The organism is Paenibacillus sp. (genome assembly GCF_031177825.1).
Taxonomy (GTDB): domain Bacteria; phylum Bacillota; class Bacilli; order Paenibacillales; family YIM-B00363; genus Paenibacillus_AE.
In genome coordinates this window covers 1-97,779 of record NZ_JAPSKE010000022.1, presented here as the reverse complement: position 1 = coordinate 97,779, position 97,779 = coordinate 1, and the positions used below count along the sequence as shown (strand labels likewise).

82 protein-coding genes, 1 rRNA gene, 1 pseudogene and 1 riboswitch are annotated in these 97,779 nt (G+C 59.6%); of the genes and pseudogenes, 69 read left to right on the top strand and 15 right to left on the bottom strand.

Translation table 11 applies throughout. The features are described from left to right. The first annotated feature begins 176 nt into the window (after positions 1 to 176). Together RIN49_RS21380 and RIN49_RS21375 are read left to right on the top strand one after the other, a co-directional pair. On the top strand, positions 177 to 536 hold the full coding sequence (locus RIN49_RS21380; RefSeq protein WP_375295271.1) for a DDE-type integrase/transposase/recombinase: 360 nt from the start codon (positions 177 to 179) through the stop codon (positions 534 to 536). 74 nt (positions 537 to 610) lie between these two features. Then, on the top strand, positions 611 to 2,350 hold the full coding sequence (locus tag RIN49_RS21375; RefSeq protein ID WP_309122180.1) for a Rieske (2Fe-2S) protein: 1,740 nt from the start codon (positions 611 to 613) through the stop codon (positions 2,348 to 2,350). 139 nt (positions 2,351 to 2,489) lie between these two features. On the opposite strand, the gene RIN49_RS21370 is transcribed toward RIN49_RS21375, so the two are convergent. After that, positions 2,490 to 3,047: a TetR/AcrR family transcriptional regulator gene (locus RIN49_RS21370; protein WP_309122179.1), complete on the bottom strand. Its 558-nt coding sequence runs from the start codon at positions 3,045 to 3,047 to the stop codon at positions 2,490 to 2,492. Between the two features lie 418 nt (positions 3,048 to 3,465). Between RIN49_RS21370 and RIN49_RS21365 the strand changes: the two genes are divergently transcribed. From RIN49_RS21365 to RIN49_RS21305, 13 genes are all read left to right on the top strand, one after another. Further along, positions 3,466 to 3,861, top strand: a complete 396-nt coding sequence (locus RIN49_RS21365) for a (R)-mandelonitrile lyase (protein ID WP_309122178.1) — start codon at positions 3,466 to 3,468, stop codon at positions 3,859 to 3,861. Between the two features lie 195 nt (positions 3,862 to 4,056). Continuing rightward, complete coding sequence (locus RIN49_RS21360) at positions 4,057 to 5,106, top strand: NAD(P)-dependent alcohol dehydrogenase (RefSeq protein WP_309122177.1); 1,050 nt, start codon at positions 4,057 to 4,059, stop codon at positions 5,104 to 5,106. A 102-nt stretch (positions 5,107 to 5,208) separates the two neighbouring features. Then, positions 5,209 to 6,429, top strand: coding sequence for a multidrug effflux MFS transporter (locus RIN49_RS21355; RefSeq protein ID WP_309122176.1), 1,221 nt, complete (start codon positions 5,209 to 5,211; stop codon positions 6,427 to 6,429). A 272-nt stretch (positions 6,430 to 6,701) separates the two neighbouring features. Then, the gene (locus RIN49_RS21350) at positions 6,702 to 7,673 is read left to right on the top strand and encodes a LacI family DNA-binding transcriptional regulator (RefSeq protein WP_309122175.1); all 972 of its coding nucleotides are present in this window, start codon (positions 6,702 to 6,704) and stop codon (positions 7,671 to 7,673) included. A 128-nt stretch (positions 7,674 to 7,801) separates the two neighbouring features. Then, the gene (locus RIN49_RS21345; protein WP_309122184.1) at positions 7,802 to 8,728 is read left to right on the top strand and encodes an ABC transporter permease; all 927 of its coding nucleotides are present in this window, start codon (positions 7,802 to 7,804) and stop codon (positions 8,726 to 8,728) included. Positions 8,729 to 8,741: 13 nt separating this feature from the next. Continuing rightward, positions 8,742 to 9,629 carry a carbohydrate ABC transporter permease gene (locus RIN49_RS21340; protein ID WP_309122174.1) on the top strand — a complete coding sequence of 296 codons (888 nt, stop codon included), beginning with the start codon at positions 8,742 to 8,744 and terminating at the stop codon, positions 9,627 to 9,629. An 87-nt stretch (positions 9,630 to 9,716) separates the two neighbouring features. Next, positions 9,717 to 11,348, top strand: coding sequence for an ABC transporter substrate-binding protein (locus tag RIN49_RS21335; protein ID WP_309122173.1), 1,632 nt, complete (start codon positions 9,717 to 9,719; stop codon positions 11,346 to 11,348). 104 nt (positions 11,349 to 11,452) lie between these two features. Beyond that, on the top strand, positions 11,453 to 12,418 hold the full coding sequence (locus tag RIN49_RS21330) for a carbohydrate kinase family protein (RefSeq protein ID WP_309122172.1): 966 nt from the start codon (positions 11,453 to 11,455) through the stop codon (positions 12,416 to 12,418). Beyond that, positions 12,415 to 13,920, top strand: coding sequence for a glycoside hydrolase family 32 protein (locus tag RIN49_RS21325; RefSeq protein ID WP_309122171.1), 1,506 nt, complete (start codon positions 12,415 to 12,417; stop codon positions 13,918 to 13,920). Before RIN49_RS21330 ends, RIN49_RS21325 begins: the two co-directional genes overlap by 4 nt. Positions 13,921 to 14,017: 97 nt before the next feature. Continuing rightward, a complete protein-coding gene (locus tag RIN49_RS21320; RefSeq protein WP_309122170.1) occupies positions 14,018 to 16,282 on the top strand; it encodes a GH32 C-terminal domain-containing protein in 2,265 nt (754 codons plus the stop codon). A gap of 25 nt (positions 16,283 to 16,307) precedes the next feature. After that, on the top strand, positions 16,308 to 17,741 hold the full coding sequence (locus RIN49_RS21315; protein WP_309122169.1) for a GH32 C-terminal domain-containing protein: 1,434 nt from the start codon (positions 16,308 to 16,310) through the stop codon (positions 17,739 to 17,741). Positions 17,742 to 17,837: 96 nt separating this feature from the next. Beyond that, positions 17,838 to 22,223 (top strand): GH32 C-terminal domain-containing protein, encoded by a 4,386-nt coding sequence (locus tag RIN49_RS21310; RefSeq protein ID WP_309122168.1) that lies wholly within the window; start codon positions 17,838 to 17,840, stop codon positions 22,221 to 22,223. 149 nt (positions 22,224 to 22,372) lie between these two features. Then, entirely contained in the window at positions 22,373 to 23,545 is a 1,173-nt protein-coding gene (locus RIN49_RS21305) for a TraB/GumN family protein (RefSeq protein WP_309122167.1), read from the top strand. A 179-nt stretch (positions 23,546 to 23,724) separates the two neighbouring features. On the opposite strand, the gene RIN49_RS28930 is transcribed toward RIN49_RS21305, so the two are convergent. Further along, positions 23,725 to 24,045, bottom strand: coding sequence for a four-helix bundle copper-binding protein (locus RIN49_RS28930; protein WP_483874281.1), 321 nt, complete (start codon positions 24,043 to 24,045; stop codon positions 23,725 to 23,727). A gap of 210 nt (positions 24,046 to 24,255) precedes the next feature. On the opposite strand from RIN49_RS28930, the gene RIN49_RS21300 reads away from it, so the two are divergent. From RIN49_RS21300 to RIN49_RS21215, 18 genes are all read left to right on the top strand, one after another. Then, positions 24,256 to 24,600, top strand: a complete 345-nt coding sequence (locus RIN49_RS21300) for a metal-sensitive transcriptional regulator (RefSeq protein ID WP_309122166.1) — start codon at positions 24,256 to 24,258, stop codon at positions 24,598 to 24,600. A gap of 20 nt (positions 24,601 to 24,620) precedes the next feature. Beyond that, positions 24,621 to 24,821 (top strand): copper ion binding protein, encoded by a 201-nt coding sequence (locus RIN49_RS21295; RefSeq protein ID WP_309122165.1) that lies wholly within the window; start codon positions 24,621 to 24,623, stop codon positions 24,819 to 24,821. Positions 24,822 to 24,925: 104 nt separating this feature from the next. Continuing rightward, positions 24,926 to 27,364: a heavy metal translocating P-type ATPase gene (locus tag RIN49_RS21290; protein WP_309122164.1), complete on the top strand. Its 2,439-nt coding sequence runs from the start codon at positions 24,926 to 24,928 to the stop codon at positions 27,362 to 27,364. A 43-nt stretch (positions 27,365 to 27,407) separates the two neighbouring features. Then, positions 27,408 to 28,250 (top strand): hypothetical protein, encoded by an 843-nt coding sequence (locus RIN49_RS21285; RefSeq protein ID WP_309122163.1) that lies wholly within the window; start codon positions 27,408 to 27,410, stop codon positions 28,248 to 28,250. Between the two features lie 28 nt (positions 28,251 to 28,278). Then, a complete protein-coding gene (locus RIN49_RS21280) occupies positions 28,279 to 28,908 on the top strand; it encodes a nitrite reductase (RefSeq protein WP_309122162.1) in 630 nt (209 codons plus the stop codon). Positions 28,909 to 29,149: 241 nt separating this feature from the next. Further along, positions 29,150 to 30,889 carry a sensor histidine kinase gene (locus tag RIN49_RS21275; RefSeq protein WP_309122161.1) on the top strand — a complete coding sequence of 580 codons (1,740 nt, stop codon included), beginning with the start codon at positions 29,150 to 29,152 and terminating at the stop codon, positions 30,887 to 30,889. 23 nt (positions 30,890 to 30,912) lie between these two features. Next, entirely contained in the window at positions 30,913 to 32,487 is a 1,575-nt protein-coding gene (locus RIN49_RS21270; RefSeq protein WP_309122160.1) for a response regulator, read from the top strand. 156 nt (positions 32,488 to 32,643) lie between these two features. Then, positions 32,644 to 33,564, top strand: coding sequence for an ABC transporter permease (locus tag RIN49_RS21265; protein ID WP_309122159.1), 921 nt, complete (start codon positions 32,644 to 32,646; stop codon positions 33,562 to 33,564). A 13-nt stretch (positions 33,565 to 33,577) separates the two neighbouring features. Continuing rightward, positions 33,578 to 34,513 carry a carbohydrate ABC transporter permease gene (locus RIN49_RS21260; RefSeq protein WP_309122158.1) on the top strand — a complete coding sequence of 312 codons (936 nt, stop codon included), beginning with the start codon at positions 33,578 to 33,580 and terminating at the stop codon, positions 34,511 to 34,513. Between the two features lie 54 nt (positions 34,514 to 34,567). Continuing rightward, positions 34,568 to 36,151: an ABC transporter substrate-binding protein gene (locus tag RIN49_RS21255; RefSeq protein WP_309122157.1), complete on the top strand. Its 1,584-nt coding sequence runs from the start codon at positions 34,568 to 34,570 to the stop codon at positions 36,149 to 36,151. 159 nt (positions 36,152 to 36,310) lie between these two features. Further along, positions 36,311 to 38,347: a beta-galactosidase gene (locus RIN49_RS21250; protein ID WP_309122156.1), complete on the top strand. Its 2,037-nt coding sequence runs from the start codon at positions 36,311 to 36,313 to the stop codon at positions 38,345 to 38,347. Between the two features lie 61 nt (positions 38,348 to 38,408). Continuing rightward, positions 38,409 to 40,829, top strand: coding sequence for a glycoside hydrolase family 2 TIM barrel-domain containing protein (locus RIN49_RS21245; protein ID WP_309122155.1), 2,421 nt, complete (start codon positions 38,409 to 38,411; stop codon positions 40,827 to 40,829). 128 nt (positions 40,830 to 40,957) lie between these two features. Then, positions 40,958 to 41,416, top strand: coding sequence for an S-layer homology domain-containing protein (locus tag RIN49_RS21240; protein ID WP_309122183.1), 459 nt, complete (start codon positions 40,958 to 40,960; stop codon positions 41,414 to 41,416). Between the two features lie 23 nt (positions 41,417 to 41,439). Then, positions 41,440 to 41,634, top strand: a riboswitch (cobalamin riboswitch). 146 nt (positions 41,635 to 41,780) lie between these two features. Then, a complete protein-coding gene (nrdI, locus tag RIN49_RS21235) occupies positions 41,781 to 42,140 on the top strand; it encodes a class Ib ribonucleoside-diphosphate reductase assembly flavoprotein NrdI (RefSeq protein ID WP_309122154.1) in 360 nt (119 codons plus the stop codon). After that, positions 42,127 to 44,211 carry a class 1b ribonucleoside-diphosphate reductase subunit alpha gene (gene nrdE / locus RIN49_RS21230; RefSeq protein WP_309122153.1) on the top strand — a complete coding sequence of 695 codons (2,085 nt, stop codon included), beginning with the start codon at positions 42,127 to 42,129 and terminating at the stop codon, positions 44,209 to 44,211. Before nrdI ends, nrdE begins: the two co-directional genes overlap by 14 nt. Before the next feature lie 22 nt (positions 44,212 to 44,233). Beyond that, positions 44,234 to 45,193 carry a class 1b ribonucleoside-diphosphate reductase subunit beta gene (gene nrdF, locus RIN49_RS21225; RefSeq protein WP_309122152.1) on the top strand — a complete coding sequence of 320 codons (960 nt, stop codon included), beginning with the start codon at positions 44,234 to 44,236 and terminating at the stop codon, positions 45,191 to 45,193. Between the two features lie 371 nt (positions 45,194 to 45,564). Continuing rightward, a complete protein-coding gene (locus tag RIN49_RS21220; protein WP_309122151.1) occupies positions 45,565 to 47,634 on the top strand; it encodes a multicopper oxidase family protein in 2,070 nt (689 codons plus the stop codon). A gap of 99 nt (positions 47,635 to 47,733) precedes the next feature. Further along, positions 47,734 to 49,296: a glycine betaine uptake BCCT transporter gene (locus tag RIN49_RS21215; protein ID WP_309122150.1), complete on the top strand. Its 1,563-nt coding sequence runs from the start codon at positions 47,734 to 47,736 to the stop codon at positions 49,294 to 49,296. Positions 49,297 to 49,359: 63 nt separating this feature from the next. Here the strand turns inward: RIN49_RS21215 and RIN49_RS21210 are convergent, their stop codons facing one another. Continuing rightward, positions 49,360 to 49,923, bottom strand: coding sequence for a GbsR/MarR family transcriptional regulator (locus tag RIN49_RS21210; protein ID WP_309122149.1), 564 nt, complete (start codon positions 49,921 to 49,923; stop codon positions 49,360 to 49,362). Between the two features lie 263 nt (positions 49,924 to 50,186). Here RIN49_RS21210 and proV point away from each other — a divergent pair, with 263 nt between their 5' ends. Genes proV through RIN49_RS21195 form a run of 3 tightly spaced genes read left to right on the top strand, consistent with a single transcriptional unit; the run spans position 50,187 to position 53,090 of the window. After that, positions 50,187 to 51,377, top strand: coding sequence for a glycine betaine/L-proline ABC transporter ATP-binding protein ProV (proV, locus tag RIN49_RS21205; RefSeq protein WP_309122148.1), 1,191 nt, complete (start codon positions 50,187 to 50,189; stop codon positions 51,375 to 51,377). A gap of 8 nt (positions 51,378 to 51,385) precedes the next feature. Next, positions 51,386 to 52,231, top strand: coding sequence for an ABC transporter permease (locus RIN49_RS21200; protein ID WP_309122147.1), 846 nt, complete (start codon positions 51,386 to 51,388; stop codon positions 52,229 to 52,231). Continuing rightward, positions 52,224 to 53,090, top strand: a complete 867-nt coding sequence (locus RIN49_RS21195) for a glycine betaine ABC transporter substrate-binding protein (protein WP_309122146.1) — start codon at positions 52,224 to 52,226, stop codon at positions 53,088 to 53,090. Before RIN49_RS21200 ends, RIN49_RS21195 begins: the two co-directional genes overlap by 8 nt. Before the next feature lie 62 nt (positions 53,091 to 53,152). Here RIN49_RS21195 and yidC read toward each other — a convergent pair whose 3' ends face one another. Both yidC and RIN49_RS21185 read right to left on the bottom strand, forming a co-directional pair. After that, the gene (yidC, locus tag RIN49_RS21190; protein ID WP_309122145.1) at positions 53,153 to 53,968 is read right to left on the bottom strand and encodes a membrane protein insertase YidC; all 816 of its coding nucleotides are present in this window, start codon (positions 53,966 to 53,968) and stop codon (positions 53,153 to 53,155) included. Further along, positions 53,893 to 54,276, bottom strand: a complete 384-nt coding sequence (locus tag RIN49_RS21185) for a hypothetical protein (RefSeq protein WP_309122144.1) — start codon at positions 54,274 to 54,276, stop codon at positions 53,893 to 53,895. Before RIN49_RS21185 ends, yidC begins: the two co-directional genes overlap by 76 nt. A gap of 217 nt (positions 54,277 to 54,493) precedes the next feature. Here RIN49_RS21185 and RIN49_RS21180 point away from each other — a divergent pair, with 217 nt between their 5' ends. From RIN49_RS21180 to RIN49_RS21160, 6 genes and pseudogenes are all read left to right on the top strand, one after another. Next, the gene (locus tag RIN49_RS21180; RefSeq protein ID WP_309122143.1) at positions 54,494 to 54,844 is read left to right on the top strand and encodes a YkgJ family cysteine cluster protein; all 351 of its coding nucleotides are present in this window, start codon (positions 54,494 to 54,496) and stop codon (positions 54,842 to 54,844) included. Between the two features lie 128 nt (positions 54,845 to 54,972). Then, complete coding sequence (locus tag RIN49_RS21175; protein WP_309122142.1) at positions 54,973 to 55,446, top strand: hypothetical protein; 474 nt, start codon at positions 54,973 to 54,975, stop codon at positions 55,444 to 55,446. 504 nt (positions 55,447 to 55,950) lie between these two features. Beyond that, the gene (locus tag RIN49_RS21170; RefSeq protein WP_309122141.1) at positions 55,951 to 58,086 is read left to right on the top strand and encodes a right-handed parallel beta-helix repeat-containing protein; all 2,136 of its coding nucleotides are present in this window, start codon (positions 55,951 to 55,953) and stop codon (positions 58,084 to 58,086) included. A gap of 6 nt (positions 58,087 to 58,092) precedes the next feature. Next, on the top strand, positions 58,093 to 58,995 hold the full coding sequence (locus RIN49_RS21165) for an aldo/keto reductase (protein ID WP_309122140.1): 903 nt from the start codon (positions 58,093 to 58,095) through the stop codon (positions 58,993 to 58,995). 39 nt (positions 58,996 to 59,034) lie between these two features. Further along, positions 59,035 to 59,190 (top strand): annotated as a pseudogene (locus RIN49_RS28865) (hypothetical protein); the annotation flags it as partial. Positions 59,191 to 59,207: 17 nt separating this feature from the next. Continuing rightward, a complete protein-coding gene (locus RIN49_RS21160; RefSeq protein WP_309122139.1) occupies positions 59,208 to 59,489 on the top strand; it encodes an apiosidase-like domain-containing protein in 282 nt (93 codons plus the stop codon). Between the two features lie 233 nt (positions 59,490 to 59,722). Here the strand turns inward: RIN49_RS21160 and RIN49_RS21155 are convergent, their stop codons facing one another. Then, the gene (locus RIN49_RS21155; RefSeq protein WP_309122138.1) at positions 59,723 to 61,570 is read right to left on the bottom strand and encodes a PAS domain S-box protein; all 1,848 of its coding nucleotides are present in this window, start codon (positions 61,568 to 61,570) and stop codon (positions 59,723 to 59,725) included. A 261-nt stretch (positions 61,571 to 61,831) separates the two neighbouring features. After that, the gene (locus tag RIN49_RS21150) at positions 61,832 to 62,044 is read right to left on the bottom strand and encodes a hypothetical protein (protein ID WP_309122137.1); all 213 of its coding nucleotides are present in this window, start codon (positions 62,042 to 62,044) and stop codon (positions 61,832 to 61,834) included. 116 nt (positions 62,045 to 62,160) lie between these two features. Here RIN49_RS21150 and RIN49_RS21145 point away from each other — a divergent pair, with 116 nt between their 5' ends. The 5 genes from RIN49_RS21145 (at position 62,161) to RIN49_RS21125 (ending at position 64,735) form a co-directional block, all read left to right on the top strand. Further along, positions 62,161 to 62,445 (top strand): DUF6509 family protein, encoded by a 285-nt coding sequence (locus RIN49_RS21145; RefSeq protein ID WP_309122136.1) that lies wholly within the window; start codon positions 62,161 to 62,163, stop codon positions 62,443 to 62,445. Next, a complete protein-coding gene (locus RIN49_RS21140; RefSeq protein WP_309122135.1) occupies positions 62,442 to 62,717 on the top strand; it encodes a DUF1294 domain-containing protein in 276 nt (91 codons plus the stop codon). Before RIN49_RS21145 ends, RIN49_RS21140 begins: the two co-directional genes overlap by 4 nt. 127 nt (positions 62,718 to 62,844) lie before the next feature. Continuing rightward, positions 62,845 to 63,384: an RNA polymerase sigma factor gene (locus tag RIN49_RS21135; RefSeq protein WP_309122134.1), complete on the top strand. Its 540-nt coding sequence runs from the start codon at positions 62,845 to 62,847 to the stop codon at positions 63,382 to 63,384. Further along, positions 63,377 to 64,153, top strand: a complete 777-nt coding sequence (locus RIN49_RS21130) for a hypothetical protein (protein WP_309122133.1) — start codon at positions 63,377 to 63,379, stop codon at positions 64,151 to 64,153. Before RIN49_RS21135 ends, RIN49_RS21130 begins: the two co-directional genes overlap by 8 nt. A gap of 27 nt (positions 64,154 to 64,180) precedes the next feature. Next, complete coding sequence (locus RIN49_RS21125) at positions 64,181 to 64,735, top strand: hypothetical protein (RefSeq protein WP_309122132.1); 555 nt, start codon at positions 64,181 to 64,183, stop codon at positions 64,733 to 64,735. A 141-nt stretch (positions 64,736 to 64,876) separates the two neighbouring features. Here RIN49_RS21125 and RIN49_RS21120 read toward each other — a convergent pair whose 3' ends face one another. Further along, positions 64,877 to 67,312 (bottom strand): alpha-mannosidase, encoded by a 2,436-nt coding sequence (locus RIN49_RS21120; RefSeq protein ID WP_309122182.1) that lies wholly within the window; start codon positions 67,310 to 67,312, stop codon positions 64,877 to 64,879. Between the two features lie 175 nt (positions 67,313 to 67,487). On the opposite strand from RIN49_RS21120, the gene RIN49_RS21115 reads away from it, so the two are divergent. Beyond that, positions 67,488 to 68,729: an MFS transporter gene (locus RIN49_RS21115; protein WP_309122131.1), complete on the top strand. Its 1,242-nt coding sequence runs from the start codon at positions 67,488 to 67,490 to the stop codon at positions 68,727 to 68,729. Here the strand turns inward: RIN49_RS21115 and RIN49_RS21110 are convergent. Next, positions 68,656 to 69,432 (bottom strand): AAA family ATPase, encoded by a 777-nt coding sequence (locus RIN49_RS21110; RefSeq protein ID WP_309122130.1) that lies wholly within the window; start codon positions 69,430 to 69,432, stop codon positions 68,656 to 68,658. The two genes, RIN49_RS21115 and RIN49_RS21110, sit on opposite strands and share 74 nt — an antisense overlap. 111 nt (positions 69,433 to 69,543) lie before the next feature. On the opposite strand from RIN49_RS21110, the gene RIN49_RS21105 reads away from it, so the two are divergent. The 4 genes from RIN49_RS21105 (at position 69,544) to RIN49_RS21090 (ending at position 73,221) form a co-directional block, all read left to right on the top strand. Then, complete coding sequence (locus tag RIN49_RS21105; protein ID WP_309122129.1) at positions 69,544 to 70,323, top strand: alpha/beta hydrolase; 780 nt, start codon at positions 69,544 to 69,546, stop codon at positions 70,321 to 70,323. A 91-nt stretch (positions 70,324 to 70,414) separates the two neighbouring features. Next, complete coding sequence (locus RIN49_RS21100; protein WP_309122128.1) at positions 70,415 to 71,758, top strand: polysaccharide deacetylase family protein; 1,344 nt, start codon at positions 70,415 to 70,417, stop codon at positions 71,756 to 71,758. A gap of 36 nt (positions 71,759 to 71,794) precedes the next feature. Further along, positions 71,795 to 72,610: a helix-turn-helix transcriptional regulator gene (locus RIN49_RS21095; RefSeq protein ID WP_309122127.1), complete on the top strand. Its 816-nt coding sequence runs from the start codon at positions 71,795 to 71,797 to the stop codon at positions 72,608 to 72,610. Positions 72,611 to 72,750: 140 nt separating this feature from the next. Further along, positions 72,751 to 73,221, top strand: coding sequence for a hypothetical protein (locus tag RIN49_RS21090; RefSeq protein ID WP_309122126.1), 471 nt, complete (start codon positions 72,751 to 72,753; stop codon positions 73,219 to 73,221). Here the strand turns inward: RIN49_RS21090 and RIN49_RS21085 are convergent. After that, positions 73,218 to 75,275, bottom strand: a complete 2,058-nt coding sequence (locus RIN49_RS21085; RefSeq protein ID WP_309122125.1) for a LuxR C-terminal-related transcriptional regulator — start codon at positions 75,273 to 75,275, stop codon at positions 73,218 to 73,220. The genes RIN49_RS21090 and RIN49_RS21085 overlap by 4 nt on opposite strands. Before the next feature lie 140 nt (positions 75,276 to 75,415). On the opposite strand from RIN49_RS21085, the gene ilvB reads away from it, so the two are divergent. After that, entirely contained in the window at positions 75,416 to 77,152 is a 1,737-nt protein-coding gene (gene ilvB / locus RIN49_RS21080) for a biosynthetic-type acetolactate synthase large subunit (RefSeq protein WP_309122124.1), read from the top strand. A gap of 2 nt (positions 77,153 to 77,154) precedes the next feature. Further along, positions 77,155 to 77,634 carry an acetolactate synthase small subunit gene (gene ilvN, locus RIN49_RS21075; RefSeq protein ID WP_309122123.1) on the top strand — a complete coding sequence of 160 codons (480 nt, stop codon included), beginning with the start codon at positions 77,155 to 77,157 and terminating at the stop codon, positions 77,632 to 77,634. 90 nt (positions 77,635 to 77,724) lie between these two features. On the opposite strand, the gene RIN49_RS21070 is transcribed toward ilvN, so the two are convergent. After that, positions 77,725 to 79,899 carry a sensor domain-containing protein gene (locus RIN49_RS21070; protein ID WP_309122122.1) on the bottom strand — a complete coding sequence of 725 codons (2,175 nt, stop codon included), beginning with the start codon at positions 79,897 to 79,899 and terminating at the stop codon, positions 77,725 to 77,727. A gap of 189 nt (positions 79,900 to 80,088) precedes the next feature. On the opposite strand from RIN49_RS21070, the gene RIN49_RS21065 reads away from it, so the two are divergent. From RIN49_RS21065 to RIN49_RS21025, 9 genes are all read left to right on the top strand, one after another. Next, the gene (locus RIN49_RS21065) at positions 80,089 to 80,964 is read left to right on the top strand and encodes an SDR family oxidoreductase (protein ID WP_309122121.1); all 876 of its coding nucleotides are present in this window, start codon (positions 80,089 to 80,091) and stop codon (positions 80,962 to 80,964) included. Between the two features lie 5 nt (positions 80,965 to 80,969). Continuing rightward, positions 80,970 to 81,266, top strand: a complete 297-nt coding sequence (locus RIN49_RS21060) for a YqkE family protein (protein ID WP_309122120.1) — start codon at positions 80,970 to 80,972, stop codon at positions 81,264 to 81,266. A 140-nt stretch (positions 81,267 to 81,406) separates the two neighbouring features. Then, positions 81,407 to 82,951 carry a helix-turn-helix domain-containing protein gene (locus RIN49_RS21055; RefSeq protein ID WP_309122119.1) on the top strand — a complete coding sequence of 515 codons (1,545 nt, stop codon included), beginning with the start codon at positions 81,407 to 81,409 and terminating at the stop codon, positions 82,949 to 82,951. A 117-nt stretch (positions 82,952 to 83,068) separates the two neighbouring features. Beyond that, positions 83,069 to 83,635 (top strand): nitroreductase family protein, encoded by a 567-nt coding sequence (locus RIN49_RS21050; RefSeq protein WP_309122118.1) that lies wholly within the window; start codon positions 83,069 to 83,071, stop codon positions 83,633 to 83,635. A gap of 63 nt (positions 83,636 to 83,698) precedes the next feature. Continuing rightward, on the top strand, positions 83,699 to 84,652 hold the full coding sequence (locus RIN49_RS21045) for an ABC transporter permease (RefSeq protein ID WP_309122117.1): 954 nt from the start codon (positions 83,699 to 83,701) through the stop codon (positions 84,650 to 84,652). Then, positions 84,642 to 85,592: an iron chelate uptake ABC transporter family permease subunit gene (locus RIN49_RS21040; protein ID WP_309122116.1), complete on the top strand. Its 951-nt coding sequence runs from the start codon at positions 84,642 to 84,644 to the stop codon at positions 85,590 to 85,592. Before RIN49_RS21045 ends, RIN49_RS21040 begins: the two co-directional genes overlap by 11 nt. Beyond that, the gene (locus RIN49_RS21035; protein ID WP_309122115.1) at positions 85,586 to 86,344 is read left to right on the top strand and encodes an iron ABC transporter ATP-binding protein; all 759 of its coding nucleotides are present in this window, start codon (positions 85,586 to 85,588) and stop codon (positions 86,342 to 86,344) included. The genes RIN49_RS21040 and RIN49_RS21035 overlap by 7 nt, the downstream gene beginning before the upstream one ends. A gap of 56 nt (positions 86,345 to 86,400) precedes the next feature. Further along, a complete protein-coding gene (locus RIN49_RS21030) occupies positions 86,401 to 87,411 on the top strand; it encodes a siderophore ABC transporter substrate-binding protein (protein WP_309122114.1) in 1,011 nt (336 codons plus the stop codon). 212 nt (positions 87,412 to 87,623) lie between these two features. Then, entirely contained in the window at positions 87,624 to 89,174 is a 1,551-nt protein-coding gene (locus RIN49_RS21025; protein ID WP_309122113.1) for a hypothetical protein, read from the top strand. A 73-nt stretch (positions 89,175 to 89,247) separates the two neighbouring features. Here the strand turns inward: RIN49_RS21025 and RIN49_RS21020 are convergent, their stop codons facing one another. Continuing rightward, positions 89,248 to 89,685, bottom strand: coding sequence for a spore coat protein (locus tag RIN49_RS21020; RefSeq protein ID WP_309122181.1), 438 nt, complete (start codon positions 89,683 to 89,685; stop codon positions 89,248 to 89,250). Between the two features lie 211 nt (positions 89,686 to 89,896). Between RIN49_RS21020 and wsfD the strand changes: the two genes are divergently transcribed. Beyond that, positions 89,897 to 91,366 carry a glycan biosynthesis hexose transferase WsfD gene (gene wsfD, locus RIN49_RS21015; RefSeq protein WP_309122112.1) on the top strand — a complete coding sequence of 490 codons (1,470 nt, stop codon included), beginning with the start codon at positions 89,897 to 89,899 and terminating at the stop codon, positions 91,364 to 91,366. A gap of 1 nt (position 91,367) precedes the next feature. After that, entirely contained in the window at positions 91,368 to 91,769 is a 402-nt protein-coding gene (locus RIN49_RS21010) for a GtrA family protein (RefSeq protein ID WP_309122111.1), read from the top strand. On the opposite strand, the gene RIN49_RS21005 is transcribed toward RIN49_RS21010, so the two are convergent. Beyond that, entirely contained in the window at positions 91,735 to 92,292 is a 558-nt protein-coding gene (locus tag RIN49_RS21005; protein ID WP_309122110.1) for a GNAT family N-acetyltransferase, read from the bottom strand. The genes RIN49_RS21010 and RIN49_RS21005 overlap by 35 nt on opposite strands. A 67-nt stretch (positions 92,293 to 92,359) precedes the next feature. Here RIN49_RS21005 and nikR point away from each other — a divergent pair, with 67 nt between their 5' ends. After that, positions 92,360 to 92,797, top strand: a complete 438-nt coding sequence (gene nikR / locus RIN49_RS21000; protein ID WP_309122109.1) for a nickel-responsive transcriptional regulator NikR — start codon at positions 92,360 to 92,362, stop codon at positions 92,795 to 92,797. 154 nt (positions 92,798 to 92,951) lie between these two features. Beyond that, a complete protein-coding gene (locus RIN49_RS20995) occupies positions 92,952 to 93,764 on the top strand; it encodes a glycoside hydrolase domain-containing protein (protein WP_309122108.1) in 813 nt (270 codons plus the stop codon). A gap of 52 nt (positions 93,765 to 93,816) precedes the next feature. Here the strand turns inward: RIN49_RS20995 and RIN49_RS20990 are convergent, their stop codons facing one another. Then, positions 93,817 to 95,061 carry an aminotransferase class V-fold PLP-dependent enzyme gene (locus RIN49_RS20990; protein ID WP_309122107.1) on the bottom strand — a complete coding sequence of 415 codons (1,245 nt, stop codon included), beginning with the start codon at positions 95,059 to 95,061 and terminating at the stop codon, positions 93,817 to 93,819. Between the two features lie 171 nt (positions 95,062 to 95,232). Here RIN49_RS20990 and RIN49_RS20985 point away from each other — a divergent pair, with 171 nt between their 5' ends. Beyond that, positions 95,233 to 96,699, top strand: coding sequence for an amino acid permease (locus RIN49_RS20985; RefSeq protein ID WP_309122106.1), 1,467 nt, complete (start codon positions 95,233 to 95,235; stop codon positions 96,697 to 96,699). On the opposite strand, the gene RIN49_RS20980 is transcribed toward RIN49_RS20985, so the two are convergent. Further along, complete coding sequence (locus RIN49_RS20980; protein ID WP_309122105.1) at positions 96,685 to 97,314, bottom strand: LysE family transporter; 630 nt, start codon at positions 97,312 to 97,314, stop codon at positions 96,685 to 96,687. The two genes, RIN49_RS20985 and RIN49_RS20980, sit on opposite strands and share 15 nt — an antisense overlap. Before the next feature lie 396 nt (positions 97,315 to 97,710). Between RIN49_RS20980 and RIN49_RS20975 the strand changes: the two genes are divergently transcribed. Continuing rightward, positions 97,711 to 97,779: ribosomal RNA gene (locus tag RIN49_RS20975) — 16S ribosomal RNA — on the top strand; the annotation flags it as partial.

Below are 97,779 nucleotides of genomic sequence, written 5' to 3'. Positions count from 1 at the left end.
CCAAAACTGGGGACAGATTCTGCTGCAGCTTTCAGTCTTCTTCCCCGACCGAATTGGACCTCATCTACCTTAAGCGGTCCATAGATTTTCTTTTAGGAGTGTTTACACAAAATTCTTGACAGACCCGATTACAGGCGAAGATTCGTCGTAAGCAGCGAAGCAACTATACTTCATCCTTGGGTGGCCGCGTCGCAGATAACGTTCTGAAACGCAATTTCAAAGCCGACAAGCCTAATCAAAAATGGGTGACAGATGTGACCCAATATCGCGTTTATGACACGTGGGTATACCTCTCGGTCATCAAGGATCTGTTTAACAACGAGACGGTGGCCTATCATGCGAGTTTGCGAAATGACAACCAGCTCGTCCTTGAGACGTTCAATAAGGCTTTCACAAAAACGAAAGACGTGACTGGATTGATCGTTCACAGCGACCAAGGATTCCAGTACACGTCTCACGCTTACCACGACATGCTGCAACAGGTTGGCGCCCAAATCAACGTAAAAAATTACCACTTTATAAATATAAGTGTTTAAAAAGTTTTCGGAATAATATATGTTATAGACAAGGAAAGGAAGGTACAATAATCGCGGGAATTGGAGGCGTTTTCATGAATGGTTGGATCCAGGCAGGTACGGTAGAAGAGCTTCGGGATCAAGGTCCGAAGCTGATCAAGGGAGGCATCGTAGTTTTCTACCACGAGGATGACGTGTACGCGCTTGACAACCGGTGCCCTCACCTCGGCTTTCCGCTCCATATGGGAAGTTTATGCGAAGGAATTTTGACTTGCCATTGGCATCATGCGAGGTTCGACGTATGCAGCGGCGGAACGCTCGACCCATGGGCGGACGATGTTCCGCTGCACGATACAACCGTTCATGACGGATTGATATGGGTCGACCCTAAATCCCGGAACGGCAACCAATTGCAGCTTTATAAAGACCGCCTTCTGAGAGGCCTTGAGCAAAATATCGGTCTTGTCATTGCCAAGGCCATCGTCGGATTAATGGAGGCGGGCGTTCCCGAAACGGAAATCGCGGCGATAGGAATCGAATTCGGCGTCAAACAGCGCAGACAAGGGTGGGGCTCCGGATTAACGATTCTGACTGCAATGGCTAACGTCCTGCCTAAGCTTGACAAACAAGGCCGTATCCTTGCGTTGTTTCAAGGATTGCTGGCCGCCGCGCGCGACTCGGCCGGAAGCGGAACACGCTTCTTGCTCGATCCGCTTCCGAATCATGGCGTCTCCGAGGAACGGTTGATGAAATGGTACCGCGATTGCATCGAGGTTCGGGATACGCGCGGCGCGGAACGGGTGTTGCTGACCGCCGTGCAAGCGGGGGCAGATGAGAAGCGATTGTTCTCTATGATGGGCATGGCGGCGACGGACCATTTCTACATTAATGGGGGCCATACGCTGGACTTCCATAATAAAGCATTCGAGAGCTTGAAGTATGTCGGGCACGAGCATCGTAAGGATATTCTCGCCTCGCTCGTTCCGATGTTCGGAGACGCCTCGCGAAGCGAAGAGCTGCACAGCTGGCAGTCTCCGGTCAATTTGGTCCAGCCGTTGAAGGAAGCTTTCGAAGAGCTGACTGATAAGGGCATTTCTTCTGGAAAAGAGGGCTCCGTCATCGACGACGAGGAACTGCTCCAAGCGTTGCTCGGTGACGATCCGCTTCGGACGGTAATCGTACTGAAGGAAGCTTTGCTCAGCGGCGCCTCGCCGGTGCGCCTCTCGCAAATTGCCGTTCTGGCTGCGGCGGAACGGGTCGTCCGCTTTCATACGCAAAACGATTTCGGGGACTGGATTTCTGTGCTACACACGTTTACGCATGCTCACGCCGTTCACGAAGGGTTGATCCGTTCCGCCGATCCATGGTTGGTTCGCGGCATTTTCCATACGGCGGCTACGATTTACCTCGACCGCTTTTTGAACATCCCGGCTGCCCCGAGACCGGTTGGAATTGGCGCGGCTGAAGAAGTGCCGCAGCCCGCGGAGCTGCTTGAGATTCTCGACAAGCAGCAGCAGGTGGCGTCGGCGGCGGCATGGGTGATCCGGTATTTGCGCAGCGGCGGAAAGCCGGAGCCACTATTCAACATATTGGGGCATGCGCTGCTTCGAGAGGATGCGGAATTCCACTCCTTCCAGATGTACGAGGCGGCCGTGGCGGAATATGATCGCTGGTCTTCCGAATCGGGACCGTTCGCGGAGAAAGCCCGCGAAACGTTGATTCTTGCGGTTACCCGTTATTTGGCGGCGCACGCTCCGACATCCCGCGAGACGCCCCATACGGCGAGAATTGCATGGCGCCTCCATCGCGGAGAGAAGTTGTTCGAAGATGAGTAACAACAACTTGAACCGTTAAACGCCCCATCTCTATATACGAGAACATTGCGATGGGAAAGAATATAGTAAGCACCTTATGTGAAGGACCCCTTCAAATAAGGTGCTTATTTTTGCGCGCGCAATTCCCAGCGTGGCGTGATTATAGGCTTCTCCCTAACAATGTCCCGACTTGTTTGGCCATCGCTTGCGGCGGATACGGCATTCCGTTTCGGATCCACCATTCGATGACCCCTACATAAGCGGTTCCGGTAAATTGCAACAACACATCTTCGCTTAATTCCCCATTCTTGCCGCTTTCTCTGTCGATCTCGCCTTTGAATCCTTCCATAAAAGATGCAAGGAGCCGAGTTCTGAAAGAGGACGGAGCCCCTTTCCCCTCTTTGCTCGCCAGCATGGTCGAAAAGAATAAGTAATTTTTCTCGAAGTATTCGAAGTAAGGGACGAGAGCATCGACCCAATCCAACTCGCACGCCCACTGATCCATATCCCCTAATTCATTCAAGTGCGTTTCTATGAGTTTATCCAATAAATCGTATTTGTCCTGGTAATGGAGATATATGGTTCCGCGATTTACGTTCGCCCGGTCCGCAATGTCCTGAATGGTAATCTCATCGAAACTTTTTTCCGACATCAGTTCGATAACCGCTTTTTTCAAGGATTCCTGGGTCTTGAGAATTCTACGGTCCAGTTTGTTCATCGAAATCGTCACCTAGCCTTCCCAGTTCATTGACACTTTTGAATGCTTTGTTTATTAATCAACGTTTTACGTTTTTTTAACCATTGATTCAATTTTTCTTGAACTTATAATAATAGACATGAGTTGACTAAGCAATGATTTTTGTTTATCCGCTTCGTGTTATTTATTAGTATTCGCGAAACGCAGCATGTCCGCCAGCAGGATCGATGTGGTCTAGGAATGAAATAAGAAGAGAGGGAAAAAGTACGATAAAACGAATGTCATTCCATTCGACAAGTTGGAAGCATTCTATACCGAGAATTTGAAGTAACAAGCGCTTCGGGGGTACTCATACACCGGAGCGCCTCTTTCAAGGAGAATGTGCTGAAGGCTTATGAAGCTGTGTAAAACCTAATTCGCAAGTTGGGGGGATTGGAAAATGGAAATCAAAAGAATCGGCTCGCGGCCTTCCCGCAAGGGACCGGCCGAATATTTTACCGGAACGGTTCGTATCGATCCCTTATTCGAGGCGCCCGATCCTGCACGCGCAGCAGGAGCGAGCGTGACGTTCGAGCCTGGCGCGCGAACGGCATGGCATACGCATCCGTTGGGTCAAACGTTGATCGTAACCGCGGGCGTCGGACGGGTTCAACGTTGGGGAGGTCCGATCGAGGAGATTCGCCCCGGCGACGTAGTCTGGTTCCCTCCGGGGGAGAAACATTGGCATGGCGCTTCTTCGACCATGGCGATGACTCACATTGCCCTCCAAGAGCGTCTTGACGGCAAGGCGGTCGATTGGATGGAAAAAGTCAGCGATGATCCATATCAAGCCTGACCGGATCGTGATTAAAAACCCCTAGCGGCATGAAAGCTTACGGAGATAATTAACACTTTTGATGTCATTGTTCATATATCAACGTTTTTCGTATTTTTAACCATTGCATGTACTCTGTTTAACTTTATAATGATCGCAAGGCGGACAATAAGAAAGTTTGATTCATTACAAATTCACGGAAACAGGAGATTATATATGATTCATGCTAATGCACGTGCTGTATTCGGTCCGGAAGGCCCGTTCAAACGGACCGCGATCGAGCGCAGGGAGCTTGAGCCGCATGACGTCCTCATTGAGATTAAGTACGCAGGCATTTGCCATTCCGACATCCATACGGCTCGCGGGGAGTGGGGACCTGTAAACTATCCTCTCGTGCCAGGGCACGAGATCGCCGGAATCGTTACCGAGGTCGGTTCGGAAGTCACAACGTATGCCGTCGGAGACCGGGTCGGGGTCGGCTGCATGGTCGACTCCTGCCGAACGTGCGATCCTTGCCGGAAGGGTGAGGAGCAATATTGCCTTCATGGAATGACGGGCACCTATGGGGCGATCGACAAGTACGGGCAATATACGCAGGGCGGTTACTCCACCCACATCGTCGTAACCGAAGATTTCGTCGTTCGCATTCCGGACGGGATCGAACTTGACGCCGCCGCGCCGCTTTTGTGTGCCGGCATTACTACGTATTCGCCGCTGCGCCGTTGGGGAGCCTCTCCCGGCAAGAAGGTAGCTGTCGTCGGCCTTGGCGGGCTTGGACATATGGCTGTGAAGATCGCTCATGCCATGGGGGCGGAGGTTACCGTTTTATCGCAATCCTTGAAGAAGAAAGAAGACGGGGCGCGGCTTGGCGCGGACCATTATTACGCCACGAACGATCCGGAGACGTTCAAGAAGCTGGCCGGTTCGTTCGACCTCATCGTGAATACGGTGAGCGCAAAGATCGATGTGGATGCCTACCTTTCGTTGCTGGCGTTGGACGGTACGCTCGTCAATGTCGGAGCGCCGGCGGATCCGTTGTCGGTCAACGTATTCTCGCTCGTCGGGCGTCGTCGCTCGTTCGCCGGATCGATGATCGGCGGAATCCGCGAAACGCAGGAAATGCTTAACTTCTGCGCCGAACACGGCATTGCGGCAGAGATCGAGGTGATTTCCGCCAACCGGATCGATGAGGCATGGGAGCGCGTTTTAGCCTCGGATGTCCGGTATCGATTCGTAATCGACATCAGTACGATGAGCGACGAATAACGATTCATCCTGGTGAAATATTAGGGGCACGCCTACATGGGTGTGCCTCTTTCGTTGGAGAGTTCGCACGAATGAACAGAAAACAAGGAGATTCTCTATAATATGAGCAATAAAAACAACCGGCATGCGGTCAGACTGGCTTTGCTGCTGGGATTATTTTCGACACTCGGTCCTTTTACGATCGATATGTATTTACCGGCATTCCCGGAGATTGTGAAGCGATTCGATTCGACGGCGTCGCTCGTTCAGTTCAGTCTCACCGCTTGTTTACTTGGACTTGGCGTAGGCCAACTTGTGATGGGCTCCTTGAGCGACGTATACGGCAGACGATCTCCCTTGCTTATTTCCATGGTCGTTTACGTAGCCTCCTCGTTAGCTTGCGCATTCTCGCCGAATATGGGGCTGTTGATCGTATTCCGGTTTGTGCAGGGGTTTGCCGCTTCGGCGGGCATTGTCATTTCTCGCGCGATCGCACGGGACCTGTACAGCGGGAAAGAGCTCACTAAATTTTTCTCGTTGCTTTTGGTCGTAAGCAATCTAGGGCCTCTCGTGGCTCCGGTTGCGGGCAGCGGAGTTCTTAGTTTCACGACATGGATCGGTGTGTTTATCGCGTTAGCTCTGTTAGGAACGTACTTATTGATCATGACCAAATGGCGTTTGCGGGAGACGCTGCCATCCGATCGCCGTAGTCCTACAAATTTCGCGCATCAGCTGCGCAGCTTTGGTTTGCTTTTGCGAGATCGTCAGTTTTTAGGCTACATGCTGACGCAGGGCATTATGATCGCGGGGGTTTTCGCGTATGTTTCGGGAACGCCCTTTATTTATCAAAATATTTATGGGGTCACACCCACCGTATTCGCTCTTTTGTTCGGTTCGAACGGCATCAGCCTGATCATCGGCTCTCAAATCGTCGGACGAATGGCGCATCGCGTATCCGAACGCTCCTTTCTGATATTCGGTTTATGGCTTGCCTTATTGGCAAGCGTCGCTGTCTTAGTGGTAGCCATCGTCCATGGACCGCTCTTCACATTGGTGATCCCATTGTTTTTCTTTGTAGCCGCAATCGGTATTACATCGACGGCTGCATTCCCTCTTGCGATGGAGAGTCAAGCTCGCATGGCCGGCAGCGCCGCCGCGATGCTTGGCGTCATTCCATTCCTGCTAGGCGCGGTCGTCGCTCCGTTGGTTGGCATAGCGGGAGAAGACACTGCCGTTCCGTTGGGCGTCATTATCTTATTGTCGAGCGCCAGTGCAATACTCGCATACTTCTTACTGGTAAGGTCTAAGCACGTTTCGCCCACGAAGACAGGGGATGCAATGTAGAGAAGTGACACAATCGCAATAAATAAAGGCTGCCTCGGCGGCCTTTTTCCATTGTTCAGGGAGATGGCTTGAAAGCGATGGAATACGATTGGATTGGCAAATAAAGCTACCGGGATGTATTCGTCTGACCCATTTACACACACAAAGGAGGTAATAAGAATATGAATCCAGCACGCTTATGAAAACGTTTCAAAAATAACTATTGAAACGTTTCCAAACTGGTGTTATGATCAAATCGTTAGATGATCAAGGACAGCAGCGGAGGTAACAGCATGACCAGCATTAAGGATGTCGCGAATTTGGCCGGTGTCGCTGTCGGTACCGTGTCTAGAGTGATCAACAATGCCGGAGCGGTGAAGCCGGTAACGCGCAATAAGGTGCTGGCGGCGATCGAGCAACTAAATTATGTGCCGAACGAAGTGGCGCGAAATTTCAAAATGCAGAAATCGAAGATGGTCGCGCTTTTGCTGCCGAGCATCTGGCATCCGTTCTTCTCGGAACTCGCGTATTACATCGAGGACGAGTTGGACCAAGAGGGGTTTAAGCTCATGCTGTGCAACAGCGGGGGGAAGCCGGAGAAAGAGCTTTATTACTTCGATATGCTGCAGCAAAATAAGGTCGCCGGTATCGTCGGCATTACCTACAACGATATCGAGGACAGCGTCAGCAGCGGGATCCCGATCATTAGCATCGATCGCCATTTCATGAAAGAAATCACTTGCGTGACCTCGGATAATTTCGGCGGGGGCTGCATGGCATTGAGAGAGCTAGTGAAGGCCGGAGCGCAAAAGCCGGCGTTCTTGGGCAGCGTGCCTATGGCTTACAGCGAAACGATGCTGCGAAAGCAAGGCTTCGTGCATGAAGCGAACACGATGGGCGTGGAGCATATCGTCTTCGAAGCGGAGTCGGACGATGCATTGTTGAACGACGACACATTCCGCCAGTTTCTCGAAACGCATAAGGATGTGGACGGCGTATTCGCGATCACGGATATGGTAGCCGCGAGGTTTATTGAAATCGCCAAAGCCGCAGGCGTAAAGGTCCCGTCGGATATTCGAGTCATCGGTTACGACGGTATTCAAGACCATCCGTATTTTCATCCCGTCTTATCGACGATTCGGCAGCCGGTGGAGGAGATGGCGCGTACGGCGGTTAAGCTTCTTCTGAAGAAAATCGGCGGCGATTCATTGGACCAAGAGACATACAGAATCCCAGTTACGTTCAGAGCGGGCGAGACGACCTAAGGGTGCTTCACCGCCGATGAACGTTTCACGTAGATATTATTGGAAACGTTTCAAAACAATTGGAAACGTTTCAAACTACCAATGGGGGAGATCGAATGAGCCTTTCGACGAACGGCGAGGCCCGGGCAATGGTGAAAGCGAGTCCGTCGTCAAACAAAACGTGGGTCAAAATGAAGCAAAATTACGAGCTTTACTTGTTCATCCTGCCGACGGTGATCCTTTATCTCATCTTTAAATATTACCCGATGTACGGCCTCCAGATCGCCTTTAAGGATTTCCGGGCAAGCGTCGGCATTTGGGAGAGCGAGTGGGTCGGGTTCGAGCATTTTATCCGCTTCTTCGAATCGTACAATTTCTGGCCTATCATGCAAAACACGCTCTCCTTAAGCATGCTTTCGCTTCTTTTCGGCTTTCCGATGCCGATCATCGTCGCGTTGATGCTGAACCAGATGCTGGCGAAGCGGTACAAAAAATTCGTGCAGACGGTAATCTACGCGCCGCATTTTATATCCACCGTGGTATTGGTCGGGATGCTGCATGTGTTTTTGTCCCCGAACAGCGGGATCGTCAATCACATCGTCGCCTTCTTCGGCGGGGAGCCGATCCTGTTCATGGCGGACGAAGATTGGTTCAGACCTCTATACGTGCTGTCGGGAATTTGGCAGGAGACGGGGTTTGCGACAATTATTTATTTGGCGGCGCTGGCCGGCGTCAATCCGGAGTTGCACGAGGCGGCCATTATGGACGGTGCGAGCAAAATGCAGCGGATCCTGAACGTAGATATCCCGGGAATCTTACCGACGATTATTATCCTGCTCGTTCTCGCGCTAGGCAACATGATGAGCGTTGGTTTTGAAAAGGCTTTCCTGATGCAAAGCGACCTCAACTATGCGACATCGAATATCATACCGACTTATGTGTACGAGCAAGGGATTCAGAAGGCGCAGTACAGCTTCTCTGCAGCGGTAGGATTGTTTAACTCGGCGATCAACGTCATTTTGCTGGTAAGCGTGAACCGGATCGCCAAGAAACTGACGGAAACCAGCTTGTGGTAAGGAGGAACTTGACATGTTAAGAAGGAGATCCGCGGGAGACTTCTTGTTCGACGTAACGAACTACGCCCTGCTGACGATCGGCATGCTGCTAATTCTTTATCCGCTGTACTTCGTACTCATCGCGAGCATCAGCGATCCAAACCGGATTTACTCGGGGGATGTGTGGCTTTACCCGCAGGGCATCACCTTCGACGGATATCAACGGATCTTCAACGACTCGATCATCTGGATCGGATATGCGAACTCGCTCCTTTACGCGGTCGTCGGCACCGCCATCAGCGTCGGCTTGACGCTGCTCGCCGCCTACCCGCTGTCGCGGAAGGATTTCGTCGGCAGGAATGTCTTTATGTGGTTCTTTATGTTCACGATGTTTTTCAACGGCGGGTTGATTCCGACGTACCTTCTGGTGAAGGACCTCGGGATGATCAATACGATCTGGGCGTTAGTCGTTCCAGGAGCGGCGGGCGTGTTCAACATCATCATCGTTCGCACCTTCTTTCAAAGCACGATTCCCGATGAAATGCGTGAAGCCGCTTTCATCGATGGATGCAGTAATACGAAGTTTTTCTTGCAGATGGTCTTGCCGCTGTCGAAGCCGATTATCGCAGTGATGGTGCTGTTTCATGTGGTGGGGTTCTGGAACGGGTTCTTCGACGCCTTGATTTACCTGAACGAAGAATCGAAATACCCGCTTCAACTGGTGCTTCGAAATATCCTCGTGCAAAACCAGGTGAGCTCGAACATGATGATTGACGTCGAGTCGTACGCGGCGAAGCTGCGGGTGACCGAGCTGATCAAATACGGAGTCATCATCGTGGCAAGCTTGCCGCTATTGGTCCTGTATCCGTTCCTTCAGCGCTATTTCGTGAAGGGCGCCATGATCGGCTCGATCAAAGGGTAAGACACATTCCATTCGATAGTCCCCCGGGCAAGGCCTCTCGGGCGATTATATAAATCAGTTGTTTCTTTCAAAAAGGAGGACGCAAATATGAAGAAGGCATTCAGGACTGCCCTATTCCTCATGATGGCGGGAACCGTCGTGGTGTCGGGATGCTCCAAGGGCGGAAGCGGCGCTTCGGACAACGGAGGCGGCGATACTTCCGGTAATACCGCACAGGAAGCTACACTTAACAAAGAAGGTCTCCCGATCGTGGGCGAGAAGCTGACCCTGACGATGGTCGCGCCGAAGACGCAATTGGCCCCGGAGTACGGGGAGATGGAAATTTTCAAACGGCTGGAAGCGTCGACGAACGTCCATATCGAGTGGAATAACATTCCGGACACGGATTATCAAGAGAAGAAAAATTTGCTGCTGGCAAGCGGCGACTTGCCGGATGCATTCTACGGAGCGGGTTTCTCGGATTATGAACTCATTACGCACGGGAAAGACGGCACGATCATTCCGCTAGAGCATTTGATTGCGGAATATGCTCCGAACCTAAGCAAGCTGATGGAGGAGAGACCGGATCTGAAGGCGGCGATCACCGCTCCGGACGGACATATTTACGGCCTTCCGACGTGGGAGGAGAACGAGCTCGGCACGAACCCGTTCTTCCACGTGATCAATACGGCGTGGCTCGACAAGCTCGGGCTGAAGTTCCCGGAGACGCTTGACGAATATACGGAAGCTTTGGTTGCCTTCAAGACGCAAGACCCTAACGGCAACGGCAAGGCTGACGAAATTCCGCTCAGCTTCATGCATATGGGTTGGTGTATGGATATCGGCGGACTGTTCGGGGCGTTCGGCTTGCCGGACAATCTCGACCATCGCATCGTTAGAGACGGCAAAGTGATCTTCACGGCGATTCAACCGGAATATAAGGAAGCGGTAAAGTACTTCCACGAGAAATGGTATAAACAAGGTCTTATCGACCCGGAGTCGTTCACGCAGGACGCGCCGCAATATTTGGCGAAGGGGAAGACGCCGGACGCTTCGCTTGGTTCGTTCGTATGGTGGGAGATCGAAGAAGTGGTAGGTACCGACCGCGCGGAGGATTACGCGCTCGTTCCGCCGCTTGTCGGTCCGAACGGGCATCGGACGATCGGCCGCGGGAACGGCGGCGGCCCTGGCCGCGGCACGTTCGTGATCACGAAGGCGAACGAACATCCGGAAGCGACGATGCGCTGGATCGACGAGCAGTATGAGCCTTATATGGCTGCGCAAATTCACTGGGGACCGATCGGCATCGTGTATGAGAAGGATGCGAACGGCAAGCTTGTGAACCTGCCGCTTCCGGAAGGCGTAGCGATGGGCGAGTTCCGCCAGCAGGTCGCTCCGAACGGCGCGGGCGTCATTACAAGCGATCACTTCAAGACGATCGTCGACATGGAGCCTCGCGCGAAGCAGCGGAAGCTTGACCTCGAGAAGTACTACGAGCCTTACATGGAAGATGAAAACTATCCGTCGATCTTCTTCCTGCCGGAAGAGCTTGAGATCATCAACCGGATCGAGCCGGACTTGATGAAGTTCGTGAACACGCAGCGCGCGAAGTTCATCGTGGACGGCAACATCGACCAAGACTGGGACGGCTTCGTGAAGCAAGTAAAGGACATGGGCCTTGACGAGTTGATGGAGATTTACCAGAAGGGCTTGGATCGTTACAAAGAAGCGCAAGGTTAAGCTAGCGATAGCCGGAACGGGACGATGGACTTGCGGCGATTTCCGTTCCGGCGCCTCACGCAGCAAAACAAAGAAAAAGATAAGGAACGGATGGGCGAGAACATATGCTGGATTTCGATATTACGGCATTGGGAGAAGTGCTGGTGGATTTCACGCCGGCGGGGACGCTAGATCAAGGGAACCGTCTGTTCGAGAGCAACCCCGGCGGCGCACCGGCCAATGTGTTGGCGGCAGCAGCCAAGCTCGGCAAGAAAACGGCGTTCCTAAGCAAGGTGGGGAATGATCCATTCGGGGCGTTCTTAACGGAAACGTTGAAGCACTGCGGAATCGACACGCAGGGGGTCATTGCGTCTCAGGAAGCGAATACGACGCTGGCGTTCGTCCATTTGGACGAGGCGGGCGACCGTTCATTCAGCTTCTATCGCAAGCCGGGCGCCGATATGATGCTGAGGAGCGATGAGGTGGACGGCGAGCGCATTCGCCGATCGAAGATTTTTCACTTCGGTTCGATCTCCATGACGCACGAACCGTCGCGAACGGCGACGATCGACGCATTGGCGCTTGCCAAATCGGGGGGCAGCCTCATTACGTTCGATCCGAATCTTAGAAGATCGCTGTGGGACGATCTCTCCCAAGCGAGGGCAAGCATGATCGAAGGCTTGTCTACAGCCGATGTCGTCAAGCTGTCGGAAGAAGAGTTGGAATTTATCGTTGGAACGAAAGAGCTTGAAAGAGGCTCTCAATATATTGCGGATACCTATGGCGTCAAGCTGATCTTGATTACGCTGGGCGAGAAAGGCTGTTATTACCGGTTCGGTCCCGATTCCGGGGAGGTTCCCGGCTTCCGAGTCAGTACGGTGGATACGACGGGAGCCGGGGATGCATTTTTCGGGGGAATGCTGGTTCAACTGTTGGAGAAGGACGGCCGGTTGGAGCAGATCTCGGTAACGGAAATGGAACGCATGGTCGCGTTCGCCAATGCGGCGGGGGCGCTTGCCACGACGAAGAAGGGCGCGATTCCCGCGATGCCGGACATGGATGATATCAGAAAGGTGCTGGGAACACGATGACGATCAAGACATACGACGAAGCCTACAGGCCGCAGTTTCATTTCTCGCCGGCTGCCCATTGGATGAACGACCCGAACGGAATGGTGTATTACGAAGGCGAGTACCACCTGTTTTATCAGCATCACCCGAAAGGCACGACGTGGGGCCCTATGCACTGGGGGCACGCGGTCAGCCGCGATCTGGTCCATTGGGAGCATCTCCCGGTCGCGCTGGAACCGGATGAGCACGGATTTATTTTCTCGGGAAGCGCGGTCGTCGATTGGAACGATTCGACAGGTTTCTTCTCCGGAAAGCCGGGCTTGGTGGCGATCTTCACGCATGCGGACACGTACCCCGGCTCGGAGCGGCCGAGGCAGCGCCAGAGCATCGCTTATAGCTTGGATAAAGGGAGAACGTGGATGAAGTATGAGGGGAACCCGGTATGCGCCGACGAAGCGATTACGGACTTCCGGGATCCGAAAGTGTTTTGGGATCGACGGCACGGACAATGGGTCATGGTGCTAGCCTCCGGGGATCACGTACGGTTCTACGTCTCGAAGAATCTGTTGCAGTGGACATTTTCGAGCGCGTTCGGTTCGTCCGAAGGATCGCATGACGGCGTCTGGGAATGCCCGGATCTGTTCGAGCTGCCGGTGGACGGGGACCCCGAGCGAACGAAATGGGTGCTGATCGTAAGCATAGGGGACCACCCGGACCTCCCCGAAGGTTCAAGAACCCAATATTTTATCGGCGATTTCGACGGGCGCACGTTCACGAACGATGCCGCGCCTGAGGCAGTGCTGTGGCTTGATCACGGCCGGGACAATTACGCCGGCGTCACCTGGTCGGACGTTGCCGCGGAAGACGGCCGGAGGCTGTTTATCGGTTGGATGAGCAACTGGAAATACGCGAATTTCACGCCGACGGTGTCGTGGAGAAGCGCGGCGACGCTGCCTCGCGAGTTGACCCTGCGGGAGGAGCCCGAAGGGGTCCGGTTGACGCAGCAACCCGCGAAGGAGCTGGAGCTCCTTCGACTCCACTCGCGCCGTTGGCGCGATGTCCGCGTGGAGCCGGGCGCGAACCTCTTGTCCGGGGCGAGGGGGGACCAGCTTGAAATCGAGGCTGAATTCGAACTAGGGGATGCCGAGCAATTCGGAATCAAGCTGAGAGCTTCGAGCCGGGAAGAGACGGTCGTCGCGTATGATGTGCGTGCGGAGTCGCTGTTCATCGATCGCACGAAGTCAGGGGCGACGGATTTCCATAAGCAATTCGGCTGCAAGCATGGAGCGCCGATGCAGCCGAAAGACGGGCGCGTGAAGCTGCGGATTTTTGTAGACTGGTCGTCTGTCGAAGTGTTTGCAGCCGACGGCAAGCTCGTCATGACGGATTTGGTGTTCCCGGACCCGGCTAGCAGGGGGCTTGAGCTATACGCGGTCGGCGGCGCGGTTAAGCTGGTCGGTCTGGAGCTGCACACGTTAAAGTCCATCTACGAGAATCGCGATGCGATCGCGGCAAGCGAATAAATTTCACACCTGAGAATGAAGCGGTTGAAGGAAAGAGGGTTTTCCGAATACCGCTTCTTTCGTGATAGGTATTCACAACATAGGAGGTCTTCTATTGATGTCGGGTCGAAATGGAATGCAACCATTCGAAGGTGCGATCGCTCACTGGTCGTTCGACGAGGGCGAAGGGAAGGGCGCGAAGGAGAGCGTTAGCGGAGCCGTGGATCCAATTCGATACGTATTTAACGAAGCGAGGTTCACGACTCCCCGCGATCCCCAATGGAGGAAAGGCGTCGTGGGAGGAGCCCTGCTGTTCGACGGCTATTCGACTTGGGTGACGCGGCAAGCCGATCTGGCGAAGCAGCCGAGCGATGCGCTGACGATCACGGCCTGGGTTGCTCCGCGCTCGTTCGAGCGCGGCGACGAACGGCGGCTTTCCGCCATCGTCAACCAACACCACCGGGAGAAGAAGCAGGGGTACATCCTCGGGCTGTACCGCCACGGCTCATGGTCGCTTCAGCTCGGGTTGGACGGCGTATGGGAGGAAGTGTGGGCGAAGGACGATCCGCTTGTCGCGAACGCTTGGTCCCATGTCGCGGCCACCTACGACAAAGCGTCGGGTCTTATGAAGCTCTACTTGAACGGCAAGGAAGCGGCGTCGAGGGAAGTGGCGAAGCGCGCGGGAATTACGGCTGCGAACACGGACTTGTTGTTGGGAAAGAACAACCAATCCACCGTGCTCGCCGAAGCGTTCGAACTGAATATGTTTAACGGCTTGATGGATGAAGTGAAGATTTACAAGCAGGCCCTGTCCTCCGAGCAAATCGCGCAAGGGTTTGCGTCCGACTTGGCGCCGCATGGCGGCAACATCCCGGAGATTCCGTACGACGAGATCAAGCTGGATCGAAGCCCGCTGCTGCACGATCGGCACCGACCGCAATATCATCTGAGCCCGCCGTCGCATTGGATGAACGAGCCGCATGCTCCGATCTTTTTCAACGGCCAATATCATTTGTTTTATCAGCACAACCCGCAAGGGCCGTATTGGCATCAAATCCACTGGGGCCACTGGGTAAGCGACGATCTCGTCCATTGGCGCGACTTGCCGATCGCTTTGGCTCCCGAGAAAGATGCGGTAGACCCTGACGGCGTATGGTCCGGCAGCGCGGCTTACGACGAGAACGGGATTCCGGCGCTCTTCTTCACGGCAGGCGACGACAGCGCGAAGCCGAACCAGCGGGTCGGACTGGCGCGAAGCACGTACTTGGAGGACGGGGACAACGATCTCGTGCGCTGGGCGAAGCATCCCGAGCCGCTCATCGTGCAGCCGCAAGCCGAAGGGCTGGCGTTCGGCGATTTCCGCGATCCGTTCGTCTGGAAGGAAGGGGACACTTGGTACCTATTAATCGGGTCGGGTACGGAGTCGAATGGCGGGACGGCGCTCGCGTACACGTCGAAAAACATGATCGATTGGGAATACCGGGGACCTTTTTATACGAGCGATATTCAGGAATATCCTTACCTCGGGCCGGTGTGGGAGCTTCCGGTGCTGCTGCCGCTCGGAACGGATCGGGCAGGTAAGGAAAAGCACTTATTCTTAATTAGTCCGGTAGGTCCCGGTGCGGACGTCGAGGTGTTTTACTGGATCGGCACTTTCGATAAGGAACGTTTCCGGTTTATCCCTGACGGTAAGGAACCCCAGCTGATCGACGTCGGCGACTTCCATTTCACGGGGCCGAGCGGCATGGTCGATCCGAAGACGGGAAGAAAGCTCATTTTCACGATCGCGCAGGGCGAACGAACGCCGCATCTCGATTACAGCTCCGGCTGGGCGCATAACGGCGGATTGCCGGTCAGCGTGTATTTGCGGGAAGACGGGCGGCTCGGCGTCGAGCCGATCGAGGAGCTGCAATCGCTGCGCGGGGAGAAGCTTGCCTCCTTCCGAGAGAAGTCGCTCGAGGATGCGAATGAGCTGCTGACGAACGTGAAAGGCGACATGCTGGAAATTCAGGTGGAGCTGGAGGCGAAGGAAGCCGAGCAGATCGGCGTTAAGGTGCGCCGTTCGCCGAACGGGGAAGAAGAAACGCTCCTCTATTACGATATCCCTGACGAAGCGCTGAAAGTGAACCGCAGGAAGTCGACGCTGGACCGCTGCGAGCGGAGCAAAGGCATCCAAGGCGGCAAGTTGGAGCTTGGCGGAGAAAATCTAAAGCTTCATATCTATGTGGACCGGTCGATGATCGAAGCATATGCTAACGGACTGAAAAGCTTGACGACGAGAGCTTATCCGAGCCGCGACGACGCGCTGGGACTGCAGCTTTGGGCGAACGGGTCGATGTCGGTGAAGAACATGGAAGTATGGACGATGCGGGGTGCCTTTTAAGGAATACTTGGGAGGTGGGTATGCGATGAAGGAATTTTTCTATCGGCCTAGTAACGCTTGGGTGGGCGACGTCATCCCATATTACGAAGGCGGGGAGTTCAAGCTCTTCTACCTGCACGGCTGGAGGGACAACGACCGGGAAGGCTTGGAGCGCGGGTGGCACTTGATCGGAACGAACGATTTTTGCGAATACCGCGAATACGGCGCTTGCAAGATCGAAGGCGGGACCGGGCATATCTTGAAGGTAGGTGATACCTACCATATGTTTTACTGCGTCTTTCCGGAAGGAAAGCAGTTGGTTTGCCATGCGATCAGCGACGATGTTTTGCATTGGACGCCGATTCCGGAGGACACCTTCGCCGCGGACGATCGCATTTATGAGCTTTCCGATTGGCGGGACCCCTTCGTGTTTTGGAACGAGGAGGAGGACCGATACTGGATGCTAATTTCGGCCATGGCGAAGGGGAACACGAATCGCAAAGGCTGCACCGGACTGCTTACTTCCAAAGATTTAAAGCAGTGGGAATACCGCGAGCCTCTGTATGCGCCGAATCTTCATGTTGGAGCTCACGAATGTCCGGATTTGTTCCGGTTGGGGGATTGGTGGTATTTGATTTATTCGAACTATACCGATCGGTTCGCGACCTTCTACCGCATGAGCCGCTCCTTGAACGGTCCGTGGATCGCGCCGAAGGAAGATACGTTCGACGGCCGCGCCTTCTACGCCGCGAAATCGGCGACCGATGGGCGGAAACGGTACTTGTTCGGCTGGAACCCGACGAAAAACGATAATCTGTTCGGATGGAATCCGCCGAAATCCGAGGGCAAGGACTATGATACATGGGACTGGGGGGGCAATTTGGTCGTTCATGAAATCGTGCAGCGTTCGGACGGCACGTTAGCCGTTAAGGTGCCGGATCCGGTGGATGCGGCGTTCGCCGAACAGGTGCCGGTACAGTTCTCGACGATCACGGGCAGCTGGTCGGCGGGACCCGACGGCGATTCGCTGACGTGCGACTCCCCATACGGCTTCGCCGGGAGCTTGAGCGACGCGGATGTACCCGCTCAATGTAAAATATCCGCGACCCTTCGGTTTTCGGAAACGACGCAGGGGCTGGGATTCATGCTTCGAGCGGGCGTCGGACTCGACAACGCTTATTACGTGAAGCTGGAACCGCAGCGGAACCGCATCACGTTCCGGGGTCCGATCATGCAGAGCGAGGATGGGGGCAAGACATTCCCGTACGAAGTGGAACTGGAGCGGCCGATCGAACTGCTGCCCGATCGTCCATACGAAGTGAAGGTGTTCGTCGACGGTTCGATTTGCGAGGTGTACGTGAACCGCGATGTCGCGATGAGCGCCAGAATGTACGATATCGAGCAGGGGAAGCTCGGATTGTTTGTGAGTCAAGGGGACGGCGTTTTCAGTAAGGTGAAAGTAGAGATCAGGAAATCCTAGGACTTGCGGAAAATGAAGATCGAACATCTGAATTAAATTGGAAACGTTTCATTTTAATTGAGGAGGTTCTCCATGTTTGGGAAAAGAGGACGTCGCATGGCTGCTTTCCTTGCGCTATCGTTCGTTGTTCCTTCCTTCGTTCCAGCCGCTCAAGTCGCCAAGGCGGAAACGGAGGTCCCCGTATACGAAATTCAAAATCCAGGTTTTGAAACCGGGGATCTGACGGGCTGGACCGTGGTCGAAGGCGGCGCATTCGGACCGGACAGCGTTTCGAACGAAACCGCTTGGTGGGCGGAACGAATTCCGTATCATCAAGAAGGCGCGTATCATCTGAACGGCTGGAAGTACCCGGAGGCGGAAACGGGCATCGTTCGCTCCTCGACGTTCGTGCTGGGCGGCAGCGGCTGGATCAGCTTCAAACTAGGCGGAGCCAAACATCCGAACAAGGTCTTCGTCAATATCGTCGAAGCGGACACCGGCCGAGCCGTTGCCAGATATGGCCACAGCGCGTTTTCGGACGCGGGCTTCCCGAATCCGGAAGGAGGGATGCGCCTTGCGAACATGGAGCAGTACAAAGCCGATCTGTCGGCGCATCTCGGCAAGAAGTTGTATGTGGAAATCGTCGACAACGCCTCCTCCGACTGGGGGCTGATCTTCGCGGATGCGTTCTTTATGTATCATGAGGCGGAACCGGCCGAGGGTGTCGTTGCCATGGACATCAAACCGGACTTCGACCGGTACCGAATCGAGAATCCTAGCTTCGAAACCGGGGATTTGACAGGCTGGACGATCGTAGAAGGCAACGCATTCCATGCCGGCAGCGTGTCGGACGAAACGACCTACTGGGCCGAACAAATTCCTTATCGCCAAGAAGGCAGATACCACCTAAACGGCTGGAGAAGCGCGGAATCCGAAACCGGCGTGCTTCGTTCCTCCGCCTTCGAATTGGGCGGCACCGGCTGGATCAGCTTTAGACTGGGCGGCGGCAAGCATACGGATCAGGCGTATATCCATGTCGTCGATGCGGAAACGGGAAAGCGGATCGCCCGGTACGGAAATACCGAATTTTCCGAGGCGAACTTCCCGAATCCGGACCAGGGCTTGCGGCTCGCGAATATGGAGCAGTACATAGCCGATCTGTCGGCGCATCTGGGCAAGAAGTTGTATGTTGAGATTGTCGACAACGCCTCTTCCGACTGGGGGCTGATCTTTGCGGACGCCTTCCATACGTTCCATGAAATCGTGCCGAGCGAAGGCGTGTATGCGGTAAATATGGTGCCGAAGGAAGTCGATAATCCAAGTTTCGAAACGGGAACATTCGGCGGCTGGACGGTGGAGGGCGATGCATTCCATGTGGTCCGGGGGGAAGGGAACTCCTACGCTGCGTCTACGATGGGCGGGGTAGGTTCGGTGACTTCCCATCCCTTTACCCTCCGAGGCACCGGCGTCATTACGTTCGACGTGTTGGAAATCCATAACCCGAATCAGGCCTACGTCGCGCTGTACGATGCTGAGAGCGGCGTACTCCTGAAGAGGTTGGAGAACGCCGCGGAGACCGGGCGGGTGTCATGGGGAGTTCAGGAGCATTACGGGAAAGAGGTATATGTGAAAGTCATTGATGCTTCTAGCGATGCAAGCATTGCAGTCGATGCTTTCCAAGCGCACAACACCGGCGCGATCGCCCATTTCGATCTGGATGAAGGCGCCGGGAAGACGGTGCGGGAACAGGTGCGCGGTCGGGACCATGAAGTGAATTACGTGTTTAACGAGGCAAGGTACATGGCTCCCAAGGATCCTAGATGGACTCCGAACGGAGTGGAAGGCGGCGCCTTGTTGTTCGACGGCTATTCGAACTACATTGAAATCGATGCGGAACATGTGGTCCCGGTAAGCGATGCGGTAACGATCGAAGCATGGGTTGCGCCGCGCAGCTACGAGTGGGGCGACGGCGGGAAGCTGTCGGCCATCGTCACGCAATCCAACCAGGATCGCGCGGAAGGGTTCGCTCTCGGGATGTACCGCCACGGCACTTGGTCGATGCAGGTCGGAATCGGCGGCAGGTGGATTCAGGCATGGGTGATGGATCGTCCGTTGGAGAAATATCGATGGAACCATGTCGTCGCTACCTTCGATAAGGAAGCGGGAATGATCAAGCTATACTTGAACGGCGAAGAAGCGGCTTCCCAAGCCACGCCGAAGAATGTCCCCATCACGCCGTCGTCCGAAAATTTGATCATCGGGAAACACAATCACCCGGTTGAATTCGCCGGACTGTTCTCCTTCAATATGTTCAGCGGGCTGATGGACGAAGTGACGCTAAGCAACGAGGCGCTGACGTCGGATGAGGTGCGCGCCCGATACGAGCGCGCGAAGGGATTGCGCGGAGGCGCGGTTCCGGCCATTCCGAACGAGGACATCGACGAAGACCCGAGCGTGTTCGACGGCGATCAGCACCGTCCGCAATACCACGCGATACCGCCGCAAAACTGGATGAACGAAGCCCATGCGCCGATTTATTATAACGGCAAATATCATTTGTTTTATCAGCATAACCCGCAAGGGCCCTTCTGGCACCAAATTCATTGGGGCCACTGGGTCAGCGACGATATGGTGCATTGGGAAAACGTAAGGCCGGCCCTTGCGCCGGAAGCGGGCGAGCTGGATCCGGACGGCGCCTGGTCGGGCAGCGCGGCGTACGATCGGGACGGGAATCCCGTTCTGTTCTACACTGCCGGCAACGACGCCAAGTCGCCGAACCAGAGAACGGCCGTCGCTACGCCTGCGGATCCGACGGACCCGTATTTAGAGCAATGGATCAAACACCCGGTACCCGTAACGGAACAAAACGGCATCGGGATTCACAACGAATTCCGAGACCCGTTCGTCTGGTACGACGAAGAAGTCGACAAGTGGTACCAATTAGTGACCTCGGGACTTACCGACTACAGCAGCGGTACGGCTTTGGTCTATGTTTCCGACGATATGTACAACTGGGAGTACAAAGGGCCCCTGTACATCAGCGACAGAAATAAGTATCCGGAGCTTGGTACCGTGTGGGAATTGCCTGTGCTGCTTCCGTTGGGCAAAGACAGCCAGGGGAATGAAAAGCATATCTTCGTCATTAACCCGCACGAGAAGCCGGAACATATTCCGCCAAGCAACGATGTGCTGAGAGATGTCGAGGTGTTTTACTGGATCGGCACCTGGGATCGGGATCGGTTCAGATTCATCCCGGATCGGGAGGCGCCTTCGAAGCTCGATGTAGGCGACGGCTATTTAACCGCGGAGAGCGGACTCGTCACGCCCGACGGCAGAACGGTGCTTTTCTCGATGGTCCAGAACGTCCGCACGCCGCAAGCCGAGTATTTGTCGGGCTGGGCGCATAACTTGGGGCTGCCGGTCGCTTTACGTTTGGATGCGAACGATGAACTCAACATAGAGCCGATTGAGGAACTGCAAGGACTCAGAGGAAACAAGGTCGTCGACATCGCGAACAAAACGCTTGCAAGCGCCAATGCGCACATCAAGAAAGTGAAGGGCGATATGCTGGAGATCGTCATGGAGATCGATCCGGGCGACGCGCAGAAATTCGGCCTCAACGTGCGGCGCTCCGACAACGGGGAAGAAGAGACGTTGATCTATTACGATAAGGGCGATCAAACCTTCAACATTGACCGTACCCGAAGCAGCGTAGACCCTGACGTAAGAGTGGACGGCATTCAAGGCGGCTATGTGGACTTAGACGGGGAAAACCTGAAGCTTCATATTTATCTGGATCGTTCCGTCGTCGAAGCATTCGCGAACGAGAAGAAAAAACTGACGACGCGGGTCTATGTGGGCCGATACGACTCATTAGGCTTGCAAGTATGGGCCGACGGCGAGATCACCGTGAAGTCTATGGAAATCTGGGAGATGAACGCCCTGACGGGCGAACCTGCGGCTCCCGTTGATGTGCCGGAAAACTGGGATCCTTCCGTGTACAAGAACCTTACCGAGCTGCCGAACCACGATTTTGCGACAGGCGACTTAACGGGTTGGATTGCCGAAGGCGACGCATTTCAGGATCTTCATGTGACGGATGCCCAACGATTCTGGGATACGATCGATTTCAACCCGTCCGGAGAAATTCCCGGGGGATATCACCTATGGGGCTTCAATGAGGCGGCCGGCGGCGATCGCTTAACGGGCACCCTCCGGTCGCAGAACTTCGTCCTCGGCGGGAACGGCCGAATCGATTTCCTTGTCAGCGGAGGCCGCGATCCCGAACGGCTCTACGTCGCTCTTGTCAGGGCATCGGACGGGAAGGAGCTGTTCCGAACGACCGCAACCAACTACGAAGAATATCAACGCAGCGTTTGGGACGCATCGGCGTACATCGGAGAGGAATTGTATATCCAGGTCGTTGACCGTTCGGCGGACGGATTCGGGCACATCAACGTCGACGATTTCCATGTCCCGGTCGTAAAACAGAAGAAGAGATAATCTGTAAAGTGCGCGCCGCATGGTGCGCACTTCTCAATTTTTCCTATGTTTTAGGAAGGTTTGCCATTTCCATTCATCATGTTAATATAATTACAGATTCATAGGGCGGTACGAAGAAGCGAATCGGGTAGAGGAGAGACATGAACATAATGAAAATGTGGAAAACGAAATGGAGCCTAGCGGCGTTCACCGCGGCGATGACGTTGACGGCGGCTGCGCCGGCTTCCGCGGCGACCGCGCCGGATCCGCTGACGATCATGGTCGACGGGGCGCCGCTCGCCTACGGTTCGTCGCAGCCGTTAATCGAGGACGGCACGACGTGGGCGCCGCTCGAGGCGACGCTCGAGGCGCTGGACATCGGCTTGGAGGACGTCGGCGGGACCGGCGGCGCGGCGCGGACGATCGGCGGCGAAAGCTACCTTCCGCTGAGGCTCGCAGGCGAAGCGGGCGGCTACGTCGTCGAGTGGGACGAAGCGACGCGCACCGTGACGCTCGTTTCGGAGCGGCAGAAGGGCGCTCTTGGGTTCCTATGGAGAGTCGATCATGACGGAGACTCGGTGTATTTGGTCGGCGCCATGCATATCGCGGACGAGAGCTTCTACCCGCTGCCTTCCGCGTACGAGGAAGCGTTCCAGGATGCGGAGTACCTGGGGGTAGAAGTAGATGTCAGTCAAGGGGCGACGCCGGAGGTACAGCAGCTCGTCATGAGTCTCGGCATGTATCAAGACGGAACGACATTGTCCGACCACATTCCGGAGGAGCTCTATGACGCCATCGGCGAAATCTTGACCGAGAGCGGCTTGGAGGCTAACGCCATGGATGCGTTCAAGCCATGGATGGCCGAGATGACGCTCGCGTCGCTGAAGTCCATGCAAGCCGGGTTCCAAGGCGAGATCGGCATCGACATGTACTTCTTGCAGAAGGCTATTGAACGGCAGCTCCCGATTCTCGAGCTTGAAACCTACGAATCGCAATTGCAGATGTTCGACGGTTTCTCCGAGGAACTGCAGCGCACGAACTTGCAAAATACGGTCGATAGCTTCGATCTGGTGGACGAATCGGTCGCCCAGATGGCGGAGATGTGGAAGAACGGCGACGAGGCCGGGCTGCTGGCGCTCACCGAGGCCATGGCGGCGGACGAGGAGTATCGGAAGGCGATGCTGACGGACCGAAACATCGGCATGGCCGACAAGATCGAGGAATACTTGGAAAATCCGGAAGAGGCGGACTATCTGGTCGTCCTAGGCGCCGCGCACTTCCTGGGCGAAGACGGCATCGTCGAGCTGTTGGAGAAGAAAGGGTACGTCGCGACGCGCCAGTAGGTCGGCAGGAAATTCGCGAGTTTTTCTACAAACCTGCCGGCGTCGATCGGTACATTTCGGACCCGTATCGCTGGAAGCAGTGAATCGTCGCCTTGCGAAGCGGTACCGAGAGCTTGAATCGCAAAGAAGGACCGCGGCCGCCCGGCCGGGGTCCTTCCGAGTTGTTCCGGTTGTTTGCGTTACGCGCTCATCTTACGGCATTCATCCGCGCATCTACGGCATTCGTCCGCGCAAGCTTTACAGTGCGCATCTTGGAACTTGGCGCAGCCCTCGGCGCAAGCGTCGCAGATCGTCGCGCACAACTGGCAAAGCTGCTTGGCATACATGCTTCCGCGGGACATCCATTGGGAAGCCGTCGCGCAAATATCCGCGCAATCGCGCAGCATACTAATGCAATGCTGTCTTGCTTGCACATCCGGCTCCCTCAAACAGGAGGTCAGGCACTCTTCGCATGCTTGCATACATGTATTGCAAGCGTCTATACAAGCTTGAAATTGCATTACGGACGAGTCAATCACTGCCGGCATCGTCTTCTCCCCTTTTCCAGTGTAATGTTTCGGTGCCACTTCCCTACCTTCCCCATTCGGGTCGTTACCTATGCTGTTCCTCTCTTCGACGGCCGGTTCCGGTTATAACTTACCAAAAAGTAAAAAAACCGTTTGACATAGGTAAGGGGGGTATAGTAAATTGAATGTGTGAGGTGATTCCACATGATAAATCAAGAACGAGTACTACGAGCCGAAGCGGACCATTCTTCTTGCTCTTCCACGGAGATCGAGCGGAGGAGCCACCATTCGGAGAAGACGAAGAGCAATTTAATTTCTCGGCTGAACCGGATCGAAGGCCAGCTTCGCGGCGTTCGGGGCATGATCGAGAAGGATACGTATTGCGACGATGTGTTAAACCAAATCGCTTCCATTCAGTCCGCTCTGAACGGCGTGGGTAAGCTCTTGCTCGAAGGGCATATGAAAAGCTGCATCGTAGAACGGATTCAGGCGGGGGAACATGACGTTATCGACGAATTGTTGGTTACTGTAAATAAATTAATGAAATAATACCATCGGAGGAATTATGGATGAAACAAGTGACGCTTCAAGTACAAGGCATGTCTTGCCAGCATTGCGTGAATTCGATCGAAGGCGCATTGAAGGAAATCGGGGCCGCGGGTCGCGTCGATCTGAAAGGCCATTCGGTCGCCGTAGAATTCAATGAAAATAGCGTGACGTTGGAAGCCGTGAAACGAGCCATTGAAGAACAAGGATACGATGTCGTATAAAAGGCTGGGGACCATCATGAGATGGCCCCCATATAATTACCAGATATATAGGGTACGGGGGTATTGTAGTTAATCAATCAAATATTCTTAAGGAGTGAACGGAAATGAGTGCGACAGCATCAGGCGAACAGAAACAAACCACGTTACAAATCACAGGCATGACTTGCGCCGCTTGCGCCAATAGAATCGAAAAGGGTTTACATCGAATGGACGGCGTCTCGTCCGCGAACGTCAACTTCGCATTGGAGAAAGCGAGCGTTACGTACGATCCGCAGAAGGTCGACGCGGATCGTCTGGAACGTACGATTCAGAAGTTAGGTTACGGCACGGCCAAGGAAGTCGTTCACTTCCGACTCGAGGGAATGACCTGCGCCGCTTGCGCCGCTCGCATCGAGAAGGGATTAGGGAAGATGGGCGGCGTGTCCTCGGCAACCGTCAACTTCGCGATGGAGACGGCGCGCGTCGAATATACGCCCGGGGAGGTTACGGCCGAAGAGCTGCAAGCCAAGGTGAAGCAGCTAGGATACCGAGCCGTCGCTCAGCAGGAAGGTCATTCGACGGAAGATCGCCGGCAGCGCGAAGTCCGGTTACAGAAGCGGAAGCTGTTGGGTTCGGCGATCCTGTCTCTGCCGCTGCTGTGGAGTATGGTCGGTCATTTCTCCTTCACTTCCTGGATGTACGTCCCGGATTTATTCATGAACCCGTGGTTTCAGCTCTTGCTCGCGACCCCGGTTCAGTTCTACATCGGGAAACCGTTTTACGTCGGGGCGTATAAGGCGCTGCGCAACGGAAGCGCGAATATGGACGTTCTCGTTTCGCTCGGAACGTCGGCGGCGTACTTCTACAGCCTGTATCTCACCCTGGAATGGTATGGAGGCGGGGATGCGCACCATGGACACGGTCCTTCCTTGTACTACGAAACCAGTGCCGTACTGATCACGCTCGTCATTATGGGGAAGCTATTCGAATCCTTGGCGAAGGGGCGCACGTCGGAGGCGATCAAATCGTTGATGGGGCTGCAAGCGAAGACGGCGCTGGTCATACGAGACGGGCAAGAAGCGTTGATTCCGGTGGACGAAGTGCTGGCAGGCGACGTGGTGTTGGTCCGCCCCGGAGACAAGGTGCCGGTGGACGGCGTCGTCATGGAGGGCGTCTCGTCCGTAGACGAGTCCATGTTGACGGGAGAGAGCTTGCCCGTAGAGAAGAAAGCCGGCGATTCCGTCATCGGCGCCACGATCAACAAGAACGGCGTGCTTCGAATTCAAGCGACCAAAGTCGGGAAGGAAACCGCGCTCGCCCAAATCATTAAAGTCGTAGAGGAAGCGCAGGGCTCGAAGGCGCCGATTCAACGGGTCGCGGACGTCATCTCGGGCATCTTCGTGCCGATCGTCGTCGGCATCGCCATTCTGGCTTTCCTCGCGTGGTACTTCTTCGTGACGCCGGGCGACGTAGCCGAGGCGCTGGAGAAGGCGATCGCCATTCTCGTCATCGCCTGCCCTTGCGCATTGGGTCTTGCGACGCCGACGTCGATTATGGCCGGCTCCGGCCGCGCGGCGGAGCTAGGCATCTTGTTTAAAGGCGGCGAGCACTTAGAACAAACGCACAAGATCGACGCGATTATTCTGGATAAAACGGGTACCGTTACGAAAGGAAAGCCGGAATTGACCGACGTGCTGTCGATCGGGAACGAAGACAAGTTTCTGCGGCTCGTCGGCGCGGCGGAGAAAAACTCGGAGCACCCGCTTGCGGAAGCGATCGTCGAGGGAATCAAAGCGCGGAATATCGAGATGCCTAGCACGCAGAGCTTCGAAGCGATTCCCGGATACGGCGTGAAGGCGGTCGTCGAAGGCAAAACGTTGTTGATCGGTACGAGAAGACTTATGGAACGGTACGCCGTGGAAGCGGAGAATGCCTACGGGATCATGGCAAACCTCGAGAGCGCAGGGAAGACGGCTATGCTGGTCGCGATCGACGGTCGGTACGCCGGGATCGTCGCGGTCGCGGATACGATTAAGGAAACCTCGAAGGATGCGGTACGGCGGCTGAAGGATATGGGCGTTCTAGTCATCATGATTACGGGCGACAACGAGCGCACGGCGAGAGCGATCGCCGCGGAGGTCGGCATCGACCATGTCAGAGCGGAAGTGCTTCCGGAAGGCAAAGCCGAAGAGGTCAAGAAGCTGCAGGCGGAAGGCAAGACGGTCGCCATGGTCGGCGACGGTATCAACGACGCGCCGGCGTTGGCTACGGCGAACATCGGCATGGCGATCGGCACGGGAACCGACGTGGCGATGGAAGCGGCGGACGTTACCTTGATGCGCGGGGATTTGTCGAGCATTCCGGACGCGATCTATATGAGCCGCAAGACGATGAGCAACATCAAGCAAAATTTGTTTTGGGCGCTCGGGTACAACACCCTCGGCATTCCCATCGCCGCGGTCGGGTTATTGGCCCCTTGGGTGGCCGGCGCGGCGATGGCGCTAAGCTCGGTGTCGGTCGTCTTGAACGCCCTTCGTCTGCAACGAGCGAACGTACGTCACTGAATATCACGGAATCGAACAACGAACGAAAGTAGGAATGCGACGGATGAAAAAGATGATGGTATGGAGCATGGCTGTACTTCTTGCGCTTCTGATTTCCGCCTGCAACGGCGCCGCAAAGAACACGGAGGAAGAGGCGCACGACGCGTCGCATGCGGACGGCCATGGCGGGCATGACGGCGAGGAAGCGGCGGAACGCGAGACGTTGAAGGCTTCGTTCGGATTCCCGAGCGGCGCTCCGAAAGCCGGCGAAGAGACGGAGCTGTCGATCGAAATTACGAACGAGCAAGGGGAACGGCTTCGGGAGTTCGAGGTAAGCCACGAGAAGCTGCTGCATCTGATCGTCGTGGACCACGATTTGAAATTTTTCGATCACATTCACCCGGAGCTTCAAGCGGACGGGACCTTCCTCATTCGCACCTCCTTCCCGACGGGCGGCGAGTATAAGCTGTTCGCGGACGTCGTCCCCGCCGGCGGGGCAGGCGCGACGCTGACCGAATGGGTGACCGTCGAGGGTCCCGAGGGCGAACACGCCGAGATTGCCGTCGATTCGGCCCTGCGGCAAGAGGCGAACGGCAAGGAGGTCGAACTATCGGTAAGCAGCACGAAGCCCGACGAGGAGGTCACGCTTACGTTCTTCGTTCGGGACGCCGCTACGAAGAAGGAAATCAACGATCTTCAGCCGTACTTAGGCGCCGTCGGACACGTCGTCATCCTATCGGCCGATGCGGAGCAGTACATCCATGTCCATCCGTTGGATGAGACGTCCACGGGACCGGAAGCGGAGTTCGCGACTTCGTTCCCCCGAGCGGGCATCTATAAGATCTGGGGGCAATTCCGGCATAACGACGAAGTGTTCACCGTACCTTACGTCATCGACGTGAAATAACGCAGCGAATCGGAAGGGAGGAAGCGCTATGGAACGGGTGAAAATCGCGGTTTCGCCGGAAATCCAAGTCGGCGGAAGCCTGTTTACGCCGGAGCAGTTCGCGTTGGTCGGCAGTCTTGCCGAAGCGGGGGCTTCGATCGAAATGACTCCGTTCGGGCAGTTGTACATTGAATTGGCCGCCGACCGTCTTGACGACATCCGGTCGGAGCTTCAACGCGCCGAGCTGCAAGTGCTTCCGGCGGGGTTCGCGACCAAAGGCTTGATCGCTTGCCACTTCTGCAAAGGAGCGGAGGAAGCGGGTCTCGAGGTCGCCCGGGAGCTGAACCGCTCGATCGCCGGCGTGTCGACGCCGACCCCGGTCAAGGTCGGATATGCCGGCTGCGCGTTGGGAACGTCCGAGCCGCTGCTGAAAGATATCGGCGTCGTGAAGATGCGGGATACATTCGACATTTACGTGGGCGGACAACCGAAAGGATTGAAGGTCGCTTTCGCGTTGCCGCTTATGTCCGGGGTCGAGTCCGCGCAGGTCGGACCCGCGGTTCGTTCGATCGTCGACTATTATGCGGCGAATGCAAAGGGGAAAGAAAAATTTCGGAAGTTCGTCGAACGCGTATCGTTGGATACGCTACGGGAGCAGGTTAGGGAGACATTCCAATAAAGAGATCGCTGCCGATCGCCATGCGGGCGATGGCCGAGCCGACATCCATCGGAAAAACGTATACGGTCTATTAACGAAAGCCCCGGACATGGTTCCGGGGCTTTATGCCGCTTAGAAGCTTTGCGCGCCGAATCGTTCGCGCACCGAAAATTTCATATTGTTGCCCATTCATAAAGTGAATTACTATAGGAAGACGCGACGACCCGTCGGCAAGGAACGAAATCAAAGAAGGAGCATGCGAATGAGAACGATCCTTCCCAACAAATATATGCCGTTCACGTACAAGATGATGCTCCCGTACCTCGTGCTTGTCCTCTTGACGGATCTATTGATCGGCTACATCTCCTATTCGATGCTCGTGCAATCCCGAACCGAGATGGCGGAGACGAACATTCGAACGGCCATGAAGCAGACGCGCAACAACCTCGAATATCAAGTGAACGAGATCCGGCGCATGGCCGACATCATCTTCAACAACGGCGCGTTCCAGAACGCGCTGCAAAACCGGGGCGAGCCGCTGGAGGTCATGCTGGCGATGAGGGATCACATCACCCCGCAGCTGAGAGGGCCGCTGCAGCTCTACGGGAACCGGCTCCGATTGGCCGTCTACGCGACGAACGATTCTGTTCTGGAGATCGAAGGCGACGATATGTCGACGCCGATCGATCGAAGCGATTATTATGTCTTGCTCTCCGGCCATATCGAGAACAGCCCGTGGTTTACGTCCATCGTGGAACGCAACCTGGATCGGGTATGGGTGCAGGTCGACACCGACCGGCAGCTCGACAATATCTCGTATTTCCGCAAGTTGGTGTCCGCCTCTACCGCCGTCATCGGTTACGTGCGCGTCACGGCGAGGTTCGACGAGCTGCTCGGCAACTTCGACGCGTACCCGATCGAGCAGGGGATCCGGCTTCGCTTGATCGATACGGCGACGGGAACGGCGCTCTACGAGCGAGGCGCGTCCGCCGGCCCCGGCGAAGACGGGTCTTACTTGATCGTCCGAGAGGACATTCCGGAGACGAACTACGCCATCGAAACGTATGTCCCGCATGCGTATCTAAATAAGGACGCCAGCCGGCTGCAGCGGGTGATCGGGACCGTGTGCGCGATAAGCTTCCTTGTCATGGCCTCGATCGGCTATCTCGTGGCGCGCTTGTCGGGCAAGAAGATCAAGCGGATCGTGACGCTGGTCCAATCGTTCCAGGAAGGGAACTTCCATAAGCGGATCGGATTTTCCGGGAACGACGAGTTCGCTCACATCGCGAATGCCTTCAACCAGATGGCCACGAGCATTCAAGAGCTGATTAAGAACGTCTATGTCCAGGGCATTCAGCGGAAGCAGGCGGAGCTCGATGCGCTGCAAGCCCAGATCAATCCGCACTTCTTGTACAATACCTTATCGACGATCGGCAGCCTCGCGAATTTAGGAGAGGTGCGGAAGGTCACCGAGATGGTGCAAGGGCTTTCGAAGTTTTATCGGCTGACGATCAATCAAGGGCAGGCTTCGATCGCGCTGGAGAAGGAACTGGAGCAAGTGCAGACGTATCTGGAAATTCAGAAGGTCAAATACGCGGGGCGCTTCAACGTGTATTACGATATCGATCCGGACATTCTCCAGGTGCCCGTGATCAAGCTGATTTTACAGCCGTTCGTGGAAAATGTGTTTAAGCATGCCTGGTTCGAGGATGCCATCTCCATACGGATTACGGGAAGGCGGCTGGGCAAGCGCATCGAATTGAAGGTGATCGACAACGGCGTCGGCATGCGCCAGGAAACTTTAGAAAACATGCGGACCCCATCCCAATCGAACCACTCGGATCGATACGGCTTGAAGAACGTGGAGGAGCGGATCAAGCTGAGGTACGGGCCGGAGTACGGCATTCGGATCGGCAGCCGGTACGGCGCGGGAACGACGGTTCAGATCGTCCTTCCGATCGAGGAGGAACCGCCGAGGGAGGAAGACGAGGCGCCGGCATAAGGTGATGGAAGGAGGAGCAACCTATGGACATTAATATTCTCTTGGTAGACGACGAAGCAGTCGACTTAGAGTGGCTGCGGAGGCGGGTGGCGGGCAACGAGCATGTCGACTTCCAAAGCGTAAGAACCGCTTCCAGCGGTTTCGAGGCGCTCAAGATCATGGAGCAGCAATCGATCGACGTCGTGTTGTCCGACATTCGGATGCCGATCATGTCCGGCATGGAGTTCGTTCGGAAGGCCAAGGAGGCGAACCCCCAAGTTCAAGTCGTATTCATTAGCGGGCATCAGGATTTCGGCTTCGCGAAGGAAGCGATTCAACTGGGGGCCTCCGGGTATTTGCTGAAGCCGGTGGACGATCGCGAGCTGAACGATATGCTGGTCGAGCTCGCCGGGAAGATCGAGCGGGAACGGCAGCAGCGGGCGTCGTTATCGGAGACGTTATCGCTCGTGAACCAAGAGCTGTTGCTGCGCTGGTTCCACGAAGGGACGCCGGAGCAGATCGACTCGCATGTCCGCGGCTTGTTGACGCCGGTCGCATCGGGCGGCTCGGCCGTAGCGCTCGTCGAAGTCGACGATCTGACCTGGAAGCTGGAAGGCATGGACGAGGGAGAACGGCACGCGTTCATCGGGAAGGTTGCGGACTACATCCGCGGCTTCGCGAGAGACAACCGCTTGGGCACCGTCATCGCGGGCCACGATCATCGGTTCGTCGTGCTGACGACGCCGCCGGAGGACGAAGCCAAGGCGCTGCTGGAACGGTTGATCCAATCCTTCTATCAGTCGTTCGCTTTCTCGATCACGGTCGGGACGGGGAAGCATACGACCCAAGCGGACGAGCTTCATCATTCCTATCGGCAGGCGAAGGCGGCGTTAAGCATCAAGTGGATCGTCGGGAAAAATCGGCTCATCCAAGACGCCTCCGTCTGGTCACCGAAGGCGAAGATGGCCGCCGACGTGGAGGAAGTCGTCAACCGGATGCTTCAGGCGATGCTGGAATACGACCTCGTCACCGTCGACGATTGTCTGCTCGAGCTGTTCGGCGGGGACAGCCCGTTGTCCCAGAAGAACGAAATTTACGACCTGATCATCCGGATCAATTCCAAGCTTCATGCGGAGCTGCAGCAGATGAACGAGCATCTGTACGACATTTTGAAGTGGGAGAGCCATCAGCCTCTCATTCTCTTCCAGTTCGAAACCGTACACGACATCATCTCCTGGCTTCGAAGGAGATTCTTCGAGTTGTCCGAGCTGCTGTACCTCAAGAGACAGAAGCAGAAGCGCGGGTTGATCCATAAGATTACGGATTACGTGAAGGAGCGGTTGGATCAGAAAATTACGCTGAACGAAGTCGCCGCTCACTTCGGATTCACTCCGAATTACTTGGGCCATCTGTTCAAGGCGGAAACGAATCGATTGTTCAGCGACTTCCTGAACGAGCTGCGGATGAAGCGAGTATGCGAACTCCTGCAAGACCCTACGAAGAAAATTTACGAAATCGCCGACCAGGTCGGCTATAAGAACATTATTTATTTCAACAGGCAGTTTAAGCAATACGCGGGCGTTACGCCCGGGGAGTATCGGAAGAAGCATAAGGTCTGACGGGGCGCCGGGATCCGAACCGGCGTCTTTTTTTTATAAACGTGCCGAAGGAAGAATCGTTGAATTCGTATTACTTTTCGTTGTTCCCCTTAATTATTTCGGGCCTGAAAACTTTCTATAATGAAGGTACACATAGAGAGAAGAGAGGGATCGAGAATGAGGCTGCGCAGGTTCTGGGATGACTTGGCAAGGTATAAGATCCTCCTGCTGATGTTGGCACCGGCCGTTCTATTTTACCTGATATTCGCGTATCTCCCGATGGCGGGGATTGTAATCGCATTCAAGCGTTACGACTATATCGGCGGCATTTTCGGAAGCGCCTGGAACGGATTGGACAACTTTCGGTTTTTCTTCGAATCCGGGGATGCCTGGAGGGTGACGCGGAATACGGCGTTGTACAATATCGCGTTCATCGTCGTAAACAACTTGCTCCAAATTTTCGCGGCGATTTTGCTGTTCGAGGTCGGGGGCAAGTGGTTCAAGAAGCTGACGCAGTCGGTCTTGTTCCTCCCGTATTTCATCTCGTGGGTCGTCGTCGGCGCGATCGCTTATAACTTGTTAAACTACGACATCGGCACCGTGAACGCGCTCTTGCGCGGGCTCGGATTGGAGCCGATCGACATCTACAACACGCCTTCGTACTGGCCGTTCATCTTGATCGCCGTGTCGGCGTGGAAGACGTTGGGATACGGAACGGTCATGTACCTGGCCGCCATCACCGGCATCGATACGGAGATGTACGAGGCGGCGGAAATCGACGGAGCGAACATCTTCCAACGGGTCATGAAGGTGACGATTCCGAATCTGTATCCGACGGTTATCATCTTGGTGCTGCTCGCGGTAGGCAACATCTTCCGAGGCGACTTCGGCATGTTCTACAACATGATCGGAAATAACGGACTGCTGTTCTCTTCCACCGACGTCATCGACACGTACGTCTTCCGTTCGCTCATCACTTCGAACGATATCGGCATGTCGGCCGCGGCGGGCGTATTCCAATCGGTGCTCGGCTTCGCGACGATTATGCTCGTCAACTACGCCGTCCGTCGATACGACCGAGACCGCGCATTATTCTAAAGGAGGCGACGACATGAACGCTAAGGATGTGAGCTTCGGCAAACCGTTCGTTCCGGCGGTTCGAAGACGGAGCCACCTGGACCGGACGCTCTTCTCGACGATCGGGTATGTATCATTGACGATTCTGGCGGTGCTCTGTATCGTTCCTTTCATCTTGGTCGTGTCTTCGTCCCTGACGGAAGAAAGCACGATCGTCGTGGAAGGATACCAATTCCTTCCGTTGCACTTTTCGACGGAAGCGTACAGCATCTTGTTTCAATATCCGCAGCAGCTGATCAACGCGTATGTCGTGACGATCGGCGTGACGGCGGTCGGTACGTTCCTAGGACTGTTCCTCACCTCGATGACGGCGTACGTGTTGTCTCGGAAGGACTTTAAGTGGCGCAACCATTTCGCGTTCTACTTCTTCTTCACGACGTTGTTCAGCGGCGGTCTCGTCCCGTGGTATTTGCTGATCGTCAACTATTTGCAGATGAAGGACACCGCGCTTGCGCTGATCGTCCCGATGATGCTGAACGTCTTCTACATTATCGTCATGAAGTCGTTCATGAGCAGCATCCCGGAGGCGATCGTCGAATCGGCGAAGATCGACGGCGCCGGCGATTTCCGGATTTACGCCCAGCTCATTCTTCCGCTGTCGAAGCCGGCCTTGGCCACGATCGGATTGTTCCTGGCGCTCGCGTATTGGAACGATTGGTATAACGCCTTGCTGTTCGTCTCGAACGAGAAGCTGGTGCCGCTCCAATATTATCTTTACAAAATGCTGGGCAATATGGACGGCATGAGGAAAGCTATGATGAGCGCCGGGGCCGTCAATACGACCTCGCTGCCTTCGGAGGGACTCAAGATGGCGATGACGGTCGTGGCGACCGGTCCGATCCTCGCGGTGTACCCGTTCATTCAGAAGTATTTCGTGCAAGGGATGACGATCGGCGCAGTCAAAGGGTGAACCCAGGGATTCCTGGTTTATCAATATTATTAATTATTAGGGGGAAGTACCTCGATGCGAAACAAAAACAGATCGATGTTCCTTGCTGCAATCCTTGCGATCGTCATGGTCCTTACCGCATGCGGCGGCAACGCGAATAACGCCGGCGGCGGTTCCGCCGACGAAGCGCCTGCAACGGGCAACGCGCAGGAGACGACCGATAATGCCGCCGCGCCGAGCGAAGGCGGAATCGACACCTCCGAAGAGGTCAATCTGAAGATGGTCTTCGTCGGTCCGAAGCCGGTCGATTACGACACCGTCTTCGCGGAAGTCAACAAGAAGCTGAAAGAGAAAATCAACGCGACGCTCGAAGGCGAGTTCCTCGATTGGTCCGATTGGGCGCAGAAATATCCGATGATGCTCGCGGCGAACGAAGACTTCGACCTCATCTATGCGGCGAACTGGGCCGGATATAACGACCAGGCGCTCAAAGGCGGCTTCCTCGAGCTGACGGAAGATATGCTGCAGAAGTACGCTCCGAAGGCCTGGGAATCGACGCCTTCGGTCAACTGGGATCAAGCGAAGGTGCAAGGCAAGCTGTATATGGTGCCGCAAAACAACGGCGAATCGGTCGAGAAGATCATCCTGTACCGCGAGGATCTGCGCAAGAAGTATAACCTCCCGGCGATCGACAGCCCGGAAGCGTTCGCGAACTATCTGAAGGCGGTCGCACAGAACGAGAAAGGCGTCACGCCGTTCACGCCGGAGACGGGCGATTGGAAATACCACAACTTGGACCGGATCCTGCTCAAGCAGCAGAACGAATGGAACATGTTCGACCTCGATCTTCCGTTCGCGTTCAAGCTGAAGGACGAGAAGGGCAAAGTGTTCAACGTGTACGAGACGCAAGAGTTTAAAGATCTGGCCGTGTACTACAAGGATCTCGCGGACAACAACGCATGGTCCAAGAACGTCTTGAACAGCAAGAACGACCATCAGCAAGACTTCCGCCAAGGCAAATCGGCGTCGATTACCCATAACACCGGCACGACGGGCTCCCTCATGGAGCAGATGCGCCGCGAGGGCTCCCCGTACGAAGTCGCCGTCGCCGACATCAACGTAGGCAAGGCGAAGTCGGTCGCGATCTCGACGCAGAACGGCACGGCGATCCATGCGACGTCGAAGCACCCGGAGCGCGCGCTGATGCTGATCGATCTGATGCAGTACGACAAGGAAATTCACGATCTGATCATGTACGGCGTCCAAGGCGTGCACTATGAGCCGGTCGGCGACGACTTGTTCAAAGCGACGGACAAGAGCGCGAACTACACGGGCTTTTCTAACTGGAGCTTCAACTCGCCGCTTAACCGCACCAACGAAGCGTTCCCGAAAGAAGTCAGCGATATGGTGAAAGGCTTCGAGAGCGGCGTCTACCACTACGCGCTCGAGACGTTCGTCTTCGACAACAGCAAGGTGAAGTCGGAGATCGCGGCCGTCGGCAACGTCATGCTGCGCTACGCGATTCCGCTCGAATACGGCTTGGTGAAGGATATCGACCAAGGCATCGCGGAACTGAATAAGCAGCTGAAGGCCGCCGGCGTCGACAAAATCCAAGCCGAGCTGCAAGCTCAGATCGATGCGTTCCTGGCGAATCAATAAGAAGCTTCGCCCACAGCGGCAGAAAAGACTTCAGGCTCGTATGTAACGCCTGAATCGTATCGGTAAACGGATACCGTCCTTTAGAGGACGGTATATCCGTATATCCTTGTGCCGCTGCGTTTTACTTTCATTCATGGAAACAGAGGAGCGGAGAGCATTATGACCAAGCGGTTTCCCCCGATCAGCGATAAACTGCCCGTCTTCATGCACGGGGCGGACTATAACCCGGATCAATGGCTTCATGCGCCGGAGGTGCTGAAGGAAGACATTCGACTGATGAAGCTGTCGCATTCGAACGTCATGGCGGTCGGCATCTTCGCTTGGGCGGCGCTCGAGCCGGAAGAGGGCGTATTTACGTTCGAGTGGCTCGACAAGACGTTGGACGACTTCGCGGCGAACGGCTTGTACGCGTGGCTCGCGACGCCGAGCGGCGCGCGCCCGGCCTGGATGTCGCAGAAGTATCCCGAGGTGCTGCGCGTCGGGGCCAATCGCGTGCGGAACCTGCACGGCGCCCGACATAATCACTGCTACACGTCGCCGGTCTACCGCGAGAAGGTCGCCATCATGAACCGGAAGTTGGCGGAGCGGTACGCGCATCATCCGGCCGTGGTCGGCTGGCATATTTCCAACGAATTCGGCGGGGAGTGCCATTGCGAGTATTGCCAAGAAGCGTTCCGCGAATGGCTGAAGCGGAAGTACGGCACGCTCGAGGCGTTGAACCATGCATGGTGGAACGCGTTCTGGGCGCATACGATCACCGACTGGTCGCAAATTTCGTCGCCCGCGCCGCACGGGGAGATGGCGGTGCACGGCATGAACGTCGACTGGCGGCGGTTCGTCACGGATCAGACGATCGACTTCTATCGGTGGGAGGAAGCGCCGCTGAAAGCGGCGAACCCCGCGCTGCCAGCGACGGCGAACATGATGGATTTGTTCGACGGGCTCGACTATTGGAAGTTCGCCGAAGCGGTGGACGTCGTCTCTTGGGACGCGTACCCGACCTGGCACGCCGAGGCGAGCGAGGCTCAGGTCGCCTCGTGGTTCGCGTTCAATCACGATCTGTTCCGTTCGCTTAAGGGCAAGCCGTTCATGCTCATGGAGAGCACGCCGAGCCTGACGAACTGGCAGCCGGTGAGCAAGCTGAAGCGGCCGGGCATGCATAAGCTGAGCTCGATGCAGGCGGTCGCGCACGGCTCGGATACGGTGCAATACTTCCAGTGGCGCAAGAGCCGGGGCTCCAGCGAGAAGTTCCATGGCGCGGTCGTCGATCACGTCGGCCACGAGCATACGCGCGTCTTCCGCGACGTGACCGAGGTCGGCGAGACGCTCGAGAAGCTGTCGGGCGAGGTGCTCGGCGCGGGCACGGACGCGCGCGTCGCGATCGTGTTCGACTGGGACAACCGCTGGGCGATCCGCGATGCGCAAGGCCCGCGCAACATGGGCGTCCACTACGAGCAGACGGTCGTGCAGCATTACCGCGCGTTCTGGGAGCTCGGCATCTCCGTCGACGTCGTGAGCCGCCACGCGGACTTGTCCGCGTACAAGCTCGTCGTCGCGCCGATGATGTACATGCTCGACGTTGCCGCGGGGCGCAAATTCGAAGCGTACGTGGAAGCGGGCGGCACGCTCGTAACGACGTATTGGAGCGGGATCGTGGACGAGAACGATCTATGCCATCTCGGCGGCTTCCCGGGTCCGCTGCGGAAGACGCTCGGCCTCTGGTCCGAGGAGATCGAGGGCCTGCATCCGCACGATGCGAACGGCTTCGTCTACGGCGGCGCGGCGTACGAGTCGCATGAGCTGTGCGATCTGATCCACAGCGAAGGCGCCGAGGTGCTCGCGACGTACGAGAGCGACTTCTACGCCGGGCGCCCGGCGCTGACGGTGAACCGGTTCGGCCGAGGCAAGGCGTACTACTTGGCGACGCGGGCGAAGGAGCCGTTCTACGAGCGGTTCTACGCGCAGCTGGCAGCGGAAGCGGGCGTGAAACGCGTGCTGGAGGCCGATCTCCCGGCGGGCGTCACCGCGCAGGCGCGGACGGACGGGGAGAACGAGTACGTGTTCGTCATGAACTTCAGCGGCGCGCCGCAGACCGTCGCGCTCGACGGCCGCGCATACGTCGACCTGGTGAACGGCGGGTCCGTAACGGGCGCGCTGGAGCTGCCGACGAACGGGATTCGCATGCTGAAGCGATAGTCGATACGAGGAGGTCTTCCCGGACGGGAGGGCCTCTTTCTTGAAACGGGGAGGAACGGACATGGAAGGAAGAAACAGATATTCGTTCGATCGGAATTGGCGATTCGCGCTCGGCGATCCGGACGGAGCGCAGGCGGCCGCGTTCGACGACGGCGGTTGGCGAACCGTGCACGCGCCTCACGACTGGAGCGTGGAGGGCGCGTTCGACGAGCATGCCCCTTCCGGCGGCGACGGCGGGTATCTCCCGGGCGGCGTCGGCTGGTACCGCAAGACGTTCGTCGCTGAAGAGGCGTGGCGGGACCGGAAGGTGACCGTCCAGTTCGACGGCGTCTACATGAACAGCGACGTCTGGGTGAACGGGACGCATCTGGGGCGTTACCCGTTCGGCTACGGAAGCTTCGAATACGAGCTGACGCCGCATCTCGTCTTCGGCGGCACGAATGTCGTCGCGGTCCGGGTCGATAACGGCGCGCAGCCGAATTCGCGCTGGTACTCGGGTTCCGGCATCACGCGCCGCGTATGGCTGCAGGCGACGGATCGGCTGCATATCGACCGCTACGGCGTCTTCGTCGCGACGCCGGACGTCTCGCCGGACGGAGCGACGGTCGCGGTCGGGACGCGCGTCGTCAACGATGGCGATCTAGCGGCGGAGGCGATCGCGCTTCGAGCGGAGGTGCTCGATGCGCGGGGCGCCGCGGTCGCTTGCGCAGAAGCGGCGCTCGCGACGATCGAAGCCGGGGCGGCGCTGGAGGCGCGACAGGAGCTTCGGCTGGAACGGCCGGCGCTGTGGTCCGTCGAAGCTCCGCAGCTATATACCCTTCGAACGACGCTGATCCGCGGAGGCGTGACGATCGATGCGGAGGAGACGACCTTCGGCGTCCGTTCCGCCGCATTCGATCGGGACCGCGGGTTTCTGCTGAACGACCGCCAGGTCAAGATCAACGGCGTCTGTCTTCACCATGACGGCGGCTGCGTCGGGGCGGCCGTGCCGGAGCGGGTATGGGAGCGTCGGCTCGAGCTGCTGAAGGAGATGGGCGTGAACGGCATCCGAATGAGTCATAACCCGCCCGATCCCGAGCTGCTCGACTTGTGCGACCGGATGGGCTTCCTCGTGATGGGCGAAGCGTTCGACGAATGGACGATCACGAAGTGGAAGAACGGCCGGGCCGACGTTCACGGGTACGCCGAGTATTTCGACGCGTGGGCGGAGCGCGATCTGACGACGATGCTGCGGCGCGACCGCAATCATCCGTCCGTCGTCATCTGGAGCATCGGCAACGAAATTCCGGAGCAGCGGGAGCCGAACGGGCACGACGTCGCCCGTCGGCTGATCGACGTCTGCCGCCGCGAAGATCCGACGCGGCTCGTGACCGCGGCTTGCGACAACATCGAAGCGGAGCCGGTTCCCGCGACGGAAGCGTTCCTCGAGACGCTGGACGTGGTCGGCTACAATTACGTCGGGCGGTGGCGTACGCGGACGGAGACGTTCTATAGCGAAGACCGGCATCGGTACCCGCATCGACGCGTCATCGGGACCGAAAATCCGGGCATCGTATCCGTCCGGGGAGACTATTCGCTGGAGCCGCCTACGGATCAGTGGTGGCGAGGCCCGTATCCGACGGCCATGATCGGAGTCGAGCAGCTCTGGAAGTATACGCGCATGCACGACTTCGTCGCCGGCGACTTCATGTGGACGGGCATCGATTATATCGGCGAGACGAGATGGCCGAACAAGAACGCCAGTTTCGGCGTGATCGACACGTGCGGATTCCCGAAGGACGGCTATTATTTCTATCAGAGTCAGTGGACGGATCGGCCGATGGCTCATTTGTTTCCGCATTGGAATTGGACGGGGCAGGAAGGGAGGGTCATTCCGGTCCTCTGCTACACGAATTGCGAGAGCGCGGAACTGTTCGTGAACGGCAAGTCGTTCGGGATGAAGTCGTATGAATTTCCCCGGCAAGGGATGACGAAGGAGTGGGCGCATTTCGAACGGCCGTACGTCCACGTCACGACGTCCGATCTGCATCTGACGTGGGACGTTCCGTACGAGCCGGGCACGCTGCGGCTCGTCGGGTACCGGGGCGGCGCGATCGTCGTGGAGACGGAGGTCGCGACGACGGGGGAACCGGCGGCGATCCGGGTCGAGGCGGATCGCGCGACGATCGCGGCGGACGGCCGAGACGTATGCCATGTGACGGTGCGCGTCGTCGACGAGGCGGGCAGAACCGTACCGACAGCAGACGTGCAGCTTGCGTTCCGCGTGGAAGGAGCGGGAGCGCTGATCGGCACCGACAACGGCAAGCCCGACTGCCATGAGTCTTATAAGTCGAATCGCCGCCGGACGTTCAACGGCTTGGCGCTGGCGATCGTGCAGTCGACGCTCGAAGCGGGAGACATTCGCGTCATGGTAGAGGCCGAAGACTTGGGCGCGGCGGACTTGGTCGTGAAGACGTTCGACGCGCGAACACCGGGACGGTAGAGGAATCGAGAGTCGAGCGCGCGTCGCTCGGCTCTTTTTCTATATATTTAGTAGGATGTGAAATTCCCTATAAAACTATGTAAGAATTGAGGTCAAACAACACCGTTACGAGAGCGGAATTCGCGGTGATGCTCATTCGCGCGCTGGGAATCGCGGCGACGACAGGAGCGACGAGTCAGACATTCAAGGATGTCGCGCCGGAGGATTGGTACTATGACGCTGTAGAGACCGCTTCTAAGCTAGGGTTGTTCAAAGCCTACGGGTACTCGGGAAGACCCGTGTTGAAAAGCGAGCAGCCGCAAAACTTCGAGCCCGATCGAGGCTTCGCGGCGTGGTCCGAGGAAGCGGTGGATATGCTTCTAGCGAACGGAATTATGGCGAAGGAAGACACATTCGCCATCGAGGCCAACCGCTTGGCCACGAGAGCCGAAAGCGCGGAGCTGCTGTACAGGTTGCTGCAAACGCTGAGGCTTAATGAACCGCTCGCGACGAGGGAAGAGTCGAAATCTAGCGAAGAAGAAGGAGGAGCCGCCTCGCGCGGCTTCTCGTTTTTTTCGTTATTGTCGTTGACAACCTCAATATATTGAGATAAATTAGTATCCAACATCTACATATTGTTATTCGAATAGGTGTCTTACTTTCGAACCGAAAGTAGACTTAATAGGGAAGCCCGGTGAAAATCCGGCGCGGTCCCGCCACTGTATGGAGGAGTGCGCTTCGATACGCCACTGGCCGGTATTCGGCCGGGAAGGCGAAGCGCATGTCGATTCCGAGCCAGGAGACCTGCCTATTCTTGACAACCCCTACGGCAGATAGGAAGGTGTCCGACGTTTGCTTCGTTTGCAGCGTGCTCTATCGGCATGGACTGTCCTCAAAGCGTATTCGGCATCGCGTTCCTTGCCGGGTACGCTTTTTCTATGTTTTTTTCGCAGGAGAGGAGCCTGATCGACGATGTTAGTGATGTTCGAATCCAGAACGGGCAACGTGCAGCGCTTCATTCGGAAGCTGCAGCTGCCGTCGCGCAAAATTCAGGACGAAATGACGGTGGACGAGCCGTTCGTGTTGGTCACGTATACGACCGGGTTCGGCCAGCCGCCCGAGAACGTCATGGCGTTCTTGAAGAACAATGCTCCTTTCCTTCGCGGGGTGGCGGCCAGCGGCAATCGGAATTGGGGCGAAAGCTTCGCGAAGAGCGCGGACTATATTTCTCGGACGTTCGGCGTGCCGATCGTCTCGAAGTTCGAGCTGTCGGGCACGAGCCGCGACGTACAAACTTTTCTCACGGGGGTACAACGTCTTGCGACATATTGAATTGAACAATTTGCTGATGCAGCGGGATCGGGAAGGCTTCTTCCGGTTGGAGCGGGACCGGGAAGCGGTCGCCGCTTTCATGGACGAGGTGGCGGGCAAGAGCGTCGTCTTCGCGACGACGAAGGAGAGAATGAAGTATTTGATCGAACACGACTATTATGAAAACGTCTATGCGTCCTATACCGAAGAAGAAGTCGACGACGTCTATCGGATCGCGTATCGGTACGACTTTACGTTTCCTTCCTATATGGCCGCCAGCAAGTTCTACACGGATTACGCGCTCAAGAGCAACGACGGCACGAAGTATTACGAGCATTACGCGGACCGCGTCGCCATGGTGGCGCTTCATCTGGGTCGCGGGAACGTCGACGTCGCTCGCGCGTTGACGGGGGCGATGATGGAGCAGCGGGTGCAGCCGGCGACGCCGACGTTCCTCAACGCGGGGAAGAGCCGACGCGGCGAGATGGTGTCCTGCTTCCTGCTCGAGATGGACGATACGCTGAATTCGATTAATTACGTGCTCTCCACTTGCATGCAGCTGTCGAAGCTGGGCGGCGGCGTCGCGGTCAACCTGTCGAAGCTGCGGGGGAGAGGCGAGTCGATCAAAGGGGTGGAAGGCGCGGCCAAGGGAATCATGCCGGTGCTGAAGCTGATGGAGGACGCGTTCTCTTACGCCGATCAGATGGGGCAGCGGAAAGGGTCCGGGGCCGCCTACTATAACATTTTCGGCTGGGACGTAATGGAGTTCTTAGACAGCAAGAAAATTAACGCGGACGAAAAGACCCGGCTGAAGACGTTATCGATCGGACTGATCGTGCCGCAGAAGTTTTACGACTTGGCGGAGCGCAACGAACCGCTTCATGTCTTCGCGCCCTACACCGTGTACAAAGCGTACGGCGCGCATCTCGACGATCTGGACATCGACGCCATGTACGAGACGCTGCTGGCCGACGACCGCGTCAAGAAGAAGGCCGTCATGAGCGCCAGAGACATGCTCGTGAAAATCGCTTCGGTGCAGATGGAGTCCGGTTACCCGTACATCATGAACAAGACGAACGCGAACCGCGGCCATGCGTTGAAAAACATCGGCAGCATTCGGATGTCCAATCTGTGCACCGAAATATTCCAGCTGCAGGAGACGTCGGAAATCGGCGATTACGGCCAGCCCGACCTCATCCGTCGGGACATTAGCTGCAATCTCGCGTCGCTGAACATCGCGAACGTGATGGAGCTTCGCAAAATCCGGGAGTCGGTGCACGAGGGGATGACCGCCTTGACCGCGGTCAGCGACATGACCGGCATCGTGAACGCGCCGGGCGTCGCGAAGGCGAACCGCGAGCTGCACTCGGTCGGGTTAGGCGCCATGAACCTCCACGGGTACTTGGCGAAACACAAGATCGCGTACGAGAGCGAAGAAGCGAAGGACTTCGTCCGGGCGTTCTTCATGGCGGTCAATTACTATTCGATCGAAAAGAGCATGTGGATCGCGCGGGATACCGGTCAGACGTTCCAAGGCTTCGAGCGGTCCGAGTACGCGTCCGGCGCTTATTTCGCCCGCTATCGGGAGACGGATTACCGTCCGGCGACGCCGCGCGTCGCAGCCTTGTTCGAAGGCGTCGGGCTGCCGACGCAAGACGATTGGAAGCGGCTCGAGGAGGGCGTCAAGCGGCATGGGTTATACCACGCCTATCGTTTGGCCATCGCGCCGACGCAGAGCATCTCGTACGTGCAGAACGCGACGTCCAGCGTTATGCCGATCGTCGAGCTCATCGAGACGAGGACGTATGCCAATTCGACGACGTACTATCCGATGCCGTTCCTGCAGCCGGATAACGTGTTTTACTACAAGTCGGCCTACCAGATGAACCAGTTCAAGGTGCTCGATCTGATCGCCGAAATTCAAACGCACGTCGACCAAGGCATCTCGACCGTGCTGCACGTGAACAGCGACATTACGACGCGGGAGCTCGCCCGATATTATATTTACGCGGCTCGCAAAGGGTTGAAGTCGCTGTATTATACGAGAACGAACCGATTGTCCGTGGAAGATTGCATCGCCTGCTCGGTATAAAACGCTAGATAGGAGAACCGCCATGGAAGTATTGCGCGCCGTGAATTGGAACCGGTCGGACGACGACTTTACGATCAACTTTTGGAATCAGAACATTATGCAATTTTGGACGGACGAGGAGATTCCGCTGTCGGACGACAAGATGTCGTGGCTGACGCTGACGGACGAGCAGCGCGACGTCTATATGAAGGTGCTCGCAGGGTTGACGCTGCTGGACACGGTGCAGGGCGGCGTCGGCATGCCGAGGCTCGTCGAGCATGTCGACGGATTGCAGCGCAAAGCCGTCCTTAGCTTTATGGGGATGATGGAACAAATCCACGCGAAGTCGTACAGCAGCATCTTCACGACGCTCGCGACGGGCGAAGAGATCGATCGTCTGTTCCGCTGGGTGGAGCGGCATCCGCTGCTGCAGCGGAAGGCAGAGACGGTGACGGCTTACTACAATTCTATTACGGATCGGAAAGGGCTGTACTTGGCGATGGCCGCCTCGGTGCTGCTCGAAAGTTATTTGTTCTACAGCGGCTTCTTCTATCCGCTTTACTTGGCGGGGCAAGGGAAGATGACGAGCAGCGGCGAAATCATCGATCTGATTTTGCGGGACGAGAGCATCCATGGCCTGTACGTCGGCGTATTGGCCCAGGAAGTGTTCGCGGAGCTGCTTCCGGGCGAGCAAGCGGAAGCGGAAGAGACGGTGCGGGGGCTGCTCGACCTGCTTCATGACAACGAGACGCGCTACACGGAAGAGGTGTACGCACCGGTCGGACTGGCCGGCGAAGTGACGGCGTTCCTTCGTTATAACGCGAACAAGGCGTTCATGAACTTAGGCCTCGAGCCGCCTTTCGCCGAGGAAGAGATCAATCCGATCGTCATGAACGGGCTTCGCACCCAGACGAAGCAGCACGATTTCTTCTCGAAGAAGGGGAACGGCTACGTGCGCACGATTCGCGTGGAACCGTTGCGGGACGAGGATTTCGTGTTCTGACGGAGCGGGGAATGTAGAAATACATGTAATTGAACGGAAAAAGGCGTGAAATGGCGGAATATCTGCAAACCTGCAGGTATTCCGGCGATGTTGTTTCGCGGAAGCGGGAAATAAAGGTATTTTCGCAGGTGCTGTAAACTTCGAAGGTTATCCCGGAACGAATAACTGTATAATTGCAGGCGGCGGTCGGCCCTTGCTCCATCGGAGATTCGCTCCGATGGGGCGAGGGCCTCTTTCGCGTTCTTCGAGGGGCACGACTCCGGGCTGGGAAGGAACCGTTCCGCAGCCCCTTCAAGCGAATCCATTCCGTTCGATAAGATGAACGTGGTTCGACGAACCGGAATCTGGATTGCGAAAAAGGGGAATCGCTTATGTACCCGTTGTTATTCGGCTTGGACGGCGGATTGATTTTCATTTCTTTGGTTTGCTTTTGGATCGCGGCGTCGAGAGCCTCGCGCATGTCCGCCTCGAAGGATCGCAAGAAACTCGTTCGGCGGGGATGGGTCGCGCTGGCCGCGGGCTCGTTAGGCATTCTGGCGGCGGCCGGCCGCCTCGTCGTGTTTTCCCGCATGCATCAGGAGCTCGGGTGGATGTTCACGCAGGAGAGGTGGCTCGTGCATCTTCCGCTGCTGCTCCTCTCGGCGTTCGCGGCCGCGGGCCTCGCCTTCCCGAGAATCGCGAGGACGATCCGGACCGCGTCGCCGGCGCGGGACGACGCCGCGATCGGCGACGAGCTGCGCGCCGGGGCCGGCCATCCGCTCCTCGCGTTGCCGATTCGAGTCGCCGCATGGCTGACCGGGCTTAGCCTCTACTATTTGTTCGCCCCGCCGGTGCCGTTCCGCTGGGTCGAAATTCTGACCCCCCTCGCCGCCGCGGCGGTTCTGATCGCTTGCTCCGCCTATCATCAGCGGCGGCGCAACCGCAACGGATCTCGCGGCGAGTGGCTGCGGATGCTGGGGACGGTCGCGGTCGCCTCGGCCATCTTCGCGGGATGGATGTACTTCGGTTCGCTCGCTTCGAAGCTGCCGGGACAGATGAGCATGATGACCGGCTCTATGGACTTCGGCGGAGGCGTTCCGAGCGAGCGTCGTCACGGCGATCATCGTTCCGTCGTTCCGACGAGCGTTGAGTCGTTGACGGGCCCAAGGGACCGTACGCCCGATCGGAAGGTCACCTTAACCGCCGAGAAGAAGCTCGTGACGCTCCCGAACGGCAGGACGATGGAAGCATGGACGTATAACGGTCAACTGCAGGGGCCCGAGCTGCGATTCGAATACGGACAGCTGGTGGAGGTTACGTTAGTGAACAAAGATATCGAAGAAGGCGTGACCTTGCATTGGCATGGGCTGAACGTGCCGAACGCGGAAGACGGGGTGGCCGGGGCGACGCAGAATGCGGTCATGCCGGGGGAGCGCCATGTGTACCGATTCGTCGCCGATCAGACGGGAACGTATTGGTATCACACGCATCAGCATTCGGCTGAAGGCGTTAAGATGGGGTTGTTCGGCGCCCTGATCGTCGACCCGAAGCCCCTCGCGGGGCGAGCGGGTTCGGCGGAACGAATGGACGTCACCGTGATGACCCACGAGTGGCAGGGCTATGGGCTCGCGATCGGGGACCCGCTAGGCGGCGAGGCGCTGAAGCGCGTATCCGCGGAGCCGGGGACGACGGTGCGGCTGCGGCTGATCAACACCGACAACTGGGTCCAGCAGGCATACCGAATCGTGGGCGCTCCCTTCAAGGTCGTCGCGATCGACGGCGTCGAGTGGAACGAGCCGAGCGACTTGACCGACGCGCGACTGGAGCTGACGACAGGCGGCCGGTACGACGTGGAATTCGTTATGCCGGAGCAACCGGTGTATCTCGCCGTCGGGAGGGGAGCGGGGACGGGTTTGCTGTTTAGCGCCGACGGCGAAGGCGAGGCGCCGCCCGTCCCGGATGGGGAACGGTTCGATCCGGCGTTCTACGGCAAGCCCGCCGCCTTGCCGTTCGATCTAAGCAGCGTATTCGACAGGGAATTCACGATGATCCTGGATAACAAGCTCGGCTTCTATAACGGAACGTTCGAGCAGCTGTATACGATCAATGGGCACGTATTCCCGAATACGCCGATGTTTATGGTACGGGAAGGCGATCTGGTAAAGACGACGATCGCGAATCGCGGCATGGTGGATCATCCGATGCATCTGCACGGTCACCATATGCTCGTGCTCAGCCGGAACGGCGCCCCGGTCGGCGGCAGTCCATGGTACTCGGATACGCTGTACGTGGCTCCGGGCGATACGTACGAAGTCGCGTACCGGGCCGACAACCCCGGCGTATGGATGGACCATTGCCACAACCTGATCCACGCGGCGATCGGAATGTCGATGCACCTCGCCTACGAAGGCGTCGTCTCGCCGTTCGTAATCGGCAACGCTTCCGCCAACCGCCCGGAATGACGGGGTTGCGCCCCCGATAAGAAGCAGCGCGAAAAGCAGGGTCCCCCTTGCATGGGAGTCGAAGGAACTCGGCATCCTATGGGCAAGGAGTGAGATGTCATGCGGCAGGTAACGAAGGTGTTTTGGATCGCCTTGGCGGTGTGCCTTGTATTCGTGGGATGGGGCGCGGCGTTTCCGGACCGGTTGTCGGACGTGATGAGCGGTTTGCAGTCGTTCTTCCTGGAATCGTTCGGTTGGTTTTATCAATTGTGCGCCACCTTATTTTTACTGTTCGCCGTGTTTTTGGTGTTCAGTCGGTACGGGAAGATCAAGCTTGGGCAACCGGAGGACGTGCCCGACTTCAATCGATTGACGTGGTTCGCGCTGTTGTTCAGCGCGGGCATGGGCATCGGGCTGCTCTTCTTCGGGGTGTCCGAGCCGATCTCCCACTTCGCCAGTCCGCCGCTCGGCGAGGCGAAAACCGACGAAGCGGCGAAGCTCGCGCTGCGGTACACGTATCTTCATTGGGGTTTTCACGCCTGGGCGATCTATGCGACGATCGCGCTCGCGCTCGCATACTTTAAGTTCCGCAAGGGGTATCCGGGTCTTATGAGCGCGGCGCTCATTCCGTTGTTCGGCGAACGAACCAAAGGCGTGACCGGCACGACGATCGATACGATCGCCGTGTTCGCGACGATCTTCGGCGTCGCCGCGTCGCTCGGGCTGGGGGCGGCGCAGATTAACGGAGGCCTTAGCTACTTAACGGGGATTCCGAACAACTTCGGCATTCAGCTCGCGATTATCGCCGTCGTGACCGTGTTGTTCATCCTGTCCGCGGGAACCGGGCTGAAGCGGGGCATCACGTATCTAAGCAATATCAACATGGCTCTGGCTGCGATTTTGTTTTTCACGGTGCTGTTCGTAGGTCCTACAGTGTTTTTATTAAATCTGTATATCACGACGCTCGGCGAATACATTCAGAATTTGCCCAGCATGGGGCTGCGTCTGGCGCCGTTCAACCCCGAGCGAGCGGCATGGGTGCAAAGCTGGACGATCTTCTACTGGGCGTGGTGGATCGCCTGGGCGCCGTTCGTCGGTACGTTCATCGCCCGCGTATCGAAGGGAAGGACGGTCCGGGAATTCGTCGTCGCCGTCACCGTCATTCCGACGCTCGTGTGCACGGTCTGGTTCGCCGTCTTCGGCGGCACCGCGCTCGATTTGGAATACCGGCTCGGAGTGCCGATCTCGGACCAGGCGCTCGAGACGGCCGTCTTCGCCGTATTCGAACATCTGCCGCTGCAAGGGGTATTGGTGATCGTCACGCTGATTCTCATCTCCACGTTCTTCATTACGTCCGCCGATTCCGCCACTTTCGTGCTCGGGATGCAGACGACGAACGGCAGTCTCAATCCGCCTACGAGCGTGAAGACGATCTGGGGGCTCCTGCTTTCCGCTTCCGCGGTCGTGCTGACGATGTCCGGGGGTCTCGAGGCGATGCAAACCGCGATCATCGTGGCCGCCTTCCCCTTGTCCTTCGTGCTGATTCTGATGGTGGTCGCCATGTTGAAGGCGTTCAACGGCGAGCTTCGACCCGCTTCCGGCAAGGGCCGGGGGGCGGCTCCGTTCGAGGAGCGCGAGGGAGGCAGGCTCCCGTTCCCCGGCCGCAAGCAGAAGGCGAAATAAAACCCAACGAAAAAAAGCGATCGCGACCCCGGGGAACGCTCCGGGGATGCGGTCGCTTTCGTATTATTCCTCTTTCGGCACGAGCTCGAAAATATCGCCGGACTCGAAGGCGTCGATCAGCCGGCCGAGCCACAAGTAGTATTTCCGCGCCTCGACCAGCTTCTTCTCGTCATGATCCAATACGTCGGAGAGCGGGCCGTCTTGCGTCTCCTGCGCTTCGCGACGGAGCTTCTTCACCTCGGCCAGCGCCTTGTTGATCGCCGAGATGTTCATCTCGATCGACTTGCGCCATTGCACCGAGAAGTAGTCGATGAACGTCTGGTGCCAATCGTGCTCCACGACGTATAGATCCTTCCGCGATCCCTTCCCCCATACCTTGTGGACCATCTTGAGATCGATTAACGTACGCATGCCCGTACTCATGCTCGTCTTGCTCATGCCCATGACGTCGCCCATCTCGTCGAGGGTTACGGGTTCGTTCTGAAAATACATATGCCCGTACATATGCCCGATGGACAAGGTAATCCCGTATAAGTCCATATTGCTGCCGATCGTCTCGATGACGCGCTGGCGGATGGACTGAATCTTATCGATTTGCTCGTTCGATAGGCCTTGTAGTTTATTCATTCGTTGTGTTTCCCTCCTTCTGCGGGGGAGTCGCGAGCCGCTGAGACATTAATCCTCATTGTAGGAAACGATGCTCTTCATGTAAAGAGAAAGCCGTGGGCAGAATTGGGAGTATATTAGAGTATTCTGTACGTAATGTACGTAAAGTTTAAACTTTACAAACCATACGACCCATTTTCCGTTTTGACCCTATCGTCCCCCTACCTTTAGACTTAAGCCCAGAGCAATAAAGGCGCAACGGAACATAAGAGAGGGGGAGCAGGATGCCGATCATTGAGGCGAAGCAGGTGACCAAGATATTCGGTAACGACCCGAAACGGGCCCTCCCGCTGCTGAAGCAAGGGTGGTCCAAGGAGAAGATCTTAGCCGAGACGGAGCTGACCGTCGGCGTGAACCGGGTGGATTTCTCGATCGAGCCCGGCGAAATATTCGTCATCATGGGATTGTCGGGCAGCGGGAAGTCGACGTTGGTGCGGCTGTTGAACCGCTTGATCGAGCCGACGGACGGGCAAGTGTTGATCAACGGGAAAGACATCGTGAAGGCGGACGCGGAGCAGCTGCGCGACATCCGGCGGAAGCAAATCAGCATGGTGTTTCAGAAATTCGCCTTATTCCCGCATCGTACCGTCTTGGAAAATGTAGAATACGGCCTCGAGGTTCAAGGCGAGCCGAAGAAGCAGCGCCGCGAGAAAGCCATGCAAGCGTTAGAACTCGTCGGCCTGAGCGGCTGGGAACATAAGAAGCCGGATGAGCTGAGCGGCGGCATGCAGCAGCGGGTCGGACTCGCGCGGGGACTCGCCAACGACCCGGACGTGCTGCTCATGGACGAAGCGTTCAGCGCGCTCGATCCGTTGATCCGCAAAGACATGCAGGATGAGCTGCTGCAGCTCCAAGCGCAGATGAAGAAGACGATCGTCTTCATTACCCACGACTTGGACGAAGCGCTGCGCATCGGCGACCGGATCGCGCTCATGAAGGACGGCGCCGTCGTGCAGATCGGTACGCCGGAGCAAATCTTGACGAATCCGGCGAACGATTACGTCGAACGGTTCGTCGAGGACGTCGACTTATCCAAGGTGCTGACGGCGGCCCACGTCATGCGGCGGCCGGAGACGGTATCGCCCGACCGTGGCCCGCGCGTCGCGCTGCAGCTCATGAAGGAACGAGGCGTCTCCAGTCTGTATGTCGTGGGCAACGAGCGCAACCTGCTCGGCGTCGTGACGGCGGACGACGCCTCGTCCGCGGTGAAGGACGGGAAGACGCTGCAGGACATTATGATCAAGGACGTGCCCGAGGTGCGTCCCGACACGGTCTTGAACGATTTATTTCAAATCATGAGCGACACCCGCGTACCGGTCGCGGTCGTCGACGAGCATAACAAGCTGCGCGGCATCATTATCCGAGGCTCCGTCCTCGGCGCGCTCGCCGGCAATCAAAACGTGGGAGGAGGTTAAGTCAATACATGGGAATTCCCAGAATACCGTTAGGGAAGTGGGTCGAAGCGCTGGAATCGTGGTTGGAAAACCATGTCCAGCCCTTGTTCGACGTTATAAAAATGGTCATCGGTTCCGTCGTCGACGGATTCGAAATCGTGTTCCAAGCGATACCGGCTCCGATCACGATCCTGCTGCTTACGGGCATCGCATACGCCCTCGGGCGCTGGCGGCTCGCGGTCTTTACGGCGGTCGGGTTTCTGCTCATCTGGAATATGGGACTGTGGGACCCGACGATGCAGACGTTGGCGCTGGTGCTCACCTCGGCCGTCATCTCCATCGTGCTCGGCGTCCCGCTCGGCATCTGGTGCGCGCAGAGCAATACGGTACGAAACGTCGTCACGCCGATTCTCGACTTCATGCAGACGATGCCTGCGTTCGTGTACCTGATCCCGGCGGTGTCCTTCTTCTCGCTGGGCGTCGTGCCGGGCGTCATCGCTTCCGTCATCTTCGCCATTCCGCCGACGATTCGGTTGACGAATCTCGGCATTCGGCAGGTGCCTAAGGACTTGGTGGAGGCGGCCGAAGCGTTCGGCTCCACCCCCGTTCAGAAGCTGGTGAAGCTGCAGCTGCCGTTGGCCGTGCCTTCGATTATGGCCGGGGTCAACCAGACGATTATGCTGTCGTTATCCATGGTCGTCATCGCTTCGATGATCGGGGCGCAGGGCGTCGGGTCGAAGGTGTACCAAGCGATTACCCAAGTAAAGACGGGGGTCGGGTTCGAAGCGGGCCTCGCGGTCGTCATCCTGGCGATCGTGTTGGATCGATTCACACATCATCTTGTTCATAGGAAAGGGAGAGGATCGAATGTTTAAGAAGTCTATGGGGAAAAGTATTGCGCTCTTGTTGGGGGCCTCGCTGATCGCGGCGGGCTGCTCTACGGGAGGAGCGGCGAAGAAGGAGCTGACGCTCGCTTACGTCGCTTGGGATTCGGAGATCGCGAGCACGCACGTCGTCGAATACGTGTTGGAGAAGGAGCTCGGGTACGAAGTGGAGATGCTCCAAGTCGACGCGGGTCCGATGTGGACGGGCGTCTCGGACGGCAGCGCGGACGCGATGGTGGCCGCTTGGCTCCCGTCCACGCATGAGAGCTATTATAAGGACAACGAAGGCAAGTTCGTCGATCTCGGACCGAACTTGGACGGAACCAAAGTCGGATTGGTCGTCCCCGCGTACATGGACGTCGCCTCGATCGAGGATCTGAAGAAGCCGGAGGTCGCCGAGCTCGTGGACAGCACGATCATCGGGATCGAACCGGGCGCGGGCATCATGATGGCTACGGAAGAAGCGATTCCCGCCTACGGCCTCGAAGGTTGGACGCTGCTCGAAAGCTCGTCCGCCGCGATGGCGACGGAGCTGCAATCCGCGTACAACGATCAGAAGCCGATCATCGTCACGGGTTGGACGCCGCACTGGAAATTCGGGAAGATGGACTTGAAGTATTTAGAGGATCCGCAGGGCGTCTACGGCGGTGACGAGCAAATTCATACGATCGTGCGGAAGGACTTGGAGAAGGATCATCCGGACGCGTACAAGCTGCTCGACGCGTTCAATTGGACGCCGGACGAGATGGCGGCCGTCATGGTCGACATTCAAGAAGGCGCGGAGCCGGCGGATGCCGCGAAGGCATGGGTAGAGGCGAACGAGGACAAAGTGAAGTCGTGGTTGGAGTAATCTAACCCGCACGAATAAGAGGCCGGTCCGGGAACGTCCCGGACCGGCCTCTTGCGGTTCGATTATGTTTCGTCTCTTCCGTACAGCTTCTTGCCGATCCACGTCTGGGCGACGACGATGATGCCGCCGACCGTCCAATATAGCGGCAGCGCGGCGGGGGCGGTGAAGGAGAACAAGCCCATCATGACCGGGGATAGCAAACCGAGGAACGCTATTTGCTCCTGCTGCCCGTTCGCCGGAGCGGAGCCCGTCTGGGATACCTTGAATTGTACGAAATACACCGCGGCGGCGAGGAACGGCAAGATCAAGTCCGGATGTCCCAGATTAAACCAAAGGAACGAATGGGACGCAATTTCAGGCGTTCGGCGGATGGCGTAATAGAAGCCTAATAATATAGGCAGTTGGATGAGGGCGGGCAAGCATCCGACAGCGAGCGGATTGACTTGATGCTTCTGATATAACGCCATCATCTCCTGCGATTTGGCTTGTTGGGCGGCGCGCTCCGCTCCCTTGTCCTTGTACTTCTCCTGCAGCTCTCGAAGCTCCGGTTGGAGACGCTTCATCTTCGACTGCATCTCCGACTGACTCTTCAGCTGCCGCAGCATCAGCGGCATGAGCGCCAGACGGATCAAGACGGTCACCAGAATAATGGATAAGCCGTAATCCCCGTGAAACAGACGAGCGAAGTATGAAATCAAGCGGGAAAACGAATATACGAAGTAATGGTCGAACCAACCGGCGCTGTTCGCGTCGATCGGGGCGGTCGTCGCGCCGCAGCCGCTTAACGCGAGCGCGATTCCGATCAGCAGGGAGAAGGCGATCGGACGCCGCAGGCGGGCGAATCCGAACGCTCCGGCCGATGCGGTCGAAGTTTCCATAAGAATAAAATTCCTCCTCGTTCGTAGTCGGTCGTCGCTGTCGAATACGAACGGGAGGAAGGATCGCCTTCGTCGGTCGGCGCTTTGCGCCTGACGCGGCCTAACGCCTTGCGAAGCGAAGCCATCGACTCCATGGCGGCCCTCTCTTGATCGGCGGAAGCGCCGTTCGACGGCGAACGCGAGGCGGAATAGGCGGCGACGACGACCGACGCTGCGGTCAGCCGCAGCCCGATAAAGCCGAATAGCAGGCTGAGCGAGCCGAGAAGCGAGATCGCTTCGAACAACAAGTCGGGAAGATCCGGGAACATGCGGATTCACCTCCTTCACCCCTACAATATACAACGTTCATACGAGGGGAGAAAGGAGCGGTTTCGGAAGACTTCGAGGGACTAGAGAACCAAGGGGAATATATTGACAAAAATAAATTTATGTGTTATAATATAATATTTTTTTATTGAAATATGACTCTGACTAGGATATAAATGTATATGTTTCAATGAAATCTTAAAGATTGAAGGTGTCCCCATGGAAAGTCTGCCGTGTCAGGGGTGCAAAGGTTTATGTTGCGGACCGGTACCGATCACCAAAGACGAACGCAAGCGTATCCATAAGAAAATCCGTTCGATGCCGCCGAAAGAGCGGGCGGCGCTGCAGAAGCAGGAACGCTTCTACGGCACATGCATCTTTTACGATCTCGATCGGGACCGGTGCGGGATCCATGCCGCAAGACCGGCCGTGTGCAGGGCGTTCGGCTATTATAAGAATTTAGTTTGTTTCCGCAAGCCGGAGGCCGCTTCGAAAGGAGTTTGGAACGCGGACGAAGCGGACTTCGAAGGCGTCTTAAGCGAAGACTTCACTTGGAAGGACTTCGCATGAAGATAATTTAGCGGCGGGGTTGCAATACGCAGGAGACGGCGCATTATATTTGCTTCGTCTGGGAGCTATCCCGCTGGACCGGCGATCGAACCGTACTCGAGGATAACTACGAAGCTTGCGGCAACGGCATGGACCGGCTGCTCGGCGAGATGGACCCGGACGGCGACGGCCTCCCTTCGGGCTACGGCATTATCGAAATCGCAGGGCTGAATATGGAGCTGCTGCGACGGATGAACCGGTCCTTCTCGATGGCGTTGCCGGGGTCGATCTGCGAGATGTCGCCGGACTACGGCTGCATCGCGCAGGCGTGGACGCTGTACGCACTCGCCGTACCCGTCGTCATGCATCTCCTCGGGCTGCAGCCCGAGGCGCACCGGAGGCGCATTCGCCTCGAGCCGAAGGTGCCCGCGTCTTGGGAAGGGCAATGGATCCGCCTTCGCGACGCGCGCGTCGGCGATGCGTCGCTGGATATCGCGCTGCGCAAGGAAGGCGGGAAGGTCGCCGTCGAGATTGTCAACGCATCGGGCTTGACGGTGGAGTTGTTTTGGAAGGGACGAACCGTGACCAGCGACCGATCCGTGATTCGCATCGCCATCGAATAGAAAGAAGGGGCTCGGCCGAGAGGTCGGGCCTTTCTTGACGGCCTCGCACTTCGAGCCGTGGACCGGAACGGCCAAGAGGAACGAATATGAACAAAGCTGGAGCGGATTTGGTCCTTCGGCACAACGACAACCTAGAAGGATGGGGCCGTCCGCCATGGAACTCCTCATCGAAAAACATGCGACAGCCCAGCGGATACCGATCTATGCTCGCATCGGGCGATTTCGAGCTCATGACTTCGGTTTTTTACATGTTTTGCAACAATCTGCAGTTGGCGGAAGAGCGAACTCGTCGTTATTATGGGCATGAAGGCGCGCATTTTCCGAAGACGATAACATCCAGTCACATACTTGATCCGGGATACAGGCGAGAACGCGAGGGCAAGCCGGCGAGCCGAGTCGACCATTCGTACCTTCGGCACTACGTAAACCTGAGACTCCTCCCCGGAGCATCGGACGAAGGACGTCGAGATGAATTTCGGAACGATCCTTAAGGAGGACATGGACATGGATGATACGCTGCATCTCGCCCCCGGCGGGAGAGACGACGCGGACGGCTCGGCCGCCGCGCCGCTGCGAACGCTGCAAGGGGCGGCGGCCCGCATCCGCGAGCTGCGACGCGACGGACGGGAGACGGGGGCCATCGAGGTGCTCCTGCACGGAGGCGAATACTCGACGCCGGAGGGGCTGCTGCTGACGGGCGACGACCTGGGCGACGAGGATCGGCCGGTCGTCTTCCGCGCCGCCGGCGACGGCGAGGCGGTCGTGACCGGCGGCATTCGCCTGAAGGGCTTCGAGCCGCAGGAAGGCGGGATCGTCAGACTCGATCTGGCGGCGGCCGGCCATGCGGGGCTCCGGTTCTCGCAGCTGCTGTATCGGGGGGAGAAGCAGCGGATCGCTCGGTATCCGAGCTTTCAAGCGGACAATCCGTACGGCGGCGGATGGCTGTACGTCGAAGGCGACCCTGTGGACATGTACGAAGGCGGGCACGGACAGAAAGACCGGTTCGTCTGCCGCGACCCGAGGTTGCAATCGTGGTCCGCCTTGGATCGGGTCGAACTGTTCATCTTCCCGAGGTTCAACTGGAATAACGACATGATCCCGCTGAGCGGTTACGACCCCGCCACGGGCGAAGTCCTCTTATCTCGGCCGGCGACGTACGAGATTTATCCGGGCGACCGGTTTTACTTCCGCAACGTACGGGAGGAGCTGACCGAGCCCGGGGAATGGTACTTGGACAAGGACGCGGACATGCTGTACTTCTATCCGCCCGCGCCGGTCGCTTGCGAAGACGTCGAAGTGTACGTGCCGACGGCGGCGCACTTGATCGAGCTGCGCGGGGCGCCGGAGCAAACGGAAGATTTATATACGGAGAAGATCGATTGGCGGGAGTCGGGCACGTACATCCACCATGCCGAACGGATGCCGCAGCGAGTCGGCCGCGGGTACGTGTCGTTCGAGGGTTTGACCCTCGAGGGCTGCGCCGGGACGGCCGCGCTGCTTCGCGACGTGTCGGAGTGCCGCCTCTCGCGCTGCATCGTTCGATACACGGGCGCGGCCGGCGTCACCGTCCTCGGCGGGAAGCGCAACGTCGTAGCGGATTGCGATATTTACGAGACCGGCAGCCACGGCATGTACGTCTCCGGCGGCGTGCGCAGCCCGTTCGCCGGCCGGTACGACCCGTGCGGTCACGAAGCGACGAACAATTATGTGCATCATATCGGGACGGAGACGAAGAGCGTCGCCGGCATCTCGATCAACGGGGTCGGCATCCGCGTCGCCAACAACCTGATCCATGACGGTCCGCGCTGGGGCATCCAGTCGCGGGGAAACCGCAACGTCATCGAATACAATCACATCCGGCACGTCAACGTCGAGACGAGCGACACCGCCGCGATCTACTTGGTGGACCGGGATTGGACGATGTTCGGCACGAAAATCCGATACAACCGCATTCACGATATTTTGGGCTACCACGCGGAGAACGGCGTCTGGATGTCGCCCTCCTTCGCCTTCGGCATCTACCTCGACGACTACACGAGCGGGGTGGAGGTGTACGGCAACGTGACGTACCGAACGCCCGGAGGCGGGCTCTACCTGCATGCCGGCAAGGAAAACAAGGTGGAAAACAACATGTTCCTGGACACGTCCAAGGAGGTCGCCAAGTTCCGGAGGTGGCGCGAGGAGAAGGAGTACGAGACGCTGCGGACGCGAGGCCTCGGGCTGCGCCACAACGAAGTTCGGCGCAACATCTTCGCCTCGGGCGGCGCCCAGGCCGTGCTGTATCGATTCGATACGGCGCTCGACAAGGACGGGCGGCTCGACTTGGATACGAACGTATGGGAGAACAACCTCGTCTGGCTGTACGGCAAGCCGGCGACGGTGCGCGTTACGAACCGGGAGGAGGAGCGGTTCCTGCCGTTCGCGTCGTGGCAGTCGCTCGGCTACGAGCGGGGCAGCGTCGAGGCGGACCCGCGGTTCGACGCGGCCGGGCCGGAGCCGCATGCGCTGCTGCCGGACAGTCCGGCGTTCGCGCTCGGCTTCGAGCCGCTGCCGTTCGAATCGATGGGATTGAGGCGTGACGTACATGAAGCGCCGGGCGTGCGGGAGCACCCGGTGCGCACATTCGCAAACAAGGAGTGACCCGCCATGGAATATACGACATTCGGCAAGACGGGACTGACCGTTTCGAAAATGGGACTCGGCGGCGCCCCCCTCGCCGGCGACTTCGGCAAGACGGACGAGAACGAGGTGCAGCGCGTCATTCACGAGGCGATCGACCTCGGCGTCAACTTCATCGACACCGCCCCGCTGTACGGGAGGGGCGAGTCGGAGCGCCGCATCGGCCGGGCGCTCGCCGGCGGCCGCCGCGAGCGGGTCGTGCTCGCCTCGAAAGCGGCGCGCAGCGACATGCGATACGACTATAAGACGATCATACAGTCCGTGGAAGACAGCCTCGCGCGGCTGCGGACGGACCGGCTCGATCTCGTGCAGCTGCACGACGTCGATACCCAGCCGTACGAGCTCATTATCGAGGAAGCGATCCCGGCGCTGCGGAAGCTTCGCGAGGACGGCAAGGTCCGGTTCCTCGGCGTGAGCACGAAGGTTCTGGATTTGTTGATGCGGTTCATGCGCACGGAAGCGTTCGACGCGGTGCAGTTCTACGCGCGGTACATGCTGCTCGACCATTCCGCGAAGGACGCGCTGCTGCCGCTCGCCCGCGAGATGAATCTCGGCGTCATTAACGGCAGCGTGCTCGGCATGGGCATCCTGGCGGAGACGCCGGCCTCCTTCCTCGGCGAGGAGACGGTGCGGCGGGCGGCCGAAGGGATCGCCAAGCTGGACTTCCTTCGGACGAAGGACGGTCCGGGCGGGCTGATCGAGCCGGCGATGCGCTTCAGCTTCGCAAATCCGGATATTCATGTGACGCTCAGCGGCGTCGCCACGCTGGACGCGCTGCGCATGAACGCCGCGCTGTGCGACGGGCGGGGCCTCGAGGCGGAGCGGCAGGCGAAGGTGTTCGAGCTGTTCCAAGGCAACACCGTGTTTTAAACGAGGGGGGAGTCTGGACATGGGGAATCGACTCCAGGTATGGAACGCGATCGAGCTGACGTTCGAGGCGGAGCGGGAGGCGGGCCGCCCTTGCGCGGAGCTCGCCATGACCGTCGCATTCGTCTCGCCGGGCGGCCGTCGCTTGGAGGCGCGGGGTTCTGGGCCGAGGGGCGGAGGTGGCTCGTCCGCTTCGCGCCCGATGAAGCCGGCCCTTGGCGCTGGAGCTCGAACTCGGCGGACGGCGGTCTCGGCGGCAAGGAAGGCGCCTTCGACGTCGAGCCGTACGAGGGGAGCGCCCGCTGTACCGTCACGGCTTCGTCGGCGTGCATAAATCCGGCCGGGCGTTCGCGCACGCCGACGGCACGCCGTTCTTCTGGCTCGGCGATACCGTATGGTCGGCGCCGGCGCACGCGACGCTCGAAGAATGGCAGCGTTACGTAACGCATCGCGGCGAGCAAGGCTTCACCGTCGCGCAGATCAATGCGCTGCCGTAATGGGACGCCTCCGGCGCGCAGCTCCGGCAGCCGTTCGAGGGGCTTCCCGACGGGACGTACGATCCTGCGTCGCCGAACCCGGATTACTGTGGGACGGCGACGCCGCCTTGACGCTGAGCCTCGGTTTCCGTCCGATCGACGCGAGCGCGGCCGGCCCTCGGGCGGACGGCGGGAACCGCAGTGAAGAAGAGAGGGAGCATCCTCCGACGGACGGAGGATGCTCCCTCTCTTCTTCACGCGATGGGAAGCGACAGCTCGACGGTCGTGCCTTCGCCCAGCTTGCTGCGGAATCGGACGTCGCCGCCGTGTTGCTGCACGATTCGCTTCGTCACCATCAGCCCGAGCCCGGTGCCCGACTCCTTCGTCGTGAAGAACGGCTCTCCGAGCTTCGCGAGCTCCTCCTCCGAGATGCCGACGCCTTGGTCGATGAATCGGATTTCCGCGACGTTCCCGGCCGATCGACGCATCCGAATTTTGATGATGCCGCCGTCCGGCATCGCTTCGATGGCATTCTTGATGAAATTAATGAACACCTGCTTCAATTGATTTTCGTCGCAGGACGCGACCAAGTCGCCGGTTCCGTAGTCGACTTGAATGAGCACGTTGTTCATATTCGCTTGGGCGTCCATGAAGGAGACGACCTGCTGCATCAGGAAGCGGACGTCCTTCTTCGTGAACTTGATTAGCTGCGGCTTCGCCAAGATGAGAAGCTCGTTCGTAATCATCTCGATCCGATTCATCTCCGCGAAGATGACGTCGAAGAATCGGGATTTGTCCGTCGTCATATCGCGCATCAGGAGCTGCATGAAGCCCTTGATGGCCGTCAGCGGGTTGCGGATTTCATGCGCGATCGCCGCGGCGAATTGCCCCGCGACGGCGAGCTTCTCCGAATGGACGATCAGCTCCTGCGTCTGCTTCCGCTCCGTAATGTTGCGAATGAGGAGGCATTGCATCTCGACCTTCCTGTAGACGGCCGGAATGCAGGCGATCTCGACGTCGATGATCCGGCCGTCCATACGGACGAGCTTCTCTTCCATCGACTCGAGCGGCTCCCGGCGGCCTTCCACGCGTTCCATGCGCAGCCGGATGCGGTCATGGAACTCCGGATGCACAGTATCGTACACGTTGCGCCGGAGCAGCTCCTCCTTGGAGGCGCCGAGCAGCCGCGCCGCGGCGTCGTTCGCGTACATCCAACGTTCGCCCTTCGCCAACACGATCGCTTCCGGGAAATCCTCCACCAACCTGCGGTAGTTGTCTTCGCTGCGCTCCAGATCTTCTTCGATCCGCTCCCGGTGGTGGCGAAGCCGATCATTCTCTTCGATATAGCGCCTCTGCAAGGTAACGTCCCGGAGCACGCTGATCGTCTCCCGAACGGCGCCGGTCTCGTCCCGCAGCGCGTTGAAGCTGGTTTCCAGCCATACGTACGCGCCGTCCTTCCGGCGGGTCCGAAAAACGAGGAGCCGCTCGTCCGTGCCGTCGGGAGGGAAATACGTCCCTTCCCGCAGCGACTTCGCGTCGTCGGGATGGATGAATTCGTACGCGGAAACGCCGATGAGCTCCTCCGGCGCGTACCCTAGAATCCGTTCGCACGAGGGGGAGACGTACAAGCACACGTGATCGGGCGAAAGTCTCGCGATGATATCCGCCGAATGCTCCGCCAGCAACCGGAACAGCCGCTCGCTCTCTTGATTGACCTGCTCCAGCTGCTTTCGCTCCGTAATATCCTGGATTTGGGACACGAAGAAGAGCGGGGCCCCCTCCGGCGAACGGACGAGGGATACGCTTAGAATCGCCCAGACGACGTCGCCCGAGCGCGTGAGGTATCGCTTCTCGATGCGGTACGAATCGGCATGTCCGGCGAGCAGACGCTGTACGTTGCGTTCGTCCAAGTGCAGGTCGTCGGGGTGCGTGACGGTTTGGAACGTGTGCGTTAGCAATTCCTGTTCGGAATACCCGAGCAGCACGCACAGCGAACGATTCACTTGCATCCAGCGCCCGTCGAGTCCGACCAACGCCTTACCGATGGGCGCGTGCGTAAAGGCATGTTCAAGCAGCGCGGTATCCTTCCGATCCAACGACATGTCGACCAACCTTTCGCGAAAATAAAAAAGCCAAATAGTTCGCGGTCGTTCGACCGCTGCTATTTGGCTTATGTCCAGCATTCTTTCTGGCTCATTCAACCGAATTATGGAATTTATCTATATATCATACCGGGTTCCGGCCGGGGTTTCAATACTTGCTCCTATCGACAGGGGGAAATGTGACTTTGGTCGCATGTTTCGGAAGGGGATGCAAGCGGCGGATGCCCGGCGGAAGGCGCCGGGCAGGATCCTTACTCCACCTTACTTCGTGGAAATCTTATACGCGGTCAATATGCAAGGCACGCCGCGGCCGACGGCGCCCGGCTTGCTCATATGCTCCATGTATTCGATGCCCCGAGCGCATTGACTTTTGCATGCAGCGCACGTCTCGGACGTGACGATGCGCGTGTACCATTGGAGCGTATTATGGTACGAGATGGTTCTCCGTTTCGCCGCTCCCGATTTTCCCGCCATGCCGACCCACTCCTTCCTCCCGTCGAACTGTCCCTAGCTATTGCTAACGTATGAAGATGAAGCGCGAACGGTCATGGGCTATAATGGAGAGACAAGACGGAAAGGAAGTCGGTCCCATGGTGGAAATCAGCGCGTTCAGCGCGGAGCAGATTAAGGACCCGTTCGGCATCTTGCCCGGAGCGCGGTACGAGTTTTATTTGGACCTCGAGGTGGAGGAGGACGACGAGCTGTATTCGGAGCAGGGCCTCTCCGTCCGGGTCGTCTACGGCGTCGAGGAGGCGCGGTCGGGCATCGTGAAGTACGAGCTGCTGGAGCGCTCTACCGAGAAATATCTCGAATTCGAGCTGGAGGCGGAGGAATTGGAGGCGATCGAGGCGTTCTGCCGGGAGCATCTGCCGTGAAGTACGTCTGGATTTACCTCGCGCTCGTGAACGTCGTCGGGTTTTTCCTGATGAAGCACGACAAGGAGCAATCCCGTCGAAGCCGATGGCGCGTATCGGAGCGGCGCCTCTTCACGTACGCGGCGGTCGGCGGCGCGTTAGGCGTCTGGGCGGGGATGCTGGCGTTCCGGCATAAGACGAAGCATATGAGCTTCGTGCTCGGCGTGCCCGCGCTCGCGGTCGTGAACGCCGCTTGTTTGTATTTGATTCTCGCGCGCCTCGCGGATTCGTAATTCGCGGGGCGGATCCTGCCCGACGCCGAGAGGCGTCTTTTTTTTTTCTGGAACGAAAACTTTGTTTCGGGGTCGCAGGGTATTACCTAAGTGTAAGGACGCTCGGCGAAGAAACGGAGGAGGCGCGGTGGAGGAACAGGAGCTCGTACGGAACATCAAGGCGGGAGACGGCGATGCGTTCGAGGCTCTCTACCGTCTCTACGCCGACGGCGCGCTGCGAACGGCGCACGCGGTCGTCTTCGACCGGATGACGGCGGCGGACGCGGTGCAGGAGACGTTCGTCCGGGTGTATCGCCATATCGGGTCTTACGATGAATCGAGGCCGTTCCGGTCGTGGTTTCACGCGATCCTGATCAACGAGTGCAATCGAAGCCTGAAGAAGCTGGCGAAGGCGATTCCGATGGAGCTCGACGAGTCGCGGCATTTGCCGGCGGAGCGCGATACGTACGCGTTCGAGGAAGAGGACGCCTTATACCGGCTGGTGCGGGAGCTGGAGGAGCCGTTCCGTCTTCCGATCGTTCTGAAATACGTCAACGACTTGACGGATCGGGAGATCGCGGACGTCATGGGACTGAATTTGAACACGGTGAAATCGAGGCTGCACAAGGGGAAGAAGAAGCTGAGGACGCGGATGATCCGGGACGGAGGGGGGAACGGGTATGGCTGACGCATTCGACGAACGGTTGAAAGCGAGCTTGCGCAAGGCGACCGAACCGGCCTCCCGGATGCAGGAAGACGTATGGTCGCGGATCGCCGAGCGGATCGCGGCGGAGCCGTCCGACCGCGAGGAGGCCGTGAAGGCGCAAGCAGCCCCACCCGTCCGGCGCCGCCGCCTGCGCCGCGCCGCCGTCGTTTCGGCCGCGGCGGTCTTGACGCTGGGGGCGTTCCTCGCCGCGGCGCCTCCGGGGCGAGCGCTCGTCGCCGAGGTGAAGTCGTGGTTCGCCCCGCAGAAGACGGTCGAGGAGCCGCTGGAGGGGCAACCCGAAACGACGGAGGTCGAGCTGCAAGAAGGGGCGGCGGGATACGTCATCTACTTCGACGAAGCGCGATTCCGCATGGACCGCGTCGACGGCGTCGACCGGATCGTACCCGTCGAAGCGCCGGGACCCGCATACCCGGAAGTGTATATGGAAATTTCGCATACGGCCGGGGCGCCGGCCGATGTCGCGAAGGCGCTGGCCGCCTCGGTCGAGCGAGAGCCGACCGTGCTCGGTCCCCGCAAGGTCGAATTTCCGACCGGCGGCTGGGAGATATACGCGGTCGGCGGCACGGGCGGGCTGGCCTGGAACGACCCGGTCGTGAGGTACCTGGCGATCGACGACGGCGCCGGCGGCGCGTTCGTGGCGAAGCAGAAGTATTTCTTGGAAGCGGAAGAGGGCTACGGCGCGCGCTTCCAGCTGATGATGAAGGAGTTTTATATTACAGAGAACCCTTAGGGAGATCGGAAGAGGAGAGACATACGCATGAAAAACATCGGATATGCCATGATGATCGGATTGCTGGCGGCGGGGCTCGCGGCTTGCGCGGCGGAGGAGCCGAAGGAGGCGTCGAAGGCTCCGACGGAGCAGCCGTCGCAGAAACAGCCCGCGCCGGAGCAGCCGGCCGCGGAACCGCCGGAAGCCGAACCGCTGCCCGTACAGGAGCCGGCCGCCGAAGAGCCCGCCGCGGGAGGACCGGCGGCGGATGTGCCGGAGCGCTTGAAGGCCGAGGACCTGATCGGACGCTCGACGGACGACGTCAAGGCGCTGTACGGCGAGCCGGCGGCGCAGGTCGACGACATGAACTACTTGATTTGGCGGTATGACTTCGGGACCGAAGGGTACGCGTACGACGAGAAGGTCATCTCGATCGATGCGCAGGGCTTCGCCGAAGAGAACATGCTCGCGCAGCTCGTCGTCGAATTCGGGGACGATCCGACGGCGGACGCCTATTCCGTCTACTCCATGAAGGACGGCGAGCTGATGCAGTACCGCGTCACGAAGGACGGCGCCGAGGAATACCCCGCCGCCGCCGATTGACCGCGGAGGGGATGAGAGGGAAAAGCTCCCGTATAATCGATCGATTCGGAGAAGGAAGCCACTCTGGACGGGAGGGTTTCCGTATAAATCGCGAAAAATCCCCCGCCGTCGGTCGCGAGACCGCGGCGGGGGATTCGTTCGTTACGCCCCTTCGATCAAATTCGTCTCGACGATCGCCGAGGCGGGATCGACCGGGACGCGGAACGTCTTGATTTCGCACGGGCCGAAGTCGGCGCGGATGACGCGGCCGAGGTGCGGGAGCGAAATTTCCGCGCCGGCCGCGGGCTCTCCGTGCGCCTCGTAGCAGCGGACGATCAGGTCGTCCCCGTCCTCGGCTTTCTTGATCGCGGAGACGACGAGCGCGTCGCGGTTGACCGAGACGTATGAAGCGGCCTGCGGCAGCGGGCCGTCGTGGTACGTCTCCATCAGCGGAATGACGCGCTGATTCAGCTCCGCGGCATGCCGCGCCGCGCCGGCGTCCTTCCATGTGCCGCGATGCGGCAGCAGGGCGTAGGAGAACCGCTGCACGCCTTGGTCGATGAACGCGTAATCCTTGCCCTCCTCGATCGGGCCCGGGATGTGATGCGCATAGATCGGGGAGCGCAGCACGGTCATGCTCATCTCCGCGCCGCGCACGTCGAAGGCGTACTTGCCGTCGTTCAGCAGACTGACGCCGTAGACGCCGCCGTCGCCGCCGAGCGCCGCGCCGGAGACGTCGATCCAGTTCTGTCCCGGCTCCTCGTCGCCGTCCGTCTCCCGAACGATGTGGCCGTACGGGATCTCGTACGTGGCTACCGGATTCGCGACGCCGACGGGGAAGCGCAGCTTGAGCATCTTGAACCGCTCGTGCCAGTCGACGACGACGGCGACCTCGATTCCGTCGACGCCGGCGCGGACGATGAAGTCCTGCGTCAGCGTCGAGCGGCCGTATGCGGAGACGACGCGCAGGACGGACTTGACCGGCCCGTGCTCGACGAGCCGAACGGAGCGCGCCGCGAAGACGCCGATTTCATCAATGTACCGCGTCATGTTGTGGCCCCACGTGTCGCTCGGATCGTGCAGGACGACGGGACGCGCCGCCGGGCCGGAGAACGCTTCGACGCCGGAGCGCTTGTCGTACAGCGACGCGATCCAGCCCGTCGCCGGATCGAGGACGAGCCGGTACCGGTCGTTCTCGACCGACGTCGGCGTCGCCTCCGCGGCGGCCGGCAGCTCCGGCGCGGACGCGTCGGCGACGACGCGGTACACGCGGTAGCCGAGCGCGGGCACGTCGGCCATGAAGGCGATGCGCTGCCGGAAGCGGGTCGTCGCGAGCGACTGGACGACCTGCATCGGCACGCGCCGGCCTTCGTCGTCGAGCAGAATTTCGTCGCCGCGCAGGAAGCTCTTGCCGACGAGGCCGGGATGGCCGAACTGCAGCGCCGCCTCGGCGCGGACCGGCCACGCGTTCGGGTTAAAGACGACGATCGGCACCATGCCGTCCTCCGCCGGAATGCCGATGCGCCACGAGAGCGCCTGCAGGGCGTAGTTGAGCCCGGTCGACGCGATCGTCATGGCGTAGCCGTGCATGTCGCGCGCGTCGTCGTACGCGGGCTCGATGCTCGTTCCGGCGAGAATGTCGTGGAACTGATTGAACATCGCATGCCGCCACGCGGCTTCGAAGTCCGCCGGATACGGCTGCCCCGCGACGTCCTTCGCGACGGACGCGAATTTCTCCGCGACGAGCAGCTTGTTTTCCGCTTCGCGATTCCACCGCTTGATCCCGGAATGAACGGAATAGCAGCCGACCGCATGCATCTGCAGCTCGTCGCGCACGACGGGAATCGGCCAGGACGGATCGACCTCGGCGAAATACCGGACCGGATCGCTGAGCGTCAGCTCCGGCAGGCCGTCTCGGCCGCTCAGAGACGCGATGCTTGCCAAATTTTCCTTCGTCGGCCCGCCGCCATGGTTGCCGACGCCGTAGAAGCACATCACGTGGCCGAACGCGTTCGGCAGCTCGCCGGCGCACTTCTCCACATGCTCGTCCAGCTCTTTGCCCCAGCGCGTATACTCGAACGGGATCCGGAAACTCAGCACCTCGGAGCCGTCGTCCGACCGCCACCGGAACAGCCGGCTCGGCAGCTCCTTCTCGTGCGGCTGCGGCCGCATGAAGACGTAATAGTCCATGCCGCTCTTCTTCAAAATTTGCGGCAGCATGCCGTGGTGGCCGAAGCTGTCCGGATTGTAGCCGACCGTCGCGGTTACGCCGAACTTCTCCTTGAAGTATCGCTGTCCGTACAAGCCTTGCCGGACGAACGATTCGCCCGAGGGCAAGTTGCAATCGGGCTGCAGCCACCAGCCGCCGCACAGCGCCCACCGGCCTTCGGCGACGCGCCGCCGGATCTCTTCGAACATCGCCGGTTCGTTCCGCTCGATCCACTCGTACATGACCGCCGAGCTCGACGTAAAGACGAAGTCGTCGACCTCGGCGATCCGGTCGAGCGCCGAACGGAACGTCGCCTTCGCTTCTTGAAAGCCTTCTTGCCATTGCCACAGCCACACCGGATCGAGATGGGCGTTGCCGATCATATGCATCTTCAATGAAGGTCGCCTCCGACGGAATAAGCTCGTCCATAGCATACCGCGTTTGCGTACCGGTTACCAAAACGTCCCTGCGCCGACTTTCGATTGACAGCGGCTTCGGGCCGGCAGTATTCTTGGGAGTAATATTCGACCACTGGTCATCCACGAAACGGAGTATCCGTCAGTTATGAATCTGCCTTCGCTGCGCCATTTTTCGAAAGACATGCAAGTGTTTATGATCGCAAGCCTCGTCAACTCCGCCGGCAGCTCCTTGATGTGGCCGCTCATCTCTATGTATGCGTTCGACGAGCTCGGCCGCAGCATGGCGGACGCGGGCTTCGCGCTCGTCGTCTTTGCGCTCGGATCGATCTGCGGCCAGCTGGCCGGCGGCGCGTTGTACCATCGGCTCGGCGTGAAGCGGCTGGTCGTCGGGTCGCTCTCGCTCGTCAGCGCCGGGCTGATCGCGCTGCCGTTCGCCGGCCATTCGTGGCCGGCGTTCGTCGCGCTGCTCGGGTGGATCGGCTGGTTCAACGCGATGGCGTCGCCCGCGATCCAATCGTTCATCGGCTTCCGCTTCCCGGAGCGGCGCGCGGAGATGTTCAACGCGGTGTACGTCGCGAATAACATCGGCGTCGCGGTCGGCTCGGCCGCGAGCGGGTTCCTTGCGGAAGTGTCGTACGCGCTCAGCTTCGCGACGAACGGCGTCACTTCGGCGGGGTTCGCGGTCTTCTTCCTACTCTATTTGAAAAGGACAGGCGCCGAGGCGCCTGCCCGCTCCGCCGAACGAAAAAAGAAGACGGGCGGCTATGCGCCGCTCGCGAACGTCCGGGTGTATCTGTTCCTGGCGGTGGCCGGCCTGGCGCTGAACGCCGGCAACTCCGTCTGGAATTCCGGCGTCGCTCCGTTCATCCTCTCGGAAGGGATGGCGAAGTCGGCGTACGGCCTGCTCTGGACGCTGAACGGCGTGCTCATCTTCGTCGCCCAGCCGCTCATCGGCCTGCTCCGCCGCACGATCGCGCAAAGCTACACGAGCCAGATGACGGCGAGCGCCGTCCTGTACGCGGCGGGCTTCGCTTGCTTCCTGATCGTGCCGAGCTACGCGGGCATGGTGCTCGGCATGATCCTCGCCACGTTCGGCGAAATGCTGATCGCGCCGGCCGTCCCCGCGTTCCTGTCGGAGGCCGGAGGGAAGGAGGCGCCGCTGTACCTCGGCATCGTCGGCGGCGTCGGCTCCGTGGGCCGGGTCGTCGGGCCTTACGCGATGGGCTTCCTGTACGACGGGGGAGGCTTGCCGCCCGTCGCTTGGGTGGCGGTGGCGGCGTCGGTCTTGGCGGCAGCGTTCTATCACCTGCACGCTATTCTGTATCGGAATCGTCCCGAAGCAGCTCGGCCAGCATCCGATCTTTATTCGAAAGAAATTCCTTCATAACGATGTAATGGTCGGTCTCCTCGAGCGTCCGCGCGTCGATCCCGTCCGGGGTCAAGTAGTAGATGAGGCTGTCGGGATACGCCATGACGATCGGGGAGTGCGTCGAAACGATGAACTGCGAGCCCGTCTCCACGAGATCGTGCATGCGGGCGAGCAGCGCCATCTGGCGAACGGGGGACAGGGCCGCCTCCGGCTCGTCCAGCACGTACAGCCCGTCTCCCCGAAACCGATGCAGGAACGTCGCGAAGAACGCCTCGCCGTGCGACTGCGCGTGCAGCGACTTGCCTCCATAGGAGTGAATGATTTTCCCTCCGGGTCCCGGCTCCCGATCCATCGCTTCGATATGGCTTGCCACGTTGTAATAGCTTTCGGCTCGGAAAAAGAAACCGTCCCTCGGCCGGCGCGCGCCGCGCACGAGACGGATGTATTCGTGCAGCGCCGAATGCGACGGCTCCGTCGCGAAGTTGAAGTTGACGGTGCCGCCTTCCGGATTGAACCCCCACGCGACGGCCAGCGCTTCCAGCAGCGTCGACTTCCCCATGCCGTTCTCCCCGACGATATACGTCACCTTCGGGTGCAGCTCGAGCCGGTCTAAGTAGCGCAGCGCCGGAATGTCGAACGGGTACGCCCGGAACGACGGCACCCGCTCCCGATCGAGCCCGAAGCTGCGGACGAAGCCGCCGGGCTCCGCGAAACGCGCCATAGCGACGCCTCCTCGTTTTCCGAATAAGTTCCTTGAAGCCATCTTACTTCAAAACGTGATAAGATAAAACCGAAGTGCGATTGACGGAATCGGAAAAAAGGAGAATGCGCCATGGCTTTGTTACGATGCGATTTTTTCTCGGACGCGCTGCAGCTCAGCACGTCGATGACGGTCATCTTGCCGCAGAAGACATATACGCAAATCGGGATGGCCGGCGCGGGAAGCGCGCGCGAGCTGTACCCGACGCTGTACCTGCTGCACGGCTTGTCGGACGACGATACGATCTGGTCGCGCCGCACGTCGGTGGAGCGGTACGCCGCTTCCTTGGGCCTTGCGATCGTCATGCCGAACGTGCACCGCAGCTTCTATGCGGATATGGAATACGGCGGACGGTATTGGACGTTCCTGACGGTGGAGCTTCCGGCGCTCGCCCGCTCGTTCTTCCCGCTGTCGGCGGCGCGCGAGGACAACTTCGCGGCCGGGCTGTCGATGGGCGGCTACGGCGCCATGAAGTGGGCGCTCAATCGTCCGGACAGCCTGGCCGCGGCCGCGAGCCTGTCGGGCGCGCTCGACGCGCTCCGGATGACGCGAAACCCGGAGCCGTGGATCAAGCCGTCGCTGGATTTAGTATTCGGCGGGCGGGAGCTGGAGGGGACGGAGCACGACGTGATCTCGCTGCTCGCGAAGGTCGACGCGGCGGACGGCCCGAAGCCGAAGCTGTACCAATGGTGCGGGACGGAGGACTTCCTCTATGCGGATAACGTCGCGTTCCGGGACGCCTGCCGGCGGACCGGATTGGATCTGACGTACGAGGAAGGGCCCGGGGACCACAGCTGGGGGTACTGGGACGAGAAAATCCAAGACGTGTTGAAGTGGCTGCCGCTCCGATAAGGTCGTCGGTCGGGAAACGCTAGTCTATTTCCTATCAACCGGTCATATACTCTACCAAATCGTTACGAAATGATCTGGGAGGGTACCGGAAATGATAGGTTCTTGGACGAAGCGGGTGGCGTTCCTTACGATGGTGTGCTTGTTGTTGATGCTCTGGCCGCAAACCGCGAAGGAGGCGGCGGACGTGTCCGCCAAGCCGGAGGCGCCCGCCGCGCGGACGGTCGAGCCGGCGAAGCAGGCGGCGCCGACGAGGCCGGAGCCGCAGCCAAAGCCGCAATCGGAGACGGCGTCCGAGCCGACGGCCGAGCCGACCGACAAGCCGGCCGACGAACCGACTGTCGCATCGACCGACGAGCGGACCGACGAGCCGCCGATCGAACCGGCGGCCCGGCCGGCGGCCTGGGTCGACCCCGCGGAGCTGTTCGCACGGCTCGCGAGCGGCGACCGGACCGGCGGCGCGGCGCGGGACGAGGCGCGTTCGCCGGCTGCGCCCTCCCAGCCTACCGTCTATTTGACGTTCGACGACGGACCGTCCAAGTGGACGCCGCAGGTGTTGGACGTCTTGAAGGAATACGGCGTGCCCGCGACGTTCTTCGTGCTCGGGGAGCACGCCGCGGCGCGGGAAGAGACGATTCGCCGCATCGTTTCGGAAGGGCACGCCCTCGGCAATCATACATACGATCATAAATACGAAGACTTATACGGCAGCTTCGCCACCTTCTGGGAGCAGGCGGAGCGGACGAACGATATTTTGGAACGCATCACGGGCGAACGCGTCTCGCTGCTGCGGGCGCCCGGCGGCACGGCGAAAAACTTCGACGCTTTCTACTTCTATTATTTGGAGAAGGCAGGCTACAAGATCCACGATTGGAACGTCGATTCCGGCGATTCGAAGCGCCGCGGCGTCCCGGCTTCCGAGATCGTGGCGAACGTGAAGCGGACGAAGCTGGCGCACGAGATGAACGTGCTGCTGCACGACGGCGCGGGACACGAGGAGAGCGCGAAGGCGCTGCCGGACATCATCGAGTATTTCCAGGAGCAGGGGTACCGATTCGCGGCGTTGACCGAAGAGACGAGGCCGATCTCCTTCAAGGTGTCGAAGCCGAAGTGGAGCCGCTCCGTCAGCGAGGCGGAGCACGCGCGGCTGCTGGCGCTCGTCGAACCGTCGCGGGACGTCGCGATTTTGTCCGCGGCGTCGGAGGAGCGGGTGCCGCTGCGCGCCTGGGCGGAAGAGACGGGAGCGACGGTCGTCTGGGACGCGGTCCGCGAGACGGCGACGGTCGTCGTCGGCCAGAAGCGCCTCCAGTGGAACGTGCGGGAGGCTGCCGGATGGACGATCGACGCGGAGGGCCGGGTCGATCGCATCGACTTCGCGCTGGAGCTGCAGGGCGAGCGGTTGTACGCGCCTAAGGAGAGCCTCGAGGCGCTGCGGTAACGAACGAAACATTGGCGAACGAGGAGGGCATAACGGATGCAAGGCGTCGAGGTATTGTCTGCGTCCTACTCATACCATACGAAGCCGTTCCACGTGGTGGCGAAGGAAGGGCTGCAGACGCACTATTTGCTTCGCCTGCAAACGGAGGGGCGATGCCGGACCCGTATCGGCGGCGCGCTCGTGCCGGTGGAGCCGGGGGATCTGATGCTGTATGCCCCGGATATGCCTTACGAGCTTCATGTCGAGGAAGAGGAACGAGGGGACGGCCGCGCGGTGGCCAGCGGCGATTACTTTATCTTTTTCCGCGGGGGGTGGGTGGACGAATGGTGGAAGCAGAAGCCGCGTCCCGTCAAGATGCGCGTCCCGATGGACGAGGGTCTCGTGCCGTTGTGGCGGCAGATGATCGCGGAGCATCGGCGGCAGTCCGAGCAATCTCCGATGCTGCTCGACTATCTGATGCGCGTCGTCTGTCTGACCGTGGATCGCCTGTGCTCGGAGCAGCGCCCGATCAAGGGCAATGCGTTCCTCGCGTACCGGATGAAACATTACGTCGAGGAGCGGGCGACGACGTTGTTCCAGCTCAAGGATCTCGCCCGGCATTGCAACGTCAGCGTGTCGCGGGCGGTGCATCTGTACAAGCAATTTTTCGGGAAAAGCATCATTCAATACGCCCAAGAAGTTCGGCTGAAAGTCGCGCTGGAGCGAATGCTGTATACGCAAACGCCCCTGGAGGTCATCGCGGAGACGTCCGGCTTCCCGAGCTACACATATTTCTATCGCGTGTTTAAAAAAGAATTCGGCGTTTCGCCGCAGCAATACCGGAGCGAGCGAAGCGGAGCGCTTGAAACATAAGGGTGAGTATATTTTAACACTTATTGACAGATGCTACCGTCATATCGGAAATTGCGCAGGTGATTCGGGCGTAACCGATAATATCCCCCGTGTGCCGCTCGCCATACGCAAGGCGCTTGCGAACGATAAGGACGGAATGCATGAAGAAGAATATCCCTCCCTATGAGATGCTGCTGTGGTGCGTCGCGCTGCCCGGATTCGGGCAATTATTGAACGGAAAGTACTTGAAAGCCGTCGTCCTTGTCGTGCTGGAGGTGCTCATTAATATGGGCGCCAAGTTAAATTCGGCCATCGTATCCAGCTTTCAAGGGGAGATCGAAGTCGCGATCGCCCAGGTCAATTACCAATGGCTTATGTTTTATCCTTGCGTTTATATGTTTTCGATCTACGACGCGTATAAAGACGCAGGCGGCGGACTGGGGCGCCACGACACGCTGCCGTTCGTCGGCTGCGCCTTCTTCGGTACGGTCGGCATCACGTATTCCCCGATGTTCCGCTTGTTCGGCACGCTGCTCGGACCGGTCTGGTGTCCGATGCTGTTCGCGGCCGTGGGTCTCCTGGCCGGCGCGATCCTCCGGTACGCGCTGATGAGGCGCGATCTGGCGGATTAGGGTCGCTCGAGCAGCCGGGCGACCAGCTGCGTGCGGTTGCGCACCTCGGCCTTGCCCAGCATGGATTGAATATGCTTCTTCACGGCCGCCTCGCTGATATACATCCGCGAGGCGATCTGTCCGTTCGTCGCCCCGTTCACGAGATGTTTCGCGACCTCCGCTTCCCTTGGCGTGAAGTCGAACTGCCGCTCGCCCTCCTGGCGAAGCGGCTTTTCCCGTCGGGCGACGGAAGGGCCGATCGTTCCGCGCAGCCATGCCGTCAGCCGTTCGTCGCGCACGTCTACGACATAAGTGGCCGTCGGCGTGCTTCCGTCGTAATCGTAATGGGTGGCTCCGGGCACCGTCTCGAAGCCCATGCTCTTATGCACTTCTTCGTAATGCGGCAGCGGAGGCGGCGAAGCGACCGTCAGCCCGCCGGTCAAGACGGCGTCCAGCATGATCCGGACGATATCCGACCGCCGGTCCTCCCGCTCCAAGTCGTCCATGTCCACGGACAGCAAATACCAGCCCGCCGGCCGCTCGGGCGGCGAGAGGAGCGGACGCAGCCGATCGTCGCTCAGCGAAGCGAAATACGCGCGGGCGACGATCCACTCCCGGAGATGCGGAACCGTATCCCGATGGATCGGCACCGCCGCGACGAGTCCGACGACGGCGCCGGCCGGATCGCGCACGATGCGCAGCGAGCGGCGGTCCCACTCGAGCAAGCGTCTCGGATCGACGCCGGTCAGCCGCAGCAGGCTTCGCTCCGCGTCCAGGTCGTACCGAAACAGCGTACCGCTCTCCGGATCGGAGCAACGGATGCGGACGCGCTTCGCGGTATCCCGACGTCGGCGCAGGTACGCTTCGACTTCGGGCAGCGTCGATTCGTCCGCTTGCTCCAAGTAGTTCGCGGAGAAGCCGGACTGGCGGTAATGGGCTCGGAGCACGGGGCTTCCGAGATATTGCAGCAGCTCGCCGAGCTCCTGCGCGACCGGCCGGCGTCCGCCAAGGCGCCGCTCCAACCGTTCCGCGACGAGCGAGATCCAGCGTTCCCGGCACCGCTCGAAGGTCGAAGGCTTGCGGGCGCGCAGCGACCGCCGGAAGGCGTCGCGGATCGTATCGTGCATTCCCCAGCCGCGCTCCGTCCGTCGCAGGAAGGACAGCCGGACGAGCCGATCGAAGAGAAGGTCGGGCACGTCTTCCCCCACGATGCCGGACAGCGCCTCCTGATCGAAGCGAAGCGGGATGGAAGCGGCGGACAGCAGCTCGGAGAGCGCCTCGTTCGCGGCTTCTCCGGCCCAATGGCGCACGAGCGCGTCCCACTGTTCCGGAGAATCGTACGATTGCATCGCGGGGCCCGCCGTCGAAGCGCCGCAGAGCGCCATCGCCAGCGGATGGCCCATGGATCGCACCCAGAGCGAATCGCCCGCTTCGTCGGAGAGGCCCAGCCGGCTCGCGTATTCGCGGACCTCCTCGTAGCCGAGCGGCTCGAGCCGCAGATGAACGGTCATCGATCGCCACGCCGGATCGATCGCCCACGGTCCCTCCAGCGGACGCCGGCTCGCCATGACGACGAGCGCGTCCGCGCGCAGACCGGGGAGGAAGCTTTCCCGCAGCCATTGCTCCGCCGCGCCCAACTCGTCGCAGTGGTCCAAGACGAGCACGGCGTCGTCGGCGGCGCCGCTCCATGCGTCGCGAATCGCGTCTTCCGCGTCTACGCTTCGCCCCGCTCCCCTGATGTCGACGAACACCGCGGCACGGCCGCGTTCCGCGGCGAGCTCCCGCCACCGATCGAGCAGGAAGCTCTTCCCGACTCCGCTGTCTCCGTATACGTTCACGACGCGCTCCGCGCGGGTCGAACCGCGGCCGAGGAAGGCGGCGAAGAAGCCCAGCTCGAAGCCGCGTCCGACGAACAACCGGCGCTGCAGCGCGCCGAGCCGATCGCCGAGACGCTCCGCCGCGCGGTCTTCGCCGCGATCGCCGGCGCCGTCTTCGGCGCGGCCGCCGGCCCGGCTCGCGAAACCGTCCTCGAGACGATCCCCTTCCCGCCGCTCGCCATTCCTCTTCTCGGACATTGCGCTCCCCTCCCTGATTCACCGATTCGAATCCGAAAAAATTATCTATTAGTATACTATCGGAGTGTTCGAAAGAGTAGTTTCCTTCTCGCTTTCGCATGGTACGTTCAAGTCGCCGACATCGGCGAGGAGGAATTTCGATGAGAGATCAGAGAGAGCAAGAGAGGGGCTTGCGGCCGGAACGGTTGACCGGCTCCGAAATTATGTTGCGCACGCTGCTGCTGGAAGGCGTAGAGTGCGTGTTCGGCTATCCGGGCGGCGCCGTGTTGTATATGTATGACGCCCTGCACGGGCATGAGGGCTTCCGCCACGTGCTGACGCGCCACGAGCAGGGCGCCGTACATGCGGCGGACGGCTACGCGCGGGCGACCGGCAAGACGGGCGTTTGCATCGCGACGTCCGGTCCGGGGGCGACGAACCTTGTCACGGGGATCGCCACCGCCTACATGGATTCCGTCCCCATGGTCGTGATCACGGGGAACGTCGCGACCGAATTTACGGGGACGGACGCGTTCCAAGAGGCCGACATCGTCGGCATCACGCAGCCGATCACGAAGCACAGCTATTCCGTGCGCAGGGTGGAGGACCTGTCCCGGATCTTGCGGGAAGCGTTCCTGATCGCCGGAACGGGCCGGCGAGGGCCCGTGCTGGTAGACATTCCGAAGGACGTCTCCGCGGCGACGACCGACTTCGTCTATCCGGAGCGGACGGCGGCGCCGCCGGGATACGAGCCCGGCGCGCGAGGGGTGGACGAAGCGGCGGCGTCGCGTCTCTTGGCGCGTCTCGCCGAAGCGTCGCGGCCGCTCGTGCTGGCCGGGGGCGGCGTAATCCACGGGAACGCGAGCGAGGAGCTCGTCGCCTTCGCCTCGCGATCGCGCATTCCGGTGACGACGACGCTGCTCGGACTGGGCGGCTTCCCCGGGGATCACCCGTTATGGCTCGGCATGCCCGGCATGCATGGGACGGTGACGGCGAATACGGCGCTGCAAGAATGCGATCTGCTCCTGTCCGTCGGCGCTCGGTTCGACGATCGGGTCACGATGAAGCTGAGCGAGTTCGCGCCGTGCGCGGAGATCGCGCATCTCGACATCGACGCGGCCGAGATCGGGAAGCTGGTGCCGACCGCGTACGGCGTCTTGGGCGACGCCCGCGAGACGTTGGCCTGGATGAACGAGAGAATCGAAGCGCCGTCGGCCGCCGCGGATCGGGAGGCGTGGATCCGGCGTCTGACGGACCTGCGGCGACGGTTCCCGCTCGCCTACCGCGACAGCGAGACGGAGCTGAAGCCGCAATACGTCATCGAGATGATCGACCGAACGACGAAGGGCGAAGCGATCGTCACGACGGACGTGGGCCAGCATCAGATGTGGACCGCGCAGTTTTATCGTTTTCGCCGGCCGCGCTCGTTGCTCACTTCGGGCGGGCTCGGCACGATGGGCTTCGGCTTTCCGTCGGCGATCGGCGCTCAGATCGGCAATCCGGACCGCGTGGTCGTCTCGATCAACGGCGACGGAGGGATGCAGATGTGCGCCCAGGAGCTGGCCGTCTGCGCGATCCACCGCGTGCCGGTCAAGATCGTCGTCATCAACAACCGTACGCTGGGCATGATTCGGCAATGGCAGAAGCTTATTCACGAGGAGCGATTCAGCCATATCGATCTGTCGGGCAGTCCCGACTTCGTCAAGCTGGCGGAAGCGTACGGCGTGCCCGGATGGCGGGCGGAGACGAAGGCCGAGGCGGAGCGGGCGTGGCGGGAGGCGCTCGCGACGCCGGGGCCGGCGCTCGTCGACTTCGTCGTCTCCCGGGACGAACTCGTCTTCCCGATGGTCCCGCAAGGCAGCGCGCTTCACGACATGATCCTTGGGGAGGAGCCATGAACATGCGAACCGTCCATACGTTGTCGTTGCTCGTGTCGGATCAACCGGGGGTGCTGCAGCGCGTCGCCGGGCTGTTCGGACGAAGAGGATTCAACATCGAGAGCATCGCGGTGGGGCCTTGCGAGCGGGAGGGCTGCGCCCGCATGACGATTCTGACGCCGGGACCGGAGCAAGGCGTCGAACAAGTCGTTCGGCAGCTGCAGAAGCTCGTCGACGTCTACGAGGTCGAAGCGCTGGAGCCGCCCGCGATCGCGCGGGAGCTGATGCTGGTGCGCCTCGGCATGGAGGCCGGCGAAGAGCGCGCGGCTCGGCTGCGCGGCTGGGTCGACGCATTCCCGTGCAAGCTGCTGGACGTTAGGGACGACGCCGTCGTCGTGCAGCTCGTGGCGACGCGGGCGCAAAACCGGGCGTTCCTCAAGCTGAACTCGGACGTGCCGGCGCTCCGCATCGTCAGCGCCGGGGAAGTCGCGCTGCCGCTGTAGAGGCGGAGAAAGAGAAGAGCCGTCCCCGCCCGAATCGTCGGCGTGGGGGACGGCTCTGTTTTCGCAACTTCCCTGAGTCCTCGGCGCAGCTTATTTCCGCAGAAACGCGGGAACGGCCTCCGCCGGCAGCGGGCGCGAGAACAGGAACCCCTGCACCTGATCGCAGCCGTGACGCTCAAGAAACCTTGCCTGCTCGGCGGCCTCGACGCCCTCCGCGATAACCTCGATGCCGAGGCTGTGCGACATCGTGACGATCGCCTTCACGATGTCTTGATCGTTCTGGTCCGCCAGCAGATCCCGAACGAACGATTGATCGATCTTGAGCCGGTTGATGGACAGATGCTTCAAGTAATGGAGCGAGCTGTAGCCCGTGCCGAAGTCGTCGATCGCGATGCCGACGCCAAGCTGCTTCAGGCGGCGGATGACCTCGAAGGAGGACGTCCGATCCATCGTCAAGCTTTCGGTCAGCTCCAGCTCGAGCAACCGGGCCGGGAGGCGGGACGCGAGGAGCGCGGCCTGCACCGACGAGACGAAATCCGGCTGCTGCAGCTGCCTCGCGGAGATGTTGACGGAGACCGTCATCGGCGGCAGCCCGTCGTCGATCCACGCCTGCGTCCGCCGGCACGCTTCGTGCAGCACCCAGTCTCCGATCGGCAAAATCAATCCCGTCTCCTCGGCGATCGGGATGAACGTCGCCGGAGAGATCGGTCCCCACGACGTGTGATTCCAACGCAGCAGCGCTTCGACGCCGATGACGCGCCGCGTGCGGGTATTGACCTGCGGCTGGTAATGCAGCGACAGCTCGCCGCGCTCCAACGCGCGGCGCAAATGATTTTCCAGCTCGAGCCGCTTCTCCGCCTTCGACTGCAGCTGCGGATTAAACAGCTGGAAGCCGTTGCGCCCGTTCTGCTTCGCTTGATACATCGCATAATCCGCGCTCTTCAGGAGCGATTGAGGATCGAGGCCGTGATCGGGGAAGACGCTGACGCCCATGCTCGGCGTAATGAAAATCTCTTGCCCCTCGACATAGAAGGGAGCCTGCAGCGCGTCCAAGATGCGTTCCGCGAGCGCTCGCGCCCGCTCCTCCGAAGCGCCGTCCAGCAGCAGCACGAATTCGTCCCCGCCTTGCCTCGCGATCAACCCCGCCCCGTCCGCCGACTCGACCAACCTCCTCGAGACTTGCCTGAGCAGCGCGTCGCCGAAGCGATGCCCCATGGAATCGTTGACGATCTTGAATCGATCCAGGTCCAAAAACATGACGGACAGTTGGTTCCCCTCGCGGGCCGCCCGCTCGATCGCCCGATCGAGCGATTCCTCCAGCAGCCGGCGATTGCCGAGTCCGGTCAAGGCGTCGTGGAACGCCATGTGCCGGATCGTCTCGTCCTGCCGCTGCCGCTCGATCGCAAGGCTGACGAGCGCCCCGGCGCGTTCGATCAACCGGAGCTCCTCTTCGCTCGGGGAGCGCCGCTCGAAGGAATACATGGCGAAGGTGCCGACCACTTCGTCCTCCAATACGATCGGGACCGACCAGCAAGCTTCGATGCCGTACGGTTGGACAAGCTCTCGGTAGCCGTCCCAGCGTTCGTCCGTCGAGATGTCGGAGACGATCACGGTTTTCTTATGGTAAGCGGCGCTTCCGCACGAGCCGACCGTAGGGCCGACCGGCAAATCCTGCATATTGCGATTGAACGCTTCGGGGAAGCTCGGCGCCGATCGCAGCCGGAGCCGGTCGGCGGCCGGGTTCAACAGAAGCACTGAGCACAGCGCGCCGGTCTGCTCCTCGATCAGCGCGACGATGCTGCGAAGGATGACGTCCAGCTCCTGCGTCTTCGCGATCATCTCGAGCACTCGGTTCTGCCCGTCGATCAGCCGAAGGGACTTGTTCCGCGCGGTCATGTCTTTGGCGATGCCGATGACGCCCGCGACCCGGCCATTCGTCAGCAGGGGTACGGTCGTAACGGTCAGCTCCGCGATCTTCCCGTCGGCGCGCATGATGTCCACCTCCATCGTCTGCGGCTCCAGCCGTTGGATGACGTGGAAATAACAGCGCTCGACCTCTTCGGCATGCTTTGGCGTAATTAACTGCATGTAAGACATCGAGCGAAGCTGTTCTTGGGTATAGCCGATCAGAAGCTCGCCCGCCGGGTTGACGCCGGTAAAGTTGCTGCGGTCGTCCAACACGAAGACAGGATCCAAGTTGTATTGAAAAAGGGACTCGAAATTCGGCTCCGCGGCATTCGACATTCGGGGTTTCGCTTCGCTCACGCGCTTGCACTTCCTTAACTCCGTTAAACGGTGGTGTTATCGGCATTATAAGGGCGCCGCGCCGCGGTGTAAACGCAAATCGAAGCGCGTCAACGAGCAGCGGGGAACGACTGTTAAATAGCGGAAGGGGAACGGGACATACTAAACGCGGATCGCACCATTCTTGGAAACCGAAAGGAAGTCGATGGTATGGCAACGACGACGCAGCAGCCGCCGAAGCAAGCGTTCCCTCCTCAGCATCAGGACCGGCAGCCGGGCCTGGAGCGGGACATGAACCCGAAGCCGGCGTTCGAGGATCGGCAGTATAAAGCCGCGGGCAAGCTGCTCGGCAAGACGGCGCTCATCACCGGCGGCGACAGCGGCATCGGCCGCGCGGTGGCCGTGACGTACGCGAAGGAAGGCGCGGACGTGGCGATCGTGTACTTGAACGAGCACGCGGACGCGGAGGAAACTAAGCGTCAGGTCGAGCAGGAGGGCCGCAGGTGCCTCTTGATCGCAGGCGATATCGGGGACGAGACGTTTTGCCGGGATGCGGTGGAGCGCACCGTACGCGAGTACGGGAAGCTCGACGTTCTCGTGAACAACGCCGCGGAGCAGCACCCGCAGAAGAGCATCGAGGACATCACGGCCGAGCAGCTGGAGCGGACGTTCCGGACGAACATCTTCGCGATGTTTTATTTGACGAAGGCGGCGATGAAGCATCTGAAGTCGGGCGCGGCGATCGTCAATACGACGTCGATTACGGCGTATCAGGGCAACGAGATTTTGCTCGACTATTCTTCGACGAAGGGCGCGATCGTGACGTTCACCCGTTCGCTGTCGCAGCAGCTCGTCGGCAAGGGCATCCGCGTCAACGGCGTGGCCCCGGGGCCGATCTGGACGCCGCTCATCCCGTCGACGTTCAACGAAGAGCAGGTATCGAAATTCGGGGCCACGACGCCGATGCAGCGCGCGGGACAGCCCGAGGAGCTGGCCCCGAGCTACGTCTTCCTCGCGAGCGACGATTCCTCCTATATGACGGGGCAGATTTTGCACGTGAACGGTGGTATGATCGTTAACGGGTGATGAGTATGGGGAAACGGAAGACAGGCGGCGGGTTTTCGAACGGTCGGTCTGAAGCGAAGAGCGCCCCGAAGGCTTCTCCTCAGGAGAAGGAGAAGGGGCTGACGCTGAAAGACGCGCTCGGCGCTGACGTGCTCGCGAAGTTGAAAGCGCAAGCCGACGCGCTGAAGGCGCAGGAAGCGCAAGAGCGCGAGCGCCAGCGCGTCTTGGAAGAGGAGCGCCGCAAGCAGGAGCAGAAGCGGCTCGACAACGACTTCGAGTATCTGCTGGGCAAAAGCGGGATGGATTGGAAGAAGTTCAAGTAGGGGAAAAATAGCGGATGGTTGCCAGTCGCGTGCCGGTGCCTCCGCTATTTTTTATGGCGCGGCGGCGGAAAAAACGTCTGCGTTTGACGATGAGAATCATTTTCAAATAAAATGAGATGTTGGAAAGGACGTGAACGGACTTGCTCTCCTACTTAGATACTACGCTCGTCCGCGTGCCGGAGAGCGGCGGCGTCGACGTGGCCGGCGACGAGGCGCCGCGGTTCGGCTTCGTCCAGCGCGAGCACGTGTCCGCGACGATGGAGGACGAGGCGGCGGACTTCGCCGCGGCATCCGGCGACTGGTTCTTCGTCCCGTCGCGCAGACGGTTAACCCTATATAATCCCGGTCCCGCGCCGGCGGACGTTCTGCTCGTCCGCTTCCGCGCGTCGGAAGCCGTGCCGGCATGGCCCGCGAGCGAAGGCGGGGACCGCCGCGCGTTCCGGCTGCCCCGCTCGCGCGCGCCGGCGGAGGCGTTCGCGGCAAGCGCGGGAGCGGGCCGCTTCGAAGCGCTGCCGCTCGAGACGCGGCTCGAGCTGCAGGCGCATTTGCACGCCGTCGCCGCCGCCTGCGTCGCGGCCGCGCGGGCGGCCGCCCTCAGCGCCGATGATCCGCTGCACCGCCACGTCGAGGAAGCGCGGCGCGCGATCCGCGATCGGTTCGACGAGCACCTCGACATGGAGGAACTCGCCCGCTTGTCCGGCGCCTCCCCGAGCCGCTTCTATCAAGCGTTCCGGGAGCACACGGGCTTCAGCCCGCATAAGCTGCTGACGGCCGTGCGGCTGAACGCGTCGCTCGCCCGGCTGTCGAACGCGCCTGCGTCGATCATGGCCGTGGCCCACTCCGTCGGGTACGCGGACGAGCTGTATTTCAGCCGACTGTTTAAGAAGCATATGGGCGTGTCGCCGTCCGAATACGCGAGCCGGGCCAATCGGCGCATCGCCAATCTGTGCCCGGTCTTCGAAGGCGATCTCGCGGCGCTCGGCATCGCGTCCGCGTTCGCGCCGCCGAGAGGCTGGGAGGCGCGCGCCGAGGAGCTGCTGCCGAATCTCAGAGCGGCGAAGCCCGATCTCATCTTCACGCATCCGGTTCCGGACGACATCCAAGCGGAGCTTACGCGGATCGCGCCGGTGGAGCGCATCGTCTGGAAGGGGCCGGAAGCGCCCTCTTGGAAGGAGCGGCTGCGGCGCATCGCCGGAGCGCTCGAGCTGCCGGGCGTCGCGGAACGATGGCTGTCGCTGTTCGAGACGAAGGCGGCCAACGCGCGGACGCACGTGAACGAGAGGCTGGGCGGCTCGCCGTTCCTGCTCGTCGGCGCGTTCGCCGGCGGCTTCCGCGTATTCGGGCCGCAGCGGAAGAAGATGAGCGACCTCTTCTACAAGGAGCTGGGCTTCGCTCCGCCGCCGGCGGCGCTCGGCCTCGGCTTCCTGGACGCGGAGCGGATCGAGGACGTCGCGGCGCTGCCATGCGACAATGTGCTCTTCTTGCTGCCCGATTCGCTGCCGGTAGCGTTCGGCTTCCGGCTGGCCGCCGAATGGCGCGAACGGAAATCCGGGCGGACGGCCTGCTTGCTGATTCGGCATTCGGATCCTTCGCTGTACAACGCGGCCTTCTACGAAAGCTTGCTCGATCAAACCGTCAATCACCTGCTGCGCGGGGACATTTTAAAAAGTCCATACGAAAAATAGAAATGTCCATTCCGCTCGAAGAAGGATGCGGTACAATAGGGAAAGTGTTTCACTGATAATGATTATCACTTTCGACATAGCCGACGGAGAATAATGCCAGCGGCGCAGGGGGACTTTATGGGATTATCGGAAGTTATTAGAGAACGGCGATCGGTACATAAGTTCCAACAGGATCGGCCGGTACCGCTCGACGTCGTCGCCGAGCTGCTCGACGCCGCCGTATGGGCGCCGAACCACAAGCTGACGCAGCCGTGGCGGTTCGTCGTCGTGCACGGAGAAGGCCGCAAGCGGATCGCGGAAGTGTCCAGAGCCGTCAACGAGAAGCGGGAGAAAGATCCCGTCAAATCGAAGGAACTCGGCGAATTTTTCTACAACAAGCTCATGGCCGTACCGATGTTCGTCGTCGTGCTCATGCGGGAAGATACCCAGCTTGCCGTGCGCGAGGAAGATTACGCGGCGACGAGCTGCGTCATTCACAACTTCGGCCTGCTTGCGTGGGAGCGAGGCCTCGGCATGGTCTGGGAGACGTACGGCCTCTTGCATCAGCCCGGATTCCGGGAGGCGGTCGGCGCTCGGCCCGGCGAGAAGATCGTCGGCAGCCTGCATGTCGGCTATCCCGCGGCGGTGCCGCCCGCGCAAGCGAGAATTCCGGCCTCTCGGCTGCTGACCGTCATCGGCGAGTAACGCCATGCCGCGCAGCGGCGCCTAGACGCTTCCGTGGAGAAGCATATACGCCAGGAGCGAATCATGAAAATAAGATATTTACTGCCCGCGTTGATCGCGTTATCCGTCGTCTCGCTGTTCGTAGGCGTCTCGGACTTAACGCCTATGGACCTGTTTACGATGAGCGAGAAGCAGGCGCAAATTTTTTTCGCAAGCCGCGTGCCCCGGCTCGTCAGCATCGTTATCGCGGGCATGAGCATGAGCATCGTGGGGCTGATCATGCAGCAGCTGACGCGCAACAAGTTCGTCTCGCCGACGACGGCCGGCACGGACGAAGCGGCCCGGCTCGGCGTGCTCGTGGCGATACTATTGTTCTCCGGCGCGTCGACGATGGCCAAGATCCTGGTCGCCTTCGCGTTCGCGCTGGCCGGCACTTATATTTTCATGAAGCTGCTCGACCGGGTGAAGTACAAGGACGCGATCTTCATTCCGCTCGTCGGACTGATGTTCGGCAGCATTATCGGTTCGGTCACGACGTTCTTCGCGTACAAGAACGATCTCATCCAGAACATCACCGCTTGGATGCAGGGCGACTTCTCGCTGATCATCCGCGGCAGCTACGAGCTGTTGTATCTCAGCGTGCCGGTACTGATCGTCGCGTACGCGTACGCGAACCGCTTCACCGTCGCCGGCATGGGCGAATCGTTCGCCGTCAACCTGGGCCTGAATTACAAGCGGGTCGTCAACATCGGCCTCGCGATCGTCGCGCTCGTCTCGGCCGTCGTCCTGCTGACCGTCGGCATGATTCCGTTCCTCGGCCTTATCATTCCGAACCTCGTCACGATGTATCGGGGGGATCATCTGCGGAACAGCTTGACGTCGACCGCGCTGTTCGGCGCCGTGTTCCTGCTCGCCTGCGACATCTTCGGGCGTCTGATCATTTTCCCGTACGAAATTCCGATCGGGCTGACGGTCGGCGTCATCGGAAGCGCGATCTTCCTGTATATGCTGCTGAGGAGGAAGAACTATGGGGCCTAGAGGCAAGCTCATCTCCCTCGCGGCCGTCGCGCTCGCGCTGATTAGCGTCTTCCTGTTCGCGAATCTCGGCGGCAACGTCGGGTACGTGCTGCCGCGAAGGGCGTACAAGGTGCTGGCGATCGTACTGACGGGGGCGGCGATCGCGTACGCGACGACCGTGTTCCAGACGATGACGAACAACCGGATTTTAACGCCGAACATTATCGGCCTCGATTCGATGTATTTGCTCGTCCAGACGTTCATCGTCTTCGCGTACGGCGCGATGAACGTCGCGGTCATGAATCAGAAGCTGAACTTCTTCCTCTCCGTCGCGGCGATGATGGGCTTCGCTCTGGTGCTGTACCGCCTTCTGTTCAAGCGGCCTGGCGCCCACATCTACTTCCTGCTGCTCGCGGGCATCGTGATGGGGACGCTGTTCGGCAGCATGACGACGTTCATGCAGGTGCTGATCGATCCGAACGACTTCCTCGTCGTGCAAGGCCGCATGTTCGCGAGCTTCAACAACGTCAATACGGAGCTCGTCTGGATCTCGCTCGCGGTATTCCTCGTCGTCGGAGGGTACGCGCTCCGCTTCGTCCCGATGCTCGACGCGTTGTCCCTCGGGCGGGCGCATGCGGTGAACCTCGGCATCGATTACGAAGCCGTCATGAAGAAGCTGCTCGTCGTCATCGCGGTGCTGATCGCCGTCGCGACGGCGTTGGTCGGTCCGATCACGTTCCTCGGACTGCTCGTGGCGAACTTGGCCGTACAGTTCATGCGGACGTACCGGCACAAGTTTCTCATCCCGGCCTCGATCCTGATCGGCGTCGTCGCGCTGATCGGCGGTCAGCTGCTCGTGGAGCGCGTGTTCGTCTTCTCCACGACGCTGAGCGTCATCATCAACTTCATCGGCGGCGTGTACTTCTTGTATTTGCTGTTAAAGGAGAATCGAACGTGGTAGTCGTGAAGAACGTAACGAAGTCCTATGGCGGCAAGCCCGTCGTCGAAAATGTATCCCTGCGCATCGAACCGCGCAAGATCACTTCCTTCATCGGCCCGAACGGGGCCGGCAAGAGCACGCTGCTCTCCGTGATCAGCCGCTTGACGCCGCAGGACGAAGGCGAAGTGTGGATCGAGGACAAGGAAATCCGGAAGTGGAAGAGCGGCGACTTAGCGAAAAAGATATCGATTCTCAAGCAATCGAATATCGTGAACGTCCGGCTCACGGTGCGCGAGCTCGTCAGCTTCGGCCGCTTCCCGTATTCGCAGGGCCGGCTGACGGAGGGCGACTGGAAGCACGTCGACGAGGCGATTCGCTATATGGATCTCGAAGCGATGCAGCACAAATTTTTGGATGAGCTGAGCGGCGGGCAAAATCAGCGCGCGTTCATCGCGATGGTCATCGCGCAGGACACCGAGTACATCCTGCTCGACGAGCCGCTCAACAATCTCGATATGAAGCACTCGGTGCAAATCATGAAGGTGCTTCGGCGCCTGGTCGACGATCTCGGCAAGACGATCGTGATCGTGCTGCACGACATCAACTTCGCTTCCTGCTACTCGGATCGGATCGTCGCGCTGAGGGACGGGCGCGTGGCGAAGGAAGGCGCGGTAGAAGAAATTATCCGCACCGACGCGTTGAAAGAGATCTACGACATGGATATTCCGATCGAGACGATCGGCGGGAACCGGATCGCGGTGTACTTTTCCTAAGGGCATAAAGGCACTACAACATAGAAAACTATTTATTTTAAGGAGTGGGGAGAAGCATGAAGAAATTTTCGGTATGGGCGGTATTGTTGGTTATGATGCTGGTCGTCGCGGCTTGCGGCGGCGGCAACGCGTCCGAGGACGGCACGAACGGAGCGGCGGAGACGCCGGCGGCGGAACAGCCCGCAGCGGAGACGCCTCCGGTGGAGGCGCCGGCGGCGCCGACGGAAATTACGGTGAAGCATCAATTGGGCGAGACGGTCGTGCCGGTCAATCCGGAGAAGGTCGTCGTGTTCGACTGGGGCGCGCTGGACACGCTCGACATGCTGGGCGTTCCGGTCACCGCGGTGCCGCAATCCAGCTCGATCCCGCCTTATATGGAGAAGTACGGCGGCAGCGAATACATCAACGTCGGCAGCCTCGTCGAGCCGGACTTCGAGAAGATCGCCGAGGTCGATCCGGATCTGATCCTCATCTCCGGCCGCCAATCGGCGAATTACGAAGAGTTCACGAAGCTGGCTCCGACGGTGTTTATCGGCGTCGACAACGCCAACTACATGGAGTCGTTCAAGAATAACGTAACGATTCTCGGTCAAATTTTCCAGAAGGAAGCGGAAGTCGCGGCGGAAGTGGAGGCGGTGGAGAAGGCGGTCGCCGACCTGAACGCGGCGTCGACGACCGGCGGCAAGAACGCGCTGATCGTCCTGACCAACGAAGGGAAAATCAGCGCGTACGGACCGGGCTCGCGCTTCGGCATCATTCACGGCGCGTTCGGCATCCCGGCCGTCGACGAGGGCATCGTCGTCGAGACGCACGGTCAAAGCGTCACCTACGAATATATCGTCGAGAAGGATCCGGACTACTTGTTCGTGATCGACCGGAACGCCGTCGTGACGACGGGAGAAGCCGCGCCTGCAGGCTCCTTGTCGGACAACGAGCTGATCAAGAACACGAAGGCGTACAAGAATAACAAAATCATCTACCTCGATCCGAACTACTGGTACCTCTCCGGCGGCGGCCTTGTCTCCGTGTCCGAGATGGTGAAGCAAGTGGCGGAATCGACGAAATAAGCAGCGCATTCGGCAACCGCCGCGAGTCCATAAGGGACTTGCGGCGGTATTTGATTTGGAACAGGGACGCCTCCCGCCCGGAGCCCGGATTTGTGACGGGGAGCGAGCGGCGGACTTGACCTTCTTCGTGACAATTCGTCATAACGTCATCCATTATTAACGGTATATAATAGGCATGATGCGAAATGTTCATAGAGCGAGGGGAACTGCCCATGGATATCATCTCCCGAGGCGGGCTTCGCGCCCGGCTCGTCCTTGTACTTGTCGGGGCGACGATCGTCTTCTTCGGCGTCGCCGGGGCGCCGGCCGCCGGCGCGGAAGGGCGGACGTTCGCTCCGAGCGCGGGCGGTCCGGAGAGGGTCGAAGAGCGAATGGCGGCGGATCCGTCGGGCTTGGAACTATTGTACCCGCGCGGCACGGTCGCGACGCTCGGTTCCGAGGCGGTCGTTCTGTTCCAGGCGCCGGAGGGCGTCCCCGTGGCCGTCGCGGATGGGGACGAGGCGCGATGGTCGGGGACGGGGCTTGGCGAAGACGTTCCGGTGCGGGCCGTCGTGACGGGGCTTGCGGCCGGCGGCGTTCATGCGCTCCGGCTCGTCCGTACCGATACGTCGGAGAGCGTGCCGCTGCCCTTGATCGTCGCGGGATCGTACGCGGCGTTCGACATCCGGGACGTCGCGACGCTCGCGGCGCGCATCGGAGACACGACGGCGTGGGACTTCGACGGCGACGGCGCGTCGGAGACGTCCGCGGCGAAGGCCGCCGATCTCGCGGCGCTCATGGGGCTGATCGAGCCCGCGGTCGCAGCCGGCGCGAACGCGCTGCGCGAGTCGCTGTGGGACGAGGAGACGGGCAGCGGCTTGTGGCGCGTCTACGCATCGGCGTCCGGCCTTCGGAACGAAGCCGTCGGCAAGTACGTCGAGCCGCAAGACGAGGACGGAAGCGAAGGCTTCCTGCCGACGTCGCCGTTCAGCGGCGAAGCGTTATGGTACGGCAGCGCGACGGTGACGAACAGCGTGTATGCCGTCGGCAATTACATGAACGAAATGAGCGAGTACGGCTATGAACTGGACGGCGGGACGTCGGCGGACGCGCATGGCGGGACGATCTGGTCGCCGTCGTTTCAGGTAGCGCCCGATCCGGACGCGACGCTCAGCTTCTGGAGCTGGTGGGAGATCGAAAGCGCGAACCCCGACGGCTACGACCGGATGAGCGTTCGCGTGCAGCCGGAAGACGGGACAACGCGAACGTTCGTGCTCAATCCGGACGACGGCGGCAACGAATCGCCTTCCTACAAGCCGTACACGTCCGGCGGCGCGGACGCGGCTCCGGCGTGGCGGCGGTACGAATTCCCGCTCGGGGAATGGGCGGGGCAGCGGGTGCGCGTCGCGTTGTCTTTCGAGACCGGCGACGAGCAGTACAACGGGTTTCGCGGCTGGTTCGTGGATCAGGTCTATGCGGGGACGAACCGAGCGCCCGTCGCGACGGGCGTGAGCGTGACGGGCGAAGCCGCCGTCGGGGGCCTCTTGTCGGCCGCAGCGGAGGCGAGCGATCCGGACGGCGACGCGCTTGGCGCGGCGAAGTACGTCTGGCAAGCGACGGACAAGGCGACGAACGCGAGGAAGGTCGTCGGCTACGGAAAGGAGCTGCCGGTGCTGCCGGCGTATGCAGGGAAGCTCCTGACGGTCGAGGCGTATCCGTACGACGGCAAGGAATACGGGTCGGCCGCTTCCGCCACGGTCCAAGTCGGAGGGCCGGTCGATTAACTTGAGAAAGAGACCGACGGGAGCTTGGGGGCCCCGGCCGGTCTCTTTTGCGTTTTCCAAACGGATCTTCGGTTTACAACGACAACGCCATATTCGCGTTCTTGACGTCCGTCGCCAGCAGCTGATCGAGATTGTAGGAAGGGTAATATCCGCGCTCGAGCATGAAGTAGAACACCTTGGCATGCAGCGCGATGGCGGCCGTCAGATGCTTGACGAACGTCGCGCGAAGCTCGGGCGTCGCCGTCTCCGTAATCGCGATCGCGTAGTTCCGCACGGACGTCTTCAGCACGCCGAGCAGCTGCGCCGACTCGGCGCCCGGAATTTCTACGTCGCCTTCGTCCCGGTTCAGCACCGGCGCCTTCGGGTAATACGCAAGCAGCTCGCGCAGATTGTTCTCGATCGCGGCGACGGCTTCGGCGTACAATGAGCGGAGTCCGGCATCCTCGAGCGTCGGCAGCTTCTTCTTGAACGAGACCAATTGGCCGGTCTGGAAGGCGACCAACTCGTGCATCTCCAACGTCTCGTGCCATGCCAAATACTTCACTTGCCCAACGTTCAACTTCACTTCGTTCACACTCGCTTTTTCGAAAGATGGGATACCATATGCCCATCTGGGCGGAACGGAACATTGTCCCGAATACAAATCGATTCGGCGAGGTGTATCGGGGATCGGAAATGTCGATGCTTCTGAGGAGAGAACGCTGAGGAGGCACGGCAAGGAGATGGCGAAACGACGCGCGGACGTATGGATCGGGGCGGCGCTGGCGGCGGCGGCGCTGGCGCTTCTATATTTCGGCATTATGCATCGGCCGGTCGTCGGGATGGCGGATAACGGCGACTTCCTGCGGGTGATGAAGACGGCGGGCTTCGATTACGCGAGCGACGGGCTGACTTACGAGGACAAGTATTTCGACTACGCGATCCTTCAGTTTCGCAACGCCCCGCTGGGCTTCGGCGGCTACGCGTCGACGCATCTGCTGTTATTGTTCGTCGCGAAAGCCGCGAACGCGCTGCTTCACCCCGGCGGCTTGTTCCAAATAACGTCGCTAGGGGCGGTTTATGCGGCTTGCTTCGCGGCGGCGATCGTCTTGATCTACAGGGGGCTACAAGCGAACCGCGCAACGAAGCTGGTCGTCGCGGCGCTGCTCGTCGCCGTCTACACGGACGTTGCCTATGCGGCGTACTACCATTCGTTCTACGGCGAGCCTGTATCGTTGATCGGCTTCCTGCTCGCGATCGGCTGCGGGCTGCACGCGGCGAGGGCGCCCGGACGCTTCCGGCTCTGGGCGTATTTCGCCGCCGCCGTCTTGTTCATGGGCGCGAAATCGCAAAACTTCGCCGTCGGCCTCGTCTTCTGCGGCTCGCTGCTCGCGCTGGGGAGAGCGGCCCCCGGCCCGCGGACCCGCAAGCTCGCGCTCGCGTTATCGGCGGCGGTCCTGCTGCTGACGGCAGCGTTTTATGCGGCTGCTCCTAAAGAGCTGAAGAAGATTAATTTGTACCAAACCGTGTTCTACGGGGTGCTGAAGCATTCGGACGACGTCCCCGCCGACCTGAGGGAGCTGGGGCTGCCCGCGGAGCTCGCGCCGCTCGCCGGGACGAACTTCTTCGAAGCCGGCACGGCGATTCCGCAGACGTCGCCGGCGCTCGACGCTTTGTTTTACGACCGCATCGGCCATCTGGACGTCGCGTTGTATTACGCTAAGCATCCGCGCAAGCTGCTCGAGCGGCTCGAGCGGGCGGCGGACGACGCGTCGACGATCCGCCCTTATTATCTGGGCAATTATGCCGAGGGGGAAGGGCGGGGGCCGGGCGCCGTCCATCTGAAGGGCGCCTGGTGGAGCGAAGGGAAGAAAGCGCATATGCCCCGCAGCGTCTACGCCGCGGCGGCGGTCGCCGCGCTTTATACGGCGCTGCTCGCCAGCCGCCGGGTCGCCGCGCTGACCGGCTTGCGCGCGCACGGGGCGTTGTACGGCGCGCCGTTCATCGCCGCGATCGCCTACGTCACGCCGCTGCTGGGCGACGGAGACGCGGATCTCGCGAAGCATCTGTTCTTATATAACGTCGCGTTCGACTTTATGGCGGTTTGCGCGGCGGGGCTGGCGGCCGTCTGCTTCGCGCATGCGGCGGCGGCCGCGGCGAAGCGGCTGTATCGGCGCACGGACGCGCGGCAGGTCGGAGGGGGGCGGCCGTGAAGTGAAGACGTTCGCCCGATTCCTCGCCGTCGGCGTCCTTAACACCGTCGTCGGCTACGGCACGACGTTCGCCGCCCTCGCGTTAGGCGCGCCGTATCTCGCGGCGACGGCGCTCGGCACGGCGCTCGGCCTCGCCGTCAGCTTCGCGATGAACCGCCGCTTCACGTTCCGGCACCGCGGCAGTCCGGCGGCGGCGGCGCTGCGCTTCGGCGGCGCGAGCCTCGCCTGCTACCTCTCCGCGTTCCCCGCCGCTCGCGCGGCGCTCGCCGACTGGGCCGCGGCGCCGCTGTCGCCGGATCAGACGGCCGCCGTCGCGGGCAGCGTCATCTATTCGCTGCTGCATTACGCGGCGCTGCGGTTCGTCGTCTTCAATCCCGCCAAATCTTCCCATGAAAGCCTGTAATGCCGCGGAACAGCGCTTCCCCGTCATGGGGGAGCGCCGCGGCGCCTTCGCCCCCAAGCTCCATATATAACGCCCGATACGTCTCCGGAACCCAGCGGTACCGATGCACGTACTCCGTCCGCCGGAAGCCGAGCGACGTCCAGAACCGCTCCCGGCTCTCGTTCAACGGCGTCGCCTCCGCTTCGATCTCGATGACGAGGCCGTCGAAGCCGAGCCTTCGCGCCTCCTCCGCCAAGAACCCCGCCATGCGCCGCCCGATGCCCCGCGACCTTGCGGCGGATCGTACCGCGACGTAGTCGATCAGCAGACTTCTAAGGTCCGGCAGCTTGCCGGTGACGGCCATCGCGACGGCCTCGCCGTCCTCCGCGCCGATATGCAGCCAGCCGGCGTCCGTATCGACGATTTTCCGAATCATGCGGCTCGTCTTGCGTCCGGACGGCGGGAACGCTTCGTCGAAGATCGGCTCGACCGCGCGCCATACATCAGGGTCCCAATCCTCCAGCGTCGTGAACTGCAATGCCAAGATGTATCCCTCCGCGAACGAAACATGGTACAATCTGCATACATCATACCAGAACGGCGGTGCGGACATGAAAGAGAAGGAGCTGGTCCGATTCGGCGTCTCGATGCCGCAGGAGCTCGTCGAGCAGTTCGACCGGGTGATCGCGGCGCAAGGGTACGGGAATCGGTCGGAGGCGATTCGGGACTTGGTTCGCAAGGCGCTGCTGCAGCCCGATCGGCTGCCGCCCGAGGAGGCGGTCGCCGGCACGGTCGTCATCGTCTACGACCATCACGTCTCGGATTTGTCGAAGCAGCTGACGGAGCTGCAGCACGATTACCACCACGACATCATCTCCACGATGCATGTGCACCTCAACCACGATCAATGCCTCGAAATCGTCGTCGTGAAGGGGGCTTACGGTCGGCTCAGCCGATTGACGGACGCCATCCGGGTGCTTCGCGGCGTCGCGTACGCGCAGCTGTCGGTAAGCCATATCGAACCGGCCGCGCACGAGCATCATCGCTAATATGACGGTAAGGCGCATCGCTGTTCGCGAACCGCGGAAGTTTGCGGAGAGGACCATGCCCTTTCGGCTGGGCGGTCGCCTGAACTGACGCGATTCTATCACTCCCCTCTATCGCTAGGAATACAATGTCCTAACGATAGGGGGGATTTTTCATATGATCCGAAACCGTAAGCTCTGGGCATGCCTCGTCGTCTTGTTGCTCGCCGCGCTCTTCGCCGCTTGCTCGCGGCCGGCCGTCACGGAGCCGGCGCCCGCAGAACCGCCGATGGAGACGCCGGCCGCGCGGGTCGCCCCGGAGTCGCCGGAATCGCTCGACACCGTCTGGGGCATCGACACCGCGAGCCTCGTCGACGACGGGTTATACGCTTGCGTTCGCGAAAGCTTCGGCGAACCCGCCTTCGTCGGCCGCTACCTCGAGACGAAAGAAGGCGTCTCGTACGGCATCGCGCCGGAAGAAGTGAAGCTGCTGCACGGGCAAGGCATCAAGATCTTGCCGATCTATAACCACTTCACGGACGCGACCACGTACGACCGGGGCGTCGCCGAGGCGGAGCAGGCGATCGAGATGGCCGGGGAGCTCGGCATACCGGAGGGCGCGGCCATCTTCGCCGACGTCGAGCCGACTTATCCCGTCGACGCCGAATTTATCCGCGGCTGGACCGAGACGATGCTCGACTCGCCGTACGTGCCGGGCATGTACGCCGTCTTCGTCGAAGCGAGCGATAGCGAGGCGCTGTCCTCGTACCTCTCGTTCGCATGGCAGCATCAAGCGCTGGCCTCGAAGCTGGCCGTATGGACCAGCGACGTGGAAGTCGGCATCACGACGAAAGCCAACGCGCCTAAAGCTTATAAGCCGGAAGCGGAGGCGGTCACCACCGTCGACATCTGGCAGTACGGCATCGATGCAGAGACGTGCAACATCGACACGAACCTGATGCGTTCGGACTTCCTGAAATACTTGTGGTAACAACCTAGCTGCTTTCTTCCCGCGAGCCGTCCGGCCGGCTCCTTTTCCATACCTACGACTTCTTCAGCGATAGGACCGCATCCAGGGCTTTCTTTACGTCCGATTCGGAAATGTAAATACCCGGCGTAAAGCGTGCGTACCGCTTCTTATAAGGCGCTTCGGTCGAAATGACCTTCTTGTGGACGAGCGCCTGCGCGGCTTCCTTCGGCGTCATGCCCTTCACCTCGAAGGAGACGATCCCCGAGGACAACCGGTCGTCCATCGGCGTCGCGAGCAGGACGTGGTCCATCTCCGCCAGTCCTTCCTTCAACATGCGCGCCAGAGCGTGCACTCGCTCGTAGATCGCCTCTTTGCCGATGCTCAGCGAAAATTCGAAGCCGCTCGGCATCGCCCACAGGTGCTCCATCGAGTGGAACCCGCCCGGGGACATCGTCGTGCCGTCGACGACGTTCGTCGCGGGGGATCCGCTGATGATGTCGTACATCGTCTCCGAGAAGCTCGGGATGACCGGGCGGACATGGCGATAGCCGGCTTCCGTCGCCGCGACGATACCCGTTCCGCGCGGTCCGTAAATCCACTTATGCGTGCCGGCGCAGAAGAAATCGCAGCCGAGCTCCGGGAATGTCTCCAGCTCGATGCCGAAGCCGTGCACGCCGTCGACGACGAGCAGGATGCGATCCTCGTCGCCGCGCTTCTCGTTGATCTTGGCGATCTCTCTCGCGAGCTTCGGAATCGGCGACTTCAGTCCGGTGCTCGAATGCACCCACGTCGCGCCAATGATCCGGGTCTTGTCCGTCACCTCGGCCAACAGGTTCGACACCATCTCATCCTCGGTAACGCTATGGATATCGTCGTAATACTTCACCTCGCGGAAGGTGCAGCCGGTACGTTCCGACGCCCGCTTGATCGCTTCCTGCTGCGAGTAATAATTGTGCTCCGACGTGAGAATTTCGCGACCTTGCTGAATGTTAAGGCCGGTATACACGATGCCGAGCCCGACGGTCGTGCTGTCGACAAGCGTGATGCGCTTGTGGTCCTCGACGCCGAAATAGTCGGCGGCCGATTTGCGGCAAGCCTCCGCGAACTTCACTTCGTTCTTTAAGATATATAACGCCGGGTTTTTGTCCAACTCGTCGCGATGCCGCTCGATGGCTTCCCGAACGGGACGCGGATGGGAGGCGAAGTATTGCGCCGTCCCCATATGAATGTAGTCCGAGTCGAGATTGAACATGGCGCGAACCGCTTCCCAGTCGACGCCCCGGGCGGCGGACGGCTTCGTCTCCATCATTGTCGGCATAAGTGCTCGTTCCCCTCTATATAGTGATCGAGGTTATTGTGGACGGTGGACGGCTATTCATATCCGAAAAAGGGCGCTGGCAGTTGTTTCCTCGGGCGCTCCGGGATAACGGCGGGGTCTGCGTCGAAGGCTATACGGAAACGTCCGTACATCGGCCAGGAGGAATTGATCATGAGCGACAACCAGCATCCGACATCGGGCGCCGCGGCGAGCCGCGGAACGTTGAAGTGGTGGCAACTGACGCTGCTCGGCCTCGGGTTTACGACGGGGACCGGCTTCTTTCTCGGTTCCGGCATCGCCATCGAGCAGGCGAGCTACGCTGTTTTAATTATTTTCGCGTTGGCGGCGATCGGCACGTATTTCGTGTACGACGCATTGTCCTGCATGATTGCCGAGAAACCGGAGAAGGGCTCCTTCCGGACGTACACGAAGCATGCGTTCGGCCATTGGGCCGGCTTCAGTCACGGTTGGATGTACTGGCTTTCGGAGATGCTTATTCTCGGCAGTCAGCTGACGGCGCTCGGGCTGTTCACGCGATTTTGGTACGATAAAATTCCGTTGTGGGGGTACGCAGCGGCCTATTCGGCGCTGGGCGTCGTGATCGTGCTGCTCGGACAGAAGGGGTTCGAGAAAGCGGAAAATGTGTTCGCCGTCCTGAAGGTCACCGCTCTCGTTATGTTTATCGTGTTGGCGTTCCTCGTCATTCCGGGCGTGCTCGGGCAGGAGAACGCCCACATGCATCCGCCGAAATCCGTCTCGGACTTCTTCGAGCACGGCGCCATGGGGATGTGGACGGGGCTCGTCTTCGCCTTCTTCGCGTTCGCGGGCATCGAGGTCATGGGCCTCATGGCGACGGAACTGAAGACGCCGAAGGACGCCCCGAAGGCGGGGAAGATCATGATCGGCGCGGTCACGGTGCTGTATACGGCGTCTTTGGCGTTGGCGCTCGTTTTGGCGCCGAAGAAAGACTTCACGCCGGACGAAAGTCCGTTCGTCACGGCGCTGAAGGATCTCGATTTTCATGTGATCGTGAGCATTTTCAATGGGGTGCTTATTATCGCCGGATTCTCGAGCTTGGTCGCCTCGCTGTTCTCCACGACGAAGATTATGTATTCGATCGCGCAGGACGGAGACGCGCCGAAGCTGTTCACGAGGCAAACGAAGAAGCGCAAGCTTCCTTATATGGCGTTGTTTCTAACGATCGGGGGCATGATCGTCTCCATCGTGGTCGCCCTTGCGCTGCCGAAAGCCGTGTATGAATACATTACTACGGCGGGCGGCCTCATGCTGTTGTTCTCCTGGCTGTTTATGGTGCTGTCCGCGCGCCGACTGACGAAGCTGACGATGTGGGCGCAGGTCAAGTCGGTGACCGCCATCGTTCTGATCGCCGCCGCCGTAACCGGGACTTTGTTCGATAAGAGCAGCCGCCCCGGCTTCTTCGCAAGCATCGCCTTCATGGCCGCGATCATCGGCGTCGCGCTCATCTTACAGTTTACGAAGTGGAAGGGCGGAGGGGGCGGATCGAAAAAAAACCCGGACCGCGCGGATACGCAGGACGAGGAGGAAGAGGCGGAGTCGGAAGGATCGCCGTTCCGGGAACGGATCCTGCGCAAGCGACGAGCGTTACAGAAACAGTAGCTTGAACGCCTGTATGCCGAAATACAAGCCGAAGCCGATCAACGCAAGACCGGCCGCGCGCGAGACGAACGTCAGGAAGCCGCCGGAAGCAAACTTCTGAAACGAACTGGAAATCGTCGCCATCGTGAAGTCCCATATCAAGATGCCAATGAAAATCGCCGCACTGTTTACGAGCATGTCCATGGGCTTTGCGGCTTCCGCGGCCTTGGCGAGAATCGAGCCGTAGATACCGAGCCAAAACAGAATGCTAAGCGGATTGCTGAGCGTCAGGAAAAATCCTTGGGCGAAGGATTTGGCCGGCGCTTCTTTTCCTTGTTCCTTGGACGCGTTGCCGATCCCCTTAGCCTTCTGAAAGCTCTCGACGCCCGTGTAGATGAGGACGAAGCAGCCGAACGTCCACAGGAACGACCTCATGAAGGGCGTCTGCAGGAAGTGCGCCGACCCGAAGTAAATAAGCAGCATGAAAGCGGCGTCCGCCGCCATCGCCCCTAACCCTAGCAACCAAGCGTTCCAAAAGCCGAATCGGATGCCTTTATCCAGCTGCGCGGCGTTCACCGGTCCGATCGGCGCCGACAGCGATAGTCCGAGAAGGATATAACTTAGGAAAGTACTCATGTTGATAGCAGCTCCTCGTAGCGGGTATAGGGTGTAGTTGACTACTTGTACAGTTTATTGACGAGGCTGTCCTTGTAGAACCGTCGGAATTGGGAAAATGTGCATGTTGCACCTACTCGAACGCGGTGGTAGGATAGATTTCCGCCGCGAGTTTGGCGGTGAACGAAAAGGAAATTTAAAATACCACTTGCAATTGTTTGTCCGGATATGATATATTCTAATTCCGGCCGCGAGGACAGAGTTTTTCGGAGACGCACACAGCGTCGGAGAAAAATCTCGAGAGTCGGACAAGCAACGTTGAGTAAGACAAGCTTGCTCCTTGAAAACTGAACATGAGCGCATATGCTTAAAGTAAGAAATGCTAGCTTGTAATGAGCGCAGTAGTTTGAACTACCCTTTTTGGAGAGTTTGATCCTGGCTCAGGACGAACGCTGGCGGCGTGCCTAATACATGCAAGTCGAGCGG

Coding starts and splice junctions, on each gene's coding strand:
- RIN49_RS21375 (WP_309122180.1), top strand. CDS start 611: ATGAATGGTTGGATCCAGGCAGGTACGGTAGAAGAGCTTCGGGATCAA.
- RIN49_RS21370 (WP_309122179.1), bottom strand. CDS start 3,047: ATGAACAAACTGGACCGTAGAATTCTCAAGACCCAGGAATCCTTGAAA.
- RIN49_RS21365 (WP_309122178.1), top strand. CDS start 3,466: ATGGAAATCAAAAGAATCGGCTCGCGGCCTTCCCGCAAGGGACCGGCC.
- RIN49_RS21360 (WP_309122177.1), top strand. CDS start 4,057: ATGATTCATGCTAATGCACGTGCTGTATTCGGTCCGGAAGGCCCGTTC.
- RIN49_RS21355 (WP_309122176.1), top strand. CDS start 5,209: ATGAGCAATAAAAACAACCGGCATGCGGTCAGACTGGCTTTGCTGCTG.
- RIN49_RS21350 (WP_309122175.1), top strand. CDS start 6,702: ATGACCAGCATTAAGGATGTCGCGAATTTGGCCGGTGTCGCTGTCGGT.
- RIN49_RS21345 (WP_309122184.1), top strand. CDS start 7,802: ATGGTGAAAGCGAGTCCGTCGTCAAACAAAACGTGGGTCAAAATGAAG.
- RIN49_RS21340 (WP_309122174.1), top strand. CDS start 8,742: ATGTTAAGAAGGAGATCCGCGGGAGACTTCTTGTTCGACGTAACGAAC.
- RIN49_RS21335 (WP_309122173.1), top strand. CDS start 9,717: ATGAAGAAGGCATTCAGGACTGCCCTATTCCTCATGATGGCGGGAACC.
- RIN49_RS21330 (WP_309122172.1), top strand. CDS start 11,453: ATGCTGGATTTCGATATTACGGCATTGGGAGAAGTGCTGGTGGATTTC.
- RIN49_RS21325 (WP_309122171.1), top strand. CDS start 12,415: ATGACGATCAAGACATACGACGAAGCCTACAGGCCGCAGTTTCATTTC.
- RIN49_RS21320 (WP_309122170.1), top strand. CDS start 14,018: ATGTCGGGTCGAAATGGAATGCAACCATTCGAAGGTGCGATCGCTCAC.
- RIN49_RS21315 (WP_309122169.1), top strand. CDS start 16,308: ATGAAGGAATTTTTCTATCGGCCTAGTAACGCTTGGGTGGGCGACGTC.
- RIN49_RS21310 (WP_309122168.1), top strand. CDS start 17,838: ATGGCTGCTTTCCTTGCGCTATCGTTCGTTGTTCCTTCCTTCGTTCCA.
- RIN49_RS21305 (WP_309122167.1), top strand. CDS start 22,373: ATGAAAATGTGGAAAACGAAATGGAGCCTAGCGGCGTTCACCGCGGCG.
- RIN49_RS28930 (WP_483874281.1), bottom strand. CDS start 24,045: ATGCAATTTCAAGCTTGTATAGACGCTTGCAATACATGTATGCAAGCA.
- RIN49_RS21300 (WP_309122166.1), top strand. CDS start 24,256: ATGATAAATCAAGAACGAGTACTACGAGCCGAAGCGGACCATTCTTCT.
- RIN49_RS21295 (WP_309122165.1), top strand. CDS start 24,621: ATGAAACAAGTGACGCTTCAAGTACAAGGCATGTCTTGCCAGCATTGC.
- RIN49_RS21290 (WP_309122164.1), top strand. CDS start 24,926: ATGAGTGCGACAGCATCAGGCGAACAGAAACAAACCACGTTACAAATC.
- RIN49_RS21285 (WP_309122163.1), top strand. CDS start 27,408: ATGAAAAAGATGATGGTATGGAGCATGGCTGTACTTCTTGCGCTTCTG.
- RIN49_RS21280 (WP_309122162.1), top strand. CDS start 28,279: ATGGAACGGGTGAAAATCGCGGTTTCGCCGGAAATCCAAGTCGGCGGA.
- RIN49_RS21275 (WP_309122161.1), top strand. CDS start 29,150: ATGAGAACGATCCTTCCCAACAAATATATGCCGTTCACGTACAAGATG.
- RIN49_RS21270 (WP_309122160.1), top strand. CDS start 30,913: ATGGACATTAATATTCTCTTGGTAGACGACGAAGCAGTCGACTTAGAG.
- RIN49_RS21265 (WP_309122159.1), top strand. CDS start 32,644: ATGAGGCTGCGCAGGTTCTGGGATGACTTGGCAAGGTATAAGATCCTC.
- RIN49_RS21260 (WP_309122158.1), top strand. CDS start 33,578: ATGAACGCTAAGGATGTGAGCTTCGGCAAACCGTTCGTTCCGGCGGTT.
- RIN49_RS21255 (WP_309122157.1), top strand. CDS start 34,568: ATGCGAAACAAAAACAGATCGATGTTCCTTGCTGCAATCCTTGCGATC.
- RIN49_RS21250 (WP_309122156.1), top strand. CDS start 36,311: ATGACCAAGCGGTTTCCCCCGATCAGCGATAAACTGCCCGTCTTCATG.
- RIN49_RS21245 (WP_309122155.1), top strand. CDS start 38,409: ATGGAAGGAAGAAACAGATATTCGTTCGATCGGAATTGGCGATTCGCG.
- RIN49_RS21240 (WP_309122183.1), top strand. CDS start 40,958: ATGCTCATTCGCGCGCTGGGAATCGCGGCGACGACAGGAGCGACGAGT.
- nrdI (WP_309122154.1), top strand. CDS start 41,781: ATGTTAGTGATGTTCGAATCCAGAACGGGCAACGTGCAGCGCTTCATT.
- nrdF (WP_309122152.1), top strand. CDS start 44,234: ATGGAAGTATTGCGCGCCGTGAATTGGAACCGGTCGGACGACGACTTT.
- RIN49_RS21220 (WP_309122151.1), top strand. CDS start 45,565: ATGTACCCGTTGTTATTCGGCTTGGACGGCGGATTGATTTTCATTTCT.
- RIN49_RS21215 (WP_309122150.1), top strand. CDS start 47,734: ATGCGGCAGGTAACGAAGGTGTTTTGGATCGCCTTGGCGGTGTGCCTT.
- RIN49_RS21210 (WP_309122149.1), bottom strand. CDS start 49,923: ATGAATAAACTACAAGGCCTATCGAACGAGCAAATCGATAAGATTCAG.
- proV (WP_309122148.1), top strand. CDS start 50,187: ATGCCGATCATTGAGGCGAAGCAGGTGACCAAGATATTCGGTAACGAC.
- RIN49_RS21200 (WP_309122147.1), top strand. CDS start 51,386: ATGGGAATTCCCAGAATACCGTTAGGGAAGTGGGTCGAAGCGCTGGAA.
- RIN49_RS21195 (WP_309122146.1), top strand. CDS start 52,224: ATGTTTAAGAAGTCTATGGGGAAAAGTATTGCGCTCTTGTTGGGGGCC.
- yidC (WP_309122145.1), bottom strand. CDS start 53,968: ATGGAAACTTCGACCGCATCGGCCGGAGCGTTCGGATTCGCCCGCCTG.
- RIN49_RS21185 (WP_309122144.1), bottom strand. CDS start 54,276: ATGTTCCCGGATCTTCCCGACTTGTTGTTCGAAGCGATCTCGCTTCTC.
- RIN49_RS21180 (WP_309122143.1), top strand. CDS start 54,494: ATGGAAAGTCTGCCGTGTCAGGGGTGCAAAGGTTTATGTTGCGGACCG.
- RIN49_RS21175 (WP_309122142.1), top strand. CDS start 54,973: ATGGACCGGCTGCTCGGCGAGATGGACCCGGACGGCGACGGCCTCCCT.
- RIN49_RS21170 (WP_309122141.1), top strand. CDS start 55,951: ATGGATGATACGCTGCATCTCGCCCCCGGCGGGAGAGACGACGCGGAC.
- RIN49_RS21165 (WP_309122140.1), top strand. CDS start 58,093: ATGGAATATACGACATTCGGCAAGACGGGACTGACCGTTTCGAAAATG.
- RIN49_RS21155 (WP_309122138.1), bottom strand. CDS start 61,570: ATGTCGTTGGATCGGAAGGATACCGCGCTGCTTGAACATGCCTTTACG.
- RIN49_RS21150 (WP_309122137.1), bottom strand. CDS start 62,044: ATGGCGGGAAAATCGGGAGCGGCGAAACGGAGAACCATCTCGTACCAT.
- RIN49_RS21145 (WP_309122136.1), top strand. CDS start 62,161: ATGGTGGAAATCAGCGCGTTCAGCGCGGAGCAGATTAAGGACCCGTTC.
- RIN49_RS21130 (WP_309122133.1), top strand. CDS start 63,377: ATGGCTGACGCATTCGACGAACGGTTGAAAGCGAGCTTGCGCAAGGCG.
- RIN49_RS21125 (WP_309122132.1), top strand. CDS start 64,181: ATGAAAAACATCGGATATGCCATGATGATCGGATTGCTGGCGGCGGGG.
- RIN49_RS21120 (WP_309122182.1), bottom strand. CDS start 67,312: ATGCATATGATCGGCAACGCCCATCTCGATCCGGTGTGGCTGTGGCAA.
- RIN49_RS21115 (WP_309122131.1), top strand. CDS start 67,488: ATGAATCTGCCTTCGCTGCGCCATTTTTCGAAAGACATGCAAGTGTTT.
- RIN49_RS21110 (WP_309122130.1), bottom strand. CDS start 69,432: ATGGCGCGTTTCGCGGAGCCCGGCGGCTTCGTCCGCAGCTTCGGGCTC.
- RIN49_RS21105 (WP_309122129.1), top strand. CDS start 69,544: ATGGCTTTGTTACGATGCGATTTTTTCTCGGACGCGCTGCAGCTCAGC.
- RIN49_RS21100 (WP_309122128.1), top strand. CDS start 70,415: ATGATAGGTTCTTGGACGAAGCGGGTGGCGTTCCTTACGATGGTGTGC.
- RIN49_RS21095 (WP_309122127.1), top strand. CDS start 71,795: ATGCAAGGCGTCGAGGTATTGTCTGCGTCCTACTCATACCATACGAAG.
- RIN49_RS21090 (WP_309122126.1), top strand. CDS start 72,751: ATGAAGAAGAATATCCCTCCCTATGAGATGCTGCTGTGGTGCGTCGCG.
- RIN49_RS21085 (WP_309122125.1), bottom strand. CDS start 75,275: ATGTCCGAGAAGAGGAATGGCGAGCGGCGGGAAGGGGATCGTCTCGAG.
- ilvB (WP_309122124.1), top strand. CDS start 75,416: ATGAGAGATCAGAGAGAGCAAGAGAGGGGCTTGCGGCCGGAACGGTTG.
- ilvN (WP_309122123.1), top strand. CDS start 77,155: ATGCGAACCGTCCATACGTTGTCGTTGCTCGTGTCGGATCAACCGGGG.
- RIN49_RS21065 (WP_309122121.1), top strand. CDS start 80,089: ATGGCAACGACGACGCAGCAGCCGCCGAAGCAAGCGTTCCCTCCTCAG.
- RIN49_RS21060 (WP_309122120.1), top strand. CDS start 80,970: ATGGGGAAACGGAAGACAGGCGGCGGGTTTTCGAACGGTCGGTCTGAA.
- RIN49_RS21050 (WP_309122118.1), top strand. CDS start 83,069: ATGGGATTATCGGAAGTTATTAGAGAACGGCGATCGGTACATAAGTTC.
- RIN49_RS21045 (WP_309122117.1), top strand. CDS start 83,699: ATGAAAATAAGATATTTACTGCCCGCGTTGATCGCGTTATCCGTCGTC.
- RIN49_RS21040 (WP_309122116.1), top strand. CDS start 84,642: ATGGGGCCTAGAGGCAAGCTCATCTCCCTCGCGGCCGTCGCGCTCGCG.
- RIN49_RS21030 (WP_309122114.1), top strand. CDS start 86,401: ATGAAGAAATTTTCGGTATGGGCGGTATTGTTGGTTATGATGCTGGTC.
- RIN49_RS21025 (WP_309122113.1), top strand. CDS start 87,624: ATGGATATCATCTCCCGAGGCGGGCTTCGCGCCCGGCTCGTCCTTGTA.
- RIN49_RS21020 (WP_309122181.1), bottom strand. CDS start 89,685: ATGCACGAGTTGGTCGCCTTCCAGACCGGCCAATTGGTCTCGTTCAAG.
- wsfD (WP_309122112.1), top strand. CDS start 89,897: ATGGCGAAACGACGCGCGGACGTATGGATCGGGGCGGCGCTGGCGGCG.
- nikR (WP_309122109.1), top strand. CDS start 92,360: ATGAAAGAGAAGGAGCTGGTCCGATTCGGCGTCTCGATGCCGCAGGAG.
- RIN49_RS20995 (WP_309122108.1), top strand. CDS start 92,952: ATGATCCGAAACCGTAAGCTCTGGGCATGCCTCGTCGTCTTGTTGCTC.
- RIN49_RS20990 (WP_309122107.1), bottom strand. CDS start 95,061: ATGCCGACAATGATGGAGACGAAGCCGTCCGCCGCCCGGGGCGTCGAC.
- RIN49_RS20985 (WP_309122106.1), top strand. CDS start 95,233: ATGAGCGACAACCAGCATCCGACATCGGGCGCCGCGGCGAGCCGCGGA.
- RIN49_RS20980 (WP_309122105.1), bottom strand. CDS start 97,314: ATGAGTACTTTCCTAAGTTATATCCTTCTCGGACTATCGCTGTCGGCG.